Raw genomic sequence first — 89994 nt, 5'->3', positions numbered from 1 at the left:
AGCCTCACAACTGCGGTTTTGACGCTTCCGGAATTGCGGGAGTAATCGGGGCTCCTCATCTTTAGTTCGCCAAAGAAAGCGTCATAAAAGGAAATTGTCTTTGTTGTTTAAAACCTTAACCCCGCCAGGCGAGGTTTGTCTTCTTATATCATTCAACTTTTATCTCTTTCCCAGAGCTCTTCTTGACCTTCTTTAGGACTATCTCTAAAACTCCGTTCTTGTAGTTCGCCTTGGCAGAGTTCTCGTCGACAGGCGCGGGAAGCTCCAGTTCCTTGTAGTACTTCTTGTCCTCTGACTGGGCTTGTATGACAAGCGTGTTGTCGTCTACGTTTACCTTGATGTTGTTCTTGTCCACTCCTGGCATCTCCGCAACAACCCTGATTTCGTCGCCCTTCTCTATCACGTCGACTATGGGCTCCCTCTCCTCGCTGATCAAGGGCTTGTTGCCCATCCTCTTTATGTTCCCGAACTCCTCAATGATGGGCTTGCCGTTAGGGCCCATGGTTATGCTGAAGCCGTAAACGTAAGGTCCGTAAGTCCTCACTTCTCCTCCGCCTTTCTTTGTCATTTCCATCATCTGCCTCTCTATTTCGTCGAACTCCTCCTGGATCCTCTTTATCATCTCCTCCATGTCCTCAAAGGGGTCAAAATCAAATATACTCTTTCTCTTCTTGCTCGCCATTTTTAGATCACTGAATATTATCTCATTTTCAAATCTATTAAAATTAATGCACGTTGTGCTCCTGGACTAGTTCCACTAGCGTTCCCATGGCGCTCTTGGGGTGGAGGAACGCCACTAGGTGACCCCTAGCTCCCTTCCTGGGCTCCTTGTCCACTAGCGTTAATCCTTGGTTCTGTAGTTCCTCCAGCGACTTTTTGATGTCTCCTACCTTGAGCGCTATGTGGTGCAAGCCTGGACCCCTGTTCTTGAGGAACTTCGCGACAGCGTTGTTCATGTCCTCGTGGTCTATTGGCTCCAGTAGCTCTATTGCTGTCTCTCCCTTTTCCCCTACAAGGAAGGCTACCTTTAACCCCCTGTCCTGCAGGGTCTCCCTGTGCACTACTTTCATTCCGAACTTCTCTTGATAAAGACTAATTGCCTTTTCTATGTCCTCTACCGCTATCCCAATGTGGTCTATGTTTTCGGTCTGCATGTGATATAAGTTTCATTTAAGTTTATAAATTTGATTAAAAAGCAAAGGTTTTATATCGTTTAAGCATTTGTATATTTGGGTATTTATATTGGACATAGAGGGAAGGGTAAAGGAATGGGAAGAAAAGGTATACAAGGCTTGGGTATCTAAGAGAAAGGAGAGAAAGCAGAGCTTCGTAACGCCTTCTGGCATAACGGTAAAGCCCCTCTACACTCCGTTGGACGTCAAAGGGGACTACATGGAAAAGATAGGCCTGCCGGGAGAATACCCGTTCACCAGGGGAATCTATCCTAACATGTACAGGGGGAGGATATGGACAATTAGGCAGTACGCCGGGTTTGGCTCAGCAGAGGACACCAACGCTAGGTTCAGGAAGCTGATGGAGGCCGGACAGACGGGGCTCAGCATGGCATTTGACCTCCCAACGCAGTTAGGCCTTGACCCAGACAACGAGCTGGCCTACACTGAGGTGGGAGTCGTAGGAGTGTCGATGTTTCACTGGAAAGAAATGGACATTGTGATGAACTCAATACCGTTGGACAAGGTCTCCACCTCGATGACGATCAACGCTACGGCGATAGAGCTCCTCTCGATGCTCGTGGCCACGGCAGAGAGCAGGGGCCTAGACAAGAGCGTGCTTGACGGGACAGTGCAGAACGACATACTTAAGGAGTACATAGCTAGGAAGAACTTCATATACCCACCAGAGTCCTCAATGAGGTACGCCATAGACCTGATCGAGTACTCCTATAAGAACATACCCAAGTGGCACCCAATAAGCATAAGCGGTTACCACATAAGGGAAGCCGGAGCTGACGCCGTACTGGAAGTGGCCTTCACTCTGGCAGACGGAATAGAGTACGTGAGGAGGACTGTGGAGAGGGGCATACCAGTGGACGACTTCGCTCCCACGTTGTCCTTCTTCTTCGCGGGTTACACTAACATATTTGAAGAGGTAGCCAAGTTCAGGGCAGCGAGGAGAATGTGGGCCAAGATAATGAAGGACTGGTTCAACGCCAAGAAGACCGACTCAATGACGCTTAAGTTCCACACCCAGACTGGAGGCGCTGAGCTAACGGCACAGCAGCCTGAGATCAACATAATAAGGACTACCCTACAAGCACTGGCTGCAGTACTAGGAGGTACCCAAAGTCTTCACGTGAACTCTTACGACGAGGCGTTGGCCTTGCCCAGCGAGAAGGCAGCAAAGATAGCCATTAGGGTCCAGCAGATAGTAGCTTACGAGAGCGGAGCTACAGAGACCGTAGACCCGTTAGGAGGCTCTTACTACATTGAGTGGCTAACCGACGAGATCGAAGAGAGGGCGTGGAAGGTAATACAAAAGATAGAGGACATGGGGGGCATGATGAAGGCAATAGAGAAGGGCTACCCTCAAGCTGAGATCGCCGAGAGCGCCTATAGGTTACAGAAGAGGATTGAGGAAGGTGACCTAGTGAGAGTAGGGGTTAACTTCGCCTACGAGAAGGACTGGATAGGCACTACAGAGGTGTTCAGAGTAAACCCAGAGGTCAGGGAGAGGGTGTTACAGAGGCTGAAGAAGTATAGGTCAGAGAGGGATGAAATGAAAGTGAGGGACGCCCTAAACGAGGTCAGAAAGGCTGCAGAGAACAGCCAAGTCAATATGTTCCCCTATATACTGAACGCCATAAAGGCTGGGGCGACTGTGGGAGAAATAAGCGGTGCCTTGAGGGAGGTCTGGGGCACCTACAAGGAGCCCATAATCTTCTAGCCCTTAAAGTACGAGTGAATCCTAAAGAACTTCTCCTTGTTTTTTACTGGGGCCTCCCTGTTTTCCCTTACGACTTCCCACTTGTCCCAAGGGAATATTATCCACTTGTCTATCTCCTTACTGTAGTAGTCTGGCCTCTTCCTAGACCACGGCTTTACGTAAATCGTGGCCGTCCTCACTTTCGCCGGGTTAAACATGGTGATAACATTGCTCACGGCTTCAAGAGTCTCCCCAGTGTCCGATACGTCGTCAACCACTAATACGTTCTTGTTGTCAAGCTCGTTGACGTATACTGCCTTGATTACGGGCTTCGACTCTGTCTTTCCCACGCTCCTGTAAAACTTGATGTCTATGTACTTTATGTTCTTGACGCCCAAGACATCCGAGAAGAGTTTGGCTGGGATCACGCCTCCAGTTAGTATTGCAACTATAACGTCGGGGTAGAAGCGGTCCATGGCCAGCTTTTCAGCTATGTTCAGGATATCGTCCTCTATTTCGTCCCAAGTAGGAACGTAGTACTCAACCATTGATTACCACCAGGGGGATTTCAAATTCCTCGGGCAAAAGTCCACCGTGGTGGCCTTTTAATTTTCCGTACTCTCCCTTTTCCTTGTAGTCGTAGATGTAGGCCTTGTTGTCCTCTGGAACAGCTACAAAGTCGGGCATCTCCACGTTGCCCATCCTGCCCAAGAGCTTAGTTAACTCCTCCCCTTGGAACACTCTTACGTTGTACTTCCTAGTCAAGTAGGTCTTCAAGTCGTACCTGCTCTTGAGGAACAGTGCCCTAGAGTCCCCATATGGGGGCAAGTCCAGCATCTTCATGAGCTCCGCGTCTTGCTTCACGAAGACGTTATCGGAGACCTCCACGTGTCCGTGGTCGGCGGTAATCACGAAAGTGTAGTTGGGGTGTTTCTTTGCCAGTCCGTAAAGTGACTCGAATATCTCTCTCGCCGCCTGCAAGGTGGGTTCGACGTAAGGGCCGTGCTTGTGGGCCAAGGTATCCACGTAGGGCAAATAGAAGTAAATGAAGTCGTAGTCGTTTTGTAGGCTCTGCGAGAACAAGTAAAGCCCGTCCCACCAGTCGACGTACGGCTTGTGGTCGGTGGTTTTCGCGTGGATGGCCCTTGAAAACTCTGTGTCCTCCAACCCCTTCGGCACCACTTCTAGCGTCTTCCTATCGGTTACCTCGCCCAGATACCCCCTAACCTCGGGGAACGCCTTTTCAAAGGGCACAGAGTCCTTTATTGAATCCCTTACGTCCACAGCTGGGTGCGTGTACTTCAGGGTGTTTATTATCCCCCCGAGCTCCTTAATAAACGTGTTGTAGCCTAAGACCCCATGTTCCCCTGGCGTTAATGCCGTGAAAAGCGTAGTGAGGACTGTGGAGGTAGTCGACGGGAACACAGTCTGTATCTTCCTGGCTTCCTGCTTAACTACGCCTGCTCTCTCCATGATGTTCCAACCAAAGCCGTCCATCAGCACGAGGGCGAGCTTTCTCCCCTGGAGTTGTATCTTGCTTATGCAGTTTCTCTTGACTCCTAGGAAGTCAGCCACTCCGCACGCGAGGGAGTAAATGTTGTTTGCGTAGTCGGGTAAGATCATAGGGATAAATGTTAATACCCACCTTATAAAATATCCCATGTGGCAACTCAAGAAGTATTAGTAATATTCTCTTACTTAGCTGTAGGATTTGTATCCATAGCCCTCGCCACGGCGATACTTGCGTGGATGGTGGAGAGGAAGGAATAATGTACGACGTAGTCGTAGTAGGAGGGGGGCACAACGGCCTCGTGACAGCCTCATACCTAGCTAAGGCGGGCCTCAAGGTTGGGGTGTTCGAGAAAAGGCAGATAGTCGGAGGGGCCTCAGTAACCGAGGAGATGTGGCCCTCCATAAAGGTCTCCACGGGGGCTTACGTGCTTAGCCTCTTTAGGAGGAGGATACTCGAGGAGTTAGAGCTGGAGAAGTTTGGGTTGAAGGTATACACAAAGGATCCCGGGCTCTTCGTCCCCTTCGACAACGGGAGGAAGCTTTACATCTGGAGCGACGTAAAGAGGACCCAGAAGGAAATAGAGAAGTTCTCGAAAAATGACGCCAAAAACTACGAGAAGTGGGTGAAGTTCTGGGACCCCCTCTACGATATAGCGGACATCCTAATGTTAAGCAGGCCAGTGAAGTTGGGAGAGCTGGAGGAGCTAGTCAAGTTGCTTAAGGCGGTTAACCTAGATGAGGAGAAGGCTCTTAACTTGGCAAGGGTTTTTGTGCAAGACGGCAAGTCGTTGTTGGACGAGTTCTTCGAGAGCGACGAGGTCAAGTCTGCCCTCATAGAGGACGCGGTTGTCGGCACATTCGCGTCGCCCTCAATGCCCGGCACTGCTTACGTAATGGTCCACCACGTCATCGGGGAGGTTAACGGGATTAAGGGCGCTTGGGGCTACGTGGAGGGGGGGATGGGAGGAGTGACCCAAGCCCTCCTAAGGAGGGCAGTTAGCCTAGGGGTAGACGTGTTCACTGGGGCGGAAGTAGAGGAGATAAAGGTGGAAAAGGGGAGGGCAAAGGGGATAGTGTTGAAGGGAGGAAAGTTGGTGGAGAGCAAAGTTGTGGTGTCAAACGCCGACCCCAAGACCACCTTCCTCAAGCTAGTTAAGGACGGGTTGGACTACGAGTTCATGAGGAGGGTCAAGTCCCTCAAGACCAAGGGTGTCTCGTTTAAACTCGTGGGTTACTTGGAGGAGCTACCGGACTTCGGCAACGGCACTGCCCTTTCTCCGGAACACGTGGCCTCAGAGCTCATAATGCCCAGCGTGGAGTACATAGAGAAGGCCTACGACGACGCAAGGGCTTACGGATACTCCAAGGAGCCGTGGCTCTCCATTAACATACAGTCAAGCGTAGATCCCACTGTCGCCCCTCCAGGAAAGTTCGCCTTCTCAATATTTGGACAGTACCTGCCATATTCAAAGGATCTCGACAAGCTTAAGGAGAGGATAGCCGAAATAACCATAGAGAAGGTAAGGGAGTACGCTCCTAACTTCAAACCCGTCAAGTACGAGGTGTTGACACCCTTGGACATAGAAAGGAGGTTTGGGATATGGGAAGGTAACATCTTTCACCTGGACATGACTCCAGACCAGCTGTACGCCTTCAGACCACTGCCAGGCATGAGCGACTACTCTACTCCCATCAAGGGGCTTTACCTCTGCGGTTCCGGCACACACCCAGGGGGAGGCGTCACTGGAGCTCCCGGCTACAATGCGTCGCAGAAGGTACTAGAGGACTTGAGGGCTGGTGCCCTTAAGGACTAGGTTGTCCAGGGTTCTAATGACGATGTGGTAGGAGGATCCTTGTTAAGGGGAACGGCTTACAGAGCCGTGGTAAACAGTTTCGCTTGAAACCTAGAGTTTATATAATCTGATGTAAAAATTAATTAGACGCTAGATTGGGCCTTCCACATGTGGGCGTCTATCCCGAAAGATAGACCCTGGACGCGGGATGCGTGGGTTCCCCCACCTACTAGGTGGGTTGGGGTTACCCTGCTAATGGGGCGGAGGAGGGTTAAAGCGTTGAAGCTTGACCCCCGTGAAGCTCAAGGGTTGAGGACTGATATCAAGTATTGTGAAGTCCTATGAGACCCAAACCCCGTAAACTGAACTATGCGTTCCCGTTAGCCTCTTCCGAATCTTTACTTAAATAGAGCCTCTGAGAGAATAATAACTTGAAAATCGATGAGTAATAGTTACTTTGAAACCTTAATCATCCTTTTTATATCCCTCTCTATAATCGTATTCATACTTATGGGACTGTTTAAAAGATTTACCACGAATTTCATGACGAGCGATAAGGCCACTCAGCTACAAGTGAAGAACAAGAAGAGGGAAGAAGAGGAGAAGAAGGTAAGTTGGAACGACATAGGGGGGTACGAGGACGTAAAGAAGGAGATAAAGGAGTACGTCGAGTTCCCCTTGAAGAACAAGGATTTGGCGAGGAGGTACGGGCTTAGACCGCCCAAGGGAATCCTCTTGTTCGGTCCACCGGGATGTGGGAAGACGATGATGATGAGGGCCCTTGCCTCAGAGGCCAAGATAAACTTCATTTACGTTAATGTAAGCGACATAATGAGCAAGTGGTACGGCGAGAGCGAGTCGAGGCTGAGAGAGCTCTTTGCCAACGCCAGGAAGAACGCCCCTTGCCTGCTCTTCTTTGACGAGATAGACACCATAGGAGTGAGGAGGGAAAGCCACACAGGGGACTCTGTTACCCCTAGGTTGCTCTCCCTCATGCTCTCAGAGATAGACGGGCTCCAAAGCGACGACGGGGTAATAGTGGTCGGGTCGACCAATGTCCCTCAGCTCCTAGATAAGGCATTGCTTAGGGCGGGAAGGTTCGACAAGCTGATCTACATAGGCCCTCCAAACAAGCAGGCGAGGCTCGAAATACTAAAGATACACTGTAAGGGGAAGCCGCTGGCGGATGACGTTGATCTAGAGAAAATAGCTGAGATCGCCGAGAGGTACAGCGGTGCGGACTTGGCTAACATCTGCCAAGAAGCGGCGAGAAAGGTAGCAGTGGAGGCAATGGAGAAGAACGAGGAGAGGAAGATAACAATGAACGACTTCATGGAGATCATACAGAGGTACAAGCCCAGCATTACCCTACAAATGCTGGAGGACTTTGAGAAGTTCAGGCTGGACTACGAGAGGAGGTCGAGAAAAGGAGAGGATCTACAGGCGGAAATAAGCGACAAGATTACTCTGGACGACATAGGAGGTTACGACAGAGTAAAGACGGAGTTGAAGGAGCTGTTGGAGCTACAGTTAAAGTACTCCTCCCTTATGGAGAAGATGAAGGTTCCGCCGATAAGGGGGATCCTCCTTTATGGTCCCCCCGGCGTGGGTAAGACTATGATGGCCAAGGCCTTGGCTAAGACGCTTAACGTGAAGTTAATCTCGATAAGCGTGGCTGAGATAATGTACAAGGGCTATGAGGGCGCAGTCTCTACTATAAAGGAGGTGTTCAACAGGGCGAGGGAGAACAGGCCTTCCATAGTCCTCCTGGACGAGTTGGACGCAATAGCGTCCAAGAGGTCCGGGAAGGGCGCAGGCGACTCCTCCAAGATAGTTAACCAGCTCTTGACGGAGATGGACGGGATAAGGAATCTCAAGGAAGTGGTGGTCATAGGTACGACCAACAGGATAAAGGCCATAGACCCCGCGTTGCTGAGGCCAGGTAGGTTCGACATAATAGTGAAGATGGACTTGCCAAACAAGGAGGAGAGACAGGACATCCTAGAGAAGTATCTAGGGAAGGAGACTTGCGAAAGAGTTAAGTGCGACAAGATAGCGGAACTAACCGAGGGCTACTCTGGAGCTGACCTAGCAGCGTTGGCCAGAGAGGCTAAGCTAAGGGTACTTAAGGACATTATAAGGGGTAACGCGGACAGGGTACTCACTGAGGAGGACATAATGGAGGCATACAAAAGAATAAAGCCGTCCACCATTAGAAAAGCCTACTCAACAGGATCTGGTCGTAAGTGACCAAAACGTCCCCGACTAAGTTAACGTCGTCTATTCCTGGGTTTATCCTCTCACCTCTAAGGTTAACTGGGAACACGTCCAAGGAAGAGCAGAACCCAGTCGAACCCGCTATGTCTATGTTCCTGAGTTTATTCCTAACGTCAAAGTATAGGTACGCCTTTCCTAGGCAAACTAAGATCATGTCTAGGGAGGCCGACCCCAAGCTCCTTATTTTCGCCTTCTCCACGTTGTTGAGTACCTTTAGCGCCTTGTCCAGATCTCTCTTAGTGAAGTAGGCCAAGACGACGTTGCTCCCTTTCTTTAGTTCGGACACTTCCACCCCGTTAACGTAAGACCTTCCGTTATAGTAGGAGTAAACGTCCCCTGTGAACACGTTGGCTACTACTCCTGCAAACGACTTGTTAAAGTCCCTCTCGCCCCTCTTGTACAAGGCGATGGACACAGACGACCAAGGGATTCCACTGACGAAGTTGGTGCTTCCGTCAAGTGGATCTATTAAAGCCACGAACTCATAGTTGTCGCTTTGCTTTACTACTCCAGACTCCTCTGAAACGAGGAGGAACTTGTACCCAGTCTCGTTCAGTAACTGAAACACGTACTCCTCTGATTTCTTGTCTACGACTCTGGTAACGTCGTCACCGTGCCTCCCTATTACCCTGTCTAGTCCGCTCTGATTCCTTATTTCCTGGATAAAGCTTACAGCTTTCCTCCCTATCTCTAGGAGAAGGTTCTCCAACTTTACCTTACCTTTCTTTCGTTCAAGTAAGTGTAAGCACTGCGTGCAGCCACTGCCCCTTGGGCCACCGCAGTTACCACTTGTCTAAAGCCAAGCCAAGTAGAAGTACAATCCCCAGCCGCGAACACCCCTGGCAAGTTAGTCCTCCCCCACTCGTCCACCTTTATGTACCCGTTCTGGTCCGTCTCCAAGGAATTGACCTTGGCGAACTCAACGGGGGGCTCGAAGCCTATCTCAATGAATATCCCGTTGACGTCTATGTCCTTGGTCTCACCTGTCTTTAGGTTCTTCACGGTTATCTGCCTAACGAGTTTGTCGCCCTTGATCTCGGTCACGGTGGAGTTCACGATTATTTCGACGTTGGGCTTAGCCTTCACCGTCTCCACGTAAACTGGCTGGGCCCTAAACTGGTCTCTCCTATGTATGAGGTACACTTTAGTGGCGTACCTCGAAAGGAGCTCGGCGCCCTCTAGGGCTGAGTCGCCTCCTCCCACGACTGCCACTACCCTGTTCTTGAAGAGGGGGGCGTCGCATACGGAACAGTAGGAAACTCCTCTCCCTGTGAACCTGTCTTCGCCAGGTACGTTAAGCTTCCTCCTCTTTACGCCTATAGCAACTATGACTGTTCTCGCTTTGATCTCTCCTTTCCTCTTAGTCTTTACAACGTAAATGTCTCCTTCTCTTCTAAAGGACTCAACTGTGTCTATTATCGCGGGTATGTTGTACTTCTCAATGTGAGCGTTGAATAACTTTATCATGTCCTGCGCTTGTACGCCGATTAGTCCCAGGTAATCGTCTACTTCCCCTGCCTCAGTGAGCTGACCTCCTGGAGTCTCCCCTATAACCAAGGTCTTAAGCATGTACCTGCCTGCGTAAAGAGCAGCGCTGTAAGCTGCGGGTCCGAGGCCAATTATAACTGTGTCAAAGATCTGATCCAAGTTCACGTTAAATGACTTTGGTAAAAGGCTCATGTGATATTTTATATCTCTTTGACTCTTAAATCTTGTTGCTTTCTGATAAGTAAGAAGACAAACCTCGCTTGGCGGGGTTAAGGTTTTAACATGAAAACGATTTCCTTTTATGACGCTTTCTTTGGCGAACTAAAGATGAGGAGCCCCGATTACTCCCGCAATTCCGGAAGCGTCAAAACCGCAGTTGTGAGGCTCTTCCCAAGTGGGTAAACAGAGGAAATTGAGGAAGTTGGCGGACGTGACTGAAAAGCTGTGGAACGAGACAAACTACGAGAGGCAACAATTCTTTCAGCAAAAGAATGTCAACTTTAAGGAAACGTGGAGGAAGTACGAGACAAGAAGGTTCTAGGAGTTAACGCTCAAGCTGTTTTCAGAAGAACAACTTGGTCGTCCTTCTCGTCATTAAAACAAAAACCGTCATTCGCGAATCACTTCTCGCCGCCACGTTACTGGAAAGATGGAGGAAAGGAGAAGTTGATCCTAGTAGTTAGGCAAGATCGCTACGAAGTTGACGAAGAAAAACGCGTCATCTCTCTGAAGGATTGGAAAATGAAGATGCCCTTTGAAGGTTAAGGTGGTTTGGCGCACAAGGTAGGCTGGAGATTCGCGTGATGGGCAACAATTTTTACGCCCACATTTCGTTGACGTTGGTAGGACTGTAGCAAAGAAAAGCGTAAGCCAATGAAGAACTCTATCGTTATTCACGGCGAAAGAGAGAAGTTGAAAAGCCTAAAGGCGAAAAGGTTGCGTCAATTGACCTTGGCGTAAACGCGTTGGCTACTGTCGTGGTTGAGGACGGTACTTCTATTTTACCGTGGTTCAGCAGTTAAGAGCGAACTTCTACTTTTCAGAAAAAGATAGCTGAGCTTGACAAGTTGAAGAGCGAGACAGAAAAGGTCCAAGAAGTGATAGGGAAGAGGTGTTGAGGGAAAGGGAAAGAGTCACTAAGCTTTACCGTAGGCTTCATCATTTACAGGACTTTAGCATCTCACCTCACCAAGACTTTGTGGTCTTTGGTGTCTCCACAGTTTACTTGGGCTATCCTTACTTCATTTCTAGGATGGTAACAAGCTCACTTCAAATTTGGTCTTATCGCAAGTTGGCGCTACAGTGAACAAACTCCACGAGTACGGCGTAAAGACGTACCTAGTTGTTGAGTACAATACTTCGCGGCTCTGCGCTTACCATAACGTTAAGGTTGACAGAAATCCCAGTGGTGTCGTAAACTTCACAGCGACGTTAGCGGAGCGTTAAACATTGTGAAACTAGGAGTGAAGAAGATTGTCAACGCTTTGGCTCTTTCCTTTCTCTTCACATCACGGAGTATCTCCCTTAAAGGGGAGTAACGCCTTAGACCTGGTTAATGAATTAAACGCTAAGGAAGAAGTACTGAGGGAAAGGAAAAGGCTTTTCTCGAAGATTCACCTAGGCTTCATCATTTACAGAACTTTAGCATCTCACTTGGCTAAGTCCTTATGGGATCTTGGCGTCTCCACAGTTTACTTGGGCTATCCTTACTTCATTTCTAGGATGGTAACAAGCTCACTTCAAATTTGGTCTTTTCGCAAGATGGCGCTACAGTGAACAAACTCCACGAGTACGGCGTAAAGACGTACCTAGTTGTTGAGTACAATACTTCGCGGCTCTGCGCTTTCCATAACGTTAAGGTTGACAGAAATCCCAGTGGTGTCGTTAACTTCACAGCGACGTTAGCGGAGCGTTAAACATTGTGAAAAAGGAAGATTGTCAACGCTTTGGCTCTTTCCTTTCTCTTCACATCACGGGGTATTTCCCTTAAGGGGGAGTAACGCCTTAGACCTAGGCAGAACCCTCGCAGGGCTGGGAGGAGGCCAGAGGGATGTTATTGCTATAATGTATGGGAGGGGTTCTCTGACCCTCTCGACTGCCCCTCATATGTAGGCACGAATAGATGAGGGGAACCTCCTTGGCGGGGAGGAAGTCAGTTGTTATAATCTATCAAATTATATGCTTAATGTTAGTAAAGAATTGAGAATATAATTATATATAAGTATTTTTGTTAATATTTCTATAATTTTTCAGCCGCATGTTTTCAAGTCGGAAAAACTATTTAACTTCTAGGGGTAGAATTGATCTTCGACCCTTCACCTAAAAATTCCAGAAAAGATTTCTTTGATAGAGATATGGAGATAGAAAAGGTCAAGCCTCTATCGTCACCGATCTCTCTAGTCTTAGGTCTCAGAAGGACTGGAAAGTCTTCGGTAATGATAGGCTATCCAACCCTTCTTTTCCGGCATCTTGAAGGACTGGAAAGTCTTCGGTAATAAAAATCGCTATAAATGAAACACAGTTTCCATATATCTATATAGATATGAGAAAATATGAAGAGATGAATTATATATCATTCAAGGATTTCATACTTGACCTTCAAAAAGAAATAAATAGTTTAACTAAAAAATTTCCCTCACTAATAGACTTCCTCAAACGAATAGAGGGTGTTAGCATATTAGGTAATGAAGTAAAGTTACATTGGGGGAGAGGTAATAGGGTCAAATTTTCCTCATTACTAGAATTACTTGACGAGTGGGCTGATGATAAAGTTATTGTAGCTTTAGACGAGGCTCAAGAACTAATTAACTTAAGGGGAACAAATTTACTATTCTCTTTCTCATACTCTTTCGATAATTTGAGGAAAGTCAAGATTATATTAACAAGCTCAAAGATGGGCTTATTATATAGATACTTAAAAATAGACGACCCAGACTCTCCTTTGCATGGGAGGGCAATGAATAGAGTAGAATTAAATCCCTTTGATAGAGAGAAAAGCAAGGAATTTTTAGAGAGAGGATTTAAAGAAGTTGGAATCAGTTTTAATGAATATGATAAAATTTATGAAGAATTGGGAGGAGTACCAGGTTGGCAAACTTACTTCGGATATTATTATCAGAGCAGGGACTACGATAAGGCTTTAGAATTGACTTTACATACTGCAGAAAAATTAATTAGAAAGGAATTTGAGAACTTCTTGAAAAGTAGAATGATAGCTAAGAAAAGATATATAACACAATAATGAGGAGAGTTGCAAGTGAATGTAGTAGGTGGAGTGAGATAAAAAGGGCTATAGAGTACGCAGAAGGTAGGGAAATAAGTGATTCTGAGTTATATAATTATTTAAATCACTAGAAGAGGCGTCGCGGATAGTAAGAAATGAGGAAAAATATTGCCCAGCAGAGAAGCTAATAGGAAGAGTGTTTAGAAGCTATTAGGTAAGTTCCAAAACTTATTCCCCAGATCAGTTCTGGGTAAACAATTAACCTCAATAAAGGTATTACCTTTTCGAAAATCTAACCTACTATTTTCTACTTTAACTTCCCTATTAGCTTCTCCCAATATTTTCTGAGCAATTATATTATGTATGCTTGAATCGACAATCACCCAAGTATTATTCCACGCAGCAGTAACTTGACAACTGGTCTTCTTTTTTTCCTGAAATATTTCTTAAGAGAATTTTATTTCCAGGATAAATGAATTCCCCTAGTCTACCTGTGTCGTGAAGATGACGCACTCTTCCAGACGTTGTAATCGCTATAAACCTAATTAATCTCTCCTTCACCGTGTCCTCAAAAAGTTGAGGAAACTCATAAACCACTAGCATTTCATTAAGAAAAACACATATGTTTTTTAACTTATTATGTCAAGAAAGAGTTTAACATGAGCATTAATCGAATGAGAAGACTTTCTTTGTTAATACATTTTCTCGTCTCATAAGACTGTAGGGACTAGTTGTATAGGAATGTTACTGACGTTAATACTTGGTCATGGGCAGAGGTGAATAGTCCATTAAAACTTATTATTTTAGAATAACAATTGACTGGTGGGTCACCAGTTACTGGTGGGGGTACAGTTGCTATTCGATTTACATCCTAAAACTGAACTAAAAGAGCTATTTGGAAGAGAGAATGAGATAAATTACATCATCTAACAGATCATTTCAAAAAATTGGGTAATGATTAGTGGGCAAAGGGGAATAGGAAAGACTAGCATTATGAAAGTTGCAATCAATGAACTGAAAAAGAATGGAATTAATGGGATTTATTTAAACTTAAGAGGTGTAAAAACACTAAGGAGCCTACTATCACTATTAGTATTGGAGATAAATAGGAATAAACCATTCAACCTGGTAAGCGTAAACTTTACTATAGGTCCCTTAGGTATAGAAGTGAGGAAAGGTAAATTAAATGTTAAAAAAGGCTTGTTAGAGCTACTTCTTTCCGTAAACCAGGACTTTGCCATAGGACTAGATGAGGTACAAGAGCTTTCCGCAGTCACTAAGCCATTATTAGATGTATTAGGAAATGTGTTCATGAGTAATCCAAAGGTCCGGTTTATCTTTTCTGGGTCTTACGTTGGTTTAGTTAAGGCTTTATTAAATCCAAAGGAAGGTTCCCCCTTATTAGGTAGACCACCAGTTGAAATAAAGCTAAAGGCGTTTGACAGAAAGTCGTCTGTTGAGTTTCTAAAGGCTGGAATGACAGAGGCAAACGTTGACTTTGAGGAAAGTAAGGCTGAGGAAGTAGTTAACCGACTAGATGGAGTAGTGGGTTGGTTGACACTCTTCGGTAACAATTACGCGATAAGGAAGTTAGGCTTTGAAGAATCATTAAAGAGTACTGTGGAAGAGGGTAAGAAGATAATGTTAGAGGAGCTAAACCACTTTCTAGAGGGAAGGAATAGGGAGTTATACTTGGCTACTCTATCATCTATCAAAATAGCTAAGAGGTGGAAAGACATTAAGTTTGCCACGTCTGTTAAGTTGAGGAGAGATATTGATGATAAGGAACTAAGTTCAGTACTAGAGGCTTTAGTAAATTATAACTTTGTAGAGAAAATGGAGGGAGAATACGTGATAACAGACCCTGTCATTAGAGAAATAGAGTTTTAACGAAATCGCTAAGGGAAAACTTTGAACAAGCGAAAGACCGTTTGACCCTGCGAGGTTTTCCTAGTTCTGTGAAAGGAAAGAATTTAATACGCATAGAAAGAGTGTGGACAAGAATTTTGTTATTTTGATTTAAATTGAATTTTACTCGACATAAAAATCTTTTTAGTGTAGTTCTTTTAAGAGAACATTTAGTAGAAGCTTAAGGCATCAAGCATTGACTTATCATGGAAGCCAATGGTTGAAAATTTTATTCACATAATTCTCGAAATAAGCGTCGAATAAAATTGAATTTTATGTGAATGAAATTCTTGTCCACACTTGTGAATCTTTCCTCATATTATAAATTTAGCATCTTAGCGTTACACAATACCTTCGGATAATATTTAAGACTGACCCCTCCCCGCCATGCGAGGGTTCTGCATAGGTCTAAGGCGTTACTCCCCTTTATGGGAGTTACTCCGTGATGTGAAGAGAAAAGAAAAAGGCTTCTTCAACGCGTTAACAATCTTCTTAACTCCTAGTTTCACAATGTTTAACGCTCCGTTGACGTCGCTGTGAAGCTTATGGCCAAAAGGACAGTTTACGACTCCCCTAGGCCTTCTCGTTACATTTGCGTTATGGTAAGCGCAAAAACGCGAAGTATTATACTCAATCACTAGGTACGTCTTTATGCCGTGCTCGTAGAGTTTGTTCACTATAGCGCCAACTTGCGATAAGACCAACGTCAAAATTACTTAAACCGAAGAACCTTATTATACCATCATCTACCAATTTCTCAAACGCCTTAATCGTTTTACATATGGGTACGCGAGAAGGTGAATGAAGTAAATATAAGTCGATATAGGTACCTAATCTTTTTGCACTCTTATTAGCTGACTTAATTACATCATCGTAATCAGCATGGCTTGGCCAAACTTTTGATACTATGAACAATTCATCCCTCTTTAAACCCTTTATTGCCTCTCCCACCAATTCCTCAGCATGACCATTCCCATACATCTCAGCAGTATCTATAGTAGTAATCCCTAATTCTATTGCTTTTCTTATAGCGTTTATCCATTCCTTATCCCTACTATGATCACTATACCAATAACCCCCTCCTATCCTCCAAGTACCAAAAGCTAAGAAAGAAATTGTAAAATACTTAAATTTTTTTCTTATCCATAAATCTCTTTAAACGTTAAAGGTTATAAATAAATAATGTAACTTATGATATGATGAATGCTATAGTTTATGCTACATATGTATTGTAACCGGTTTCAGGTATTGTGGTGTTTGATAATAGTTTATTGCTAGTATAATACCATAATGTCCCGGGAACTTGGGAAGGTGGAGTATTAGTCAAGGAAACGAAATACCAGTAGCCTAAAGCGTATAGTTTGTTCTCTGATTGTTCCATCAAACTATGATAGTAGTTGTAATCGGGAGTTATGTAACCATTATTTAACATTATATTAGACGCATTGTACAAATTGTTAATTCCAAGGGTATTCTTCAAGGTAGCAAAGAAGGCTTGAGATATAGCATCTGTTGTCAAACTCTTTGACCCAAATGAGACTATTAAAACATAACCGTTTCTAGTTCCAGGAGGGAGACTTAGCGAACTCGGGTTGGTTATTGAAATACCATTTGAGCTATACATGTTAAAAACCACGCTACCTTGACTTTTTAACTGAGAACCAAATGTGAAGTTTATATAATACCATTGGTTAAGCTGAACTTGGCTTAATATCTTAGAAGAATAGTATTGATTATTACTATACACTGTAGCGTTTATCAAATTTCCTACTTGATACAGTACTATTGAAAATTGTTTATTCCCGTTGGCACTCCCCACCGGAATAAACGTAGCATTGAGCAACATATTTGGCTTCGTTGCTAAGGCAATAGGCTCAAACCATAGTCCCATCATGTAGCCAGTATTAGACATCGTGATGTGTGGCTCAGACGCCCCTTCTAAATTTGCTGAGTTACTATCGTACTTTCCACTACTACTTAGAAAGTAAACAGGTAAACCGTTATTGAAAGGATTGAAGTAAGTATAATCCAGCCTATACCATTTACCTTGATAGTAATATAATACCCATAAGTAAATTAGTTGACCAGGTTCTATGCAAGCTGATAGGATATAGGTATAGTTAGATGAAACGTTATACGCATGGACATTATTTACCTCTCCTAAAAGCCTACCCCCTTGTGGTAAGTAAACGTTAAAACTGAACGTAGAGTCATTAACTTTTTCATAGCCTTTAAGTGTTGACGAATACAAATAAGCGTTCTGAGGGTTAACAGGCATTAAGTAAAAGGGGTTACTTTGAGCTGGCGAACTAAAAGGTATAACAGTAATTGTCTTAACCGGGGCTTTAATCCACAGTAAGTAGCTCACATTATACGTGAGGGTTACCGGATGTCCACTCTTAAATGCGGGAAATGAAGTAAATGCGGGAAATGAAGTGATAACTTGTACTGATTTAGATAAGCCTATTACGTATTCTTGAGATAATAACTCGCCTGTATATATTGAAGTGAAAAAGGCGAACAAAGAAAATACGGATAAGGCTATCAAGATTGTTACTACCACTAGTAGAAGATTAACTAAAGACCCTTGCATATATATGCTATTTCTGATAGATTTTATATATATGTTTAACTATTGTTATACATGACATGCCGTCAAGTGCTGTTGAAGAATTTATACTTATAGTTGCAACTGTAATTATAGGACTAGTAATATTCGGGTATGTTACATCGTCTTTAATACCTGCTGAGAACTTCAGTTTAGGACAACAACAGGCAAGCTCCTTATCTACCTCTACGACTTTATCAGTAGGCCCATTGCTGATATCAAAAGGAGGAACTGGAAGTACAGTAGTAGAAGTATATAATCCATCACAAAAAGGATTTGTTACGTTATTAGTTTTCGTTGAACCCTCTTATTTAGAGTCCTCAGTCGGGGTTCTAACTCCTTCTTCAACACAACCTTTCACAGTATACTTACCTAATGGTCAAAAGGCAAATCCTCTACAGATTACCACACCAATTTACGATATAAACGGGAAAGTGCTCTATAATCCTAATCCCTCAATTACAGTATACACAATACCTTTTAATACTCCAGTTACTGTTAACGTACAGAATGTTAATAGTAATGATATTATAATAATCTGGGTAATATACAACACAGCTGGATATTGGTTTAGGATTAGTTTTAGCTTTACGGGGGTACCCCTAACATGAGAAAGGCCTTATCTACGGTAATATTCCTAATAATTTTAACCTTCTTGCTGATAGCCGTTCTAATACCAGCGTTTGTCTTATTTAACTCCACTCCAGTATATTTAAGCCAAGGTAACATACAAGCGAGCGTATATACTCAATTGCAAAAAGAGCAGCAAGAAGAGGTGTATAGGGGGAATCCAAATATTTATTACAATTCTACAACTACACCTACCATAGAATTCATTTACACAAACCTACCTGCACCTTTAAACATTACTCAAATATACTACTTTAATGGTCAAACCTGGATGCCAATTCTTGATAGTAACTTGATAGTAGCGACAAACACTACTTATCCACTACCTCCTCAATCGTTTAATAACCCTATATTAATAGTTACCTCACAATCAAACTTCTTCTTCCTAAACCCAAATACTTCTGTAACAACTATTGCCATACCTGGACCCCAACGCCAACACCAACACAACAACAACCGCAACAACAACACCAACACCAAACAACTATTGCCATATCTGGACCTGCAGGTAAAGTGCCGATATATAACTGCTTTCGTCATAAATGGGAGCAAAATATTACCAGTCTCTATACAAACAGTGTTAGGAAGTGGTATTATAGGTAATACTCCACAAATACTTTATCTAAACCCTGGAACCTACCAGATAGCGGACAAGAATGGTTCTACAATATTTCTTCCACAGTACGGGTTAACTGCAAACTTCCAGAACTGGACATTGGTAGGCCAAGGTTCTTTTACCTCTTCTGCAAGTTCTTTAAGTACATCATTTACAGTTACGGGACCATTAGTATTAACAATAATATATAAAGCATCCTTGGAGAAGTTTAGCGTTACAATAAGGCCAGCTAACTTACCCTTAGGGGAAACGCTAAAATACAACGGTATAACCTTGTCCTCCTTAAATAATACTATAGCCGTTATAGTAGATAATAAAGTATACGAGGTACCCAGAAATGGTATAACGCTTTCCTTAACATATGGTTACCATATCGTGGAATTCCCCTTAGCAATAAACATATCGTTTAACTACACTGGGGGTTACTTCACGCCTTCAAATGGTTTTAAGTATGGACTCTACGCTGGTAATGTAACATGTTATACATTTCAATCGCTAAGTACAAATACGCAAAAGATTTCCGTAGTAGGTCAGTTCGAAGTATTCGTTAATAGTAGTGGAGTAATATATGGTAACTTTAAACCATTCACGTCGTACTATTTAGTTATTGTAAAGAATGACTTCTGTTTACCATCTGGGCTGGAATTATTCTCTAACACTACACCCGTATTAGGTGACATAGCACGTCAGCTTCTCCAAGTGAGTTATAATGGAGAATCAATCGATCTAGGTCCAATAAAGAACTACGTACCAGAAATGATATATTTTAAACAAGGCACAGGGCTTGAAATAACAATAGATTATCCCGCTCAATTATCAGGTACTTTTAATATAAATGACCAGATCTATAATGGTCTAATGTCATGTCCAATTAGCCTTGCCGTTTATAGTATATCAAGCCACCCAAGTTATTATTATCCTAAGCCATCTCTTAACAATTATGGAACCATATATGTTAACATGCCATTGTTATTGATTAATTATGAAGAATGGGAATACGGGGGTGAACCCTATTCATGATCCGTAATAGAGCTTTGTCAAATCTAATAGCAGTGATTATATTAATCGTAGTAGTACTGCTAATATTCGTCCCGGTGCTGTTCTACTTATATGCAGTAAATCAGCAAAATGTGGTAAGCTCTTCAATATACAATAACTACGTTTATCTAAAGAACTTACAATTAAACCAAGTTGTTACTGGTCATCCCTCAATCTATTATAGCGGTACTACGATTTGTTTTGAATACTCTAACGGTACATTCGTACCTCCATCAAACCTCACAATAGTAGGCATCCTGTATCTAAATCCAAATACTGGAGTGTGGAGTAATATTACAACATTAACGTATCCTATAGTAATAAGCAAGGGTCAGACATTAACCTTACCTAGTAACGTTGAAGGAGATCCAATAATAATAGTAACTTCTCTAGGTAACATATTCTTCTTATCCCCAGGATCGTCCATAGGACCATTTTCTCCTGTGAGGTAAAGGGGGGGATTAGAGATCATAACTCAGATTTATACCAATAACGGGCCACTGTCAGTCTCTACAAATGTTACTACTAACATATACGGAAAGTATGAAAACTTCACGACACCTGCTGCCTTCCCAAACCAAACTGGGTCTTTTGTAGCTACCGTTCCACAGTACGTATATTACGAAAACTCTATGGGTCAAGTAATTACGGGAGTATTTCATAATTGGGCTGTTTTAGGTAAGGCCTCTGTAAACTCTACCAACACTATTGGCATTCAAGTATCCCTCGAGGGGAGCCCATTAGTCCTAGTAGCTAACTATACAGTATTAAAGGCTTATGTAAATGTGAAGTTCGTAGTTAATGATCCTAATCTTTGCGTACTCGTGACATTTGACGGTTTTGGAATAACTGTGCGAGGTTCAACCACTATTGGAGTTCCAGCTGGCTTCGCTAATCTAACAATTTATACGTACCAGGCTAATGACACTAGTTTGAAAACTAACGGTATAATAAAGCACTACGTTTTTGGCAACATAGAGTATAACAAAGTTTATAACCAATACTCTGTAATAGTGTTTATACCTCCAAACCCAAGCGTCACACCGATTATTTACTTAAATTATTTAAACAATTTTAACTTCTATAAAGTGTATATAAATGCCACTACACAATATTATGTCTGCTTGTCACTTAACGGCACAGTATATAATTATGATCAAGCATATTGGATAATAGGAGGTAATTATTCATTTAATCCTGTAGGTATTTTCAATGGTTCTTATACATATGGAGCAAAATATGTTACGTTTGAGTATAGTAATGGTACTACTTTACACTATACATTCCCCAATATACCTTCGTACGTAATTATTAATCAACCCATGACTATCTCTGTCCAGTATGGTATAACACAATACTGGGTGCATTTATCATGAGGGGCCAGTCAGAATTCCCAGCTTTTATCATAGTCATAATAATCATCTTAGTATTAGTTTTACCACTTTTGTATATCCTAAGTAATTACTCTGTCCCGTCTGAAAAGAACTTAGATTACGTAAGTATTGTCGATAACCAGATAAACGGTGGTTCAGTGCTAATATTTTTCAAGTCTACTCCTTATAACTCTTGCATTGAAGTCTTAAGAGGGAATGGTAATTTTACGCTTTCAGCTGTGTTTTACACTAAAGATGGCGTATGGTATAATATAACTAGCGAAGTTCACGCTGTTAATAAACAGATGGTAGGTTTACCTGAACCCTTAATCTATAACTTTACCCTACCTGAATATGTGTGGAATTATACTATTGTATTGCAGATAGAAGCGTACAATGTAACTGTATTTGCAATGGCATATCCAAATGAGTCAGCCTTCACTTAAGTTTTTCCTAAAATGTAACATTTTTTAACTTTAATCTATACTATGTAATTTCGTATTATTTCTTATAAGGCTAAACTCTGGGAGAGTAATAGTACTGTAGTTGATCGTTCTCGCTATAAGGCTAGGAACACGCCTCATAAGCTCCATTATGGTCAACTACATATCATTAATGTGTATTGATAGTACTTTTGTATAAATTGTATTTTCTTTAGTGTACAGACACTAATTTCATCCCTTTTCTTTAAAATTTAATTTATGCTAAAAGATATCGAGTAAATTGTGTTTAAGAGGAATATTTCATCTTGTCATTGTGTTTCATGCTTTCTAAAGCTTCTGAACACTAACATTCTCTCGATGAGGAGCTACCTATTAAAAATAATTTAATGATAATTCTTATCAAAACAACTAAATTGTTGTCTGCACTTATAGTGCCGTTATGGAAGGTATATAGTAAGTTACAATCTATCATGAAGAGGACTTTTTTAGAAAATTCGTCTATGAACTAGTTAAGACAATTTTTATACCCATGTAACGGCACTCTATCTACACTCTTTCTTCACATGGAAAAGTATTTCTATGGTTTACTCTAAGAAAAGATGTAATGAGGACACTATGTTTAGAAGCTTAAAACGAACACGGAACCTAAACGAGATAATTGAAGCTTCTTCATTTACTCGAAGTCTATAAGTATAAGCTAGAATTGAGTGAAATTATAGCCCACATTTAGTTAACTTTAAATAAACTTGAAATAGATATATCTCAATGCCTGATGGAGAGCATGACCTAAATTACGCTTATAGAGCATTGTTTATCTTAGCCCCAATAGCTATTGCAGTAATGCATACAGAGGCAATGTTAATTCCATCCTTACCAACCATTGCTAACGACTTCAACGTTAACTAGTCTTATCCCAAAACTTAACAAATACTTTTGCATACCTCTTAGAGTGTGTGGACAACAATTTAGTTGTTTTGATTTAAATTGAATTTTCTTTATTGTGGAAAAGTATTTTTAGGGTGAGGGCGAGTTTATTTTATGAGGGCGAGAATATAAATAGGTTTGATTTCCTCGTCCTCACCCAAGTTATCTCTTCCCTTTTAAGGTTAATGTTAAGCCAAGGTTTCACTCCTTGGAGGAGGTTGCATTAGCCTTAACCTCTTACTTGTCTAGTTGGAGGACTTTATTACCTCATACTACCTTGCTTTACTATCTTCACAAGTTGGCTAATGTTGATTATGAGCTTAAGGTTAATGTTAGGGATGGGTTCTTGTTGATGAGACTAAGGTTTTGAGGGTTAATGGTTATTATTACTTGTGGGTTGTTATGAGTCTGGGCTTGTCTTATTCTTCATGTTAACTAGTCTTAGGAGTGGTTTTCATGTTTACGTTATATTAAATGGTATTAAACTAGAGAATTGGAGGGATAAGGTGATCTTTGTACACGACAAAGCATCAGTATACAAGGCGTTCAACTGGTTCAATACAAGGCACGAGGTTGAAACGTTTGGCAAGAGAAACTTGGTAGAACTAGTTTTCAGAAGTTTAAAACTAGCGAGCATTTCTCATGGAACTCAACAAGGAACACAATGACGAGATGGTTGAAAATATCCTTCATAATTTACAACACAATTTACTCGAAATCTATAAGTATTAATTTGAATAAAATTGAATTTTATGGAGGTGAGTGAAATTGTTGTCCACGCACGGTGGAGTTGCGCTAAACGCAAAAGCCAACATGGAGTTACATTATGCTCACTTCTTTAACGATATGTTCATCTTCCCAGCTGCTAATGATGCTGGTGGTTCAATTGGAGCTGCTGCTTATGTGTATGAACATGTATTAGGAGGTAAAATGAAGAACGAGAGGTTAAATAACGTATATCTTGGACCAGAATACGATGATGAGACCATTAAGAGAGTGGTAGCGAGGAGTAAGTTTAGGGCTGAGTACATCGGTGAGGACGTCAATGCAGTTGCAGATCTCGTGGCTAAAAATCAAGTTATAACTTGGTATCAAGGAAGGGCAGAACTAGGACCTAGGGCTTTAGGTAATAGATCTATCGTAGCTGACCCAACTAGAGAGGACTACTGGAGACTAGTTAATGATATAAAAGGCAGAGAGTGGTGGAGGCCATTGGCTCCCTCATTACTTGATGAGGACAAGGACGTCTACTTCCACGATGCTGTAACTCACGAATTCATGATTCTCATGCTTAGATACAAGAATGACGAAATGTGCAAGAGAGTTCCAGTAACTTGTCACGTAGACATGACCGCAAGGCCTCAAATGGTTACTAAGGATCAAAATAAAACGTGGTACGAGCTAATTAAGGCCTTCAAGGACTTAAAGGGAGAAGGGTTAGTAATGAACACTTCCTTTAACTTAGCTGGAGAACCTTTGGTTGAAACACCCCAAGACGCAATAAGAAGTTTTGCACTAGGTGGATTTGACGCAATGTACATGCAAGGATGGATAATTTACAAAAGATAAACCAAAATCAATAACTGTTTCTATTGTGCCGTTTTCTCGTTCACTCTATTTATTAGGAAATATTATAAACCATTAAAGCATAGAGTTAGTCCTTTCACTTCTATTAGCCGTAAGGCAGAAAGAGAGCTTAAACTCTCACTGAGGTTAGCGCAATAAGGGATTTATGAACCTCTATCCTTCTCAGCAATTAAATTCATAAAGTGTCCAAAATCATCTATAGCTATCACTTTGAAATTATGCTTGCCTAATATGTCAAGAACTTCCTTGTCAGTCTGCCCTTTCCTTACCTCCACTATGATCCTCTTGGTTTTATTTAAGACCTCATTGCTTCCTTTCAGAGCTTCAACTTCAGCTCCCTCTACGTCAATCTTCAGCAAGTTAATTTCAAGCTCTTGACTTAATAACTGGTCTAGGGTAATGGTCTCTACCTCAATGGAATTATCATAAATGTACTCATTCATCATATCGTATTTAAGGGTAGAAACTACATGAGAACTGCTAAGGTATAGTCTAGCCTTCCCTGAAGAGCTCCATGCTGCCATGTTAACACTTCTAACGTTAGAGAAGCCATTCAGTTTCACGTTCTTTTGCAAAGCTTGATAAGCTAAGGGATTTGGTTCTACTGCTATTACCTTATTAGCGTATTTAGCTGATATTAATGAGTAAATACCTACATTAGCGCCACAGTCTACTACTACACCGCCTTCTCTTGCAAAACGAGAAAAAACCTAAATGTAATAGGCTCATAATAGAAATAAATATGCTGTAAATAGGAGGATCTTCGCAAGGTTCTAGGTACAACTTGACTCCATAGGTCTTCGCATAAACGTTCTTACGGCACAGATCCCCAAGGAGCTTGTTTAAGGATCTTGGTCGATATAGAGAATATTTCAACATTAAGGTATAATAGGTGATAAGATCATTGGAACCAAGACCCATCTTAAATATCATAAGACCCACCTTAAATATCATCATACCTTTTTTAAGTGTATTAAACTTCATGAATCTATTTATTAGGGTATAGTATATAAACTTTAAATGAGCATAAATGTAATAATAATAAAATTTAGTTAAATACGAACATGTAATTAAAAGTAAAAAGCATAGTTTGTACTTTAGCATTTTATAGCAGTTCAGTCTATATCCAAACCTATACAGGAGAACTCTTACTCATGTAACTTAAATGCATAAATTAGCTTATATTCATTCTGGGACACCGAAGGAGTAGATGCCCCCCTCTTCCTTAGAAAAGCTCTAGTAGCGTAAAAGTTAGTTTTGAGCTCAGCGTCTATAAGGCTAGGTAGATGGAGAATAGAGTTCCTTAATGCGTTCTTTAAGAGGTCTCTGAAGGTGATTTCCTTTACCTTGAAGCCCAGTTCCCTTAAGTATCGAGGGATAAACTCAACGTTATCATTCCCGTGGAGCTCCATGACTATCTCCCTAGCGTTTCTAACAACAGAGCTCTTTACCGCGTATTTCTCAGCACCTTCTATATCCATCTTTATCACATCAGCGTAAGATACAAGGGAGTCTAAAGGTTTAACCTCAACCTCTACGCCTTCTTCAGCTAGAGAAGAAGTTACACCGTCTAATTTAAATTTCGTCTTCCCTTCAGTACTACCAATTGCAAACGGTAAGATTTCAACGTTATTTACGTTGTTTAGCTTTAAGTTTTCTTCTAAGAGTTTCAGATAGTTGGGATTAGGCTCTATCGCTATAACTCTTTTAGCCATCCTTGAGGCTATAACAGTGAAATCCCCTATTGAGGCACCAGCGTCTAAAACTACGTCATCTCTTCCTATCTTTAAAAACGAATATTCGCCAGCAATAAATGTAGCGTAATAGATAAACGCTTCCTCCTTGTTTACTACCAACTTTATATTATCATACTTAAGTAATTCCATATTTATTTAGGTAATAAATACGCACATATCCATTTAAAATTTTTACTGAAGAAATAAGCTGTGATAGGCACCACTCTTTATAGCATGCCGACTCTCTCCAACTCCTCCCTTATCTTCTTAGCGTGATTGTCCCAGGAGAGCTCCTTCGATAAGCTTATCAACTCTTCTCTCATTTTGGTTAGCCTCTCTTGATTCTCAAACAAATAGTTTATCTTCTCAGCAGCTTCCTCGTAATCCCTCACAACGTAACCATTTACGTCGTTGGTTATGAGCTCTTTCGACCCTATACCATTGTTTACCACAGGGATTAAACCATTGCATATCCCTTCTATTACTCCCATCCCTGGTCCTAGTTCATTAAATCCGAAACGTAAGATTATTGAAGCCTTAGCATAGAGTTCTCTTAACTCCTCTTCTTTCAACCTACCCGTTACGATAGCATCAGGATAATCCCTTTTAAACTTCTCCATCTCCTCTGGCACTGCCCAAGAACCAGCCATGACTAGTTTCCCTCCCCTTAACCTTTTTGCAACTTCCCCATACCACCAAGGCTTTCTTCCCTTATCCCACATAGAGACTGCTAGAATAATCGGTTCCCTCTCATTCCCTAGTTGTTCAACAGGATAACATCCAGGGTAAACTACAACAGAAGAAAAGCCGTGTTCCTTCAACACTTGCTGATTATACTTACTATTAGTAAAGACCACCTTAGCTTTAGATATTACTTCCTTGTCTAACATTCTGGGAAAAAGGAACTTCACACCATTTGACCTTAAATTTGTTTCATGAATGTAAAGAGCATAGTCTTGCCCCCTAAATACCTTGTTCAGGTATCCCATGATTCCGGCGAATTGATCGTGATAGAGGGCTGGTGGTTCAATTTCCCTCCACTTAGTTAGCAATAAATCTAGGTCAACGGTAGCTTCCTTTCCCCTATCCTTTGCATAAATTGACGCTACAGCCCAGAATAACGGTGTTAATTTACCGTGCCCTCTTCTAACTACTTCAACGTCAACGTCTTTAAGGTAGTAATCGTGAAAGCTCTCCCTTAAAACGAGTAGTTTGCCGAGCCTTCTTGCCTCTTCAACAGCCATCCTAGCTACTCCACCGTTCCACAGCACCCTTAGCACTATTGTTAGTTTCCTGTCCACAACGCCTTATAGATATAAACATTTTAAAACTTAGCTTAAAAGTAATTAGTCAAATGAAGGTAAGTGTTATCATACCAACTCTTAACTCCGCTGGAACTATTGAAAATGCTCTAAAGTCAATAAAGGAGCAGAGCATTCCTGCTGAGATTATAGTAGTTGATAGCATGTCAACTGATGGAACAGCGGAAATTGCAGAGAAATATGGGATAGTAATAAGGCAGAAGAGCAATAGGCTAAGCGCTAGGATAATAGGAGCAATTAACGCCACTGGAGATTTTATACTGAATATGGATTCAGATCAATTTTTAGCTAAAGGCACTTTAGAGAGAGCGTTAAAGACTGAGAAGAGGATTACGGTGCTTGAGGAGGTCAGTGTTGGGCATGGAGTAATAGCTAAACTTAATAAACTAGATAAAGAGATCGTTCATAGACACTGGAAAGAGAACTTGGATCCAATTACTGGAGCAATAAAACCAAGGTTTTACGAAAAAGCTCTGTTATTGCAAGTTTATAAAAAAATTGACAGTCTAGCGGATAAGCTAACCATGTATGAGGATGCGATAGTATATTATGAGGCATTTAGACTTTCTAACAGTAGCATACATGATATAGGGTATGTAGAGAAAGCAATCTATCATTTGGAAGAAGACTCGTTAATTCGCTTCATGAAGAAGTGGTATAAGTACGGGAAAACTGCTAGGTTTTTAAAACAAACAAAATATGACTTCTTTTTAAAGAATAGAGGAGTTAGGAAAGGGAACTTAATGGAAAAAATTGGGCTTTTACCTTTAACCTTGATAAAGGGAATTCCTTACTTTCTAGGATTATACCTTTCTTGAGTTTTTTCTGGGGACTTTAAGATAGAACCTCCAATGACCTCCCATATTCTCTTGCTAGAAGTTACGTAAAACAAGACTGCAACATCTACCAACAAGTTTAGGGCAAGGTACGGAAAATCGCTCACATATATTAAGCTCACTGAGGGATATGAGGAAGTAATATACACGTTAGCTACTTCAAAGTAATAGGCAAATGACATTACGGGATCTTTAACTAAGACCTCGTGGTTAAAGGTAAAAAATGTATACCAGGGATTAGCAAATACTGTAGTGCTGTAACCTTTAGTGGAGAAGTTACCTTCCTGTATCACAGATTCTTGAGTAGTAAAAGACACTATAGACCTGTTTGAAAGTAATGAATGCGCTTCTTGATAGAGCCCCTCGTACTCCGATGCAGGAACAAGGACTATCTTGACTACGTTTAAGCCATCGTCGTATAAAGTGAGACTATTATTTACTATGTCTAACTGCCCTAAGTAACTCCAACTAACGTTATACACTAAGTTTGACATTTTATATAAAATAGAGTAATTCCCAGATACTAGCTTTATACTACCAGAGTGATAAAGGCCGTTTAATGAGGTCAAGGTTAGTAATCCATAAACGTAATAATTGCCATTAGGTACGTGTAACTTTAGGGGAATTGAGGGATTTCCACTTACTATTGCGTCTAGAACATCGGGAGTCCAGAAGGGAGATTGATGAGTCCATCCGCCAGAATAGTACTGATTAACGTAAATGTTGGAGGCTGAGATAACGTGAGCTGAGTTATTTACCAACATAGGAATTAGATCATTAGGTGACAGATTATATCCTATAAAGCCCTTAACGTATGGTAGAATACTCTGTAAGTTATTCACATAATAGAAGGGAATTATCACATAACTCGAGTTAAGCGAGGACAAGTTATCAATCACCAACGGAAAATTAAATGCTACGTAAACTCCCTTACTACTCCAATACGGTGAGTATAAGGTGTTGTAAAATACTTTAACTATACTTTGATTATAAATAAGCTTAAAGAATGGATTAGAGCTAATGGTAGAAAAGCACTTAGACGAGGTGTCGTTAAGGAAAACTACGTATTCTACTCCCAGATATGCTAAGGCTTTGGCTGGATTTAGTGAATTGGTTATGGAGTACCACATGAAATTCATATAACCGTATGCCGAGGGACTAATGACAGAAGGTAGTACTTGATAATAGCTAGCCAAAGACGCACTACCTAACGTTAGTACGATCCCAGTATCGTTATTAGCGATCTCATGTAAGCTATTCACCACTGCCGATGGCGGTGACGAGTAATGGGTAGATACAAAACCATTTGCTATCGGCATATAAAACATGAGAGCAACTATAAGAAATAACGCAACTACTGGAATAGTCTTTAAGTATCTTATATATCTCCAATTAATTAACCTAATAGAAACTAATTTAGACATTGAACTATAGATGCTGAAACTTATAAGGAGGTAAAATGGGGTAACAAAAAGATAAGACGGTAAGTAAGTGGGATAAATATAGACTAAATACTCTATGCGGGAAGTTTGTGCTAGCCAATAACCAAGTGTGCTCGAGCCAACATAATTATAAGATGCTACAGCCAAGAGAAAAATAGAGAGAAAGATCACGATGGGTTTTCTCTTTATAAGTAAAGCTGAGAACGAAATTGCCGTAAGGATAGCTCCTAAAAGAATATTAACGTGAAACTGAGTAACATAAAAAGACGACCGTAACCAATACATTACACCTACTAATGTGTAGAAAGGATTAACAGTTTGTAATGCTATGCCTAACTGATTATATACTGTTGCTGCTCCCACCAGCGAAACAAAGGGGGCTATAAATCGTGTGTAAAGTATAGTATTCACGTTAAGTAACAAAAAGAAGATAAAACCAAATAGGAACATCTTGAACCAGTTAACTACGTATCTTATACTTCTCTTTAGCGTGAGAAAGTAAAGAGAATACGCAAAAAATGTCAATAAGGAGAAAAGGATTCCCCTAGGATCAGTGAAATCAAGTGTTACGGCTAATGCTACTAGTGCTCCACGTTTTACCGAATCTCTTAGTGTAACTTTATCAACATCTAAGGCATAGTCGAAGAGTGCTAAAGAGATTGCAAATAAACCAGGATAGAAATAAATCACACCGCTGACTACGTACCATGTTATTGGAACGGGAATAGATACTGCATTTGAAGTAATATACAACAATGGCCCTTTTGCGTTAAAGTATTTCCTCAAAAAATATATAGATGAGAAAAATATTCCAAGAAATAGAAATCCAAAGGAAGAGTAAGCTCCAAGGTAATATGCTAAAATAGAGAGAAATGGAACGTGACCTAGTAAGCTAAGCAGAAAACTAAACATTCCATATAATCCAGGATAAGCATCCCCATTAAGAATGTTGTAAGATAGCTTCTCAGCTACGTTTGAGGGCAACAGGGAGTATGAAGGACCTAAACTATTGTGAAATAACATATAATACTCAACAATGCTTACGATAATCCCTGATAAATAGCCAGTAAGATTCTCTCTCAGTTTATTCATGAATTGACACACACAAATCTCATTAAAAAGCATTATCATAGTTCAATTATGAGAGTATTAATAGTAACTTTTGGAGATGTCAGAAAGGCTAATGTTGGTTATCTAATCAGGGTTTCCAATTTCATTAAATGCATTGAAGGGGAAAACTTAAAGGTAATACAGTTCATAAACGACAAAGAGAGTTTCACTAAGGAAGAAGACGAGGAGAATACAAATAATATAATAACGATCAAGACTAGTAAGAATTATTTCTTTACTGGTCTGTCAATATTAATAAACTCATTGAGATTTTCAAACCTTGTTAGGTGGTCTGAAGTTGTAATTTTTGAAGGTTCCATCTTTGTACCCTTTGGCATAATGGCGAGATTAATGGGTAAAAAGGTAATTCACGACTTTCATGGTTCAATAGTAGAGATATCTAGGGAAATGAAAGGCTTTAGAAATTTCGCTATAAGAAGAGTAATAGGAGGGACCTTAGATAAGTTGGCAGTTATCATAGCTAATGTAACCACAGCTGTCTCAGACAGGGATTCCGAGCTAGTAAAGAAAATGTGGGAAAGAGCTAAAACGTTTACAGTTGTTCACGGTTTAGATATAAATAAGATACCGTTTCTTTCAAACAAGAACGAAAAAATGAGAAGGCTTATATTTGTAGGTAATCTCAAAGCAGTAAATAACTTAGTTGCCGTTGAAAACTTAATTAAGATAGCAAAGGATTTACCTAACGTGGAATTTCTGATAATAGGAGACGGAAAGGAGTTGATAAAGGATCCCCCACTAAACGTTAAGCTCTTGGGTAAAGTGGATTCTTTAGATTCCTATTACGACGAAGCGGACGCTTGTATTGTCCCAATAACTGTAGGAACTGGCGTAAAGACAAAAGTGTTAGAGTGCATGGCATACGGAAAACCTGTGATAACAACGGAAAAGGGAATTGAAGGATTAGAGAAAGCTAGAAATATTAAGGGAATGTATGTAGTACCGCTAGAAGAAATGAGCAAGATCGTAGATAAGATAAAGTTAGAGAAGACGTATCCAGAGCTGAGAGCATTTGTGAGGGAGAACTTCTCCTTAGCCACTACTTGCCGGCAATTAAGAGAAGTATTAGAGTCGCTCTATGGACGGTCATAAAAAGGTTCTCATAACCCGGTTATTTTTAGAAAATTCTCCCTAAAGTTCTTATCACTAAACATTGTAGCCCTCTCTTTAGCCTCTTTTCTCAACTTATCGTCGCTTAACGCCTGTTTAATTAGTTCAGGCAATTCTTCTACCCTTTCATAACCGTATCCGAATCTTCCCTCGGAAACTATATCAAACCACGCTCCTCCATTTTTATAAACGAGTGGTATAGCTCCTGCGCTCATTCCTTCTGCTATTGCTATTCCAAAAGGTTCCTCTCTCTTTGTGTGTAAGATTACCTTAGCCTTACATAAAACTTGTTGTTTTTCTTCGTCACTCGCATTAGTTAAGAAACTTACATTTGAAGGATTTCTCCTCCTCAGTTCTTCGTAATATTTCTCATTTTGAATTCTTCCTACTATTATAAATTTCGTATCCTTTAGAGCCTCAGCTGCATAAATTACGTCTTCATATTTCTTATCCCTAGCTATCCTTCCTAAGCTAACTACTACATTATCTTTCCCCTCATCCTTACAGTTAATTAGCCTCACTGGAGGGTAAAGTACATCAGCTGACCTCTTTTCCTTCTCATAAAGAAGTTTTGCAGTATACGTGGAGTTTGCAACCAATCGTTTTGTTTCATCCTTAAAGCTAAAAGAAGTAATATAGTTAAGAAGATCAGTAAAGCTCCTAATTTTTGTAACATCAACTGGACTAAAAAACTTTCTGGCAGGGTAGTGTATATATCCGAAATCATAGTGCCCAATCAAGTCATCATATGTACTACATATTAAGTAATCATAACCTTCAAAAGATCTGAAATAAGAGGAGACTAAATATAATCTGGCTACTCCAAACTCAACAAAAGGTGAAAGAGTTACCAAAGTGGAAAAAGGTCTAAACAATGGATTTACGACAATTTTATTTACGGAGTCGTTTATGGCTTGCCTGAACTTGTAAGGATATAGGGGTGTATACAAATCAATATTATGACCCCTATCCTTTAATATTCTAACAATATTAGTAAAGACAACACCTCCTCCTCCAAGCAAGTCTATGTCTAGGGGAATAGGATTGACAACAGCTATTTTCATAAGAAGAAGGCAATTGTTAAAATATATATAGTTATTGAGCTCTTATTTTAGAGCTTTGCCTTCTGTTTGAGTGTAGGAGTGTGGACAAGAATTTTGTTATTTTGATATAAATTAAATTTTCATCTAGAAAATCATTTTTAGTGTAGTTCTTTTTGAGAGAACATTTAGTAGAAGCTTAAGGCATCAAGCATTGACTTATCATAGAAGCCAATGGTTGAAAATTTTATTCACATAATTCTCGAAATAAGCGTCGAATAAAATTGAATTTTATGTGAATGAAATTCTTGTCCACACTCGAATGTAGTGTCGTTATATTATTAATCCTTTTATAAGTACATAAGGCTTATAGGGATACGTTTTGCTGAGCGTGAAAGGTATTACGTTATTAAGGTCATGAATAACTAAAGTACACGCAGTAGTTTCTTGAGAGTAAGCGTTAAGCAGGTTAAGGAGTTGACATTGAAGATGTAGTACAATAGAATCGAGATAGCACTAAATATTGTTAATTTTAGAAGATTTTTCATACAAATACTTTATATAGAGAGAAATGACTAAGGAAAATTCCAAAAATTGATATCATAGATATTACGAGAACTATTAACCTGGTCTATACCTCGCGTTGTATTGTAAAACACTAAAATATTTTCATATAGAAGTGTCGGTCTTTTCAAGGAGTACAATCTACTTTTTATGCTATGATAATTATTGATAAAGTTTATTAATCCAAAATATCGTTTGAAGCTTAAAGGAATGGAACAGATGACAAAAATTAATAAATTGTAAATGGCCTGGGAGAGAAACAACTTCTACATCTTTAATGCAAAAAATCAGAAATTATAAATAACTGCTGAAGATAATGCATTGTATCGTCACCTCACAATGAAATATGTACATTATCTAAAGAATTCTGTTACACCAACATTAATTTCGAGTGAGATTGTGTAAACTAAAAGTAGTGTTGTTTCCTAATTACTCTTCTCACTTTATAATATCTCTCTAAAAGTGCTTTTAATGCTATCCTTAGAATATATCTAAAATAAGAAAATATATTATTAATTTAATAAACTGATAAATAATTCCTTACATAAATTTCTTGACCTTAAGAATCTAAGGATAAAAGTTTAAAAATGAACATTCCATGTATAATTGATGAAATCACTATATCATCAAATAATATATAACCTTAAGCGTATCAGAGATTATCAAAAAATCTATAGTAACTGGTTCGACGTAATTCTACAGAGAAGAAGAAGGAAAGAAAGAATTTTCGTAAAACTGAAAGACGGTAGTTCTGGACTATGTAACACAAAATACGTAGGAGCACTGGTTGACTTGATAGAGCTGGTTTCAGATCTAGATCCAATGAAGTTACATTTTCAAGGTGATCAGTTATATTATGGTTCAGTAAGGCTAATAACTGATACTCCTGGCTCAATTATACTTAGCGCCTTAAGTTGGATTAAAAAGGATAATTATTGGTACTATCCAAGATATAACGTAAAATTCCTAGAAGGTAATGAATTTGTTTTGTTTGAAACCTTTGTCGAAGAGCAGTACAATGTTGATGTAAATGGTGAAGTTGTGGACGTTGGGGCAAACATAGGCGATTCTTCTATTTATTTCGCGATAAAGGGAGCTAAGAAGGTTCTAGCTTTCGAGCCTCTACCCTCAGTGTATCAAGTGGCTTTAGAAAATGTTAAACTAAACAAATTGGAAAACGTTATAACGCTCGTCAACGCCGGGGTAGGATCTAGCGACGGAGTAATAAAGGTACCTTCAACAATAGATTTAGACGAGAGCGGTGGGTTTCACGTCAGTGGGCAGGGTGACGCAGAAGTTCCAGTATACTCCTTGAAGAGAATAAGGGGGATGGTTAAGGACCCTTACCTGTTAAAGATGGACTGTGAAGGATGCGAAGTTGACGTTATATTGAATTCAGAAGATATAGATTTCGAGAAGATAATTTTCGAACACCACGCTTTCTTAACTAATGTTCCCTACAAGAGGTTAACAAGGAAGCTAGAGGAAGAAGGATATGCATGTGGAAAACCTCGTCAAATACATGATCCCAATTATGTAGATCCCAATTATGTAGGAGTGATTACTTGCGAGAAAAGACGATAATTACTTTATTTCGTCTTCTATTTCCTTTAGCATTTTAACCCAGTTGTCGGTTATTATTTCCCAGTCGTGCTGCTTAGCAGTTTCTAATCCATTTCTCACTAATCTCTCCCTTAATTCGTCATCCCTAACTACTCGGTAAATATATTCCGAAAGAACGTTAGGTGAAAAGCTCTTATCAACCAACGCATTGCCCTCATGAACTAGGTATTCTCTTCCTCCAATATTGTCCGTAGTAACTACAGGAGTACCGCAAGCCATAGCCTCAAGAGGAGGCAATCCATAACTTTCCATTCTAGATGTGTAGAGGAACACAGTAGCTTCATTATAAAGCTCGGCCATCTTTTCGTGAGGAACACGTTGATTCTCTTCATATTTGAAGTGAATATCATTCTTGAATTTACTTAATACTCCATCGTGGACTATAATAGCAGTGAAATTCAACTTACGCGAAAGTAGGTTTAACGCGTCAATGGCTAGTTTCGGATTCTTATTACGGTCAGATCTTAGAATTACCATTACTTTTGCGTTGGAGTCTTTTCTCTTAGGCGTAAACAAATTTGTGTCTACGCCTGCCCTAACCACGAAGTACTTTGTGTTCCTGTCTTTTCTCATGGACATGGCGATTTTAGCTTCAATCTGAGTTAAAGCAATGTAATAATCAAAAGGCATGTAAAAAGTTAAATACCATCTCATACTCTTGCTCGTAAAGTAAATGTATCCGCCCCATCCTTGTGGAAAGAAGGCTAATTTCTTGAACTTCCTTGATGTGTAACTCCATAGGTAGGCGTATGGTACGCCAGTAATTATTAGATCTGATTCTGGAATTATATTAGTCATAATCCTTGAAAAGTCTAGATCTACATTAAATAATTTCGATAATATTAAATAGTAATCTAATCCCTTAAAATCTCTTATCTGCTTATACTTTAATTGAAGAATTTTTGATAAATACTTTAGTACTTTTGGTTCTTCTGGGTATATTATTGGAACTTTATTGTTCTTGTAGAACCAAGGGCTTCCTCTCGAGGCTACTATCTTAACGTTATAACCTCTTCTTAACAGTCTATTGGTTATTTCCATGAAATAATAGTTACCTCCCGTCAATACAAAATCTTCTGTCACTAACGTTAAATTTATCATCCTATTGTAGTTGTTAAATCCTTGGAAATAAAGTTTTTTCAATTACCAACAAGTACGTTTAGGAGTTATCTATTTTCTTCTCAACGAGATTATAGCTGAAATTGTCGTTAAAACTATGGAGACTGCAATAAGGGATATTGGTAGTATGGGATAATTTACCCTAACATTCCCCTCATCTGAGGCGCTGATCGTTATTACCTTGTATAGGTGCATGGCCGGCCAACTGATGTTTAAAGTTTCTTGCGTTGATGTAACCCTTAGTGAAATCTCTCCCTGTCCTTCATTGTTAGTATAACCGCTTGTGTATTCTTTACCGTTTAAATAGACTACGTAGAGCTGATTCGGGCTCGGAAAAGTTACCAGGAATTCTTTTGGTGTAATCATAACGTTTGGAGTATCAGTTCTTATTCCAACATACGAAAAATTCCAAGGAATAGGGGTTAAATAATTAATTGCATATTCTTTACCGTTTATGTAGAAACACTTAACTAATGTTAACCCCTTTTCCTCTTCAAATATAACTGTATAATTTACCGGTTTAGTTATGTTTATCCAATTATTTACATAACTACTATAATAAGGTAGCGATGAAATAGGATTAAACCAGCTTCCGTTAATGTGGTACCAAAGTCTTCCATTAAACGTAAGAAGAACTGAAGTGAAGTCATTTTGGTCACCGTCAGGCAATGGGGGTCTAAAATTGCCTCCATAAAGCACAATGCCTGGATTACTATAATAGTATACATGATAAAAAAAGAAGACAAACCTTACTGCTATCTCACTATCGTTTGTCTGTATGGGAAATAGTAAGTAGCCTCCGCCGGGAGGAGCCCCAGTATAGCTTACCTTGCTACCATTGTGAACGATTTCTACACCAGAGGCAATTACGCTGAAATTAGTTGAGTTTATATAATTGCTTACAAATTGAAATTGAATGCGAATTTCTTGGCCTAAATACGCCTCATGTGGATAATTTACTGAAATAGTTGAGGAAATACTCACTGTGCTAAATGCAATGAGTATGAATACAATAACAAGGGTAAGTCTCATAAAAGAAAATACGAGAATTAAATACTTAAGTTTTTATCTATCTCGTAATGGAAAAGCTTTAATTTTTCTAAAGTGAAGAAAACGTACGGATGAATCCAATAAAGAACTGGCTGAAGTCTCTAAGCGTCACTACGTTCAACGTTGTTGTAGCGTTGGTATTCTTTATAATAACTGCTAAGATAACTGATCCGCAATTCTTTGGCAGGGTCGCCATCATACAGCTATTAGAAGTAATAGTTGCCACAATATTCTTCTTTTTGCCCAGTGCAATAGTCACGCGAGAAATTTCATACTTTTACGCTAAAGGCGAGCACAAACCTTATGTTAGGAAGTTTCTTGCAATACCCTTCGTTGCCTTACCTTTTCTCCTAGTTTTATTTGCCTTTCCCCTTTACGTATGGCTAACCATCCCTTACCTGTTCCTTTACCTGTTTACGGCTGTAGAGAACGCAGAAATGATTGGGATGGATATGTTCACGGAGAGCGCAGTTACTGGTATTACCTTTCTCGTTATTAGGTGGGGAATATCGATAATTGCTGTGCTGTTGCACAACCTTTATTTATTCATAGGGATATGGACCTTAGGTGGGGTAATAGCAACTTCCCTTAATTACTTCTTCATTTCCAGAAAGGTCGGTTTTGTTTTTCCGGACTTTGACGTAAAGTTCTTAATAAAGTCGTTTAGGGAATCCTTGCCTCTATTCTTGTCTAATGTTACAGGCTTTCTCTCCTCTCAAGGAGATAGAGTTATCACTTCATACTTATTAGGTTCTTACTACCTAGGAATTTATCAATTCTCAGCTTTAGTTGCGTCAGTGCCTTCAATGCTCTTAGGTTCGTTGTCTAACGTCATTTTGCCGACTGCGTCTTTCTATAAAGTCCTAGGAAAAGACGAGGGAAGAATGAGCTCCATCTCCTTCAGAGTAACAGCTCTCCTTACTCTTGTAGCGATATTTTTCCTACCAGTGGGTGAAATGGTAATCAGTCATTTCTTCCCAGACTATTCGCCTGGAATTCCTGCCTTTGTCCTCTTATTAATTGCTTCATCTTTACCTTTTCCAATTAGTGTTCTATCTACCTTCATTGTCGCCTTTAAAAGAGATCTTCGGCCATTCCTAGTTCTTACCGTTCTTAATGCCTTAACCGTGTTGACGACCTCCTTTCTCTTAATTCCTAGAATTGGAATAATGGGGGGAGCTTTGTCTCAAATAATTGTTTCAGCAGCTAGCGCTACCTTTACGTTATTTTACGCACTGAAAACCAAGGTGTTTTTCCCTACCACGAAGGAGTACGCAATCCTATCAATTTTACCCTTGGTAGGGATTTACGAGGTTTTTGTGGATCCTCCTTTCCTTGATGTCCTGCTGTTAATTGCTGTTCTACTCGCCTTCAAATTCCTAGGAATTATTGAAAGGGACGACGTGGAATTAATAAGAACGTTTTTGCCAAGAAGACTAAATTTCGTATATCACGTTTTAAGAATTCTGAGCAAATAGCCCATCTCTTTTGACGCTAATTGCCCATCTAATATTTCTCCACAAAAGTTTTATTTTTAAGTAGTTGAAATATTGCTCATGAAAACGCTGATCGTTGGCGCTTCCGGTCAACTTGGCTTAGAACTATCTTCTCTCTTTCCGGAGGCAGTAAAGACCTACTCCTCATTCGAGATCCCTGGTGGCATTAAGCTAGACGTCACCGATTTTCCCCACCTAGAGGACCTTATCCTAAAGGTTAGGCCAGACGTGGTAATTAACGCTTCAGCTTTTACGGACGTTGACGGCTGTGAAAAAGACAGACAAAAAGCCATAAAGGTCAACGCTGAGGCCGTAAAACACATGGTCAGGGCGTCCAGAGTTGTTGAGGCATATCTAGTTCACGTTAGTAGTGATTACGTTTTTGACGGAGAAAGGGGGCTCTACTCTGAGCAAGACTTACCTAACCCAATCAACTATTACGGCCTTTCTAAACTCTTGGGAGAAGCTTACGCCCTTTCCTACGACGACTCTTTGGTTGTTAGAACTTCCGGTGTTTTTAGGTACAAGGGATTTCCAACTTTTGTTTACAAAACCCTCAAGTCTGGCAACGTAGTTAACGCCTACAAGGGCTATTACTCCCCAATTTCAGCGAGGCTTTTGGCTGAGGCAATAAAAGAGTTCACGGAAATGAGGAAAACCGGCTTAATTCACGTAGCAGGAGAGAGAATTTCTAGGTACGACCTCGCTCTGAAGGTGGCTGAGCTCTTTAACTTACCTAAGCAAATCGCGGAAGTCGACAACGTTAAGGGTTGGATAGCAAAGAGGCCCTTCGACTCCTCCCTTGACGTGACGAGAGCGAGGAAATTGCTCTCAACTGAATTTTACTCCCTAGAGGAAAACTTAAAGTACATGGTGGTATCGTGAAGGCGGTTATTCTTCACGGAGGTCAAGGAACTAGGCTGAGGCCTTTAACCCACACTGGACCTAAACAGCTCATAAAAGTAGCTGGAAAGCCAATTTCCCAATGGGTTTTAGAGCAATTGCGCGACGCCGGAATTCGCGACGTGATCAATTATCCTTGGAGACAACACGCCACGAAAAGTGATAGATTACTACGGCGATGGCTCTAAGTTCAACGTCAACATCACTTACGTTTACCAAGGAAGGGCTAGGGGGTTAGCTGACGCAGTTTACAAGGTTAAGGACTTGGTTGGAGAGGAAAAGTTCTTAGTTTACTTGGGCGACAATCTAGTAAACTACGACATGAGGAAGTTTGCCTCATTTACCTCTAACGCGTCCATCCTCTTGGCTAAGGTTGACGAACCCCTCGAGGTTTGGCGTTGCTGTAGTAAAAGAAGGGAAAATAGTGAGGCTCGTGGAGAAACCAAAGGAGAGAATCTCAGATCTGGCTTTGGTGGGAGTTTACGGCTTTGATTCCTCAATTTTCGAGGTTATTGAGAACTTAAAGCCCAGCTGGAGAGGAGAGCTGGAAATAACTGACGCAATCCAAGGCCTAATAAACAGGGGACTAAGCGTAACTTACGAGGTTGTGGAAGGTTGGTGGAAGGACACTGGAACTCCAAAGGACATAATTGAGGCAAACGCCTTCCTTTTAGATTCAAAGATGGAGAGGAAGATAAGCTCAGCTAAAATAGTTAACTCACGCGTTGAGGGAAGGGTGTTCGTGGAGGAGGGAGCGACAATAGAGAACAGCGTAGTTAGGGGTCCAACGTATGTGGGAAAGGGAACTGTAATAAGGGATTCATACGTTGGGTCGTTTAGCTCAATAGGAGATAACTGCGTGATTGAGAAAAGCGAAGTTCAGTATAGCGTAATTTTAGACAACGTGAGAATTCAAGGCGTTTCCCTTTTAGACTCCATAATAGGAAATAACGCGCTAATTAAAAAGGGAGAAAGGTGGCAAAAACTAGTTGTTGGTGAAAACTCGTGGATAACGTTGTAGTGCTGGGAGGAGCTGGATTCATAGGCTCGGCCTTTGTGAGAGAGCTGAACAAGCAGGGCGTAAAGCCCCTTGTATTTGACGCTTTAACTTACGCTGGTAGGTTGGAGAACTTAAAGGGAACTGACCACGTGTTCCTGAGAGGAGACGTAAGAAACCTGGAGGAACTTGACAAAGCTTTATCAAACGCTGAGCTAGTGATAAACTTCGCAGCAGAAACCCACGTGGATAGGTCAATTTACTCCCCAAAGTACTTCGTTGAAACGAACGTCATTGGGACAATAAACGTGTTAGAGGCATCGAGAAAGTACAACTTCAAGTACCTTCACGTTTCAACCGACGAGGTTTACGGAGATGAGCAGTGCGGAGATGAAAGCTCTCCCTTGTTTCCTTCATCTCCTTATAGCGCGTCAAAGGCATCTGCAGACTTGTTTGTGAAAGCTTACGTTAGGACTTACGGGGTAAAGGCGGCGTTGATAAGGCCGTCAAACAATTACGGTCCTCGGCAATTTCCAGAAAAGCTGATACCCAAGACCATTATAAGGACCTCAATGAACTTGCCTATCCCAATTTACGGGGATGGGAAGCAGGAAAGGGATTGGATTTACGTTGAGGACACTGCTAGGGTAATAGGAGAGGTGATAAAGAGGACTAATTGGAAGGGAGAAGTTTACAACGTTCCAGGAGGGCAGAGGATCACTAATCTAGAGTTAGTGAAGTTGATAGGGGAGGTGATGGGTAAAGACGTTGTTATCAAGTTCGTGGAAGATAGGCCAGGGCACGACAAAAGGTACTGCATGACTACTTCCCTGAAGTACGAGGTAACTCCATTGAAAGAAGGGTTAAAGAAAACGGTGAACTGGTACCTAGAAAATAGGTAGTGGTGGGAACCCTTATTAACTGACAAGTTCTTCAAAGACGACGTTCCGTGGAGGTGAGAGGGGTATGCCTTTTCAATTTAGAAGGCTAGTAATCCCAGAAGTTGTTTTAATTGAGGCAAAGCAGTTCTCAGATGATAGGGGCTTCTTCGAGGAGATTTACAAGGAGAGCAACTTCAAGGAGTACGTTCCTTGCAGGTTTGCCCAAGTTAATCATTCCTTTTCCAGAAGAGGAGTGCTGAGGGGTTTACACTTCCAGCTAAAGCCAGTACCTCAAGGAAAGCTGGTGACCGTAATTTCGGGAAAGATTTACGATGTAGCCGTTGACTTAAGGAAGGGTTCGCCAAGCTACAAGAGGTGGGTCTCCGCTGTTCTAACTCCAGGGAAGTTGCTTTGGATTCCAGCAGGCTTTGCCCACGGTTTCCTTGCCCTTGAGGAATCCCACGTAGTTTACTTCGTGACAAGGGAGTTTTCGAAAGAGCACGACTCCGGGGTGAGGTACGAAGACCCGGAGATAAACGTGCAGTGGCCCAAGGTTGTTGGCGACTACATCCTGTCGGAGAAGGACAGGAACCTACCGAGGTTGAGGGACTCCAAGGCCAACTTCGAGTATGGGGACGACCTCTGTTAAAGTCGCTTTAAGCTCTTTTTGTAGAAATGGAAAAAATCAACGAAGATCTGAGAGGAGGTTGTTTGGATGAAAGTGGTTAGTAGTTGAAGGAAAAACTGACGTTTATTTTATTTTAGGATTATTTGGGGCTAACTCGTTAAGGGAGGCTCATAATAAGGCAAAAAGATACGTTAATTATGACTGCTGAGCACTTGATGAGGAAAAGCTAGTTTGTCAGGTCGGCGGTAGGGATAACGTACGCGAAGTTGTAAAAAACTTAAGGAAGATACATAGGAATTACGAGATTTATGGATTCTTTGACGGAGATTCCAAAGGTTATGAATGCGAAGAAGCAAATCGCGTTTTATATTTATCTCACATCGATTTAGATGAACTAATTTACGATATAGTAGTAGATTATGTCTTGTCCAAGGATGCGAATGTGAAAGAGGTTGTAGATAAATTATTGCAATTACCTAACATCTCTAGCGATTCTAAAGGCAAATTATATCTAGCACAGTTTTTAATGTGGAGCTTTGGTAAAAGTGAAAAAGACTTAAAGACAGATTATTGGTCAGACTTAGCCTCATTTTCCTATTTCATGGGGCGTCACTTTGGGAATCTAGCATTAGACAAAGACGAAGGCCTTAAAGGACTTTTCAAGTGCATTCAAGAGAAATAGTTATTCTTAAATAATATTATTCTTTGGTTTCCAATTTAATGTTCTTATTATATTCAACATAACAAAATTGTTGTCCACACACCCTTAAAAGGCGAGGTTTGCCTTTTCTTTATCAAACTACTCACTTTCCCATACAGTAAATTCAGCTTATTCAAAACATAGGATTGTAAAGCATTAAAATTTGAGAAAAATTTAAAAAGATCTGATCACATACAATTAATTAAATGTCATTAGTAACAGAACTTAAAAACGCTGTTGACGAAATTTACATATTTAGCCCTAACAAAAAGCAATTAAGACTACTTGGAATTCCACAAGGTGATTTTGTTGAAAGAATAGATGAAGATATAAAGAAGTTGCTTGACGATGAGGAATTAAAGAAGGATGTGCTTAATTTGATGTCTGCTCTGTTTAATCTTTTGTCTTCTCCAAACCTTGATTATTTAACCACTATACAAGGCTTCTTAGATAAATACTCAGATAAGTTAAAAAGACTCAACACAATTAATGAATTATTGAATAATCTTCCTACTGAGGAATACAAAAACTATTGGCTAAACAAATATTATGGGATGCTTGATGAGCTAATAAAAGGAAAAGAGGAGTTCCTAAAGATCATAGAGGAAAGAGAATTGGTAAACACAGTAATGGAATTTTACTACAAAGTGTTCATTAGGTTATTAACTGAGCTAGTGGAGAATATTAGGAGCTATGATACTGCAGCATCAAAAGCAAAGGATGACAAAAGACTTAGGAAATTAGTATCTATAACTAATATTCTTATTTTTGTCTTGTCTTACCCAATAATTGCCTACCTTGAAGGAGAAAGAGTAGATTACGAAACCTTAACCCGCCTTATAGTTGTCTTAGCTAAACCTTCTACAATAAAGGACAAGTATAGCTTATTATTTGGTGAAGCAATATTTGAATAAATGCTATGTGCTAGATACTAATGTACTTATAGACTACCTTTTTGAATTCACTGACAGGCATAAACAAGCTATGGAATTAATTAGAAACTTAAAAGAAAAAGGTTACAGTATCTATGTTCCCTATAGTGTAAAAAATGAATTGCTCAAAATTATAGCTGAGTCTTTTATAATATTGAGAGATTTAATTATATCGAAAATGAAAGAAAATAACTGGGATGAACTTTTTGTAGAAAATAAGATGGAATTATTGGATGAGATTAAACAGAACTTCTATCAGCTATTTGAGAATAGACGATATAGGCTATATCCTAATACTACTAGGAAGAACTATCATAACACTGATAGGGAGATAAGACCACTCCTAGCAAATAAGATTTTCTCTAAACTTCGTAATGAGCTTATATGCAAAAGGCTATCCGAAATTCAGAATGAAATAATGTCAGAAAATAGAATAAAAGATTTAGAAGAGTATATTACAAAGAAATTGGAAGGCGAATTTTTGAAATTCCCTGAGGAAATAGGAATTTCTTTTAGTTCTTATGAAGAAGAAATGAAACATATTATTTATTTACGTACTTTTGGAAAAATAAAAAACTTTGGTCTCAACGATATGTCAATCTTCTCCGAAGTCTATCATGAAGTAAGTGAAGGAGTCTGCGATAACATAACTATAATAAGCAAAGATCAAGATTTAGCAGTTATAAAAGAAAGTGAATTAAACGAGCTAGAAGAATTCATAAAAAATAGCAAGAATCCTGAGCGTAAGAAATATGCTGAGGAGATTAGAGACTTAATTAGATATAATATAAAGGTAGAAAACTTAGAAGATGTGTTAAAGAAGTTGAACTCTTCACACTGAAAGGCTTCTCTTTTCCAAGTGTGTTTTCCAAGCTAACGAGAAAATTATTTTTCATTTAATATGGAAGAACAGTTTTAGAAGTTATGCAAAATTTTAAGAAGATACTTTATTTAATGCTTAAAAATATTCTTCATATAACATAATTTATGAACAAGTATCTGACCCCCTCCCCGCCCTGCGAGGGTTCCGCTAGGGTCTAAGGCGTTACTCTTCATAAGAGGAGTTTCTCTACTAGACTTCACAAAAAAAGAAAGAGGTTTTTCAACGCGTTGACAATCTTCTTCACTACTAGTTTCATAATGTTTAACGCACTGTTGACGTTGCTGTGAAGTTTACGACCAAAAGGACAGCTAACAACTCCCCTAGGCCTTCTGTCAACCTTAACGTTATGGTAAGCGCAGAAACGCGAGGTATTGTACTCAATCGCTAGGTACGTCTTTATGTCGTACTCATAAAGCTTATTCACTAACGCATCAACTAACTTATGATAAGACCAAATATTTGAAGTAAACTTGTTACCCTTATCCTGAGAAATAAAATAGGGATAACCTAAGTAAACAATAGAGACACCAAGAGACCACAAATACTTAGCAAGGTGAGATGCTAAAGTTCCGTAGTAATGAAGAAGCCTACGATAAAGCTTAAAGAAAATTCTTTCCCTCTCCATCAGCGCTTCTTCCCTAGCTTCTTGTTCTTAAACCTTCTCAACCTCACTTTTTAACTTATCGAGTTCAGCAATCCTCTTCTGAAAATAGAAGTAATCACTCTTAACGAGAGAACCCCTATAAAAGAGTACTGTACCGTCCTCAACAATAACAGTAGACAACATGTTTACGCCAAGATCAATTGACGCAACCTTGTTACCCTTAGGCTTCTCAACTTGAATCTCATCCCTCTCACAATGAATAACAAGAGACTCTTTTATTGGCTTACCACTCTTCTTTGCCTACCAACGGGAATAAGAGCATAAAACTTGTTACCTTCAACGTGAATTTCTAGCCTACCTTGTATACCAAACCACCTTAACCTACCTTCGAAGGGTATCTCCATCTTCCAATCCTTCAAAAAGAGAACATGCCTTTTCTCATCAACCTCATAACGATCTTGCCTAACTACTAGGATTAATTTCCTCTTTCCTCCATCTTTCCAATAAGCTGGTGGCGAGACGTGATTAATAAGTTTTTGCTTTAGTAACGAGAAGAATGATGACCAAGCCTCATTGTTCTTCTGTAAAACAGCTTGAGCATTAACTCCTAGAACCTTCTTGTACTTCTCATAATACTTATCCCACGTTTCCTTAAAGTTGACTTTCTTTTCTTGAAAGAATTGTTGCCTTCTCTCGTAGTTTATCTTGTTCCATAGTTTTGAAGAAACTTCTGCTAACTTCCTTAGTTTCCTCTGTTGGTACTCACTTGGGAAGAGTCTTATAACGATGGTTTTGACGCTTCCGGCATTGCGGGAGTAATCGGCTCCCGCTCCTCATCTTTAGTTCGCCAAAGAAAGCGTCATAAAAGGAAATCGTTTTTGTTATTTAAGACTTTTACCCCGCCAGACGAGGTTTGTCTTCTTTTTTATCAAGAGAATAAGGTATATAAACCATAAAACGTGAGGATATAACAATAGTTGTCAAAAGTTTACCCCAGCTTCAAGAGCTTCCCCTTCTCCACGTCCCTAACCTTGAGGTTACCGTAGTACTTGAGGGTTGAGGACATTACCGCTATCCCTCCCTTCCCTTCCCATAGGTACATATCGTAGTACTCCGGCCTATCCTTCCTCACGTAGTAGTTCTCGTATAAGAGCTCGGCCTCTCCGCTCTCCCTAGAAACCTTTAGGATCAACAAGTTTAGGGCAGACTTGGTCACCTCCTCGAGGAACTTCACGTCACCAATCTTGGTGTAGTATTTCAACGCGAGTTCGCTGTCAGTAGTAATTGACGGCCGGAAGTTGAGCTTCTCCTTAAGCCTCTCCTCGTCTACCCAGCCGTTGTGGGCTAGGAAGACGAGTTGAGTTTCGTTTGTCTCAAGGAAGGGGTGGGAAAACCTGGCGCTCACTGTAGCCTTGTTGGTCGCCTGCCTTGCGTGAAAGATAGCGTAGAACTTGCCCTTCACTTCAATGTCGGGGAGCTCTTCCTCGAAGATGGGCTTGGAACTCCTGTAGTGAAGGAGCCTCTCACCGTCGTATATGGCTAACCCCCAACCGTCGCCGTGGACTGGGTTGAGGCCTAGCCTCTCAGCTATCACGTCCTTTCGTGCTGACTCCACGAGTAGGCTGTAGAGAAGTTTCATGTCCTCTACGCTCTCCCCCACGTAGGCGAACATCCTGCACATACAAAGAGTTTCTCCCCTTGCGTTTTAAGCGTTTCTAGATAGGAGCCCTCCCGATCCCGCGTAGTTAAGTAAAAGGAGTTAAAGCGGAGTACTGGGCTGTCTCCTCCTAGTTCCAAATTTGGCCAGCGAAGTACTGCACTCTTTTCACTTTTGTCGCAACAGTCATACCCTCAATTTAAAAGGGATTTTACTGTCCCACTTTCTCTCGGCTAACTTCAAGTTTATTAATTCAAGGTAAGAATATTAATAGCCATGTTGGACAAGTCAAAGGCAAGGGAACTCATGTTGGAGAGGAAGAGGGAGAAGAAGCTAACTTGGGAGGAGCTTGGGAAGGCCCTCGGTAGAGATCCGGTTTACGTGGCCATGTTGCTCTACGGTTATGGTCAAGCAAAAGAGGAGGAGGCGGAGAAGCTGGTGAAGATCCTTGAGCTCCCTCCTGAGTACAAGGGGATCTTGATGGAGGTACCTATGAGGACTCCAGCTCAGCCGTGGCCACCGACGGACCCCTTCATCTACAGGCTCTACGAGGCAGTGTTGCTCTACGGCCCTGCTATCAAGGACGTGGCTCACGAGATGTTCGGGGACGGGATAATGAGCATGATCGACGTCACTATCCACGTGGACAAGGTGAAGGACGAGCACGGTAACGACAGGATGTTGTTAACATTCAACGGTAAGTGGCTAAGGTACGCCAAGTGGTAAATCTGGTCCAAGCTTACCGAGTACGAAACCAGAGCATTAGCTCAACCTATTATTGAACCCGCCTGTACTTCCTCTTGTACTCCTCCACTACCCTGAAAGCTAGGGAGTCTATCTCGTGGTCCCCGGTGAAGGGTATTACCTCGTCCTCTTGGACTACGTAGACCACGTACTTCACCTTCTCGTCAAGCAACCTCACTTGATCAACAAGGTCCTCTCTACTGCACGCGTCTAACCCCTTAAGGAGTTCATCAACACATTTAACCTTCTCCTTTACCACGTCCACGCACTTAGCATCGGCCTCCTCCCCGTTCACGAGGGTTACCCCTTGCCTTTCCACGCAGTTCAGTCCCTCCAAGGAGATTGAAATGAAGCCCTCGCCCTTCTGTACATCAACTAACCCTCTCTCAGTCAAGAAGACCTTCTCCACAACTTTCCCTTCCCTGGTAAGCCCGACTAAGACTACTTTCACACATTTACCTATACAGACGCGCTTAAAAGGGGTTTTGTGCTCACCCCTTCTTTTCCAAGTAATACTTCACCGTCTTCTTCAACGCCCTCCTAAGGACCTCCTCAAGGGAGGGGGGACTCACGCCTAGTTTTTTCGCTAGCTCCTTGAGGGAGATTCCCCTATCTACGTCGAAGTAGCCCAACTTGTAAGCCAGCTTGAGGATCTCCATTTGCCTCTTGGTGGGCTTCTCGCTTCCCACCTCCGAAATCTCTAGGACTGTGACCTTTACTCCCACCCTGTTGAGCTCCCCAAGAAATGTCTTGAGGGAAGGGATCCCTGGCAACATGACCTTGTACATCACCTTCCTGTCCCCCACCACTTTCACCCTCTCCACTATGACGTCATTGTGGTAGAGTAACCTGCACACTGCACACCCCTTAGTCCTTATCCAAACCTTTTCGTTGTTCATCCTGAGAACCTTTAGAGAAGACCTCCTCAGCTCCGCCAGGACCACGTCGTTTGCTTTGAGCTCTGCTATGTGGTCGGTAACCTCTTCCCCCAACTTAACGTTCTCTATCCTTGACTTTACCTCAAGCCTCTGAAAGGTGTTCATCACTTCGCAAGGATGGTCCTCCAGAAGAAGGGTTGCCTCAATGGGCTCTCTCATCCCTTATTCCTTTCCTCCTTGGTTTAATAACCTTTCAAGGTACTCTTTCAAGGCAACGGCGTTGTTGTAGGGGGACTTGGTTGGGTAGAGGAGGGTCACGTTGTCCGACTTCTTCACTAGCTCCAGCAAGACCTTTACCTTTGGGTTCTTGTTGAGCTCCTCGTGGTACTTCCTCTTGAACTCCTCCCACTTTTCTGGCTCGTGGTTGAACCAGCGCCTCAGCTCGTCTGAGGGAGCGACGTCCTTGAGCCAGAGGTCTACGAGCTCCCTCTTTGTTCCCCTGGGCCAAAGCCTGTCCACTAGGACCCTCACGCCGTCGTCCTTTTCAGGCGGGTCGTAAATCCTCTTTAGCCTAATCACGTGGAATAACTAGAGAGAAAGTTAAAATGGATGATCCCTAACCTTTTAGCCCTCCACCTTCTAGTCTCAATCCCGTTATGGAAGAGTAGTCTTAGTCAAAGTTAGGTGTTGCTTTATTTTCCGTGGGACTTATAATTTGCTCCACAATTTGAGTTAACTTGTCCAGCTTTTTATCAATTCTTGTTAGGCTGTCCATTACCTTCTTTTGGTCTCTTTCTTACTCTTTAATTAGGATAACAGTATAGCCTGAGCCATGTTGTTTCAGCTCCACAATCTTCTCTTTTGCCATCTCTTCCAAGTCATCCTTAATGAGTTCCTTGACTCTTTTCTTAAGCTCTGCGAGATCCAGCTTTCCACCTGCTTTTTTCAGAACCTCAATAACCTTTCTCTTCTTATCTCCTAGCTACAACTTATCCATATTTGTTATTTATTCAAAAAGCAGTTTTTATCTTTTTCCTCGACCTACTTATCTATCAAAGAAACAGAATAGATCCACGTTCATTGTCATAACGAATTTTCCTCCAGAAATCTTAAAGTCGAAGTATTCAGTCCTTGCTTCTTTCCCTTAATGTGTGAAGGAAGTTAGTAACAAGTAGTTAGTTTCAAGTTAATTAAAAAGCTAAATGGAGATTAAAAATTTTTCTTAATTTAAGTTATTCAGGAAGTTAAATGTATTTTTCAGCTTCCTCAACGTCTTTTTTGTCTGCTTCTCTGTAAGTTAACCACCAAGCAAACCCCTTGAATTGGTTCAGTCTCAACTTTGCGTCTTTTACGTTTCTAGGCGGAGGATTAAGGACGTTATCTCCTATTATTTCGTTCTTTGGCCAGTTGGCTGGCATTACAGATCCAGTTCTGTCAATTACCTGCAACGCTTTAACGCTCCTAATAATTTCGTTAATGTTTCTGCCGAGCTCTAGAGGATAATACATTATTAGTCTCACGGTGGATTTGTCGTCAACAACAAATACTGCTCTTACAGTTGAGGTTGAAGATTCTGCGTGAATCATTCCAAGTCTCTTAGCTACGTTGCCCATAGGATCGGCTATTATAGGAAATGGTATTTCCACTTTCAAGTTTTGTTCTATCCAATTCACCCACTCTATGTGGCTAATAGTGGTGTCAACCGATAGCCCTATTAATTCAGTATTTAAACGCTTGAATTCTTCGTACTTTTTCGCGAAGGAGACAAACTCCGTGGTGCACACTGGTGTAAAATCTCCTGGATGGCTAAACAGTACAAACCATTTTCCCTTGTATTGGTCTGGCAGCTTTATCTTTCCTTGAGTTGTGTCTACTTCTAATTCAGGGAATTTTTCTCCGATTAGAGGTATTCTAAATTCTTGCTCCAAGTTTTTTCCCTGTCTATAACTTAGAATAACTTTAATTTAAAGTTAACTACTAGATAAGAAATATTTCCATCTAAAACATAATCCAGTGAAGCTTTCGTCGTTACTTGATTAAACACAAGTCTCACTTCGTTTTCGTCAAGATTTTAGTAAAGCCTTGATTTCTTCACGGAAACACTTTCGTCAAATGCGTCCATATACGCGACAAAAAAGCCTGTTAACTGCTCTAAGGAAACCCTCGCAGGGCGTGGAGTAAGTAAGTTAGTTAACGTCCTTTCAATGCAACATATGGCTCAACAGGGACAGACCAACCAAGAGCACGAGTAACAGCACGTTCCTTCTTGCCCCCTTTCTACCCAAGGTCGCAATCTCTTTCATTGACCCCAGCTTCTGCCCCGGGAAGAGGAACCTAATGGAAGGCTCTACCAATGTCAGCAGGAGGATAGGGTAACTGACGCTCAGCGTGACCCACACGAGGACGGAGGACAACCAGCTTGCCCTTACCATTCATGCCTTAAGCCTCCTGTGGGATATCTTGTACTCTACGTAGACTGCTCCGGCAAAGACGTAGAGCGTCCAGTAGACTGAAGATAAGAGGAAGCTGTTCTCGGCGAATAAGGCTCATAGGAAGGAAATGGAGGCTATAAAGGTAGTGTCCAAGACGTTACCTCAGGAGTGTTGCGAAAGTAATAGCTGACCCACTCCCCACCCTAAAGGGCGAGGGTTCCGCTAGGGTCTAAGGCGTTACTCCCCTTTATGGGAGTTACTCCGTGATGTGAAGAGAAAAGAAAGAGCCAAAGCGTCGACAATCTTCTTCACTCCTAGTTTCACGATGTTTAACGCTCCGTTGACGTCGCTGTGAAGCTTATGGCCAAGAGGACAGTTTACGACTCCCCTAGGCCTTCTCGTTACATTTGCGTTATGGAAAGCGCAAAAACGCGAAGTATTATACTCAATCACTAGGTACGTCTTTACGCCGTACTCGTGGAGTTTGTTCACTAACGCGTTTATTAACTTATGATAAGACCAAATGTTCACAGTAAACTTGTTACCCTTATCTTGAGCGATACGCCCTGCGAGGGTTCTGCCTAGGTCTAAGGCGTTACTCCCCTTTATGGGAGTTACTCCGTGATGTGAAGAGAAAAGAAAGAGCCAAAGCGTTAACAATCTTCTTCACGCCAAGTTTCATAATGTTTAACGCTCCGTTGACGTCGCTGTGAAGCTTATGGCCAAGAGGACAGTTTACGACTCCCCTAGGCCTTCTCGTTACATTTGCGTTATGGTAAGCGCAGAAACGCGAGGTATTGTGCTCAATAACTAGAAACGTCTTTATGCCGTGCTCGTGGAGTTTGTTCGCTATAGCGCCAACTTGCGATAAGACCAAATTTGAAGTAAACTTGTTACCCTTATCTTGAGCGATAAGATATGGATATCCCAAATACACTGTTGAAACACCAAGATTCCACAAATACTTAGCAAGATGAGATGCTAAAGTTCTGTAAATGAAGAAGCCTACGGTAAAGCTTAGTGACTCTTTCCCTTTCCCTCAGCACTTCTTCTCTAGCTTTCACTTCTTGAACCTTCTCAGCCTCGCTTTTTAACTTGTCGAGTTCAGCAATCTTTTTCTGAAAATAGTAATCGCTCTTAACGATGGAACCGCGGTAAAATAGAATGGTACGTTCTCAACAACGACAGTAGCCAACGCGTTTAGGCCAAGGTCAATTGACGCAATCCTGTCGCCTTTAGGCTTCTCAACTTCTCTCTTTCGCCGTGGACGACGAGAGAGTTCATCGGCTTACCGCTTTTCTTAGAAGTAGTCCTACTAACGTCGACTGGAATACAAGCGTAAAACTTGTTACCTTCAATGTGAATCTCCAGTCTACCTTGTGCGCCAAACCACCTTAACCTACCTTCAAAGGGCATCTCCATTTTCCAATCCTTCAGAGAGATGACGTGCCTTTCTTCGTTAACTTCGTAGCGATCTTGCCTAATGACTAGGATTAATTTCCTCTTACCGCCTTCCAATAGCTTGGTGGTGAAACGTGATTAGCAAATGGTATGTCTTTGCTTTAGTAACGAGAAGAATGATGACCAAGCTTCATTGTTCTTCTGAAAACAGCTTGAACGTTAACTCCTAGAACTTTCTTGTACTTTTCATAATACTTGTACCAAGTGTCCTTAAAGTTGACATTCTTTTCTTGAAAGAATTGTTGTCTCTCGTAGTTTGTCTCGTTCCACAGCTTTTCAGTCACGTCTGCCAACTTCCTCAATTTCCTCTGTTGACCCACTAGGAAATAGCCTCACAACTGCGGTTTTGACGCTTCCGGTATTGCGGGAGTAATCGGGCTCCTCATCTTTAGTTCACCAAAGGAAGCGTCATAAAAGGAAATCGTTTTCATGTTAAAACCTTAACCCCGCCAGGCGAGGTTTGTCTTCTTACTTATCAGCCCTCCTACTGTCCCAAGCAGTAATGTTCGCAGTGGTCAACTCCGCAAACGCCTCCAACCATACTGGCGCCCCCCTCAGCGACGTCCACGTCCTCTTCCAAGCCTCCCCACACGGCGTCATCATGTCCTCCCTCCTCTTCCAAGGGCAGTACGACCACGCCCCAATGACACTTCCCCTACATCTCACCAAGCCTACTCAACGACACCCCAGCCCTAGTCCTCGTCCCTAGCGTCCTCCACGTCTCTAGGCTGGCAATGGCCTACGGCCTCAAGTGCAACGGGATAGGCACGTACGTGAGCGTTGTCGGGACCTACACTAACGGCACACAGTACCTCCTGGCGGACGGCTGGGCAATCGTCATGTTCCTCACGGAGTCCAGCAACTATCCCTACTCCAACCACGTCCCCTACTGGATGCCGGAGTCCAGGCGGGGCAGAACCAGTACCCACAGATCGGCCAGCTCTACCGCCCAGGGGTGGGAGGGGAGTTCCTCTTCCCGTACTCCTCTACGCCCTATCATTCGAGTTCGACCTCGCCTTCGGGATGTACTTGTACTTCGTCGACTTCACGTCTCCTAACGAACCGCCAAACGTGACCCAGCTCTACGTGGGCCCCACCTTCCACCCCAGCCCAGCCGACGCGGTGTCGTTCACGGTGGAGTACTTCAGCGACGGGCTGGCCCAGGTTGTGGCTAAGCCACGGGGAAGGAGACCTCTAACTGCTCCCTGGGCTTCTACCCTGCCTCGGAGAGTACTGGACAGCGGTGGAGGGGGTCACGGCAGACGGGACTGGCGACTGGTCAGTGCTCTCGTGGGAGGTAGCCTCCATAGGCCCCCTCTCGTCACCCTCTACCTCGTTGAGCACTGTCACCAGCACCGCTACTGTGACCAGCACAACCACAGTGACCACCACCGTCACCTACACCACCACGGTGATTGGTGGATACGCAGTGCTTACCACTACGGTCTACCTCAGCGCTCCCCCGTCACAAGGCTCAAGTTCTCTCCCGCCCTACTTAGTGGATACGGTAATAGCCCTAGTGCTAATAGCGGTAGTGGTCGTGGTAGTAGTGCTCTTAGTGAGGTCCAACTACATGCGAGCCTTGACGTAAGAGGTGGAGGTATCCATCCCGAAGGGAGATCCACTTTTAATTACCGTTGTCCTCCGTTTTGACCGCGTCCTGCACGCCTAGCCCTCAAACTCTTACGCGTCCGTCCTAGACGTTCACCGAAAGGCGTTTATGCCATTTTGTCGAAGAGATGTTATGGAGGCTCACAAGACTGACTGCGGGGAGTTGAGGGATCTCCTCTCCCACCCCTTACCCCGCCGTATCATCGTCTCCCAGGACTCCCCAGGGAAGGTGAAGGAGGCCCTTGCGTCCGTGGGGATCCTTAGTGCGTGGAAGGTGGACGACGGTGAGCTGGCAAAGGGGTTAGCGGAGGCTGCGTCTGCTCTAAGGGGGGTCGCGTCCATGACCTTGAAGGAGCTTTGCCAAGAGGGCCTTGATACACACGGAAGGGAGATTAGAGAGGCGTATGAAGCGTTGGACAGGGTAAAGGGCGTGGGCCCTGCCATTGCCTCTGTCCTCCTCTACTTGCTCAACCCCTCCCTTTTCCTGCCGTGGGACTCGCAGGTGGCCGAGCTCTACCTAGGCAAGTCTAAGAACCTCACCGCCGAGGACTACCTGGAGTTCTTAAAGGCCTCCTGTAAAGCCCTCAGGGAGGTGGAGGAGTGCTTGGGAGGGGCCTCGGAGAGCCCTGGAAGTCTACTTCAGCTCTTGGACGCCTACAACAAGCTAAGGGCCCTCAAGGCCAGGAGACAGAGGGAGGGACTCGTACCGCTGACCGAGTGGACTTGACATCAAAAGCTTATATAGAAAATTTTCGTAACATTTACCATGAGAGTTCGGAGCCTAGAAGTGCTTTTCCTGCTAGCTACGCTCGTCTACCATCCAGGCACACCCTTACGTAAACTCCCACTTATACGCACCGCCTAAGCTGGTCAGCGTACCAGCAAGGGCCAACGCTACCTTGAGCTGGACCCTTTCGCCGTTTGGCGTCAACCCCTATGCCTTCCTCTCATCAGAGCCGGCCCTAATGGGGATAGCTGACTACGGCGTGGGACCCAAAGGGCCCTACGTCAGGGAGACCACCCAGTGGATGGGGGCGATCTTGTTGTACAATGACGTCTCCCTCTCTTCCACGAACGCCCCGTGGTCTATGTCATTCCAGCTCAACGTGAACCTGCACTACGTAGTGGGGAATCACGAGTACGACCTATGGGTCCAAGACGTTATGTTTTACAACACGTTAACGTCCAATGTGTGCTTTGAAAACAACATTGTGCTTTGAAAACATATGGAACTTCTCCGCCCCCAACGCTAACGTTACCTCACTGCAAAGCAACGGAGGTATATACGTGTATCACGGCGTCCCGTACTACGCCTATACTGCATTGGGCTACCCGGTAGCCCCACTGTTATCTTTTACCCCACCACAATATACCTCTTGGTCAACGTGACCACAAACTCCCTCAGCGAGCCGGTGATAAATAAGAAGACAAACCTCACTATTTAGGGCGAGGAGGAAGTCAGCAAGCCTATCTCGCTAAAAACTTGTCAGTCTCGCTGTCGGGGCGCGGAAGTTCACAGCTTGTCGAAGTCCATCTCCTTCAAGTGGGGTTCAGCTATAACGTACTCTCCCTCACTTGCTCTCTCAACTAAGTTATAGTTCACAAGGGCCTCAAGTACTAAGTTGAACTCCTTGTCGTCCACCTTCCTCCTTGACTTCTAGGGCAAACTTTCCGTCCTTCCACCTCCTATCCACCTTTATTGACGACAGTGTGGCCAAGTAGAGCTTTCTGTCCCTGCCCTCGAGGAAGTGGTTTAGCTCCTCGAGCATCACCTTCTTGCCCTCCTCTACGGCGACCCTTAGAGACTCCTCACCGCGTAGTAGTTGCCGAAAAAGGTCAGCCAACAGACTACGCCGTCCAACCTGTTCACTACCTGCCCTGCTGTCGTCGAATTCCGCCTTTAACTCCTCCATGCCCTTCTTTAGGAACTCCACTGCGTCCTTCCTATCGAAAGGCCTAAGCTTTACCTCCACAGGAGGTCTGGCGACCAAAGGGGATCCCTCCCTTGGGTTAAGCAAGGCCTTGACTAGACCCACGTAAGAGCCAGAGAACATGAACCTCACCTTTGGGTTGCTTGCGAAGACGTTGCCCAATACCTCCAGCAGTTGCCCAGTGACGGACAAGAGCTCTTGGACTTCGTCAAGCCCTATTACTACGTCGCGGTTTATAGACAGGAGCAGCTCGATCAGTCCCCTCTTGACGCTCGACCTGCTCCCCTTCTTTACCTCCACACTGAAGGGGCCCAGGTTGATTTCGACGCTTATGCCCAACTGCTTGAGCAAGTTCCCCCTGTTCATCTCCGAGACAAGGAGGGACAACAACCCCTTAAGGGTCTTAACCCCCCAAGTTTAGGTAGACTCCCTCAATCCCCCTCTTTCCCAACTCGTTTATGGCTACCCTCATAACGCTCGTCTTCCCTATATACTCCTTTGCCCACTCACTATTGGAGCTGTTCGGGAGAGAAAAGGAGGTAGAGTAATTACCCAACAAGTGGCCTTTAGGAACTGGATCTTAGTTCAGTTTTCGGATGCAGGTCGAAGAGCGTAGTTGCTCACCCCCACCAGTTACTGGTGACCCACCAGTTAATTTCTGTTCTTCTCCTCATAAGCTTATAGATACTTAGTTTTATTGACAAAAAGTTCACGATCAGAGGTATCTTTATAAAGATTTCACGTCTAGCGACTCTATTTAAATTAAGGATTTATGGCTGTGAAAGCCTCCTCACCCTTGGATTATCTCAGCCCTAGCCTTAAACAGCTCTCTTTACTTTTTGTTAGTTGTGGAGTAATTAACGGTTACATATATCTAACGAACTCAAAGCTGAGTTATGATAGACTTTCAGAATCACATCTCATAAATAATTTTTAACAAGGACATAAATAGGCATTACGAGTGATAAAGAGAAAAGGAAAACGACATAAACATTATCCTCCTCTCCATTATTAAGGCGTTAATAGCGGAGTTTGCTGGATCGCTGTTTTTACTATTGTTAGTTTGCAGATCTGTCGTAATAACCATGGCATATTTAGGTTCAATATCCTTACCTTAATGTAAATGAAAGAATTATTTACTTTCTTTCAATTCTTTCATGCGCTCCCCTTTTACTAACTCATGAGTTACTCATAGTGAACGCAATAAGGAATCTTCAAGTCCTATAGGTTATACTGAAACGTATTATGTTCCTGACCCACTCCCCGCCCTAAAGGGCGAGGTTTGCCTTCTTTTTTTATTAGCCACGTTCTTTAGGATCACATCTTTACCGTTATTTTTCAGTCCATCAAGTAGCGACTTAAGGGGCGAGTTATCAAAGACTAGCTTCTCGTTAAATTTAGCGTAAAGAATTATAAATTTGCCTGGATCAAAAAGTTCATATGTCCTAACAATTGACGAATACGCGCTTTCTAGGGTTAGATCAGACCTGTTTATTGGGATAACAGCGCACTTCATACCTTAACATAATTTTTGAGATATATCTCTTCACATGACCCGCAATATCGCAGTACCCTCCCGGTTAGGTCCATCAAGAGACTCCGTATGTTAAAAAAGGTAGAAGTGGTTTTAACGAGGAGATGAACTTGTCCACGTTACCGCACCAGATAAACAGCTCCTTCTAACCCTAAGACACTTTCTACAATAAAAAATCAATTTATATCAAAACAAGTTTTCCCCGCCCTCTGTAGGAACTAGAGACGGGAAATTCACCAAGTTAGTACTTTCAGGAATGGAACACGAGAAAAACTTCCAAAGAAGAAGTGTATTACCCAGAGGTAGACGGACAAGCGGTAAGCGCACCGAGATCTTCAAAGAACGCAGTATACCCCTTAAACGGGACGCTCATCAATGACACACGTCTAAACAGGAGAGGGGTAGCGAGCCTAAAACGCTAGCGTCTGCGTCAACGTCTGAAATGGGACTACAGCCACGGTTTACGTCTTCGCAGTACCCATACTCTCTCTATACTACAGTCACGTTATACCTCTTGGCCAAGTTAGATAAGCCCTTATCAAACGTAGCCAAAGGCAGTTTCCTATAAATCGAGTGGGAGAGGATAACTAAATCGTTGTACCTAGAGAAGGAGAGCTTCTCTTCCCTCATGATATCTAAAGCCCTCCTTATGACCCCAACTTCCTCGCATACGACCTCCGCTTTAGGGTCGTTAATATAAGCGTTGACGTAGTCCACGTTTTCAACGTTGTTAGCCCTCAAAAACCACACTAGCTCGTGGACGACTATTGAAGGAATTACCCACCTCTCAGAGCTGTCTAAGACCTTCTCAGCCTCCTTGTGGAAAGGCGAGTCCTCAACTAAGTCGTAGATGATGACGTTGGTGTCAACTAAGACTTTCACGCATACCCCTCTCTATGCTCTCGTTTACGTACTCAATTGAAAGGGGCTTCTGTAGTCTGATCCTAGGCCTCTTTGAGATCACCTTCCTTACCACTATGTGGTCTCCTTCTACCGCAACCTCTAGGATGTCACCCTCCCTTATCCCCAAAGTCTCCCTTACAGAGGAGGGTATGGTTATCTGGTAATTCCTGGTCACCTTCACCCTTTCCATAAATCACTATTAAACCTACTAGTATATAATTCTACCTACCTAATATATAATTCTATCTACTAAGGTTGCGTCAATTGATCTTGGCGTAAACATGTTGTCTACTGTTGTTGTTGACGATGGTACAGTACTCTTTTATAGGGGTTCAGCAGTTAAGATTACTTCTATTTTCAGAAGAGGATTGCTGAACTCGATAAGTTAAAAAGTGAGGTTGAGAAGGTTCAAGAACAAGAAGCTAGGGAAGAAGTGTTGAGGGATAAGCTATTCGCTAAGCTTTACCGTAGGCTTGTTCATTATTATAGGACTTTAGCATCTCACCTCACCAAGACTTTGTGGTCTTTGGCGTCTCCGCCGTTTACTTGGGCTATCCTAACTTCATTTCTCAGGATAAGGGTAACAAGTTTACTTCAAATATTTGGTCTTATCGCAAGTTAATAGACGCATTAACGAATAAGCTTTACGAGTACGGCATAATCACGTACCTAGTGATTGAGTACAATACTTCGCGGCTCTGCGCTTACCACGGCGTTAAGGTTGACAGAAGGCCTAGGGGAGTCGTTAATTGTCCTTTTGGCCATAAACTTCATAGCGACGTCAACGGAGCGTTAAACATTGTGAAACTAGGAGTGAAGAAGATTGTCAACGCTTTGGCTCTTTCCTTTCTCTTCACATCACGGGGTATCTCCCTTAAGGGGGAGTAACGCCTTAGACCTATGCAGAACCCTCGCAGGGCGGGGAGTAGGTCAGATTATCTCGCTCACATCTTACGTGAAACAAACTAAAATACATCCTTAGATTGCGACCGCCATCGCGAAACGTGGATATATCTACTCAGCGCAGAAATCACAAAACTTCTAAACCACACTCATCTCCTCGTCTTCACTTACTGTCCGCGAACATTTTGTTTATTTCCTCACTTACCCTTTTTTTAGCCTCCTCCATCATTTGGTTGAGGTTGACAACTTCGTATCTAACCCTCTTTGAGGCTATGGCGTCCCTTATTTTCTTCTCCCTGTCCGTTAGCGAGCCCTTCCCTGTTTTTACCTCAAAGAAGATTACCTCAGGCTCAGAATGGTCCGACAGCCCCTTAAAAGCGATGAAGTCCACTGGAGTACCTAAGTGTCGAAAGTCCTTTGGGTTTAACCCCGTATTTCTCAGCTATAAGTAGTGGCGCAAACTCCTCGCCAATCCTACCCAAGAGCGTATTTATCGACTTCGTTATGGCATCCCTTCTAATCTGCTCCTCTAACTGCAGCTTCCATTTATCCAATTCTGCCTTGTATTTAGTTTCAGTGGACTGCTCAATTTGCTTTCTTATTTCGTCAGCGTGTTGTTGAACCCATTGTGAGAACATTGATTGCGCTTGTTGTTGTAGTTTATTTATCTTCCTGGAGTAGTGAACTACGATTGCTACTATAACCAAGAGGAGTAGAAACGATAGAAAAATGCCAAAACCCATCAAGTTGTTATTTGGTAGATGTTTATAAGGATTTCTGTGTGTGGATAACAATTTCATCACTCCATAAAACTCAATTTTATTCAAACTAATACTCATTGATTTCGAATAAATTGCATGAAAAACATTTTTCATCTTGTCGTTGTGTTCCTTGTTTCGTGCTTTTTATATCTTCCGAACACTAACATTCTCTAATTTAAGGAACTCTCCAAAATACTTTTCAATAAAGAAAATTCAATTTATATCAAAATAACAAAATTGTTGTCCACACACTCACTTATCAGTGATATGAAAGTAGCCAAACCCTCAGCTCTGGGTGAAGTCTAAGGGCGATTATTTATGAAACTAAATCTTATTATAAGACTTGATTTTCAATCGAAAAAGATTTTTTTGCAATCTTCGCCATAGCTTTTCTCAAGATTTGCATTATTGCTGATTTGGATACTCCTAACTCTTCAGCTAATTCCTCTAACCCAATTCTCTTTGGTGTATCAAAGAAACCTTTATTTACAGCTAATCTCAAAATTTCCATTTCTTTATGTGTTAATTCGTTTTGAATTGATAGGATAGGATCATAGGGGTTTTCGACTACTTTAAGTTCATAAGTTAGCTCTCTTATCTTAGGCAAAACCTTCATAAATGATGACGACTCAGCAACGATATTCCACTTTTCAATTCCACTCATGATGTTCTCCTTCATCTCATAAACTAAACAATCCTTAAATAACATTCCCGCTATTCTTCCATCTATCCTCTCTATTGAAGCGTATACTGCCTTTATTCCATTTTTACTCTTATATTCATTCACTAGATCAAATCTCAATATCGTTTTATTCTTACTTATAATCTTCAATATCTTTTTATATACGTCCTTATCGCTGGCATATATTATCCCTATGATATTTTCCAACGTATCATTCATGTAAGGTAATCTCTTAATTACCTTTACATATAACTCGTCTTCACTAAACTTCTCAGTATAAAGTGTCCAATCATCATGCGTAAGCATTATTGTGTAACTTTTTATCATTAGTATATCTAATTTGTCATGCGAATTTAAAGATCTATAGAAGTTTGACTGTAATTCTTATCTAACTAGCATCTAATTATTTCACTATATCGAGTTTTTTATATAGAAGAATTGGAAAAAAGGAATAAAAATATTAAAAAGTTTTACTTCACTCTTTTAATTAATATTCTAGTTACACCATTATCTTGTTTAATATCTAATATCTGATTACCAGTCCTCCTAGCCCAAGCCTCAATATCTGGCTTAGCAGCAGGATCAGTAGCTAAAACCTCCAAAACCTCACCAACATTAATCTGCTTAATAGCCTTAGCAGTCTCCAAAACGGGACCAGGACAATACATACCCCTAACATCCAAAGTCTTAGAAATCCTAAGCTCCGACACCAAGAAACACCGATTATTAAATAGTATTTAAGGTTTAAAAATTATTCTCTAAATGCAACTTTTAAATAAGATAAAGTAATATAATACTTGTCTCACTCATATTTGACTATCTCCGCATTATTGAAGTCTAGAAACTTTTTCACTAAATCTTCATTATAGTAATATAACCTGAAGAAATTACTCCTCGCTTTTGTTAAGACCCTTTTTTACGTAAGGTATTTTAGAACAGAACTCTGAGTTTAGGTCTATCTTCATCTTTCTGTTAATGACTTCTAAATCTCTTATCAGCATCGAGAAAAACATATCGTTTTTATCAAACCCATAGTCAGTTGGATCTTTAAGATTAGTTATGAATAAGTAAATACTATATAATCTATTGCCTATTGCCTTCTGATTCATATACCTACCATTAAGCAACGCTGATATATAGAATGGCAGGGAGATAGGAATTCTTCTTAATCTCACTTCGTCCAAATTATTACCTGCTCTAAAATAATCTGTCTGAACTCTCCATATTCTTTTTAACTTACTTATCTTAGAAGAGGCATACCTACTTTCTCTTAGACCAATGACCCTTGAGTTAAATCCTACCACTAATGGGAAAAATGTGTCTATTCCTACCCTCGTTACTAACTCACTATCCTCTGCCGCGTTTAGGTCTTTCCATCCTCCCTTTCCCACAACAGTCTCTTTATATGCAATGAAAGTTGGTTGAAATCCACTTATACTTAGTCTATTAATGTTCAACTTCATAGCCTTTTCAAGATTTTTATTATATATTACGTCTAAATCAACGTAAGCCGTTATGGAATTATCTGGACAATGCCTAATAGCGTAATCCCTTCCTTTTCCTCTAGAAGATTTGTATCTCAAAATTGTTAAATTGTATTCTTTTTCCATTTCTTTTAGAATCTCATAAGTTCCGTCTGTGGAAAATGAATCTACTATCACTATTTTATCGTATATAGGAGAGAAAAAGGATTTGACACTGTCTCTAACGTAGTTAACGTTGTTGTAAACTGTACCATATAAACAATGATTCATTAGGAGAAACTAAAATCAGGTAAATTATTAAATTTAATTCTATATATTCACTTATCATTAAGGGAAATTTATATGATAAAAGTCCCTATATGTAGCACGCTGAATGGTCAGTATAGATATAAAGAGAGTAGCTGAAGGAAAGGTTATCGTAATTAGAAATATTAAGAGACCTAGTAAGAGGTTAATTGCAATTGGCAAGGGATTAACTACAAAGGTTAACGTGAATATTGGAACCTCAAGCGAAGTTGTAAACTTAAACATGGAATTAGAGAAAGTTAAGATTGCCAATAGATGGGGAGATACGTTAATGGATTTATCGACTGGAGGCGACTTAGACTACATAAGGAGAAGAATCATAGAGGCTAGTGATTTACCTGTGGGAACAGTACCAGTATATCAAGTATTCATAGAGTCATTTAAGAACAGAAGTGGTGGGGCGTATTTCTCAGAGGATGATTTGCTAAATTCTGTAGAGAAACATTTAAGGGATGGAGTTGCGTTCATGACTATCCATGCAGGAATAACTAAGGAGATGGGAATTAAGGTATTGAAGAGTAGCAGGATAATCCCTATAGTGTCAAGGGGAGGTGATATGATATTAGGTTGGATGGTACATAATAACTCTGAGAATCCTTACAGAAAGAATTGGTCATATATGTTGGAAATATTCAAGGAGTATGATGCAGTGATATCGTTAGGAGACGCTCTGAGACCTGGAGCTATTGGCGATGCACATGATGAATTCCAGATAGGAGAGTTAATAGAGACCGCTAGATTAGCTAAGGATGCCATAAGGAAGGGTGTTCAAGTGATGATTGAGGGACCAGGGCATATTCCATTAAACGAAATAGCCTGGGACGTTAAGTTAATGAAAAAGCTGAGTAACGGTGTGCCGTATTATGTTCTTGGTCCTTTGCCAATAGACGTAGGAGCACCTTATGACCATATCGCATCTGCAATTGGTGCTGCAATAGCTTCAGCCTCTGGAGCTCTATTATGCTACCTAACCCCAGCTGAACACTTAAGTTTACCTAATGTTAACCAGGTGGAGGAAGAAGCAATTGCTTATAGAATAGCTGCCCATGCAGGAGATGTTGTAAAGCTAAAGAGAAGGAAATGGGACGATGAGGTAAGTTACTATAGAGGAAAATTGGAATGGGATAAGATGATAAGTAAGTTGATATATCCAGAAAAAGCTATGGAGGTATATACTCAGTTTGGAAAACCTAACGTAAAGGCTTGTACAATGTGTGGTGGTTATTGTCCAATGATGTGGGCTATAGATCAAGTTAGAAAGTTAGGTCTATAATTTTTATTCTACCACTTTACATATAAATTATGGTAAGGATAAAGAAAAGAAATGGAGAATACGAGGAGTTTAACGAAACTAAACTATATAACTCAATTATTGCAACTGGAGCTTCTCCAGAAGTAGCTCACGATATAGTAGAGGAGGTTTAAAAAGAGGTTAAGAGAAGGTATGTCTACGGATGAGATAAGGAGGATAGTGATGATTAAGCTCAAAGAATTAGATCCTAATGCATCAGAGGCTTGGAAGTTTTACGATAGGATAATGAAGGGAAGAATAACTTTTGATGATGGGAAAGCGATAGTAGTGGAAAAGGGGCATTTATATCTAGGAAGGAAGGTTTCCGACTTTGGTGGTAAAGGGCTCATAAATTCTGATCAAGTAAAGGAGATATTAGACGAGTTACAAGAGGACTTAGATTATGGTTTGAGTAAGGCAACAATTAACGCTAGACTATACGCATTGTTTATGGGTGTTTTGAGAAGTAAGCAAATTGCCCAAAGACGAGAAAGAGAAATCAGTCAAATTGATCAATGAGTTTAGGGAGAAATTAGGATGGAAGCCTTTCCCATTCTCCCTCATATTATGAAAAAGAAATATTAGCCATCTTTCCAATTAAATCATATGGCAAGTCAAATTGACGAAATGATTGAAAGACTACTAAACGACCAAAAATTCATCACAACATTAACTAATAAAATCTACGACAAACTCAAGGACGAAGTAATTATAAAAAAATTAGAAGAAAACACCAATGCAATAAAAAGTTTACAAGAAGCGATCAAAGCATTACAAGAAACCGATAAACAACTGGGTGAGGAGATAAAGAACTTGCAGGAAGCGATCAAACAACAAGGCGAGATATTGAAGGAACATGGGGAAGCGATCAAGAAGCAGGGTGAGGAGATAAAGAACTTGCAGGAAGCGATCAAACAACAAGGCGAGATATTGAAGGAACATGGGGAAGCGATCAAAGCTTTACAAGAGGCGGTTAAGAATCAAGGTGAAGCAATTAAGGAGAATTCTCAGCTTATTGCTAAGTTAGCTACTGAGATTGGTAGTTTTACTAGTAGGGCTGGGAAGGGTTTGGAGAGAACCATTATGATGGTTTATAAGGAGGCTTTAGAATTACACGGTATAAATCCAGCTAATGTTAAGCATGGTAGTATTGTTGACACTTATGGTATTATACAAAAGGGTAGAATATTTGAAATAGACTTTTACGAAACTGACGATTACATTTACGTATTTGAAGTCAAGAACTTCGCAGATGAAGGAGCTCTAGAACAAATACTCATAAGAAAGAAACTAATTCCACAACTATTCAACAAACCCATAAAAATATTTCTAATAGCAAACTACGTCGACAAAAAAATTAAAGAAGAATTAGAAAAAGAAGGAGTAACAATAATAACATCCATGATAGTAGAATAAAAAACCTTAACTTTTGTTTAATCATTCTCAATTAACATGTAAAAATTTAGTAAAAGAGATTAATTTGGCTGAGAGATGTGTGAGTAATTATGTTGTTTTGATATAAATTGTGTGCGGACAACAATTTAGTTATTTTGATATAAATTGAATTTTCCTTATCATGAAAGTTTTTTGAAGGAGAGTTCCTCATTAGAGAATGTTGGTGTTTAGAATCTCCAGAAAGCATGAAATACAATGACGAGATGAAAACGTTCTTCCTACAATACAATTTACTCTAAATCCTTTAGCATGAGTTGAAGTAAAATTGAATTTTATAGAGGAGAATGAAATTCTTGTCCGCACTCGCTACTAAGGTAAAAATGGTAAAGCCTTATTTAGAGAGAAGGTCAAAGAACTAAATATTTCATACGTTAATAAGGGATAGAGTATGAAAGGAGCTTTTATAATTAGAGTCATAAAACGCTAAAACGCTATGTATACTCTACCTATAAAAAATTTATCTGTATCTGGATTGTTATAATTCGGAGCTTTACATTAATGGAGTTAAATGACTTTACGGGCATCATAGGCGCTTTACAACGGTCAGGTAAACTAAGGTATTATAACAAACTTCTTGTATTTTTGTTCAAGTTTGTTATAGAACTTTAGATCGATTGTCAAGAGCTTATCGTTGTTTATCATAGCAAGCTGTAAGAAGGCTGTATCGTAAAATGAGGTCTTCTCCATTAACGCTAACTCGACGGTTTCATCTATTATCTCCCTTACTTTAGTTATCTCACACATTTTGTTCAAGAAGTCTATTGCCAGTTTTAAGTTCTTCAGCACATATTCTTGATTCTCGCCAAATGATATGATCCTCTTCCAAGCTACATTAGATACTTCTGCGTAAGCGAAATCCAGTGTTTTGCATTCCTCACTACCGCTATTAGCTATTAATTTTCTTACCCTCTCAGTATAATTATCCTTGAAAAACATTGAAGCTATGGCTGAAGAATCTAGTATCAACTGTTCTCCTCCCTATCCTCTCTTATTAACTCAACATTATCTATGGTCTTCATCTGCTCTAAATACGGCTTAGAGCTTTCAAGATAATACTTCAACAGCTCCTCCCTTATTCTTCGCTTTATATATTCACGGATCTCGGTCTGCCAATCCACATTTACCTTATCCATTAGTTGCTTTAACTCCTTAGGTATACGTATACTAATAACCGTAGACACAATACAATATATGAGTCAACTATATTTATCTTTTTATGAACATACTGCCTGTAAACAGCAATTTGGTCGTTTTAATATAAATAAAATTTTATCAGAAAAAAGTATTTTTATGGCTAGTTCATTTTATGAGAGCGAGAACAGGTTTTATTCCCTCGCCCTATCTAAATAATTAAGGTTTTAATGAAATTGCAACTACCTACTTCTCATTTAATAAGGCTTACTCATCTTTTCAAAAGTAACAAACTAGGAAAAGAAAACTTTTTATACGTATATACGTATATGAAGGTTAAGGTTACGTTATCAATAGATAAAGAGATCTTAAAGAGGGCTAAGGAAATAGCTATTGAGAGAAATACCACATTAAGCAAAATATTCGAACAGTCAATACTAGAGCTCGATGCCCTGTCAGCTATTAATATGATAATAAAGGATTTAGGCATATCGCCTAAGTTAATATCATTCATGAAGTTTTATTTTTGCTTGCGAGTATTACAGAGATGACCGAAACTAAAACCTACTTAAGCACCATGGGATTTAACGAGAGCTTCGTCCTAAGGCTTCTCTCCAGGACTAACGCAACTAGGAACAACGAGCTCGTCATCATAGTTCCAAGACCAGTAGTAGGCGGGGTTGCAGAAGCGATAGACAGTTTAAGGGCATCTTGTTCCAGGATGCGTTACCCTGATCCCAGAGTGGAAGAAGTTGAATTGGGAGACTTTCCGTCAACCCTGTCCCAGGTTTTAGACGTAGTCCTTTCGTCAAAGGGATTAATTTACGCAAATTTAAGCGTTGGACTCAGATCCATGGACGTCCTCATACTTATCGCCGTTCTACTTAGTAGAAAACCGTTCCTTGCCTACCTCATGAGCGAGTCTGGGGAAGGGCACGACATCGTGGTTAAAGGAGATGAAGTGTACTCCCTCCTCAGGGATTACACAGTGGAGGACCTAAAGCTTTTACACGCAATAGGTAAAAAAGGAGAGGCAACGTTAAGCGAGTTGGCAGAGGAACTTGGAAAGAGCGAGAAAACTGTGGTAGGCTAAACGAGCTGAAAAAGGCTGGACTAGTAGTGGTCAAGGGAAAAGATAGAGGAGCTTCGCTCACTCAACTGGGCAACATTTTGCTGAAGTTGAGGCAACTACAGGGAGGTGAAGGCGTTAAAACGCAAGAAAACTCCAGCAGCCTGGTCAGCAAAGCTCAGGGCGAGGTTAGCGTAGGTTAAATACTTAAAAGCGGTACCGTCAACCCTAGATAAGGGGTACCTAGAGTTAAAAACGCTTGAAAGGAAAGCCCTTGCTAGGCAGCTAATTCAAGGTAAAAACTGACCTGCCTGGCTAATTCCTCTGCGTTCTCTTGACTTGTAACGTCGATGCCACGCAATTGCGAAATTCCTTTTTACGAAATTAAAGGCGAGATAAGAAAGAAGGATTTGCCAACAAAAAAGCTCTACGGCTAGTTCTCGACCGCGAGTTTTCATCAAGGTAGCGTAATGCAGGAGTTATGGGAACTAAGAAGAACAAGTCACAAGCTGAAAATGGGTCCGTGGTCAATAGCCCTACAATCAGTCTAATAAAAAAGGGAGCGCCCTCTTGCGTTTTTCCAGCGTTTGCCTCCACGCCAGACTATCACATTTTTCTCGTCCTTTAATTGTCTTACCTCTACAACAACGGATTCGTGGTCCTTCCTAATAGGGGGTGGAAAGACATACTCTCCTATATTGGCAAGCGTTGATCTTCAATAGAGTTGAAAGCTTACATCGTGTGCTTTGAACAATATTATGCACTCCTCGTTGTTGATCTTCAATAGAGTTGAAAGTAACTTCCCCTCGATGTCGGGGGTATTCAAAAAATCCTCCCGTTGATCTTCAATAGAGTTGAAAGTAAACAAAAATAGTCTCGCTGTGATCGTGGGAAACATCATACCCCAGTTGATCTTCAATAGAGTTGAAAGATAACCCAGTACTCACTGCCAATTCTTGAAGATCAAGGTTTTATACTTCTTAACTAAATTTTTCTTAATGTCAACAAAACTTGTAAAGGCGACCTTTCTCCTTTACCCCACTGCAGACGTAATTCTCCCTCCTCTCACTTCAAAGGTCCCAAAGTACATTCTCGAGGGTTTGCCCAAGGTAGGAGAGCTCCTAAAGTCCAGAAAGAAGTACAAGGAAATCTCAATTTCCTCCCTCAAGGTCAACGACAAGTACTTGTTTTCCACCGAAGGAAACGCCTCTCCCCTTAGACTAGAAAAGGGCGAGCGCGCTATTCTTTCTCACTCGCAGTCAAGGATTTGGACCCAGAGCTATCCTTCAAATTCCCAACCAAGCTTCAACCCCTTACGGCGAGTTTAGCTTAAGGCTTGAGGAAATAAAGATTGAGCAAAGCGAGTTGAGGTTCCCCCCCTTCAGCGCGGTCTTTTTTAAAGTTTGAAACCCCAACGCTTCTCTCAAACAAGACAATGCTTCCTCCGAGCTTTAAGCACAAAGAGAAGATAAAGAACATGTACCGCCTGCTTCCCTCTCCTTCTTTGATTTTCGCATCCCTAACTAAGTTGTGGAACTCAATAGCTGAACCAAAGGATTTAATTGTCATTGGAGATCAAAATTGGACTGCCTATATTGTGGGAAGGATGGCTGACGTTATATTTGCTGAGGTAGGGTATTCAATAAAGCCAGTAACCGCCATAGTTGGGAAAGATAATCACGGAAACTTAAGAAAGGCAAGGGGATTTGTGGGCTGGGTTAAGTACGACTTCTTTCTTAACAAAAGGTATAGGAACGTTATGGAAAGGCTTCTTGGCTTGGCTGAGTTCATGGGAGTTGGAAGGTCTAGGGGAATTGGCTTTGGGGTAAGGTGGACAGCGGAGATAAAGTTAAAAAAAGAAAACCCGATTGAATGAAGAGAAGACTCTTAAAGATTTAAAACTAGAATGTAACAGCCTTTCTTAGGACTTTTCAAGAGCCGAAAGCTCGCTCAAGCTTTTCTCTACATGTACTTGTGGTCCTGCCAACTTTCCACGCTTTCCACGCTTAGCAAATCCTTAAATATAAGGTATAAAAAATTGCTTTCGCTTGAGTAAGCTAGCGTAACTTTGCTAAACTCTTCCCTTAGCATTTCCCTTGCCCTCTTTACAGAAACCCTTCTTGACTTCACGCCTTTGGACAGGCTAATTGGAATTAATGATAGGTAAACGTAGACCGGTTCCCCTTTTTGCCTTAGCCAGGCTAAGAAGCACAGCGACACGGTATCAGTTATTAACTCTCTTGAGGTGGCCACGTAAATCTTGTTAAACTTTATCTCCCCACGCATGTCACAGCCCCGAGATGAGGTTTGCCACTTGGACCGCTTTCAAGTAATAACTTACGCACTTCTTGCATTCGCTTTGGCTCTTCTTGCAAGCGTAGTACTCCCTATTTGCCAAATAGGCAAGTTCAACCTCCCTCTTGCTCCCAGAGAGTACCTCAAATAGTAGGTTTGAAAATTTCACGCTGAAGTTGTTTTTGTCGCACTCCCAAGGATTTGGGCTCAAAGCTATTTCAGCAATTGCTCCAGCCTCCTCGTGGATTTTCTTAAACTTTTCGCTTTTTAGTAACCTTCCAACGCTAATCAACTGCCCGTTTGTCACCGTGGCTGGGTTTTTTCCAGTCGGCTCTGCGATGGTGTAAATCATGAGTTGGTCAATTACAGCCTGGGACTTAAGCATCTCGGAAGCCAACCAAATTGCTAAGGCAGTTGACGGCTCAGTGCCTGGCACGTCTTTTGTACTAAGTTCCTTTAAGAGTAACGGAATCATTACAAATTTCTCGTCAACGTCAAGTGGAAAGGCGTAAACCCCAACGTACTCCCCCTTTCCCACTGGAGCCCTTCCTAGCCTTGTTAAAACCCAACCAGCTAAACTAGCCAAAACGTAAGCCGGGGATACCTGGGCCTTGATTGAGGCCTTTATTCTTCTGTAAAAGCCTGGAGTTCTGACGTATTCGTAATATTCCGGCTTTAGCATTGAAGGCGCAGTAACATCGTTGCAAGAGGGAAATTGATGAATTGACGCAGCGAACTTGCTTAAGATATCGGAAACAGAAGCTCCTTCTGGAATGTTGAAGCACTTTAATACCTCATTGAAGGAGTCCTTGTCGTTTCCGCTTTTAGGGAAGTCAAGCTCGGATTCTTTTCTTGTTGGTTATTTTCCTTATCTTTGGAAAGTTGGGAGGCAGTAAGCAAGGCATCCTCAAGTGACTTATCATCAAACTCCACAGAGTCCCGGTCTCTCTTTGCCTCTTTAGCTAAAGAGGCTAGGGCTATGATAAAGTTGTCTCCAAAGATGCTGTACAAAGGTATTTTGACTGTCAAGGCGTTTCCACTTCCTCAAGTAAAGAGGAAATGAAGTGGCTCTTTGAGCTATAGGATTTGTCTTTCTCCCTTGAGGTTGTGCTGTCTAGGTTGTCTCCAATTATGACTGGAGTTAAGAAGAGGACGTAGAGCTTTATTTTTAGGCTAGACGTAGCGTATGAGGCAAGTTCATTAAACATATCTTGAAGATCCGCGGGCGTGTAATCCTCTACTTTATAGGTTTTCATGAAGGGGTTCCTTACTTTATTACTTAACAGCTCGTTCACTAGCTCTTTACCGTATTTTTGCAGCTTTAGGTGACCGTCCTTCACCTTATACATTTCGTGCCTAGTGGTGTTGAAGTTCCTTATTGCGTTTAGGTGGTTTAACACGGTGAGAGTTGACATAACCTTGAGGGATTGATTTTCCCACTCATTGCGCCATAAGAAGAGTGCTCCACCCAGTTCGTGAAACGTGAAGGAGGTGTTTTTCCTCAAGGCGTTACAGTTATTGTCAAACTGCTCTTGGTAAATCTCTGCAGCCTTTCCTAAGTCGTGGAAGGCAGTTAAGAACGTAACGAGGTTTTTCACGTCTTCTTTTGTTACGTTTAGCCCTCTAACTGCTTTATTTAGCCTTTTGCTAACTACCTCAAAGTAATTACCGTCAAACATTTCCTCCATCATTTTTACGCTCCCCAAAGCGTGGCTCAATAGCTCTTGTTTGTCAAAGGCACAGGGTTTCATTTTTCCCTCACCAAAATTGCCCCTATTTCTTCATCGTAACCGGGAATCCTAACTCCCTCTATTCCGTTTATCAGGAATGAAACTTGTAGGCATTCCTTCTTGCTGGTTGAATACTCAATTTCCTGCCCGTCGTAAGTAATAACCTTTCCCGGTAGCAATTTGCGTGCCTCCTCCTCAGTTAGGGGAACTGCGCAGCTTGGATCATTGCAGCCCGGAGGATAGCCCGGGATTAAGGATACTTCCCTAGTTAGGGAGCACTCCACTTTAAATAAGCTTTTAGTTGCTTCTGGGCCAAATAGGATTGATTCAATTGCCTCTAAGGATTTTTGGAGGGGCTTATCAACGTTAACCCCTCTCTTCAGAACGTCAAGGAGGGAGGAGTCAATCCTTTTAGTCTTCATTAATTTACTCATCGTCGCTTTTACCTCTTGCGAGTCGTAAACCTTTCCCCTAAACGGAAAAATTTTCACAGTTCCCTTTCCTCCATATCTAGCAACCCTTCCTGCCCTTTGAATTAGGGAATCTGCTGGGCAAGCTTCAGTAATCAAAAGGTCAAATGAAACGTCGATTCCAGCCTCAATAACTTGGGTGGCTATAACAACGTCGTAATTGCTCTCCCCTCTGCTCACCTTTAGTATTTCCTCCACCTTCTTCTTTCTGTCAGCTGAGTTGAACTTGCTGTGTATTAGCAAGGGGTTAAAGCCCATTTTCTTAACCTTTTGGTAAGCCTTAATTGCCTCCTCCCTAGTGTTAAAGACCATCAAGGTCTTTTTTACTCCCTTTTCCAGTGCAGAGTACGGATCGTCAACACACTCCACTTTAATTTCCCTCTTAACGTTGAAGTCGTTAGCTTCAGCGAAATTAAATCCCCTCTGCTTAAGCTCCTTAGCCAAACACTTTGGCAACGTTGCGGTCATAACCAACAAGGGAACTCCCCCATCTATTAGAGCGTCAATTGAAGCCAAAGTTGATGTAATTGCCTTTCCTTCCTCAGCAAAGAGGTGAAACTCGTCAAATATTATCAATGAGGAATAGATCATCCCTCTAGGGACTTCAAAGTGGGAGCCGTTTCCCTTTATTACTTTGGCGAACTCGTCAACTGGAACTTTAAATAAGTTCAGCACAAAGGAGTCCAAGGTTGTTATATTCACTTTCTTTAGGTAATAGGGAGCGTCGTGGTAGTCCATGTCTTGAGCTCCAACGCTCTCAATTTCTAGCTTTTCTTTCTCGGCAAGAAGCCTTAAGTACAAGTCTTGGACAATTGCTCTATACGGGAGGACGTGAATAACTTTGTCGAAGAGGTTGTTGCCCTTAGATGCTGCCTTTCCTAGCACTTTGGTTAGTGTAGTCTTCCCGTAACCAGTTGGAGCGGTAAGAACTACGTTTTCGCCTTGCTCTAGCCAGCGGAGAGTATCCTCTATGCCCTTTCTAGGCTCATAGTTTAACGCCTTGATCACCTCATGGTAATATTTAAGCAACGACGACGTATTCCCCGCCCACCTCAAAGGCCCTTTGAGCCTCAACTTCAACCTCAAAGGATTTTATGAAGGTCTCTCATACTATTATTAGTCTCAAGCAGGACCCTCCACGGGAGTGAAATACGGTGAAAGAGACGCTGTTCAAACCGTTATTTACCCGAAGAACCCCCTTGTGGATTAAAAGTACATCTTCTTAATAACTACAATATCTTCACGCGTACGTAAAAAGCAAAGAAATTGAAATTTACTCGCCAATGACTTTGAGAAAACCTACGCTCACAGATGATCCGAGATTTTCCACAAGATCTCACTTATTTGGCATATTGCTTAGAAGCATAAAATTTTTAATTTTGAAAAACTTATAGATTTTAATGGCCGAGATTACTGAGGAAAAGATACTGGAAATCGTAATCGCCTCTAGCCAACAGGGAATTTTAATTTCGGACATTTACGAAAAATTGGGCATAAGACCCAAGTCTTCGAAGGACAAAGACAGGAGAGAGGAAGTAAAGAAGCTCTTGGACAACTTGCTCTCTTCGCGTAAGATAAAGATGAAGAAGAACAGGTACTATGCTAATGAAGTAAAACCCGCAACAGTCAAGTCCAACTCGCAAATTCAAACCTCTCAGCAAACATTTGACTTGTCGAGCTTAGAAAAGGAAATAGAGGCAATTGTAAAAAGGGCAGTACTAGAGGCGTTCAAGAGTTACTTTGGAGATTCAAAGAGCGAAAAGGACTTCGACAGGGTTTACGACGAAGTTAAGGATTCCTTCGGGTACGCAAAGTTGGAAGAAATAAGGAAACAGCTAGGAATGAGCGAGGAGCAGTTTTACGGAAAATTTAGGAATTACATATTGAAAAACTATCAGCTGATAGAAGGAGGCTCTGAGGGAATAGTCCTTCATGGGACCTTATACGGAATTGTGAAGAAGAGGTGATAATAACGGATTGCGACTTTCCGGGGTACACGGTAACTAGGTGGGGCAGCAAGCCAAGGCTAGGGGGAAAGAGGTGGATAGATGCAGCAAACAAGCTACACGGGGCCGTCGCGTCAAAGAAAGGCTTCCAGGCTGGAGTAATTGTCGGAGAGCCTGGAATGGGGAAAACCGCAGTAATTCTCTACCTTAAGGAAAGACTTTCTACTGATGGCGAATTTCACGTTATTTTCCTAGACTTGGCTGGAAAAGACGATTTCGTTGGAGAGTTTTGGGAAAACGCTAACGTTGAAAAGCTCAAGGAAGAAGCTTACAAGGTACTGGAGAGGAACAAGAAGAACGTCGGTTACACGGGATTAACGCTGCTCTCAAAGGAGTTTAAAACGTGGCTAAAACAAAAGTGCAAGAAAAAGGACTACGGGGACGACTTCGCTTACGCCTTTAGGATTTACTGCAACTCCTATTCCAAAACCCTAGACGACGTGTCTAATTTCATTGCCGACGTGAGGAGGTTGGGAAAGGAAGTTGTTTTGCTTATAGACGAAATGAGAAACGCTGATGGAATAATTAGACCTTTACATAGGTTGCTTAACTCTGATGTAGAGTTCAAGCTTATCCTCACTTTAATTCCAGATGTCCTCACGTCCATTAAAGACAGCGCCATTAGGAGAAGGCTTGAGGACGCCTTAAGGATAGAACTCTCCACTCCAATAACTGAAGAGGAGGAAAAGGGAATTATTGAAGTCTATTGCCCAGAGTTCGCTGATGCGTTGGCTAAGGCTGTAAACGAGTCCTCTGATTCTAATAAGCTAAAGGTTAACGATATTCTGATAAAGGCTAGAGAACTTTACAATAAAGCTAAGGAGAACTGCGTGGGTTCTTCGTCAGATTGTATAGCGAGATTCTTGAGCGGCGCCTCACAGATAAAAAATCCTCAGGATTTGTCAAGAGGGTTAGAGCGCTCAATTAGAGATGGATTGAGGGAATTACAGAAACAGAAAGAATTTGACATCGAATACGTACATCCAAGCGGGAAAAGGTTGGAAGGGGGGGTTACTCCAGACGTTTTCTTTAAGACCAAGGAAAAAGTGTACATAGGGGACATTAAGATTACCAACAAAGAGGGTTTAAGCAAAAAGGAGTTAAGCAACGTTTGGAATTTCGCGAATATAGGTAAGTTAGAAGACAAAGACGTGGTGAAATTCGTTATATCGAACGTTAAAAACCTTGACCTTCCGTCCGAGGTGAAGGTGTTCGAAATAGACAACTATAAAATTAACAAGATAGTTGACGGCGACCACGACTTGTTGCTTCAAGAGTTGAGGAGAATTTTGAAGGAATTAATATCTGGGTAATCTCTTCTTTTTGGATAAGCTAAAGCGTTGACGCGTTTTAGAGGAGAGATGAGCGCCCTCTTTCTTTTTGTCTACTACTCAGCTTCAAGTGAGCCGACGAAGTTGTTTCTCTTGAAACAAGTTAGTCCCGCGTCTTCTGTCAGATTTCCCCTTTTTTGCTAACATTTTATATGTATTTTCCTGGTAATATTACCACGAAAATATTACCACACTAGCTTAAAATAAAACTATTGTTCTAGCTTTACTTGTATACAGATCACATAAATAACTTATACATTGCGCCTTGTTGTAGATACTTAAAGCCTTATCCTTTATCTCGTAATATCTCTTCCTAATCTTATCGTATTCATCCTCATCTATAATACTAGTAACTAGGATACTTCAAAAAGTGGCCATCCGAAGAGGAAGTAGAAATCTAACTTTCAATCCTTTTTGGAATCTTCTTAACAGTGAAGTGTAGCTATTAATTTAGTTGTAATGAAAATTTTTAAGGGTAACTAGTCGAAAAGGGAATATTAGCGTATACTAGAGAGGAACTAGGCAATTCGATAGTTGAAAATATACTTGTTAATAAATACATAAGCGAATTAGACAAGATTCTACATGAAATTTTTGTCCACACGTTTCAACGAAAAAATTTATATATTACTATGCCTAGTTACTAGTTATGAAAGAAGAGGTAAAGGTAACTAGGAATTATCAAATAACGTTACCTGCTACTATTAGACAAAAGCTTGGTATAAAGGTAGGTGATAAGCTATTGATCTACGTAGAGAATGATAAGATAATTATATATAAGAAGAAAGGTGACATAACTTCCCTAAATCTAGAGTTGGGTAAGAAGTTTTCTGATGAGGAGGTCAATAAGGTAATAGAGGAGGCTGGAGAGGAAATTGGAAGGAGTAGTTGATACAAACTTCGTTATAGCACTAATCTTTAAAGATCACCTGTTTCATGAGCGGGCATTAGAGGAATGGAAAAAGATAGAGAAAGCTTACCTCCCATTAATCAGCATAATCGAAATAGTGTATTTTCTAATAAAGAATAATATTGAAGTTAAGAACGTTATAGAGGAAATACTTAATGATCCTAAAATTGAAGTTGTAGAAAACACACTTGAAGATGTGTATTATGCTATAAATAGTAGCCCAAGAAGGTATGATGACTTCAACGATTATCTGATAATTTCTACTGCTAAAAGGTTGAATTTAAATGTATTTACTTATGATGAAAGATTAAAAAAGAAGTATAAATAGCGATAAAGTCTTTTATACTGACAAAGAAAGATTAAGCTTCGTCTTTCAAGGCGGAGTAAGATTTTTATGTTCAATTGGAATACTTTAAAGTGTACAATATAAGTCAACAAGACACACTAAATATTTATCCAACTACCACTTCGTATGGATACCGAAGTACAGAAAACCAATTCTAACTGGGGATTTATCTGAATGCACTAAAGAGGTCTTTAAGAACATTGCAGAAGAACTAGGTTGTGGAATCTTAGCGTTAGAAGTAATGCCAGACCATATCCATGTCTTCGTCAAGACAAATACGACTACATCCTTCTTGATCTCCCTCCAGTGTTTCTCGCTAGCAGTCAATGGGGTCTCTTCGTTTCTGACTTCATGATCGTTCCAATAAACGCCACCGACTATTCGCAATACTCCTCGTACATTCTACTTAAGGACATATTGCCGAGGATAATTCCAAACAAAAAGGTCAAGGTCCTCGGTTTTCTGATAAATAACGTGAACGTGAGAAACCCAGAGAAGTTAATAAGGGACGTAAAGTACGACCTAAACGACTACATGAAAGATGCCTTAACTGCGTATCCGCAATTGATTGATTAGTTCTATCCGGACATTGTATTTAACACGTACATACCGCAGGACGCTGAGTTAAGGGAGCTCATAAGGTTTAACAAGAAGTATCCAAGGATATACGAGACATTAAGGGAGAGCACTTACGGACCTACAAGTAAAGTTAGGGAAATCGTAGAAGAGAAGCTTCCTAAAGAAATTGAGCAGAGAATTAGTACCTTATTAGAAAAGGAGAAGCATGAACAGTTAGAGGCTGCCAAAATATGAGCATGTTGATAAATTAGTTTCGCACGGGATGAGGAAAAATATATGAGGAGATCGTTAGGAGGGCAAAGCAGGAAAACTCCAGGCTCGTAAACACTGAGGGGAAAAAAAGCAATATATTATGTCATGAATTCTTTGATGTTGCGTTTACAGTTATTAGCATGCGTATACGTAAGGAGCTAAAGCGATTAATGGAAGAGGTAAACGTGGACCGGCAGACAGATATCCGCGAAGGGCAGGAGAGGAGCTGTTGAAGCACTACCTCGAAAGCTCCGAGCAGAACTTAGACAAAATGAAGGTCATAGATAACGCTGAATATAAGAGAAGAAAGGGAGGAGAACAGTTGATACTTAAGTCCTCAGCAATAGCCTCAATGTTTTTCAGGGATCACACTGAGAAGGTAAGAAAACTAGTTGCCAACTATATCGAAAAGCGTAGAACGCTGGACTTAACGCGGATATAACAAACGTAGCCTGGAAGAGGTTTGGGGAAAACGAGAAATTTGCGTTGAAGATTAGACTGGCGACAGACTTTATGGACAATATGTGTGAAATAACTAAATAAAGGGGGATAATAGGCGAAACCGTGGAGCTGGAGATAAGCGCTGGAGCTTCATTTTACAACATGGCCCTTTTACAACTAGCCGTGATGAACAAGGACAATCTCTTGACTACCGATTTAAAGTCCTATAATAAACTCAAACAAAAATGTGAGGAATTTGTAATAATTCCTTGACTTGCGTGGAGCGCTCTTGCAAAGCCTAAAATAACCTTCCTGCCTTACCGTAGGATTGGTCAAAATTAAGATGTTTTAGCCAAAGCGCTCTCAGAGGTTTTTCACTTCCTCCGTTTTATCCAAACGCTAAGTGCCTTAATTTAAGTGTAGGGATTAATGCTAGGCCACATTAAGATGGATTAAACTTCTTAACCACTCAGTAGCGTTTTGCGAGAATTAGTGGCAGTCTTGCAAATAAAACAGCGAGATTAAGGAACTATTAACTGCTTTAGCTTACGGAGCTTCTGAATTAGATACAGATTTCATAAGAGGCAAGTCCTATGAGGCACTAGGGGGTATAGATGCTTCTTTTCTAGGTATTTGAAGAAAAACGGCCCTATCTACGACGCAAGCTTGAGCGAAGACTCGCCAGATGGCATAGAAAGCTCACATCATAAAAGGTTGAAAGACGTTATTGTTTACTACTTACTCAAAAACGAAGGACTAAACTTGGAGGATATAAAGGTAGAGCAATTCTCGGAGTGCGGCAATAAGCCTGACGTGCAAGCTACCGTTGAAGGAAAACGTGTGGCTATTGACGGTAAGACAAGCTTCCATAAAGATCCCATATCTGAAATAAAAGACGCGTACAGGAAGTATTTCGAGTGTGAGGACGAGGTGTGGGTGGTCCTTAGACCTTTGCCTGCTTTACTCTACACCAAGAGCGTTGCTGGACTCCTTACTCTCGAGGAGTACGATAAACTTCAAGTACTGATTCCGGTTAGGGACAAAAACGACGAAAAAAGCGTAAAGTTAATTCCATTTGAGGACTTCTTGAAAGAGGTTAAGAAAGCTTACGACGAACTTTTGGGAAAGGCTTCTTGAATTTTTAGGATCTTGTTTTATTCGACAAAACCTTGAATTACAACTTGAAGCTATTCGACCTCATAAGCCTTTAGTTTCTTGAAATTGGACAAACGCGTCATTTGAGTTTAGAAATGTGGTTTCATACTAGTCCTCTCATACTAGTCTCATGAGAATACATCAGAGGACAGGCTGAGGAGAAAATAAAGAAGATCAAGAACACCCTATTCACTGCTGGAAAGACAACTTTGTTTAAGAGCAAGTTGAATTCTTACGCTCTTGTGGCCTACTTTTAATTTTAGGCAACAGGGTAGTCAGCGTTGATGCAACAAGGTAAAGGAAACCTTGTAAGGAAGGCGTTGCTGTAATGAGTTTCAGAGGTTGCTAAAAGTTTACTGAAACATTATAAGCAAGCTCCTCACGAGTTTATGGTTGCTGTAGGCTCGAGCCTTGGGATAGTTAACGAAGTTTTCGACAAAACAGCCCCTCCTTGGTTTATTCCCAATGGAAATCGATTTGATCCAAGAGGTTTTTGTTCAGGTTCGCGATCGATTCTTTCAACCTTTTTCAAGACACGAATAATTCCCTTCGTCGATAATTACGAAGAGTTTGAGCAAAGAAGGAATCCGGTTTCAAAGGGACTGACAGGGGAGGTCTTCAAAGAGGAGGTAACGGAAATTTACCACAATTGCTTTTAGGAGAAGGAGTCGACCTCTGAGATTTCTGGGATATTACGGAGGAGAGTCAACGATTCCCTCAATGGTGAACAAGCTAGCAAAGATGGGACTAGTCGAGTAAATCCCAACCTCGGAGAGAGGCTGAAGAAGGGAAACTATCAAGGAAATCTATCGCCTCCTCGCCCGTAAATAACTCACCTAAAATGTTTTTCAATACAAAAATTCAATTTAAATTAAAATAACAAAATTCTTGTCAGCGATTTCTGCGTCCTACGACTCCACTTAACTAGAAATCCACAACTTAACTTCTCAGTTGCGCCTTGCCTTTCTTCGCGTTGACGCCCCTAAGGCCAGCTAGGAGTCCAACCAATCCCGCAATCTTCACCACGTCGCCTGCAATGGCCAATATTCCTAGGTTGACCAAGTAAAGGGGCAACCCAGCTGTGAACGCCACGGCCCCCCAGAAGAAGAGAGACGTGTAGAGGGGAAGGAGATTCTTTGCGGTCAAGTATATGGGAATTCCAGCTACTGGCTCAAAGGCGTAGCCCAACAGTATTAGGTCTACTCCATACAGCTTCCCTAGAGAGAGAACTGCTAATCCCACTCCCGCTATTGCCACAGCTAAAATCCCAAAGGCGTCAAGCATCCAATTCTTCTCTAGCCTTGCCTTATGGTAACTTAACACAGACGGTATTGCCATTGCCCATATTGCCCAGAGAATTGCCAGCGAAAGAGGGGAAGAGATGAAGCTTAAACCTAAACGTTCTAAAAGAACAAGCTCGCTTAAGATAACAAGGGAGGCTACAAAGCTTACTAGATTACCAGCGTAGAGATTTCTCGAGTCCATAAACACTTGTCTTTTACCAAGGTAAAATTGGTGCGTTAATCTGAGCTTAACTCCTAGCCGTTGCTGAGTTCGCAATTTCCTCACCTCCTACCCCAAGATCTCCTTTACGCGTGATCTCAGCGCCTTCTTCACAAGTCTCTGGAGCGTCTCTATGGCACGCTCTGGAAAGTATGCGACCTTCTAGGAACAAGGCCCTCACCGAGTAGTGCCCTTCCACCTAAAAATACTTATTAATTCACTTTTTCAGAGGATTAAGATGTGAGCGCTGAGGAAATCTACAACAAGCTAAGGAACGACCCAGAGTTCGTACAGAAGTTAGCTGACGCACTGGTAGATAAGGTCGTGGTGAAGAAACTGGAGGAGCTTATAGTAGAGATAGCCAGGATGAGGGAAGATCAGAACAAAATGAGGGAGGACTTTGCGAAGGAAATGGAGAAGATGAGGGCTGACTTTTCTGCAGAGATAGTGAGGTTTGAGGGAGGACCAAAACAAGGCCTTTAGTGAGCTTGCTAAACGCATAGAAAAACTTGAGATAGAGCAAAATAGGTTGAGGGAGGACTTCAACGCAGAAATATTGAAGTTGAGGGAGGACTTCAACAGTGAGGTAAAGGAACTAAGGCAAGAAATGAACAATCACTTTAAGCAAGTCGCCTCGATGGTGGAGAACTTAACCACAACCATTGAAGACGACGCTCAGTCATTTCTAGAGTGGCTTATACAGAAGGAGGTGGGCGTTTCTGTGAAGATCAGTAGACTAGAGGTAGAGGGGACTGTTGAGATAGACCTCTTTGCTGAATTTGGCAACTACGTGTTACTAGGAGAGGTAAAAAGTAGGGCAAACAGAAACGTGCTGAACGATTTAGTGAGGAGGGTGGAGAAGCTCAAGATGGCTAAACCAGAGCTCTTCAAGGACAAGAAGACGGTTCCCGTAATATTTACTTTGAGCCCCACCTACGATTTAATTCAAGCTTGCAAGGAGAACAAAGTGTACCTAACAACTGGCAGCAGGAACCTCACAGAGTTTAAGGAGTCATTGTAAAGAGTTCTTCCCTAGAATTTCGTAGTAATTGACGCTACCCTTTGTTATGCTTTTGAGCTAGCAAAACTCTATGAGCCTCGCCAATAGTTACTCTTCGCTTTATTAGCTCTTCCGGAAACACTAGCGACGACGTTCCCCAATTAGGTTTGGGAAGAGTTTTCCTCCATTGACCCTAGTTCTACCTTAAAGGCAACTGTAGTAGGCTTAGGTGCATCTCCCTGCCTTAACAGCCTGTATCTCATATTTTCGCACCTTGTACTTCGCTATTCCTCCTTCATGGTCCTCTACTACGCCAACGACAGATCTCTTCAACGCTCCTCCGATTACTGTGCAACGGCGTAATTACTACTGTCTGCCTATAGGAGGCTTGTCTAACTCTCCTCTAACCATTTCAGTAGAATGTGGTATCGCGTTCACATGATAATATACGCAAACTAGAGGGCCTTTGGAAACAACCGTCAACGAGTCTTTGCAAACACACGTAGAAGGAGGTGTTTTTTGCGCAGCCTTATGGGGATTCTGTTGCAACATCAAAAGTAAAGGAGGCTGGCCTTCCAGAGAGGTTCAAGTAGCTCAGTAAGTGTTCCCAGTCAACGACGCGCTGACGTTGAAGCACTTGGTGACGTACGTGTTAACGCTCGACTCCACCCTTACCTTGAACATGACCTCCACTTTAACGGCGTTGATCCCATCTAACTCGCCCGCAAGACTTCCGGGCAAGGGTAAGCGGACAGCGTAGGTCTGGGTGTTTCCGCCAAAGTTAAAGAAAGAAGGAGGGCTAGAGAACCTCACTGTTTTATTGAACACCCTCAGTCCAATCACGTAAAAGTAGTAGTGGGCTCCTAAGGCCAAGGGAGTTGAGACCTCTACTTCTAGAATTAGAGAATTGTCGCTCAGATACGAGTTGACGACCTTTATGGCGGGGTTTTGGAGGTATGGCAGGGCATAGCTCGCCAGGAGGAGGCCAACTACTAGGGACACCAACAGCGCCGGGAGAGCTAAGTACTTCCACTCCATGAAAATAGCGGGTAAACCAAGGGTTATGAAAGTTTTCGTGAGTACCATGCTGTTGCTCCCTATTTAACGGCTCTCCCGTTTGCCCACTTCCTCCAGTCTCCGAACTTCTCGTCGAACTCGGGGCAACCCCGCCTATAGTTGAACCCTCCTTCCCAGTCCACGTTGACGAAGACGTTGAAGAACGCCCTTTCCTTAAAGCTGGGTTCCTTGACGAACTCCCTCAGTTCCTCCATTGCTTTTTCCATCTCCTCCCTGCTCGTGAAGTAGAGGATTACAACCCCCTTTGACGTGAGGCTAACGGGAAAGGGGAAGAGCCCGTACTTGGCCACGTAGCCTCTCCTCTTAACCTCCCCCACGAACTCGTCCAGGGATACCTTAAGGGAAGAGACTGGAATCCCCACCTTGTAGCAGGAGAGGGAGTTGGGGTGCTGAATTCCCCTCTTGTAGGAAAGCCAGCACTCCTCGCATCTATCCCACGAATTTACGTACACCCACACACTTTACTCTCTCAGTCCAGGGATAAATACTCTTGTCTGCGTCCTCACATCTCTTTAGCGTGCAGAGAGTCTTTCCCTGCGAAGGGACTCCGCGTTTATAAAACGAGTTTAAAAAGACCTTCACCAAAAACTTTATATGAAGTCGTCTCTGGTAGCCGTGATATTCCTACTACTCATGACAATACAAGCGTTAACGCTTTACGCCTCCTCTTCATCTTCTTCCACATACTACGTCTGGACTAGCTCCCCCAAGTACTCCATTCTGCCTGGCTCAATCTTCGTAGAGCCTATGCCTCTCAATTACACGCTACCCTTTGCCGTCCTCCTCAACTTCACTAACTACTCCTCCCTCCTGTCTGCAACATTCTCAATACTCGGCAGAACGTCCCACTTCCTCTCGCCGTCTCAGTTTAGGGAGTACTACTACCCGGGGAACGCCTACATAGACTCCCTAGTGAGCTACTTGGAGTCCTTCGGCATAAAGTACACAGGCAACTACGGGCTAATCTTGACCTTCAACGGCACGGTGTACCAGATAGAGAAGGCTTTCAATACCTACATTAACATATACTACTACCCGTTTAAGGACATATACTGGTTTGGACAAGTAGGCATCACAAACGTTGGGCCCTTCTATTACTTCTCCAACAACGTCACGCCTTCCCTGCCCTACTCAGTTGGCAAGTACGTGTTGGGCATAGTCGGGATAGACAGCGTTGACCCGCACGTCTACCCAGCAATACAGGCTGTCTGGAAGGTAGAATATAACGCCTCCTCTTCCTCACCCCTAATCTCCAAAGTGCTCGTGACCCCATCTACCATAGCTAGCTACTTCAACTTCACCTCCCTTTACTCCGAGGGGTACTTAGGCCAAGGGGAGACCATAGCCATAGAGGGCGTTCCCGAGTCCTTCGTTAACGCAAGTGACATCTACGCCTTCTGGAAGGACTTCGCTGTAGTGCTTAGGACTGGAGAACTCCAGCTTATCTACTTCGGCAACGACACCTCCTCTGGCCAATCAGGGGAGAACGAGCTAGACGCCGAGTGGTCTGGGGTCTTCGCCCCCTCCGCCAACGTCGCCTTAGTGTTCTCAAACGGCTACGTGGGAGGGAGAGTATTGGTCGGGAACTTGCTGAACTACTACTATGAACTGTACTACATGGCTAACTACTTGGACCCGCAGGTAGTCTCCATCTCCGTCACTGTGCCAGAGTCTTACTTGGCTGCTTACTACCCAGCAATGCTCTACATGATACACAACGTGCTAGTTCAGGCTGCGGTGGAAGGGGTGTCAGTACTAGCTGCAGCAGGGGACTGGGGCTTCGAGAGCGACCACCCTCCGCCCAACTTCAGGATAGGCATCTACAACACCATCTGGTACCCCGAGTCCGACCCGTTGGTGACTTCAGTAGGTGGAGTATTCGTCATGGCCGACTCTAAAGGGGAGATAATAAGCGTCACAGGCTGGGACTACAGCACGGGAGGGTTCAGCGTAGTGTTTCCTGGTGCTAGCTACGAGCAGACCTCCTTAATTCCAGACACTCCGCCAACCCCGAGGACTTACCCTGATATAGCCTTCGTGTCTGCAGGAGGTTTCAACATACCCGAGTTCGGCTTCGGCCTGCCCTTGATCTTCCAAGGACAACTATTCCTGTGGTATGGAACTAGCGGTGCGGCTCCAATGACTGCAGCAATGGTCTCCCTTTCTGGAGTTAGGCTAGGAGCCCTCAACTACATACTTTATCATATCTCCTACTCCGGTTACATTCTGACGCCACAGGGTATTGTACAAGGGTATAAAGCGTGGATCCCAATAACTGTAGGGGCCAACCCAACGCCAGCCCACTACGGCTGGAACTTCGTGACGGGGCCTGGAACTTACAACGCCTATGGGATGGTGCACGATTTCCTACTATACTACGACTACTCCGGCTGACGCATATCCCTTACAAGACGTTATGTCTTTTTTCTTTAAATGACGTTAAACGCAAAAGCTCTCGTCTTTGCTCTGGCGCTGACGTATGTTATTGTGAGGGACGCGTTAAGAGGTAGAAGTTTCCTAAAGGCAACCATACCCGATTGTAGATAACCCTACGCAACTTTCATTTACCTCCTCTTAACCCAGTAGCTAGCGGCAATAAAGAAAACTAGGCCGTACACTAGGTCTCCAAGAACCCATAACAGCGATGACGCATTGCCTACTATCGCCATGGACATGGACTGAGAGGCGTAGGTGGTTGGTTCAAGCAACGTCAAGTACCTAAAGGGAAGGGGGACTAAATTGAACGGAAAGTAAACTGGCGCGAAAAAAGGACAAGGAAAAGGCAACTGGGACATCTGGTTTACCATAGCGTAAGTCCTGAACTCGAACGCTATCATCATACCCATAGCGGTCCCCATGAAGATTGCAGAAACGACGCTATTACCAACATTAGAGGGGAGGCAACGCTTAAGTGGAAGAAGAGGACGCCGAAGATCAAAAGCAAAGGCACTACCAACAGTGTAGACAGTCCCTCAGATAGCGCTGTCCTCACAGCGTACATCCCCCTAGAGATTCCCGCTGCCAGCAAAAGGGACATCATTCCAGACTCCCTATAGTAGGCGAGCCTTTGGGCAATCGCAAGCATTGCGCTCAGGGTCACGTGAAAGGTTATAGTCCCTGAGATTATGTAGGCCTCGTAATCTCTGGAGATCACGTTGCCCAGCGATACTAGGAGGACTATGGGGAGCAAAATCGAGAAGAAGATTGTAAACGGGAGTTCGACCTTGACGCTCTTGAACTCCATGGCCAAGAGGTAAAGGAACTCACGCAGCGTCCTTGAACACCTCCAAGTAGACCTCTTCTAATGACGGTAACCTTACCTCTAACTTTCCCCTAAGCGTGGCTATTACTTTCTTTACCTCTTCCTCTCCTTTAACCCTTATCTTCCTTCCAGACTTGTAGTCCTCTACTTCGTACTAATCTGCTAGTTTTTTCTTCACATCTGCGGGTGAACCCTCCATTACCACCCTCCTGTAGAGGAAGTAAACCTTGTCGGACAGCTTCTCCGCTTCTTCGAGGTAGTTGGTAGTGAGCAATATGCTCTTCCCCTCTCCCTTGAACTTCAGCACCGTGTCCCAGACCTCCCTCCTTGCCTCTGGGTCTAGGCCAGTGGTTGGCTCGTCTAACACGACGAAATCTGGGTCGTTTATTAGCGCAATAGCTATGAGCAGTTTCCTCTTCATACCTCCAGACAACTCGTAGAGGTAGGTGTTCCTCTTCTCCCAAAGACCTAGCTTCCTGAGGAGGTCCTCTCCCCTCTCGGAAATTGCCCTCTTTTCGACTCCCTTTATCCTGCCTATGTAGTATACCTTGTCCCACACTGTGAGGTTAGAGAAAGGCCTTACCTCTTGGGGAACGACGCCCATCAATTTCTTTACTCCCTTGTCTGTTAGTTTCTTGCCTAGGACAACTATCTCTCCCTTGTCGGAGAGGAGCTCGCCGTAGACCTGCCTCACCAAGGTAGTCTTACCTGCCCCGTTGAGTCCCAAGAGACTCACTATCTCTCCCGTGGAGACGTGGAGGTTTACGTCCTCATTAGCAGTTAAGTTGCCGTAGGACTTCCACACGTGCCTTACTTCCAGGACGCATGTCATAGGTCAAGTTGACCTCCTCCAATATTTAAGGATTTCGTAAATTGAAACCTAGTAAAGAGAAATTTACCAGAGAACGCGCTGTTTTGCGTTATTTCAAGGCGTAAGAGAAGAGCGAAAACGTAGGGAGATTACAAAATGACTCGTCCTTTATGGCGGGAAGTCTGCAAAATCTCTCGTTACCTAGCCTAGGCTACCTTAGTCCCGCTCTTTGGCCAAGTTATTACGCTCACTAAGACCACGAGGATCGCCACAAACTGTAGTACAAACATAGCGTCGACTAAAGCGGAGAGGCCGTAAAGTGAGTCCACCACACCTAACGCAACGTCTGCCAGCCCTCCCACAAGCCCTCCCAAGTTATATGAGAGACCCGCAAGGGCTCCCCTTACCTCCATGGGCACAGCCTCGGCTATTAGGAGGGGCATGAGGGGCCAGAAGCCATCTGAAAAGGAATAAACACTTGTGCCTATTAGCACTGAGAGGCTGTTGTAGGGCAGGAAGAGGGGTATGGCGAAGGGAGTGGAGACAGTAAGAGTGGCTAGCCCCGCGTAGATGAGCCTGCTCTTACCCAGGTAGTCGGCTAGCCTGCCAAAGAGGAGGAAAGAGAGGGCCAAGACCACGTTTGCCACCGTGAGTATTTCTCCAACAGTCGAAGGGGGAACGCCGAAGAACTTTTCCTCTACGGTCTCGTAGTTGCCGAAGAAACAGAAGTACGCGACAAACATTCCCGACATTCCGGCAGTAGCCCTTACCAACACTGGCAGGTAGTCCTTGTACTTTACCTTAGCCTTCTCGGTCAATGGTGTCCTAGACTCCTTTACCTTGAGGTGGGCGTAGGGCACAACCAGTAAGGGTAGGGAGCCAACCAGGAGGAAGTACCTCCAGCTCTCCCCTATCGTAGGCAGGAATACCAAGTACGAGACCCCAGTTAGGGCGTAGCCTATACCGTACCCAGTCTGCACAATCCCTGTGACTACCCCCTTCATTGACGGAGGGGCTTGCTCGTAGGCAATTACTGTCCCGGCAGTCCACTGGGCTCCCATGAACACACCCTCAAGGAAACGGGACGCGAAGAGAAGAGGGGCGTAGGGAGAGAAGGCCATGACCCCTTGGAACACCGCGTAACCACTTGTTCCAAGCAAGAGGACTGGCTTCCTGCCAATTGAGTCGGCGTACTTGCCAAACGCAAATCCTCCGAGCACCCTGCCTATGAGGCCTAAGGCAAAGAGCACGGAGATGAGGAGGTAGTTGAGGGAGAACGCCCTCATCAGTTCAGGGTAAACGTAGGTTAGGAGGAGAAGGTCGTATATGTTGCCGGCCCAAGCAAGGGTGGAGGCAACGGTGGCATGAACGTATTGCTTCATGGCAAGTTATCTAATTGCACCACAATTTAAGCATTTTCTAGGAAAAAATCGTGTAAACTTACTAAAACCCGCGACAAGGCGAGAGCAGGGAAAATAGATTAGCCCTCTGCGGTCACTAGAACCCCTACCTCACGACCTCAATAGCTGAGACCTTTGAAAGCTGATAGAGAAAGTGCTTCCTCACCAAGTGCTCCGCCAGCCTGTCGCTCCTCGAGGTGAACCACCCTTTATAGTCGACCTCAACTCTAATCCCCACCAATACCCCCTCTTCCCTCTGCTTGAACGTGAACTCAAAGGAGCCCATTACCTTGTCTCCTGTGATCTTGTAACTCACGAAGTTCGGGAGTAAGTAAGGTCCTTCCAGCACAGCGTCAACTACCTTGACGTTGTCTCCTTCTTCCCTGACGATCACGTTAGCCTTGTACTTGTTTGCAGGGTATTGGGCGTCTGCGGGTGGGACGAAATAACCTAGCTTTTGGTCGAACACCCTGTAAATTGTCATGTGACCTGAGATTCCCGCGAACACGTAGGGATCTGAGAGGGTGTATACTAGGTAAGCCTTTTTTGTTTTTATTAGCCTTTCCTCCTCGAACTCGTCGGACATTTCACCTTCTTTTCTTTGATATTCTATATAAGCTTTCTGGAGTATTTATTTAAAAATATGGAAACTTTACATGAGTTATACTAATGTATTCAAAAAGGAATTCAAGTTATACGTCCTTAAATTCAATATTTTTAAGGTTACTTCAAGCTCACGATGCCTTCGCGGACTTTTCACCCTCATTCCTCGTCCTCCTCACTGTTCTCGCATCATAAATTCTTTTCACTTTAATTGTTGTAAACAGTCAATCTTCTTACTTTTTCTCTCTAAAAAACTTTTATATTATCTCAACAGATCTCTACTTATGATAAAACCTAAAAAACAGGGAGGTTCTTCCTTTTACGAGTACCTCGACCCCCGCTACGCTGAGTTGCTCTCCTATCTAGAGAAGATTCCCAACTTCTTCCGCTACGTCGACCTCATCAACGAACTGGCGTACCGGGAGGGGTTCACCTTCTACACTAGGGGATACTACAGGGGCATAAAGGTAGACCCCATACCAAGGATACTGAAGAGGGAGGAACTGGAGGTGGTTGCAGAGGGGCTCAGGACTAGGGCAATTGCAATAAACAAGTTCCTCTACTCCGTTTACCACAACGAGGACACTCCAGTCCCCCGGGACCTAGTTCACTCCTCCCCTTACTTTAGGCCCGAGATGATGTACTTTGATCCGCCCAAGGGAGTTTACATACACATCATGGGAGAGGACGTGGTCAAGGTTGGTGGGATGCCCTACATTCTGGAGGACAACGTTAGGGTACCCTCTGGGATGAGCTACGCCATAAAGGCCAACGAGCTCGTCGACAGGGTCTTAGGCTCCTTCCTTCCCCTGAGGAGGGGGAAGCTGGACGGACTTGAGAAGCTGAGGAAGACTCTGGAGTATGCCTCCGACACGAGGGATCCCGTAGTTGCTATCCTAACCGACGGCACGCTCAACTCCGCCTACTTCGAGCACAAGTTCTATTCTGAGAAACTTGACCTCCTCCTGGTGGAGCCATCAGACCTAGCTGTGAGGGAAAAGGAGGTAGTAGCGAAGACGACGAAGGGGGAGGTGCATCTAGACGTCATATACAGGAGGATTGAGGACCTCGACTTGCTGACTCCAGGGTTGACCAAGGCCTACTTAAGGGGGTGGATCAACTTAGTTAACGCCCCTGGCACTGGGGTCGCTGACGACAAGGTCACGTTCTGCTTCATTCCACAGATCATGGAGCAGTACGGGCTAAAGGAAGTTGGGGTAAAACAGCCCTTCTCCATCCCCCTTGGGACGTCTAAGGAACAGGCTATGAAGAAGTTCGAGAACCTAGTCC

At 42.1% G+C, this 89994-nt stretch carries 103 protein-coding genes, 8 pseudogenes and 1 CRISPR repeat array (1 of these 112 cut by a window edge); of the genes and pseudogenes, 57 read left to right on the top strand and 54 right to left on the bottom strand.

Annotated features, from left to right (window positions below):
• Nucleotides 1-148: 148 nt before the first annotated feature.
• Complete coding sequence (locus tag MPF33_05905; GenBank protein ID MCI2414765.1) at nucleotides 149-682, bottom strand: Hsp20/alpha crystallin family protein; 534 nt, start codon at nucleotides 680-682, stop codon at nucleotides 149-151.
• Between the two features lie 43 nt (nucleotides 683-725).
• Nucleotides 726-1154, bottom strand: a complete 429-nt coding sequence (mce, locus tag MPF33_05900; GenBank protein ID MCI2414764.1) for a methylmalonyl-CoA epimerase — start codon at nucleotides 1152-1154, stop codon at nucleotides 726-728.
• Between the two features lie 88 nt (nucleotides 1155-1242).
• On the opposite strand from mce, the gene MPF33_05895 reads away from it, so the two are divergent.
• Nucleotides 1243-2904, top strand: coding sequence for a methylmalonyl-CoA mutase family protein (locus MPF33_05895; GenBank protein MCI2414763.1), 1662 nt, complete (start codon nucleotides 1243-1245; stop codon nucleotides 2902-2904).
• Here MPF33_05895 and MPF33_05890 read toward each other — a convergent pair.
• Nucleotides 2901-3431, bottom strand: coding sequence for a phosphoribosyltransferase (locus MPF33_05890; GenBank protein MCI2414762.1), 531 nt, complete (start codon nucleotides 3429-3431; stop codon nucleotides 2901-2903). The two genes, MPF33_05895 and MPF33_05890, sit on opposite strands and share 4 nt — an antisense overlap.
• Complete coding sequence (locus MPF33_05885; protein ID MCI2414761.1) at nucleotides 3424-4506, bottom strand: alkaline phosphatase family protein; 1083 nt, start codon at nucleotides 4504-4506, stop codon at nucleotides 3424-3426. The genes MPF33_05890 and MPF33_05885 overlap by 8 nt, the downstream gene beginning before the upstream one ends.
• A gap of 146 nt (nucleotides 4507-4652) precedes the next feature.
• Between MPF33_05885 and MPF33_05880 the strand changes: the two genes are divergently transcribed.
• Both MPF33_05880 and MPF33_05875 read left to right on the top strand, forming a co-directional pair.
• Nucleotides 4653-6209 (top strand): NAD(P)/FAD-dependent oxidoreductase, encoded by a 1557-nt coding sequence (locus MPF33_05880; GenBank protein MCI2414760.1) that lies wholly within the window; start codon nucleotides 4653-4655, stop codon nucleotides 6207-6209.
• 420 nt (nucleotides 6210-6629) lie between these two features.
• Entirely contained in the window at nucleotides 6630-8438 is a 1809-nt protein-coding gene (locus MPF33_05875; GenBank protein MCI2414759.1) for an AAA family ATPase, read from the top strand.
• Here MPF33_05875 and MPF33_05870 read toward each other — a convergent pair.
• Both MPF33_05870 and trxB read right to left on the bottom strand, forming a co-directional pair.
• Complete coding sequence (locus tag MPF33_05870; GenBank protein MCI2414758.1) at nucleotides 8401-9174, bottom strand: hypothetical protein; 774 nt, start codon at nucleotides 9172-9174, stop codon at nucleotides 8401-8403. The genes MPF33_05875 and MPF33_05870 overlap by 38 nt on opposite strands.
• 2 nt (nucleotides 9175-9176) lie before the next feature.
• Nucleotides 9177-10145: a thioredoxin-disulfide reductase gene (gene trxB / locus MPF33_05865; GenBank protein ID MCI2414757.1), complete on the bottom strand. Its 969-nt coding sequence runs from the start codon at nucleotides 10143-10145 to the stop codon at nucleotides 9177-9179.
• Nucleotides 10146-10347: 202 nt separating this feature from the next.
• Here trxB and MPF33_05860 point away from each other — a divergent pair, with 202 nt between their 5' ends.
• The 8 genes from MPF33_05860 (at nucleotide 10348) to MPF33_05825 (ending at nucleotide 13194) form a co-directional block, all read left to right on the top strand.
• On the top strand, nucleotides 10348-10494 hold the full coding sequence (locus tag MPF33_05860; GenBank protein MCI2414756.1) for a hypothetical protein: 147 nt from the start codon (nucleotides 10348-10350) through the stop codon (nucleotides 10492-10494).
• The gene (locus tag MPF33_05855; protein ID MCI2414755.1) at nucleotides 10464-10718 is read left to right on the top strand and encodes a hypothetical protein; all 255 of its coding nucleotides are present in this window, start codon (nucleotides 10464-10466) and stop codon (nucleotides 10716-10718) included. Before MPF33_05860 ends, MPF33_05855 begins: the two co-directional genes overlap by 31 nt.
• A 179-nt stretch (nucleotides 10719-10897) precedes the next feature.
• The gene (locus MPF33_05850) at nucleotides 10898-10975 is read left to right on the top strand and encodes a transposase (GenBank protein MCI2414754.1); all 78 of its coding nucleotides are present in this window, start codon (nucleotides 10898-10900) and stop codon (nucleotides 10973-10975) included.
• A 92-nt stretch (nucleotides 10976-11067) separates the two neighbouring features.
• Nucleotides 11068-11259, top strand: coding sequence for a hypothetical protein (locus MPF33_05845; GenBank protein ID MCI2414753.1), 192 nt, complete (start codon nucleotides 11068-11070; stop codon nucleotides 11257-11259).
• The gene (locus tag MPF33_05840; GenBank protein MCI2414752.1) at nucleotides 11256-11399 is read left to right on the top strand and encodes a transposase; all 144 of its coding nucleotides are present in this window, start codon (nucleotides 11256-11258) and stop codon (nucleotides 11397-11399) included. Before MPF33_05845 ends, MPF33_05840 begins: the two co-directional genes overlap by 4 nt.
• Before the next feature lie 27 nt (nucleotides 11400-11426).
• Nucleotides 11427-11729, top strand: coding sequence for a hypothetical protein (locus MPF33_05835; protein ID MCI2414751.1), 303 nt, complete (start codon nucleotides 11427-11429; stop codon nucleotides 11727-11729).
• Nucleotides 11726-11869, top strand: coding sequence for a transposase (locus MPF33_05830; protein ID MCI2414750.1), 144 nt, complete (start codon nucleotides 11726-11728; stop codon nucleotides 11867-11869). Before MPF33_05835 ends, MPF33_05830 begins: the two co-directional genes overlap by 4 nt.
• Nucleotides 11870-12489: 620 nt before the next feature.
• Nucleotides 12490-13194, top strand: a complete 705-nt coding sequence (locus tag MPF33_05825) for an ATP-binding protein (protein ID MCI2414749.1) — start codon at nucleotides 12490-12492, stop codon at nucleotides 13192-13194.
• A gap of 372 nt (nucleotides 13195-13566) precedes the next feature.
• Here MPF33_05825 and MPF33_05820 read toward each other — a convergent pair whose 3' ends face one another.
• The gene (locus tag MPF33_05820) at nucleotides 13567-13779 is read right to left on the bottom strand and encodes a hypothetical protein (protein ID MCI2414748.1); all 213 of its coding nucleotides are present in this window, start codon (nucleotides 13777-13779) and stop codon (nucleotides 13567-13569) included.
• A 390-nt stretch (nucleotides 13780-14169) separates the two neighbouring features.
• Between MPF33_05820 and MPF33_05815 the strand changes: the two genes are divergently transcribed.
• Nucleotides 14170-15066 carry an ATP-binding protein gene (locus MPF33_05815; GenBank protein MCI2414747.1) on the top strand — a complete coding sequence of 299 codons (897 nt, stop codon included), beginning with the start codon at nucleotides 14170-14172 and terminating at the stop codon, nucleotides 15064-15066.
• Nucleotides 15067-15500: 434 nt separating this feature from the next.
• Here the strand turns inward: MPF33_05815 and MPF33_05810 are convergent, their stop codons facing one another.
• The 3 genes and pseudogenes from MPF33_05810 to MPF33_05800 form a co-directional block, all read right to left on the bottom strand.
• A complete protein-coding gene (locus MPF33_05810; GenBank protein MCI2414746.1) occupies nucleotides 15501-15722 on the bottom strand; it encodes a transposase in 222 nt (73 codons plus the stop codon).
• Nucleotides 15723-15786: 64 nt separating this feature from the next.
• Nucleotides 15787-16227 (bottom strand): annotated as a pseudogene (locus MPF33_05805) (aldo/keto reductase).
• Nucleotides 16228-16297: 70 nt separating this feature from the next.
• The gene (locus MPF33_05800; GenBank protein ID MCI2414745.1) at nucleotides 16298-17647 is read right to left on the bottom strand and encodes a hypothetical protein; all 1350 of its coding nucleotides are present in this window, start codon (nucleotides 17645-17647) and stop codon (nucleotides 16298-16300) included.
• Between the two features lie 86 nt (nucleotides 17648-17733).
• Here MPF33_05800 and MPF33_05795 point away from each other — a divergent pair, with 86 nt between their 5' ends.
• The 7 genes and pseudogenes from MPF33_05795 (at nucleotide 17734) to MPF33_05765 (ending at nucleotide 24285) form a co-directional block, all read left to right on the top strand.
• On the top strand, nucleotides 17734-18303 hold the full coding sequence (locus tag MPF33_05795) for a hypothetical protein (GenBank protein MCI2414744.1): 570 nt from the start codon (nucleotides 17734-17736) through the stop codon (nucleotides 18301-18303).
• Entirely contained in the window at nucleotides 18300-19958 is a 1659-nt protein-coding gene (locus tag MPF33_05790; protein MCI2414743.1) for a hypothetical protein, read from the top strand. Before MPF33_05795 ends, MPF33_05790 begins: the two co-directional genes overlap by 4 nt.
• A pseudogene (locus tag MPF33_05785) lies at nucleotides 19955-21352 on the top strand (hypothetical protein). Before MPF33_05790 ends, MPF33_05785 begins: the two are co-directional and overlap by 4 nt.
• The gene (locus MPF33_05780; protein MCI2414742.1) at nucleotides 21349-21795 is read left to right on the top strand and encodes a hypothetical protein; all 447 of its coding nucleotides are present in this window, start codon (nucleotides 21349-21351) and stop codon (nucleotides 21793-21795) included. The pseudogene MPF33_05785 and the gene MPF33_05780 overlap by 4 nt, the downstream one beginning before the upstream one ends.
• Nucleotides 21796-22557: 762 nt before the next feature.
• Nucleotides 22558-22766, top strand: a pseudogene (locus tag MPF33_05775) (hypothetical protein).
• Nucleotides 22767-22844: 78 nt separating this feature from the next.
• Nucleotides 22845-23482, top strand: a pseudogene (locus MPF33_05770) (IS6 family transposase).
• Between the two features lie 2 nt (nucleotides 23483-23484).
• Nucleotides 23485-24285, top strand: coding sequence for a hypothetical protein (locus MPF33_05765; protein ID MCI2414741.1), 801 nt, complete (start codon nucleotides 23485-23487; stop codon nucleotides 24283-24285).
• Nucleotides 24286-24446: 161 nt separating this feature from the next.
• Here the strand turns inward: MPF33_05765 and MPF33_05760 are convergent, their stop codons facing one another.
• The 3 genes from MPF33_05760 to MPF33_05750 form a co-directional block, all read right to left on the bottom strand.
• Nucleotides 24447-24941, bottom strand: coding sequence for an FkbM family methyltransferase (locus tag MPF33_05760; GenBank protein ID MCI2414740.1), 495 nt, complete (start codon nucleotides 24939-24941; stop codon nucleotides 24447-24449).
• Nucleotides 24942-25451: 510 nt separating this feature from the next.
• Nucleotides 25452-26189, bottom strand: a complete 738-nt coding sequence (locus tag MPF33_05755; GenBank protein MCI2414739.1) for an FkbM family methyltransferase — start codon at nucleotides 26187-26189, stop codon at nucleotides 25452-25454.
• Nucleotides 26190-26266: 77 nt separating this feature from the next.
• Nucleotides 26267-27283, bottom strand: a complete 1017-nt coding sequence (locus MPF33_05750; GenBank protein MCI2414738.1) for a glycosyltransferase — start codon at nucleotides 27281-27283, stop codon at nucleotides 26267-26269.
• A 110-nt stretch (nucleotides 27284-27393) separates the two neighbouring features.
• Between MPF33_05750 and MPF33_05745 the strand changes: the two genes are divergently transcribed.
• Nucleotides 27394-28179: a glycosyltransferase family 2 protein gene (locus MPF33_05745; protein MCI2414737.1), complete on the top strand. Its 786-nt coding sequence runs from the start codon at nucleotides 27394-27396 to the stop codon at nucleotides 28177-28179.
• Here the strand turns inward: MPF33_05745 and MPF33_05740 are convergent.
• Entirely contained in the window at nucleotides 28152-30731 is a 2580-nt protein-coding gene (locus MPF33_05740; GenBank protein ID MCI2414736.1) for a hypothetical protein, read from the bottom strand. The genes MPF33_05745 and MPF33_05740 overlap by 28 nt on opposite strands.
• A 48-nt stretch (nucleotides 30732-30779) precedes the next feature.
• Between MPF33_05740 and MPF33_05735 the strand changes: the two genes are divergently transcribed.
• The gene (locus tag MPF33_05735) at nucleotides 30780-31862 is read left to right on the top strand and encodes a glycosyltransferase family 4 protein (protein ID MCI2414735.1); all 1083 of its coding nucleotides are present in this window, start codon (nucleotides 30780-30782) and stop codon (nucleotides 31860-31862) included.
• Between the two features lie 8 nt (nucleotides 31863-31870).
• Here MPF33_05735 and MPF33_05730 read toward each other — a convergent pair whose 3' ends face one another.
• Nucleotides 31871-32944 (bottom strand): glycosyltransferase, encoded by a 1074-nt coding sequence (locus tag MPF33_05730; GenBank protein ID MCI2414734.1) that lies wholly within the window; start codon nucleotides 32942-32944, stop codon nucleotides 31871-31873.
• A 1149-nt stretch (nucleotides 32945-34093) separates the two neighbouring features.
• Here MPF33_05730 and MPF33_05725 point away from each other — a divergent pair.
• Complete coding sequence (locus tag MPF33_05725; protein ID MCI2414733.1) at nucleotides 34094-35068, top strand: FkbM family methyltransferase; 975 nt, start codon at nucleotides 34094-34096, stop codon at nucleotides 35066-35068.
• Here the strand turns inward: MPF33_05725 and MPF33_05720 are convergent, their stop codons facing one another.
• Together MPF33_05720 and MPF33_05715 are read right to left on the bottom strand one after the other, a co-directional pair.
• Entirely contained in the window at nucleotides 35069-36208 is a 1140-nt protein-coding gene (locus tag MPF33_05720; protein ID MCI2414732.1) for a glycosyltransferase family 4 protein, read from the bottom strand.
• 69 nt (nucleotides 36209-36277) lie between these two features.
• Nucleotides 36278-37258 carry a hypothetical protein gene (locus MPF33_05715; GenBank protein MCI2414731.1) on the bottom strand — a complete coding sequence of 327 codons (981 nt, stop codon included), beginning with the start codon at nucleotides 37256-37258 and terminating at the stop codon, nucleotides 36278-36280.
• A gap of 89 nt (nucleotides 37259-37347) precedes the next feature.
• On the opposite strand from MPF33_05715, the gene MPF33_05710 reads away from it, so the two are divergent.
• The 8 genes and pseudogenes from MPF33_05710 to MPF33_05675 all read left to right on the top strand — a co-directional run bounded on the left by MPF33_05710 (nucleotide 37348) and on the right by MPF33_05675 (nucleotide 44654).
• A complete protein-coding gene (locus MPF33_05710) occupies nucleotides 37348-38754 on the top strand; it encodes an oligosaccharide flippase family protein (GenBank protein MCI2414730.1) in 1407 nt (468 codons plus the stop codon).
• A gap of 78 nt (nucleotides 38755-38832) precedes the next feature.
• Nucleotides 38833-39657: an NAD(P)-dependent oxidoreductase gene (locus MPF33_05705; GenBank protein ID MCI2414729.1), complete on the top strand. Its 825-nt coding sequence runs from the start codon at nucleotides 38833-38835 to the stop codon at nucleotides 39655-39657.
• Nucleotides 39654-40696: pseudogene (locus tag MPF33_05700) on the top strand (glucose-1-phosphate thymidylyltransferase). Before MPF33_05705 ends, MPF33_05700 begins: the two are co-directional and overlap by 4 nt.
• Nucleotides 40681-41574: a dTDP-glucose 4,6-dehydratase gene (locus MPF33_05695; GenBank protein MCI2414728.1), complete on the top strand. Its 894-nt coding sequence runs from the start codon at nucleotides 40681-40683 to the stop codon at nucleotides 41572-41574. Before MPF33_05700 ends, MPF33_05695 begins: the two are co-directional and overlap by 16 nt.
• A 64-nt stretch (nucleotides 41575-41638) precedes the next feature.
• Nucleotides 41639-42202: a dTDP-4-dehydrorhamnose 3,5-epimerase gene (gene rfbC, locus MPF33_05690; protein ID MCI2414727.1), complete on the top strand. Its 564-nt coding sequence runs from the start codon at nucleotides 41639-41641 to the stop codon at nucleotides 42200-42202.
• Between the two features lie 421 nt (nucleotides 42203-42623).
• Nucleotides 42624-42863, top strand: coding sequence for a hypothetical protein (locus tag MPF33_05685; GenBank protein ID MCI2414726.1), 240 nt, complete (start codon nucleotides 42624-42626; stop codon nucleotides 42861-42863).
• A 224-nt stretch (nucleotides 42864-43087) separates the two neighbouring features.
• A complete protein-coding gene (locus tag MPF33_05680) occupies nucleotides 43088-43795 on the top strand; it encodes a hypothetical protein (GenBank protein MCI2414725.1) in 708 nt (235 codons plus the stop codon).
• Nucleotides 43796-43802: 7 nt separating this feature from the next.
• Nucleotides 43803-44654, top strand: coding sequence for a type II toxin-antitoxin system VapC family toxin (locus MPF33_05675; protein MCI2414724.1), 852 nt, complete (start codon nucleotides 43803-43805; stop codon nucleotides 44652-44654).
• Nucleotides 44655-44892: 238 nt separating this feature from the next.
• On the opposite strand, the gene MPF33_05670 is transcribed toward MPF33_05675, so the two are convergent.
• The 3 genes from MPF33_05670 to MPF33_05660 all read right to left on the bottom strand — a co-directional run bounded on the left by MPF33_05670 (nucleotide 44893) and on the right by MPF33_05660 (nucleotide 46981).
• On the bottom strand, nucleotides 44893-45120 hold the full coding sequence (locus MPF33_05670; protein MCI2414723.1) for a zinc ribbon domain-containing protein: 228 nt from the start codon (nucleotides 45118-45120) through the stop codon (nucleotides 44893-44895).
• Between the two features lie 228 nt (nucleotides 45121-45348).
• Nucleotides 45349-45483 (bottom strand): transposase, encoded by a 135-nt coding sequence (locus MPF33_05665; protein MCI2414722.1) that lies wholly within the window; start codon nucleotides 45481-45483, stop codon nucleotides 45349-45351.
• 805 nt (nucleotides 45484-46288) lie between these two features.
• Nucleotides 46289-46981, bottom strand: a complete 693-nt coding sequence (locus MPF33_05660; GenBank protein ID MCI2414721.1) for a class II glutamine amidotransferase — start codon at nucleotides 46979-46981, stop codon at nucleotides 46289-46291.
• 252 nt (nucleotides 46982-47233) lie between these two features.
• On the opposite strand from MPF33_05660, the gene cynS reads away from it, so the two are divergent.
• Complete coding sequence (cynS, locus tag MPF33_05655; GenBank protein MCI2414720.1) at nucleotides 47234-47683, top strand: cyanase; 450 nt, start codon at nucleotides 47234-47236, stop codon at nucleotides 47681-47683.
• A 49-nt stretch (nucleotides 47684-47732) separates the two neighbouring features.
• Here the strand turns inward: cynS and MPF33_05650 are convergent, their stop codons facing one another.
• From MPF33_05650 to MPF33_05600, 11 genes are all read right to left on the bottom strand, one after another.
• A complete protein-coding gene (locus tag MPF33_05650; protein ID MCI2414719.1) occupies nucleotides 47733-48152 on the bottom strand; it encodes a hypothetical protein in 420 nt (139 codons plus the stop codon).
• A 40-nt stretch (nucleotides 48153-48192) separates the two neighbouring features.
• Complete coding sequence (locus tag MPF33_05645; GenBank protein MCI2414718.1) at nucleotides 48193-48798, bottom strand: helix-turn-helix domain-containing protein; 606 nt, start codon at nucleotides 48796-48798, stop codon at nucleotides 48193-48195.
• A gap of 3 nt (nucleotides 48799-48801) precedes the next feature.
• Nucleotides 48802-49158, bottom strand: a complete 357-nt coding sequence (locus MPF33_05640; protein MCI2414717.1) for a DUF488 family protein — start codon at nucleotides 49156-49158, stop codon at nucleotides 48802-48804.
• Nucleotides 49159-49823: 665 nt separating this feature from the next.
• Nucleotides 49824-50507 (bottom strand): peroxiredoxin, encoded by a 684-nt coding sequence (locus tag MPF33_05635; protein ID MCI2414716.1) that lies wholly within the window; start codon nucleotides 50505-50507, stop codon nucleotides 49824-49826.
• Between the two features lie 273 nt (nucleotides 50508-50780).
• On the bottom strand, nucleotides 50781-51011 hold the full coding sequence (locus MPF33_05630; protein ID MCI2414715.1) for a hypothetical protein: 231 nt from the start codon (nucleotides 51009-51011) through the stop codon (nucleotides 50781-50783).
• A gap of 237 nt (nucleotides 51012-51248) precedes the next feature.
• Nucleotides 51249-51671: a transposase gene (locus MPF33_05625; protein ID MCI2414714.1), complete on the bottom strand. Its 423-nt coding sequence runs from the start codon at nucleotides 51669-51671 to the stop codon at nucleotides 51249-51251.
• The gene (locus MPF33_05620; protein MCI2414713.1) at nucleotides 51607-51888 is read right to left on the bottom strand and encodes a transposase; all 282 of its coding nucleotides are present in this window, start codon (nucleotides 51886-51888) and stop codon (nucleotides 51607-51609) included. Before MPF33_05620 ends, MPF33_05625 begins: the two co-directional genes overlap by 65 nt.
• Nucleotides 51889-52211: 323 nt before the next feature.
• Nucleotides 52212-52529 carry a hypothetical protein gene (locus MPF33_05615; protein MCI2414712.1) on the bottom strand — a complete coding sequence of 106 codons (318 nt, stop codon included), beginning with the start codon at nucleotides 52527-52529 and terminating at the stop codon, nucleotides 52212-52214.
• 44 nt (nucleotides 52530-52573) lie between these two features.
• Entirely contained in the window at nucleotides 52574-52792 is a 219-nt protein-coding gene (locus MPF33_05610) for a hypothetical protein (protein ID MCI2414711.1), read from the bottom strand.
• A 148-nt stretch (nucleotides 52793-52940) separates the two neighbouring features.
• Nucleotides 52941-53141 (bottom strand): hypothetical protein, encoded by a 201-nt coding sequence (locus MPF33_05605; GenBank protein ID MCI2414710.1) that lies wholly within the window; start codon nucleotides 53139-53141, stop codon nucleotides 52941-52943.
• Between the two features lie 525 nt (nucleotides 53142-53666).
• Nucleotides 53667-53861 (bottom strand): hypothetical protein, encoded by a 195-nt coding sequence (locus tag MPF33_05600; protein ID MCI2414709.1) that lies wholly within the window; start codon nucleotides 53859-53861, stop codon nucleotides 53667-53669.
• Between MPF33_05600 and MPF33_05595 the strand changes: the two genes are divergently transcribed.
• The 4 genes from MPF33_05595 (at nucleotide 53854) to MPF33_05580 (ending at nucleotide 55472) form a co-directional block, all read left to right on the top strand.
• Nucleotides 53854-54063: a hypothetical protein gene (locus tag MPF33_05595; GenBank protein ID MCI2414708.1), complete on the top strand. Its 210-nt coding sequence runs from the start codon at nucleotides 53854-53856 to the stop codon at nucleotides 54061-54063. The genes MPF33_05600 and MPF33_05595 overlap by 8 nt on opposite strands.
• 153 nt (nucleotides 54064-54216) lie before the next feature.
• Nucleotides 54217-54810 (top strand): hypothetical protein, encoded by a 594-nt coding sequence (locus MPF33_05590; protein MCI2414707.1) that lies wholly within the window; start codon nucleotides 54217-54219, stop codon nucleotides 54808-54810.
• Nucleotides 54811-54982: 172 nt separating this feature from the next.
• Nucleotides 54983-55303 (top strand): thermopsin, encoded by a 321-nt coding sequence (locus MPF33_05585; GenBank protein MCI2414706.1) that lies wholly within the window; start codon nucleotides 54983-54985, stop codon nucleotides 55301-55303.
• A complete protein-coding gene (locus MPF33_05580; GenBank protein ID MCI2414705.1) occupies nucleotides 55281-55472 on the top strand; it encodes a thermopsin in 192 nt (63 codons plus the stop codon). The genes MPF33_05585 and MPF33_05580 overlap by 23 nt, the downstream gene beginning before the upstream one ends.
• A 221-nt stretch (nucleotides 55473-55693) precedes the next feature.
• On the opposite strand, the gene MPF33_05575 is transcribed toward MPF33_05580, so the two are convergent.
• From MPF33_05575 to MPF33_05560, 4 genes are all read right to left on the bottom strand, one after another.
• Entirely contained in the window at nucleotides 55694-56404 is a 711-nt protein-coding gene (locus tag MPF33_05575; protein ID MCI2414704.1) for a hypothetical protein, read from the bottom strand.
• 13 nt (nucleotides 56405-56417) lie between these two features.
• Nucleotides 56418-56573, bottom strand: coding sequence for a hypothetical protein (locus MPF33_05570; GenBank protein ID MCI2414703.1), 156 nt, complete (start codon nucleotides 56571-56573; stop codon nucleotides 56418-56420).
• 1464 nt (nucleotides 56574-58037) lie between these two features.
• Nucleotides 58038-58430: a PIN domain-containing protein gene (locus MPF33_05565; GenBank protein MCI2414702.1), complete on the bottom strand. Its 393-nt coding sequence runs from the start codon at nucleotides 58428-58430 to the stop codon at nucleotides 58038-58040.
• Nucleotides 58414-58641: an AbrB/MazE/SpoVT family DNA-binding domain-containing protein gene (locus tag MPF33_05560; GenBank protein ID MCI2414701.1), complete on the bottom strand. Its 228-nt coding sequence runs from the start codon at nucleotides 58639-58641 to the stop codon at nucleotides 58414-58416. Before MPF33_05560 ends, MPF33_05565 begins: the two co-directional genes overlap by 17 nt.
• A 329-nt stretch (nucleotides 58642-58970) precedes the next feature.
• On the opposite strand from MPF33_05560, the gene MPF33_05555 reads away from it, so the two are divergent.
• A complete protein-coding gene (locus tag MPF33_05555) occupies nucleotides 58971-59339 on the top strand; it encodes a transposase (protein MCI2414700.1) in 369 nt (122 codons plus the stop codon).
• A 178-nt stretch (nucleotides 59340-59517) separates the two neighbouring features.
• Here MPF33_05555 and MPF33_05550 read toward each other — a convergent pair.
• The 4 genes and pseudogenes from MPF33_05550 to MPF33_05535 all read right to left on the bottom strand — a co-directional run bounded on the left by MPF33_05550 (nucleotide 59518) and on the right by MPF33_05535 (nucleotide 62551).
• A pseudogene (locus MPF33_05550) lies at nucleotides 59518-60097 on the bottom strand (endonuclease).
• Between the two features lie 352 nt (nucleotides 60098-60449).
• Nucleotides 60450-61124: a helix-turn-helix domain-containing protein gene (locus tag MPF33_05545; GenBank protein ID MCI2414699.1), complete on the bottom strand. Its 675-nt coding sequence runs from the start codon at nucleotides 61122-61124 to the stop codon at nucleotides 60450-60452.
• Between the two features lie 143 nt (nucleotides 61125-61267).
• Nucleotides 61268-61510 carry a sulfurtransferase TusA family protein gene (locus MPF33_05540; GenBank protein MCI2414698.1) on the bottom strand — a complete coding sequence of 81 codons (243 nt, stop codon included), beginning with the start codon at nucleotides 61508-61510 and terminating at the stop codon, nucleotides 61268-61270.
• Between the two features lie 174 nt (nucleotides 61511-61684).
• The gene (locus MPF33_05535; GenBank protein MCI2414697.1) at nucleotides 61685-62551 is read right to left on the bottom strand and encodes a glycosyltransferase family 2 protein; all 867 of its coding nucleotides are present in this window, start codon (nucleotides 62549-62551) and stop codon (nucleotides 61685-61687) included.
• A 124-nt stretch (nucleotides 62552-62675) separates the two neighbouring features.
• Between MPF33_05535 and thiC the strand changes: the two are divergent.
• The 4 genes and pseudogenes from thiC to MPF33_05515 all read left to right on the top strand — a co-directional run bounded on the left by thiC (nucleotide 62676) and on the right by MPF33_05515 (nucleotide 65294).
• Nucleotides 62676-63860 (top strand): annotated as a pseudogene (thiC, locus tag MPF33_05530) (phosphomethylpyrimidine synthase ThiC).
• A gap of 29 nt (nucleotides 63861-63889) precedes the next feature.
• Nucleotides 63890-64012 (top strand): ATP cone domain-containing protein, encoded by a 123-nt coding sequence (locus tag MPF33_05525; GenBank protein ID MCI2414696.1) that lies wholly within the window; start codon nucleotides 63890-63892, stop codon nucleotides 64010-64012.
• A gap of 19 nt (nucleotides 64013-64031) precedes the next feature.
• On the top strand, nucleotides 64032-64397 hold the full coding sequence (locus tag MPF33_05520; protein MCI2414695.1) for a hypothetical protein: 366 nt from the start codon (nucleotides 64032-64034) through the stop codon (nucleotides 64395-64397).
• A gap of 87 nt (nucleotides 64398-64484) precedes the next feature.
• A complete protein-coding gene (locus tag MPF33_05515) occupies nucleotides 64485-65294 on the top strand; it encodes a hypothetical protein (GenBank protein ID MCI2414694.1) in 810 nt (269 codons plus the stop codon).
• Nucleotides 65295-65885: 591 nt separating this feature from the next.
• Here the strand turns inward: MPF33_05515 and MPF33_05510 are convergent.
• Nucleotides 65886-66299, bottom strand: a complete 414-nt coding sequence (locus MPF33_05510; protein MCI2414693.1) for a type II toxin-antitoxin system VapC family toxin — start codon at nucleotides 66297-66299, stop codon at nucleotides 65886-65888.
• Nucleotides 66296-66514 carry a VapB-type antitoxin gene (locus MPF33_05505; GenBank protein ID MCI2414692.1) on the bottom strand — a complete coding sequence of 73 codons (219 nt, stop codon included), beginning with the start codon at nucleotides 66512-66514 and terminating at the stop codon, nucleotides 66296-66298. The genes MPF33_05510 and MPF33_05505 overlap by 4 nt, the downstream gene beginning before the upstream one ends.
• A 279-nt stretch (nucleotides 66515-66793) precedes the next feature.
• Between MPF33_05505 and MPF33_05500 the strand changes: the two genes are divergently transcribed.
• From MPF33_05500 to cas6, 4 genes are all read left to right on the top strand, one after another.
• Nucleotides 66794-67015, top strand: coding sequence for a DUF6364 family protein (locus MPF33_05500; protein ID MCI2414691.1), 222 nt, complete (start codon nucleotides 66794-66796; stop codon nucleotides 67013-67015).
• Complete coding sequence (gene csa3, locus MPF33_05495; GenBank protein MCI2414690.1) at nucleotides 67012-67557, top strand: CRISPR-associated CARF protein Csa3; 546 nt, start codon at nucleotides 67012-67014, stop codon at nucleotides 67555-67557. Before MPF33_05500 ends, csa3 begins: the two co-directional genes overlap by 4 nt.
• Before the next feature lie 683 nt (nucleotides 67558-68240).
• Nucleotides 68241-68464: a CRISPR direct-repeat array (repeat unit 24 nt; unit sequence GTTGATCTTCAATAGAGTTGAAAG).
• Between the two features lie 67 nt (nucleotides 68465-68531).
• Nucleotides 68532-68861 carry a hypothetical protein gene (locus MPF33_05490; protein MCI2414689.1) on the top strand — a complete coding sequence of 110 codons (330 nt, stop codon included), beginning with the start codon at nucleotides 68532-68534 and terminating at the stop codon, nucleotides 68859-68861.
• Between the two features lie 107 nt (nucleotides 68862-68968).
• Nucleotides 68969-69409, top strand: a complete 441-nt coding sequence (gene cas6, locus MPF33_05485; protein MCI2414688.1) for a CRISPR system precrRNA processing endoribonuclease RAMP protein Cas6 — start codon at nucleotides 68969-68971, stop codon at nucleotides 69407-69409.
• 86 nt (nucleotides 69410-69495) lie between these two features.
• Here cas6 and MPF33_05480 read toward each other — a convergent pair whose 3' ends face one another.
• From MPF33_05480 to cas3, 5 genes are all read right to left on the bottom strand, one after another.
• Nucleotides 69496-69819, bottom strand: coding sequence for a hypothetical protein (locus tag MPF33_05480; protein MCI2414687.1), 324 nt, complete (start codon nucleotides 69817-69819; stop codon nucleotides 69496-69498).
• Nucleotide 69820: 1 nt separating this feature from the next.
• A complete protein-coding gene (locus MPF33_05475; protein MCI2414686.1) occupies nucleotides 69821-70510 on the bottom strand; it encodes a hypothetical protein in 690 nt (229 codons plus the stop codon).
• Nucleotides 70511-70614: 104 nt separating this feature from the next.
• Nucleotides 70615-70857: a hypothetical protein gene (locus tag MPF33_05470; GenBank protein MCI2414685.1), complete on the bottom strand. Its 243-nt coding sequence runs from the start codon at nucleotides 70855-70857 to the stop codon at nucleotides 70615-70617.
• A complete protein-coding gene (locus MPF33_05465; protein MCI2414684.1) occupies nucleotides 70854-71579 on the bottom strand; it encodes a CRISPR-associated endonuclease Cas3'' in 726 nt (241 codons plus the stop codon). Before MPF33_05465 ends, MPF33_05470 begins: the two co-directional genes overlap by 4 nt.
• Nucleotides 71576-73114, bottom strand: a complete 1539-nt coding sequence (cas3, locus tag MPF33_05460) for a CRISPR-associated helicase Cas3' (GenBank protein ID MCI2414683.1) — start codon at nucleotides 73112-73114, stop codon at nucleotides 71576-71578. The genes MPF33_05465 and cas3 overlap by 4 nt, the downstream gene beginning before the upstream one ends.
• A gap of 314 nt (nucleotides 73115-73428) precedes the next feature.
• Between cas3 and MPF33_05455 the strand changes: the two genes are divergently transcribed.
• The 9 genes and pseudogenes from MPF33_05455 to MPF33_05415 all read left to right on the top strand — a co-directional run bounded on the left by MPF33_05455 (nucleotide 73429) and on the right by MPF33_05415 (nucleotide 79030).
• A complete protein-coding gene (locus MPF33_05455) occupies nucleotides 73429-73995 on the top strand; it encodes a hypothetical protein (GenBank protein MCI2414682.1) in 567 nt (188 codons plus the stop codon).
• On the top strand, nucleotides 73992-75347 hold the full coding sequence (locus MPF33_05450; protein MCI2414681.1) for an ATP-binding protein: 1356 nt from the start codon (nucleotides 73992-73994) through the stop codon (nucleotides 75345-75347). The genes MPF33_05455 and MPF33_05450 overlap by 4 nt, the downstream gene beginning before the upstream one ends.
• Before the next feature lie 667 nt (nucleotides 75348-76014).
• Nucleotides 76015-76257 carry an AbrB/MazE/SpoVT family DNA-binding domain-containing protein gene (locus MPF33_05445; GenBank protein MCI2414680.1) on the top strand — a complete coding sequence of 81 codons (243 nt, stop codon included), beginning with the start codon at nucleotides 76015-76017 and terminating at the stop codon, nucleotides 76255-76257.
• On the top strand, nucleotides 76241-76603 hold the full coding sequence (locus MPF33_05440) for a PIN domain-containing protein (GenBank protein MCI2414679.1): 363 nt from the start codon (nucleotides 76241-76243) through the stop codon (nucleotides 76601-76603). Before MPF33_05445 ends, MPF33_05440 begins: the two co-directional genes overlap by 17 nt.
• Nucleotides 76604-76751: 148 nt before the next feature.
• Nucleotides 76752-76889 (top strand): annotated as a pseudogene (locus MPF33_05435) (transposase).
• 38 nt (nucleotides 76890-76927) lie between these two features.
• The gene (locus tag MPF33_05430) at nucleotides 76928-77197 is read left to right on the top strand and encodes a hypothetical protein (GenBank protein ID MCI2414678.1); all 270 of its coding nucleotides are present in this window, start codon (nucleotides 76928-76930) and stop codon (nucleotides 77195-77197) included.
• Nucleotides 77198-77681: 484 nt separating this feature from the next.
• A complete protein-coding gene (locus MPF33_05425) occupies nucleotides 77682-77894 on the top strand; it encodes a hypothetical protein (protein MCI2414677.1) in 213 nt (70 codons plus the stop codon).
• A 122-nt stretch (nucleotides 77895-78016) separates the two neighbouring features.
• Complete coding sequence (locus tag MPF33_05420) at nucleotides 78017-78166, top strand: hypothetical protein (protein ID MCI2414676.1); 150 nt, start codon at nucleotides 78017-78019, stop codon at nucleotides 78164-78166.
• Nucleotides 78167-78526: 360 nt separating this feature from the next.
• On the top strand, nucleotides 78527-79030 hold the full coding sequence (locus MPF33_05415) for a hypothetical protein (GenBank protein MCI2414675.1): 504 nt from the start codon (nucleotides 78527-78529) through the stop codon (nucleotides 79028-79030).
• A gap of 957 nt (nucleotides 79031-79987) precedes the next feature.
• Here the strand turns inward: MPF33_05415 and MPF33_05410 are convergent.
• Nucleotides 79988-80533, bottom strand: coding sequence for a hypothetical protein (locus MPF33_05410; protein ID MCI2414674.1), 546 nt, complete (start codon nucleotides 80531-80533; stop codon nucleotides 79988-79990).
• A gap of 258 nt (nucleotides 80534-80791) precedes the next feature.
• On the opposite strand from MPF33_05410, the gene MPF33_05405 reads away from it, so the two are divergent.
• Both MPF33_05405 and MPF33_05400 read left to right on the top strand, forming a co-directional pair.
• Nucleotides 80792-81034: a hypothetical protein gene (locus tag MPF33_05405; protein MCI2414673.1), complete on the top strand. Its 243-nt coding sequence runs from the start codon at nucleotides 80792-80794 to the stop codon at nucleotides 81032-81034.
• A complete protein-coding gene (locus MPF33_05400; protein MCI2414672.1) occupies nucleotides 81006-81572 on the top strand; it encodes a DNA repair ATPase in 567 nt (188 codons plus the stop codon). The genes MPF33_05405 and MPF33_05400 overlap by 29 nt, the downstream gene beginning before the upstream one ends.
• Before the next feature lie 573 nt (nucleotides 81573-82145).
• On the opposite strand, the gene MPF33_05395 is transcribed toward MPF33_05400, so the two are convergent.
• Both MPF33_05395 and MPF33_05390 read right to left on the bottom strand, forming a co-directional pair.
• Nucleotides 82146-82589, bottom strand: a complete 444-nt coding sequence (locus MPF33_05395; GenBank protein MCI2414671.1) for a hypothetical protein — start codon at nucleotides 82587-82589, stop codon at nucleotides 82146-82148.
• 59 nt (nucleotides 82590-82648) lie between these two features.
• Nucleotides 82649-83086 carry a hypothetical protein gene (locus tag MPF33_05390; GenBank protein MCI2414670.1) on the bottom strand — a complete coding sequence of 146 codons (438 nt, stop codon included), beginning with the start codon at nucleotides 83084-83086 and terminating at the stop codon, nucleotides 82649-82651.
• 175 nt (nucleotides 83087-83261) lie between these two features.
• Between MPF33_05390 and MPF33_05385 the strand changes: the two genes are divergently transcribed.
• Nucleotides 83262-85022, top strand: coding sequence for a protease pro-enzyme activation domain-containing protein (locus MPF33_05385; GenBank protein ID MCI2414669.1), 1761 nt, complete (start codon nucleotides 83262-83264; stop codon nucleotides 85020-85022).
• A gap of 170 nt (nucleotides 85023-85192) precedes the next feature.
• On the opposite strand, the gene MPF33_05380 is transcribed toward MPF33_05385, so the two are convergent.
• The 5 genes from MPF33_05380 to MPF33_05360 form a co-directional block, all read right to left on the bottom strand.
• Nucleotides 85193-85474 (bottom strand): hypothetical protein, encoded by a 282-nt coding sequence (locus MPF33_05380; GenBank protein ID MCI2414668.1) that lies wholly within the window; start codon nucleotides 85472-85474, stop codon nucleotides 85193-85195.
• Nucleotides 85465-85878 carry a hypothetical protein gene (locus MPF33_05375; protein ID MCI2414667.1) on the bottom strand — a complete coding sequence of 138 codons (414 nt, stop codon included), beginning with the start codon at nucleotides 85876-85878 and terminating at the stop codon, nucleotides 85465-85467. Before MPF33_05375 ends, MPF33_05380 begins: the two co-directional genes overlap by 10 nt.
• Nucleotides 85879-86044: 166 nt before the next feature.
• Nucleotides 86045-86722: an ABC transporter ATP-binding protein gene (locus MPF33_05370; protein MCI2414666.1), complete on the bottom strand. Its 678-nt coding sequence runs from the start codon at nucleotides 86720-86722 to the stop codon at nucleotides 86045-86047.
• A gap of 185 nt (nucleotides 86723-86907) precedes the next feature.
• The gene (locus MPF33_05365) at nucleotides 86908-88083 is read right to left on the bottom strand and encodes an MFS transporter (protein ID MCI2414665.1); all 1176 of its coding nucleotides are present in this window, start codon (nucleotides 88081-88083) and stop codon (nucleotides 86908-86910) included.
• A gap of 124 nt (nucleotides 88084-88207) precedes the next feature.
• The gene (locus MPF33_05360; protein MCI2414664.1) at nucleotides 88208-88687 is read right to left on the bottom strand and encodes a hypothetical protein; all 480 of its coding nucleotides are present in this window, start codon (nucleotides 88685-88687) and stop codon (nucleotides 88208-88210) included.
• A 301-nt stretch (nucleotides 88688-88988) separates the two neighbouring features.
• Here MPF33_05360 and MPF33_05355 point away from each other — a divergent pair, with 301 nt between their 5' ends.
• Nucleotides 88989-89994 carry the 5' portion of a circularly permuted type 2 ATP-grasp protein gene (locus MPF33_05355; protein MCI2414663.1) on the top strand. 308 nt of this gene lie beyond the right edge of the window, so only the first 1006 of its 1314 coding nucleotides appear in the window; it begins with the start codon at nucleotides 88989-88991; its stop codon lies off the right edge, out of view.

The sequence above is a fragment of the Candidatus Aramenus sp. CH1 genome (assembly GCA_022678445.1).
Classification (GTDB): Archaea; Thermoproteota; Thermoprotei_A; order Sulfolobales; family Sulfolobaceae; genus Aramenus.
Note: the sequence above shows the minus strand (reverse complement) of the source record. Positions and strands in the feature narration are given on the sequence as shown.

What these genes read in the sequence shown, in the direction of transcription:
- MPF33_05905 (MCI2414765.1), bottom strand. Translation starts at nt 682, where the DNA reads ATGGCGAGCAAGAAGAGAAAGAGTATATTTGATTTTGACCCCTTTGAG.
- mce (MCI2414764.1), bottom strand. Translation starts at nt 1,154, where the DNA reads ATGCAGACCGAAAACATAGACCACATTGGGATAGCGGTAGAGGACATA.
- MPF33_05890 (MCI2414762.1), bottom strand. Translation starts at nt 3,431, where the DNA reads ATGGTTGAGTACTACGTTCCTACTTGGGACGAAATAGAGGACGATATC.
- MPF33_05885 (MCI2414761.1), bottom strand. Translation starts at nt 4,506, where the DNA reads ATGATCTTACCCGACTACGCAAACAACATTTACTCCCTCGCGTGCGGA.
- MPF33_05880 (MCI2414760.1), top strand. Translation starts at nt 4,653, where the DNA reads ATGTACGACGTAGTCGTAGTAGGAGGGGGGCACAACGGCCTCGTGACA.
- MPF33_05875 (MCI2414759.1), top strand. Translation starts at nt 6,630, where the DNA reads ATGAGTAATAGTTACTTTGAAACCTTAATCATCCTTTTTATATCCCTC.
- trxB (MCI2414757.1), bottom strand. Translation starts at nt 10,145, where the DNA reads ATGAGCCTTTTACCAAAGTCATTTAACGTGAACTTGGATCAGATCTTT.
- MPF33_05820 (MCI2414748.1), bottom strand. Translation starts at nt 13,779, where the DNA reads ATGCTAGTGGTTTATGAGTTTCCTCAACTTTTTGAGGACACGGTGAAG.
- MPF33_05815 (MCI2414747.1), top strand. Translation starts at nt 14,170, where the DNA reads ATGAAAGTTGCAATCAATGAACTGAAAAAGAATGGAATTAATGGGATT.
- MPF33_05795 (MCI2414744.1), top strand. Translation starts at nt 17,734, where the DNA reads ATGCCGTCAAGTGCTGTTGAAGAATTTATACTTATAGTTGCAACTGTA.
- MPF33_05790 (MCI2414743.1), top strand. Translation starts at nt 18,300, where the DNA reads ATGAGAAAGGCCTTATCTACGGTAATATTCCTAATAATTTTAACCTTC.
- MPF33_05780 (MCI2414742.1), top strand. Translation starts at nt 21,349, where the DNA reads ATGAGGGGCCAGTCAGAATTCCCAGCTTTTATCATAGTCATAATAATC.
- MPF33_05755 (MCI2414739.1), bottom strand. Translation starts at nt 26,189, where the DNA reads ATGGAATTACTTAAGTATGATAATATAAAGTTGGTAGTAAACAAGGAG.
- MPF33_05750 (MCI2414738.1), bottom strand. Translation starts at nt 27,283, where the DNA reads ATGGCTGTTGAAGAGGCAAGAAGGCTCGGCAAACTACTCGTTTTAAGG.
- MPF33_05745 (MCI2414737.1), top strand. Translation starts at nt 27,394, where the DNA reads ATGAAGGTAAGTGTTATCATACCAACTCTTAACTCCGCTGGAACTATT.
- MPF33_05740 (MCI2414736.1), bottom strand. Translation starts at nt 30,731, where the DNA reads ATGAATAAACTGAGAGAGAATCTTACTGGCTATTTATCAGGGATTATC.
- MPF33_05735 (MCI2414735.1), top strand. Translation starts at nt 30,780, where the DNA reads ATGAGAGTATTAATAGTAACTTTTGGAGATGTCAGAAAGGCTAATGTT.
- MPF33_05730 (MCI2414734.1), bottom strand. Translation starts at nt 32,944, where the DNA reads ATGAAAATAGCTGTTGTCAATCCTATTCCCCTAGACATAGACTTGCTT.
- MPF33_05725 (MCI2414733.1), top strand. Translation starts at nt 34,094, where the DNA reads ATGAAATCACTATATCATCAAATAATATATAACCTTAAGCGTATCAGA.
- MPF33_05720 (MCI2414732.1), bottom strand. Translation starts at nt 36,208, where the DNA reads ATGATAAATTTAACGTTAGTGACAGAAGATTTTGTATTGACGGGAGGT.
- MPF33_05715 (MCI2414731.1), bottom strand. Translation starts at nt 37,258, where the DNA reads ATGAGACTTACCCTTGTTATTGTATTCATACTCATTGCATTTAGCACA.
- MPF33_05710 (MCI2414730.1), top strand. Translation starts at nt 37,348, where the DNA reads ATGAATCCAATAAAGAACTGGCTGAAGTCTCTAAGCGTCACTACGTTC.
- MPF33_05705 (MCI2414729.1), top strand. Translation starts at nt 38,833, where the DNA reads ATGAAAACGCTGATCGTTGGCGCTTCCGGTCAACTTGGCTTAGAACTA.
- rfbC (MCI2414727.1), top strand. Translation starts at nt 41,639, where the DNA reads ATGCCTTTTCAATTTAGAAGGCTAGTAATCCCAGAAGTTGTTTTAATT.
- MPF33_05680 (MCI2414725.1), top strand. Translation starts at nt 43,088, where the DNA reads ATGTCATTAGTAACAGAACTTAAAAACGCTGTTGACGAAATTTACATA.
- MPF33_05665 (MCI2414722.1), bottom strand. Translation starts at nt 45,483, where the DNA reads ATGTTGTCTACTGTTATTGTTGAGGACGGTACAGTACTCTTTTATAGG.
- MPF33_05660 (MCI2414721.1), bottom strand. Translation starts at nt 46,981, where the DNA reads ATGTGCAGGATGTTCGCCTACGTGGGGGAGAGCGTAGAGGACATGAAA.
- cynS (MCI2414720.1), top strand. Translation starts at nt 47,234, where the DNA reads ATGTTGGACAAGTCAAAGGCAAGGGAACTCATGTTGGAGAGGAAGAGG.
- MPF33_05645 (MCI2414718.1), bottom strand. Translation starts at nt 48,798, where the DNA reads ATGAGAGAGCCCATTGAGGCAACCCTTCTTCTGGAGGACCATCCTTGC.
- MPF33_05630 (MCI2414715.1), bottom strand. Translation starts at nt 51,011, where the DNA reads ATGGTAAGGGCAAGCTGGTTGTCCTCCGTCCTCGTGTGGGTCACGCTG.
- MPF33_05590 (MCI2414707.1), top strand. Translation starts at nt 54,217, where the DNA reads ATGGAGGCTCACAAGACTGACTGCGGGGAGTTGAGGGATCTCCTCTCC.
- MPF33_05560 (MCI2414701.1), bottom strand. Translation starts at nt 58,641, where the DNA reads ATGGAAAGGGTGAAGGTGACCAGGAATTACCAGATAACCATACCCTCC.
- MPF33_05545 (MCI2414699.1), bottom strand. Translation starts at nt 61,124, where the DNA reads ATGATAAAAAGTTACACAATAATGCTTACGCATGATGATTGGACACTT.
- MPF33_05535 (MCI2414697.1), bottom strand. Translation starts at nt 62,551, where the DNA reads ATGAATCATTGTTTATATGGTACAGTTTACAACAACGTTAACTACGTT.
- MPF33_05525 (MCI2414696.1), top strand. Translation starts at nt 63,890, where the DNA reads ATGGTAAGGATAAAGAAAAGAAATGGAGAATACGAGGAGTTTAACGAA.
- MPF33_05520 (MCI2414695.1), top strand. Translation starts at nt 64,032, where the DNA reads ATGTCTACGGATGAGATAAGGAGGATAGTGATGATTAAGCTCAAAGAA.
- MPF33_05515 (MCI2414694.1), top strand. Translation starts at nt 64,485, where the DNA reads ATGGCAAGTCAAATTGACGAAATGATTGAAAGACTACTAAACGACCAA.
- MPF33_05500 (MCI2414691.1), top strand. Translation starts at nt 66,794, where the DNA reads ATGAAGGTTAAGGTTACGTTATCAATAGATAAAGAGATCTTAAAGAGG.
- csa3 (MCI2414690.1), top strand. Translation starts at nt 67,012, where the DNA reads ATGACCGAAACTAAAACCTACTTAAGCACCATGGGATTTAACGAGAGC.
- MPF33_05490 (MCI2414689.1), top strand. Translation starts at nt 68,532, where the DNA reads ATGTCAACAAAACTTGTAAAGGCGACCTTTCTCCTTTACCCCACTGCA.
- cas6 (MCI2414688.1), top strand. Translation starts at nt 68,969, where the DNA reads ATGCTTCCTCCGAGCTTTAAGCACAAAGAGAAGATAAAGAACATGTAC.
- MPF33_05480 (MCI2414687.1), bottom strand. Translation starts at nt 69,819, where the DNA reads ATGCGTGGGGAGATAAAGTTTAACAAGATTTACGTGGCCACCTCAAGA.
- MPF33_05475 (MCI2414686.1), bottom strand. Translation starts at nt 70,510, where the DNA reads ATGCTAAAGCCGGAATATTACGAATACGTCAGAACTCCAGGCTTTTAC.
- MPF33_05465 (MCI2414684.1), bottom strand. Translation starts at nt 71,579, where the DNA reads ATGAAACCCTGTGCCTTTGACAAACAAGAGCTATTGAGCCACGCTTTG.
- MPF33_05455 (MCI2414682.1), top strand. Translation starts at nt 73,429, where the DNA reads ATGGCCGAGATTACTGAGGAAAAGATACTGGAAATCGTAATCGCCTCT.
- MPF33_05445 (MCI2414680.1), top strand. Translation starts at nt 76,015, where the DNA reads ATGAAAGAAGAGGTAAAGGTAACTAGGAATTATCAAATAACGTTACCT.
- MPF33_05410 (MCI2414674.1), bottom strand. Translation starts at nt 80,533, where the DNA reads ATGGACTCGAGAAATCTCTACGCTGGTAATCTAGTAAGCTTTGTAGCC.
- MPF33_05395 (MCI2414671.1), bottom strand. Translation starts at nt 82,589, where the DNA reads ATGGAGTGGAAGTACTTAGCTCTCCCGGCGCTGTTGGTGTCCCTAGTA.
- MPF33_05385 (MCI2414669.1), top strand. Translation starts at nt 83,262, where the DNA reads ATGACAATACAAGCGTTAACGCTTTACGCCTCCTCTTCATCTTCTTCC.
- MPF33_05380 (MCI2414668.1), bottom strand. Translation starts at nt 85,474, where the DNA reads ATGGGTATGATGATAGCGTTCGAGTTCAGGACTTACGCTATGGTAAAC.
- MPF33_05370 (MCI2414666.1), bottom strand. Translation starts at nt 86,722, where the DNA reads ATGACATGCGTCCTGGAAGTAAGGCACGTGTGGAAGTCCTACGGCAAC.
- MPF33_05365 (MCI2414665.1), bottom strand. Translation starts at nt 88,083, where the DNA reads ATGAAGCAATACGTTCATGCCACCGTTGCCTCCACCCTTGCTTGGGCC.
- MPF33_05360 (MCI2414664.1), bottom strand. Translation starts at nt 88,687, where the DNA reads ATGTCCGACGAGTTCGAGGAGGAAAGGCTAATAAAAACAAAAAAGGCT.